This window comes from Streptomyces sp. NPDC101219 (assembly GCF_044767675.1).
Taxonomy (GTDB): domain Bacteria; phylum Actinomycetota; class Actinomycetes; order Streptomycetales; family Streptomycetaceae; genus Streptomyces.
In genome coordinates, this window is sequence record NZ_JBIWOK010000005.1 from 345,034 (window position 1) to 460,376 (window position 115,343).

The window sequence follows — 115,343 nt, forward strand, 5'->3', positions numbered from 1 at the left end:
CGGGACTGTCCACGGGCGCCACCCGGCTGTTCGTGTACGGCGAGTTCGACAAGCCGGTGACGGACGGCGGGGCCGAGGGCGTCAAGGGCCACCTGCGGTTCGACGCGGGCAAGGACCGCACCGTCACCCTGCGCCTGGCCACCTCGCTGATCGGCGTCGACCAGGCGAAGGACAACCTGCGCCAGGAGATCCCCGCGAACCGCTCCTTCGACGCCGTCAGGAAGAGCGCGCAGCGCCAGTGGGACCGTCTCCTCGGCAAGGTCGAGGTCGAGGGCGCCACCCCGGACCAGCTGACCACGCTCTACTCCAACCTGTACCGCCTGTACCTGTACCCGAACTCCGGCTTCGAGAAGGTCGACGGGACGTTCAAGTACGCCTCCCCGTTCTCGAGGATGCCGCAGCCGGACACCCCGACGCACACCGGCGCGAAGATCGTGGACGGCAAGGTGTACGTCAACAACGGCTTCTGGGACACCTACCGCACCACCTGGCCCGCGTACTCCTTCCTGACCCCGTCGAAGGCGGGCGAGCTGGTCGACGGGTTCGTGCAGCACTACAAGGACGGCGGCTGGACCTCGCGCTGGTCCTCCCCCGGCTACGCCGACCTGATGACCGGCACCTCCTCCGACGTCGCGTTCGCGGACGCCTACGTCAAGGGCGTCGGCTTCGACGCGGAGGCGGCGTACGACGCAGCCGTGAAGAACGCCACCGTGGTGCCCCCGTCGTCCGGCGTGGGCCGCAAGGGCATGGCCACCTCGCCGTTCCTCGGCTACACCAGCACCGAGACCCACGAGGGCCTGTCGTGGGCGCTGGAGGGCTACCTCAACGACTACGGCATCGCGAAGATGGGCGAGGCGCTGTACAAGAAGACGGGCGAGAAGCGCTACAAAGAGGAGTCCGCCTACTTCCTGAACCGCGCCCGCGACTACGTCAACCTCTTCGACTCCGAGGCCGGCTTCTTCCAGGGCCGCAACCTCAAGGGCGACTGGCGCGTCGAGTCATCCACGTACGACCCACGCGTGTGGGGCCACGACTACACCGAGACCAACGGCTGGGGCTACGCCTTCACCGCCCCGCAGGACAGCCGCGGCCTGGCCAACCTCTACGGCGGCCGCAAGGGCCTCGCCAAGAAGCTGGACACGTACCTGTCCACCCCGGAGACGGCCTCCCCCGAGTTCGTCGGCTCCTACGGCGGCGTCATCCACGAGATGACCGAGGCCAGGGACGTCCGGATGGGCATGTACGGGCACTCCAACCAGGTCGCCCACCACGCGCTGTACATGTACGACGCGGCCGGGCAGCCCTGGAAGACGCAGAAGAACGTGCGCGAGGTGCTCTCCCGCCTCTACACCGGCAGCGAGATCGGGCAGGGCTACCACGGCGACGAGGACAACGGCGAGCAGTCGGCCTGGTACCTCTTCTCCTCGCTCGGCTTCTACCCGCTCGTCATGGGCAGCGGCGAGTACGCCATCGGCTCCCCGCTGTTCACGAAGGCGACCGTGCACCTGGAGAACGGGCGCACACTCGTCGTCAAGGCCCCGAAGAACAGCGCGAGGAACGTCTACGTGCAGGGGCTGAAGGTCAACGGCAAGAAGTGGAACTCCACCTCCCTGCCGCACTCGGTCGTCGCCCGGGGCGGAGTGCTGGAGTTCGACATGGGCCCGCGGCCCTCGACGTGGGGCACCGGCAAGGACGCGGCTCCGGTGTCCATCACCCAGGACGACAAGGTGCCCTCGCCGCGCAAGGACGTCCTCGACGGCGACGGTGCCCTCGTCGACGACACCTCGGCGACCGGCGCCACGGTCTCCGCGGTCGACCTGCCGGTCACCGGGAAGACCCGGGCGGTGCAGTACACGCTGACCTCGGGCGACCACACGAAGGCGCCCGCCGGCTGGGTGCTCCAGGGGTCGAAGGACGGCACCGAGTGGGTTGACCTGGACCGGCGTTCGGGCGAGTCGTTCCGCTGGGACCGGCAGACGCGCGCCTTCACGGTGGCGAAGCCCGCGGCGTACGACCGCTACCGGCTGGTCCTCACGGGTGAGGCGGCGCTGACGGAGGTGGAACTGCTGGGCTGATCCGCCGGACGCGTGGGCGTCGGGCGCGGCGAGGGCGGGGGCGGGTCCGGGCGATGCCTGGGCCCGCCTTTCGTGTGGTCGGAGGTGCTTCTCGGGAGACGCGAGCCGGGCCGAGGGCCGGCAAGCGGGAGCGCTCCGGCGGCGGGTTCCGGTCCGCCGGCCGCGGCGCTGCGAGACACCACGGCTTGGGAGCGCTCCCACACCCCGTGAAGGGACGGTAGCGCTGGGCGCGGCCCTTGTAAACGGCTCCGACGGATGTCGCCGGGCGGGAGGGCCGGGGGGCGGGGAGAATGGCGTCACGGGGGATGGGCGCGGCGCCGGGAAGGTGCAGCGCGAGATTTCAGGGCAGGCCGTCGATCAGACGCTCGAACTCGGCGGCCGTCTCGGCCCCCTCGAACGCCTCGGCCACGCCGGCCAGTTCGCGCAGTCCGTCCGGGGCGGTGGCCGCCGCCCGCAGGAGGGTCACGACGTCCTCGCGCAGCCGAACGCCCCGCAGGTCGATCCGGCGGCCCAGCTGATGCTCCAGGACGGCGGCGAAGTGCGCCCGCCCCGGCGCGTCCTGCAGGCCGGGCCAGGTGCCCAGCGCGTCGGCGAGGGGGGCCAGCCGGTCGAGCGGCACGGCGGGAGCCGGCACGCGGGCCCCGGCGGGGCGCGGCGGGGCCGCGGGGGAGGCAGCCGGTCTCGTCCGGGCGCCTGCCGGGGAGCCGGCCGATTCCAGCAGGCGGCGCAGGGCGTCGGCCGCCGAACGGCCCTCGAACAGCTCGACCGCTGCCAGCAGGTGGGGCAGCCCCTGGCCGTCCTCCGCCAGCGCGGCCCGCCCGATCACGAGCACGTCCTCGCGCAGCCGGACGCCCCGCACGTCCACCCCGCGGCCCAGTTGCTCCGCGAGCACCGTGGCGAACCGGGCCCGCCCGGGAGGGTCCTGGAGGCTGTCCAGGCCGCTCAGTGTCTCGGTGACCGCCACGAGTCGTGCGAGGCCGTTCACGGGCCCTTCTCCGGCCCGCGGGACGGCAGCACGGCGGGACGGCCCCGGCGCGGGGAGCCCGCGGGCGGGGGGCTCCGGGGCCGGGGGCTCCGGGGCCGGGGGCTCCGAGGCCGGGGGCTCCGAGGCCGGGGGCTCCGAGGCCGGGGGCTCCGAGGCCGGGGGCTCCGAGGCCGGGGACTGCGGGGCCGGGGGCTCCGAGGCCGGGGGCTCCGAGGCCGGGGACTGCGGGGCCGGGGGCTCCGAGGCCGGGGGCTCCGAGGCCGGGGACTGCGGCGCGGCGGGCCGCTCGTGGCGCGGGTCGGGCGGGAGCACGGCTTCGGGCGAGAGTACGGGCTCGGGCGAGAGCACGGGCACGGGCTCGGGCTCGGGCGAGACGGGCTCGGGCGTCCGCTGCCGCTGCCGCTGCCGTTGCTGCTGCTGCGGCCGGACGGACCGGGCCACGACCACCTGCCGTTCGACCTCCAGCCACATCTGCGGACGTTGGGCGACACCGGCGGCCCGCAGTTCCTCGTAGACGTGGTCGTAGAGGTCGTGGACGCCGATCAGGCCGTCCTCGTCGCGGTCCGCCTCGCCGGTGCGCAGGCCCTCGACGACCGCGCCGGTGAACCGGGAGTGCTCCGGCCGCTGCGCGGTGACGTGGCGCCCCTCCCAGGCGTATTCGGTGCGGCTGGTGGCGGTGATCACCGCCCGGCCGTGACCGGCTAGTTCGTCCCGGACGTGCACGGTGGTGTCGCTCTTGGCGCCGGGCAGGAAGGCCCCGCTGTAGCAGCAGTCGAGGAGCAGGACGATGGAGCGGGCCCGGCAGCGGCTCATCTGCGTGTGCAGGAACGCGGCCGGCACGGACGTGGAGGCGAGCAGGCGGGGGTCGGTGTCGGCGGTGGCGAAGTGCAGCTCGCCACTGTCGTTCTTGACGCCGTGGCAGGACAGGTGCAGCAGGAGCAGGTCGTCCCGGCGGCGGTCGCGGAAGAAGACCTCGATGGCCCGGGCGACCTCGTCGTGGCGCGCGTCGACGACCGTGCCGACCTCGAAGTCGCCGATGAGCGGGTCCTCCAGGACCGCTGCCAGCCCTTCGGCGTCCCGGGTGGGCGACCGCAGGAGGCGCAGGTCGGGGTGGTCGTAGTGGCCTGTCGCGACGAGCAGGGCGTAACGGTCGGCGGCCACGGTCGCGGTGTCCTCAGTCTCCCTGCCCGGCCGCGGAGCCCGGCTCGGGGGTGCGGGAGTCCGGCTCGGGGGCGTGGGCGTGAGCGTGGGCGGCCAGGAAGGCGTCGATGAGGCGCTGCTGGTCGCCGGTGGTGACGGCCTCCAGCTCCAGGGTGTCCTCGCCGAGGGTGATGCTGACGGTGCGCACCGGGCGGTTCTCGATCCAGGTCCGCACGAGGTCGAGCGCCGCGCGCAGCGCGAACGGGAGCGCGGTCACGGCCAGCGCGCCGACGGCGACGGCGTCCACCGGCTTGGCCCCGTCGGGGACGATGCCCGATCGGTCCAACGCCACGTCGTCGACGTCCAGTTCGAGCAGTCGCTCGCGCAACTGGAGGGTCAGCCGGTCGAGTTCCTCCTGGTCGCTGTCCCGGCTGCCCGTCAGGACTAGACGCATGCGCTCCGTGCGGTCCACCGCCACCCCCGTCGTCCGGTGAGGTGCCAGCGTACAACGGGCACGACGGGCACGATGGCGAGGGCCGCATCCCCGCTGCCGGGGATGCGGCCCTCAACGTGCCCTCAACTGCTGTGCCGTACCGGGCCCGTGGCCCGGTGTGCGGCCTACTTGCGGATCAGGCCGCGCAGCACGTACTGCAGGATGCCGCCGTTGCGGTAGTAGTCGGCCTCACCCGGGGTGTCGATGCGGACGACCGCGTCGAACTCGACACCGGTGTCGGTGGTGACCTTCACCGTGCTGGGGGTGGTGCCGTCGTTCAGCTCGGTCACGCCGGTCACGGAGAAGGTCTCCTCGCCGGTCAGGCCGAGGGAGTCGGCGGTGTGGCCCTCCGGGAACTGCAGCGGCAGGACGCCCATGCCGATGAGGTTGGAGCGGTGGATGCGCTCGTAGGACTCGGCGATGACGGCCTTGACGCCGAGCAGCGCGGTGCCCTTGGCCGCCCAGTCGCGGGACGAGCCGGAACCGTACTCCTTGCCCGCCAGGACGACCAGCGGGATGCCGGCGGCCTGGTAGTTCTGCGAGGCGTCGTAGATGAAGGAGACCGGGCCGCCGTCCTGCGTGAAGTCGCGGGTGTAGCCGCCCTCGGTGCCCGGCGCGATCTGGTTGCGCAGGCGGATGTTGGCGAACGTGCCGCGGATCATGACCTCGTGGTTGCCGCGGCGCGAGCCGTAGCTGTTGAAGTCGCGGCGCTCGATGCCGTGCTCCGTGAGGTACTTGCCGGCGGGGGTGTCGGCCTTGATGGCACCGGCCGGGGAGATGTGGTCGGTGGTGACCGAGTCGCCCAGCTTGGCCAGCACGCGGGCCCCGGAGATGTCCTCGACCGGGGTCGGCTCCATCTGCATGCCCTCGAAGTACGGGGGCTTGCGGACGTAGGTGGACTCGGCGTCCCACTCGAAGGTGTCGCCGGTCGGGATGGGCAGCGCCTGCCACTGGGCGTCGCCGGCGAAGACGTCGGAGTAGGACTTGGAGAACATGTCCTCGCCGATGGCGTTCGCCACGACGTCGTTCACCTCGGCCTCGGAGGGCCAGATGTCCTTCAGGAAGACCGGGTTGTTGTCCTGGTCGTAGCCGAGGGCCTCGCGGGTGATGTCCACCTTCATGGAACCGGCGATCGCGTAGGCGACGACCAGCGGCGGGGACGCCAGGTAGTTCATCTTGACGTCGGGGTTGATCCGGCCCTCGAAGTTGCGGTTGCCGGAGAGCACCGAGGTGACCGCCAGGTCGTGCTCGTTGACCGCCTGGGAGACCTCCTCCGGCAGCGGGCCGGAGTTGCCGATGCAGGTGGTGCAGCCGTAACCGACCAGGTTGAAGCCGACCTTGTCGAGGTAGGGGGTCAGGCCCGCCTTCTCGAAGTAGTCGGTGACGACCTTGGAGCCCGGGGCGAGCGTGGTCTTGACCCACGGCTTGCGGGTCAGGCCCTTCTCCACCGCCTTCTTGGCCACCAGGGCGGCGGCGACCATGACGTACGGGTTGGAGGTGTTGGTGCAGGAGGTGATCGCGGCGACGGTGACGTGGCCGTGGTCGAGTTCGTACTCGGTGCCGTCGGCGGCGGTGACCTTCACCTTGTGGGACGGGGCGCCGTTGGAGATGGCCGGGGCGTCGGAGGCCGGGAAGGACTCCTTGCTGGCCTCGTCGACGTCACCGCCGTCCTTGACGTAGTTGCGCACGTCCTGGCCGAACTGCTGCTTGGCCTCGGCGAGGACGATGCGGTCCTGCGGACGCTTCGGGCCGGCGATGGACGGGACGACCGTGGAGAGGTCCAGCTCCAGCTTCTCGGAGAAGTCCGGCTCGGCCTTCGGGTCCAGCCAGAGGCCCTGCTCCTTGGCATACGCCTCGACCAGCGCGACCTGCTCGGCGGAACGGCCGGTCAGACGCATGTAGTTGAGCGTCTCGCCGTCGATCGGGAAGATCGCGGCGGTGGAGCCGAACTCCGGCGACATGTTGCCGATGGTGGCGCGGTTGGCGAGGCTCGTGGCGGCGACGCCCTCACCGTAGAACTCGACGAACTTGCCGACGACGCCGTGCTTGCGCAGCATCTCGGTGATGGTGAGCACCAGGTCGGTGGCGGTGGTGCCGGGGTTCAGCTCGCCGGTCAGCTTGAAGCCGACCACGCGCGGGATCAGCATGGAGACCGGCTGGCCGAGCATGGCGGCCTCGGCCTCGATGCCGCCGACGCCCCAGCCGAGGACGCCGAGGCCGTTGACCATGGTGGTGTGCGAGTCGGTGCCGACCAGGGTGTCGGGGTAGGCCTTGCCGTCACGGGTCATGACGACGCGGGCCAGGTGCTCGATGTTCACCTGGTGGACGATGCCGGTGCCCGGGGGGACGACCTTGAACTCGTCGAAGGCGGTCTGGCCCCAGCGCAGGAACTGGTAGCGCTCGCGGTTGCGGCCGTACTCCAGGTCGACGTTCTGCTTGAAGGCGTCGGCGGTGCCGAACTTGTCGGCGATCACGGAGTGGTCGATGACCAGCTCGGCCGGGGCCAGCGGGTTGATCTTCGCCGGGTCGCCGCCCAGCTCCTTGACGGCCTCACGCATGGTGGCGAGGTCGACCACACAGGGCACGCCGGTGAAGTCCTGCATGATCACGCGGGCCGGCGTGAACTGGATCTCCTGCGACGGCTGCGCCTGGGAGTCCCAGGAGCCGAGCGCGCGGATGTGGTCGGCGGTGATGTTGGCGCCGTCCTCGGTGCGGAGCAGGTTCTCCAGCAGGACCTTGAGGCTGTAGGGAAGGCGGGCGGAGCCCTCGACCTTGTCCAGCCGGAAGATCTCGTACGACTCGTCGCCCACCTGCAGCGTGCTGCGGGCGTCGAAGCTGTTCGCCGACACGACAGTCTCCTTCATTGATGTGCGCGTACCACCACACCGCGACCCCGCGCGGCTGCGCCGCGTGGCGCCGCCACGACGTCTCGACCGATCCGCTAAGGTGAGGCTAAGTTAGGTAATCCTTACCGCCGCGGCGGGTGCAGTGCTCCTCGGTAGATATCTCGATGTCGAGATAACTCTAGTACACCGAGGCCGAATGGTCATGCGCGGGCCCCGGTGCGCCCGTGTGTTGCGTCACGCTCCGAGTGCCCCCGACGGGGGCACCCACGACCGCGCGGGGCCGCGGATGTGCGCGGGGCGCCCTCCGGGCGGTGCCGTGCCGGCGGCCGGTGGGGGGCGGGAGCCCCAAGGACCGAGGGGACTGGGGCATGTGGGGCGCCCGCCCTCGGAACGGCTCCCGCCCGCCCGTACTCGTGTGGCGTCTACCGCGCCCCGGCGGAACGGGTCAGCTCCGTGTACGCCTTGGACAGCATCGCGGTGACGTCGCCGACCTCGACGGCGTGTCCGTCCACGGCACGCACCGGCTGCACCTCGTAGGCCGTGCCGGTGAGGAAGACCTCGTCGGCGTCGCGCAGCTCCCCGGGCCGGATGTGCCGTTCGTGGACGGTGATCCCCAGGTCCCGGGCGAGCGCCAGGACCGTCTGCCGGGTGATGCCGTCGAGGAAGGTGTCCGCGATCGGCGTGTGCAGGGACCCGCCGGTCACCAGGAACAGATTGGCTCCGGTCGCCTCCGCCAGGTGGCCCCGGTGGTCCAGGAGCAGGGCGTCGTCGCAGCCGGCCGCCTCCGCCTCGTCGCGGGCCAGGGTGCCGATGGCGTACAGTGACGCCGCCTTGGCCCGGACCGGGGCGGTGTCGGGGGACGGGCGGCGCCACCGGGACGTGTGCAGCGTGATGCCGCGGCTGTGCGCGTCGCCGGAGAACACGTGCGGCCACTCCCAGGCGGCGATCGCGACGTGCACGGACGTCCCCGCCCCGGACACCGCGATCTGCTCGCTGCCCCGCCAGGCCACGGGTCTGACATAGCCGTCGACGATGCCCTGCCGCCGGACCGTCTCCTCCAGGGCGGCGTCCAGGTCCGGGACGCTGTGGGGGATGGTGAAGTTCAGTTCCCGTGCCGAGGCGTGGAACCGCCGGAAGTGCTCGGCGGACTTGAACGGCCGGCCGTCGTACACGCGGATGCCCTCGAAGACCCCGCCGCCATAGTGCAGGCCGTGGGAGAGGACGTGCAGGCGGGCGTCGCGCCACGGCACGAACGCCCCGTCCAGCCAGATCACCCCGTCGCGGTCGTCGAACGGAACGGAGGTCACTGCGGCTCCCCGTGGTCGGTGCCGTCGGTTCTGCCGGTGCTCCGGGTGGCGTCGGTGCCATCGGTCCTGCCGGTCGTATCGGTCCTGTCGGTCGTGTCGGTCCTGTCGGTCCTGTCGGAGCCCTGGTTGTCATCCGTCTCGTCGGCGGTGAACTCGATGCGGATGGACCGTTCCAGGAACCGGTGGAACTCCTCGGCCCCGGCGATGTCGGCGTGCCGGGACAGCACGAACGCCGGATAGCCGGTGAAGTCCGGGTAGGGGCGCACGACGTCGCCGGGGAACAGCATCTGCACGACGTGGTCGACCCGGGGGTCGTCGCGCAACTCGGCCAGGCCGTGGATCGCGCTGATCCGGCCGGAACCGCCGCACGGGACGATGTAGTTGGCCGCGGCCCCCACGGGCTCCGGCGGCGGGCCGGAGGCCAGGGGCTCGGTGGCGGTCCCGGCGGCGATGCGCAGCGCCTGGGCCGCGAAGTCGATGCCGGTCACCCCGGAGGCGATGTACTGGGACACCCCGGAGCCCCCGATCCGCGCGCCCATCTCCAGCAGATACGGCGTCACACCGCCCCGGAGCCGCAGCTCCGTGTGGGTGGGCCCGTCCGTGATGCCGAGGGCCCGGTGCGCGGCCGTCACCTCGCGGCGGATGTCCTCCTCGACGTCGGCGGGCAGGGATGCCGGCGCGCGGTAGACGCCCTCCTCGAAGTGCGGGCCCTGGGGGTCGCCCTTGTAGCCGATGGTCAGGATCCGCACGTCACCGCCGTGGGCGAGGGACTCCACGGCGAACTCGGGGCCGTCCAGGTACTCCTCGACGACCAGGCCGTCGACCCGGCCCAGCTTGGCGGCGCAGGTCCGCCACACCTCGTCGACCACGTCCTTCAGGTCCCCCGGGGACTGCGCCTTGGTCACGCCGAGGCTGGAGAAGCCGTGGGCCGGCTTCACCACGACGGGGAAGGCCAGGCGCGCCGCCTTCTCCCAGTCGTCCGGGTGGTCCAGCCGGACGAATCCCGGCACGTTGAGGCCCGCCGCGGCCAGCCGCTCCCGCATGACGCGTTTGTCCTGCGCGCCGAGCGCCACGTCACGGCCGATACCGGGCAGCCCGAGCAGTTCGGCGGCCTCGGCGACGAACGGCACGGCGGGGTCGTAGAGCGTGACGATGCCCTGGAAGGGGCGCTCCTCGTACCGCCGCCGCAGGGCGTCCAGCGCCCCGGCCGGGTCGGCCTCCACGTCCAGCCGCAGGACGTCCACCACGGCGGGCGGCAACCCGTCCCGGGGCACCGCCTCGTCGGGCCTGGGCACGAGCACGAGGTCGATCCCGGCCCGCTCCGCGCTCTCGAAGACCCAGGGCAGCGAGGTGCGCTGGTGGACCAGGACGAGGGTGGGCCGGGTGGGCCGCGTGCGTCCGGGGTGGTGCGTCGTCATCACGAGGTCCTTTGCGGTCACGATGTTCCTTGCCGGGTGTGCGCCTCGGCTCCCTGCGGGAGGCCGGTTTCGGGTCCCTGCGGGAGGCGGGGGCCGGTTCCGTGCGGGAGGCGGGGCTCGGTTCCCTGCGCCGGGTGGGTGTCGCCGTCCGCGGCTGCCGCTGACGCCGTGGCCGCCTCGGCTGCCGTGGCCGCCGTGGCTTCCTCAGCTGTCGTGGCTTCCTCGGCTGTCGTGGCTTCCTCGGCTGTCGTGGCTTCCTCGGCGCTTGGAGCGGGGCGGGCGCCGCCGATGGTGAGCCACACGCCGCCCGCGCACAGCAGCAGCATCAGCAGTACGAGGGGTCCGGGCGCGGGCTCGCGGCCCAGGGCCCACTCCCCCAGGCGCACCAGGAACGGCACGGCCAGCGCGATGGCCGAGGTGAACAACGGCCCCTTGCGCAGGATGAGTTCGTGGGAGATGAGGAAGACCGGAGCAGTGAGGACCGCCCCCAGGGCGGCGATGCCGCCCCAGTCCGCCGCGGAGACGCCTCCGAGCGGGACGAACAGCACGACCGTCAGCCCCAGCATGACCGTGCCCGCCCCGGTGATGGCGGGCAGGGCCGCGACGGGCGTCAGGTCCGCCATGCGCCGCCGGTAGACGTAGCCGTACACCGCGTAGGTGAAGGTGCCTCCGAGGGCCAGCAGCCCGCCGCCCACCAGCACGCCCCCGTCGGCCCCGGAGCCCGCGCCGTCCCCGGTGGGGGCGTCGGCCAGGGCGTATCCGCAGGCCGCGAGCACCGCCAGCACCGTGCCCAGGACCTTGCGACGCGTGGAGGGCTCACGAAAGGCGACGATCCCGATCACGAAGGTGATGCAGGGCAGCAGGGAGACGATCAGGCCGACCCGGGAGGCGCCGATGACGCCGGTTCCGAGCAGCGTTCCGGAGTAGTACGCGAAGAAGCCGAGGAAGGCCAGCAGCACCACGCCGCCGCCGCGGGCGGTCGCGGCCCGCACCTGGGGCCGCGACCGCGGGTACAGCAGAGCGATGACGGTGATGACCACGAAACTGGCCGCGGTCCGGCCGGCCGCCACCAGCAACGGCGGTGCGCCGTCGACCAGATGCCCCGCGAGCACCCAGCCGGCCGCGAGCAGGGCGACCATCAGCACCGACAGGGCGGGCACCACAAGGCGCCCTGCGAAGTCTCCCCCGGGGCGTCCTGCGAGGTTTCCCCCGAGGCGTTCTCCGGGGCGGACTCCCCGGCCGACGGGTGGCCGGGGAGCGGCCCTCACCATTCCGCCCGCTCGAACTCCAGCGCGGGCATCCGGTCCAGCCCCTGCTTGGCGCGCAGCAGGACCCGCTGGTCCTCGGTGAACGTGTAACGCCGACGGGGGGTGCAGGCGGAGGTGACCGGGCCGGCCTTGACGGGTTCGGGGGCGGGCAGGTACCGGCGGACCAGTTCCCTGGCCGCCGCGCGGTACTCGTCGTCGGTGGTGACTTCCGCCTCCAGCGCCTCGACGGTGGCGACGAACGCGCGCAGTGCGTCGATCGCCTTGGCCCGGTCGAAGCGCAGCAGGCCGCCGTCGGCCGGGGACCCGGCCAGCGCACCGTGCTCGCGCAGCCAGGAGTACAGGAGGACCCCGGTGCCCGAGTCGAAGTTGCGGGTGGCGTCGTCGGCCTGCGGGTAGCGGAACACCCGCTCCAGCAAAATCATGTCGATCTGCTCGGCGGCGAACGGGACGACACCGCTGTCGGCACAGGCCAGTACGGTCTTGGCGTCGACCTTGATCTCCTCCAGCAGGCCGACGAACCAGTTCATCTTCAGCGAGATGTGCTGGTCGAACGGCCACAGCCCCTGATAGTGCATCGAATCGTGCAGATAGCCCCAGATGGCGCGGGCCTCGAAGCACACGTCGGGGTCCAGGCCCGTGGACGCGCGCGGAAGCGACTCCGGAGTCAGGACGACCGCCGCACCGGGCAGCGCGTACGTCTCGTGGATCTTCCGCATCTTGTTGTAGAAGAACATGGCATACGGCTGCTCGCTGATCTTGTCGTGAGCGGCCACGTTCTCCGGGAAGAAGACCAGGCAGTTGCCCTGCCGGAAGCCCGCGCTGCCGGTGATCAGGACCAGCGACTGGCAGTTGTTCCGGGGATGCGGATACGCCTCGGCCAGCTCCGGCAGCGCGGCGGGCTCCTTGCGCAGAGCGAAGAAGCAGTCCAGCCGCTTGCCCACGGGCGGCGCGCTGTTGGTGCTCTGCAGCGGTGCGAGGAAGAAGACGGCGGAGCCGTCCTCGGGCACGGGCAGGGCGTCCCGCGAGCGGGCGAAGTGCGGCCGGGTCCCGAGGCCGGCCGCGAGCCAGTCGTCGACGTCGGCCGCCAGGGCGGTGGCCTGCCCGTCCCGTCCGTGCCGCGTGTACCAGGCGCACGCCTCGTCGCGGATCCGGCCGAGCAGGGCGTCGTCCTCCGCGGTCGCTCCCGGCACGGTGCCGTCGCCCGCCTGCCGCCGCCGGAATCGGTCGACGTCCGGTATGAGGACCCTCATGAGTTCGTCGGCGTCGGCCAGCAGCCCCGCGGGAACCGGAGCGGCGGCAGTCGCAGTGGTACCGACCGTGGTGGTGGCAGCGGCGGCGGCCGTGGTGTCGGTCACAGGGCCGCCCCCGCCGGGAGCAGCCGCTCGTCGTCGTCGCCGACGCCGACCGCCAGAACCTGGTGCACGGTGAACACCATCGGGACGGCGCCGAAGTCCCGCACCACGCGCAGTCCGTGGTTCCGGGCCGCGACGATGGTGGTGATGCAGCCTTCGACGCGGCCTTCGGCGCACTCGATGGCCGCCCGGGAGTTGCTCAGGACCTCCCGGATCTCCGTACCGGCGGGCACGAGGCCCGTGGGCGCCGGGTGCGAGGCGACCGTGGCGGGCACGTCGGCCCCGCGGGTGGCGAGCACCATGTTGTGCGTCGGCATGATGAAGCTGTCGACCATGTGCAGACGGTGCAGGTTCCCGAACACCAGGGTGTGTAACGCCGGATAGACGGCGCAGGCGACCAGCGCGTGCTCCCCGTCGTCGGGAACGGCGTCCAGCGCGGTCTCGATGGAGGAGTGCAGCTCCACCGTCCCCCGGACTCCGCGCCGTCGCAGCCATTCGTGGGACGCCGCTTCCAGATTCGTGCCGCGCGGGCCGAGTGTGTGCAGGTGCCGGACATGGTCCGCCCCGCTCTTCGCAAGCCTCATGAGCTCCCCCGTGAGTATCGGTGTCGGACACGCACGACCGCATCAGGTGCCTGCCGTGCCTAGGTCTCGAACAGAAGAACATGCTCCAAAGGAGTGATCAAGCCATTACGGACAGGCCCCTCGTGTCGCATGCCCCCTGTCTCGCCTGCGCGGCCCGACGGGGCACGGGGCGCCGTACGGTGACCGGCCGTGCGGGGGCCCGGAAGCCGGCCGGAAGCCATCAGCCGGAATTCGGCCGAAAGCCATCAGTGGGCCTCCTCGGGGTATCCGAGCCGGGGACGGAGTCAACTCCCCCGACTTGAACGGAGGCAGCCATGCCGCTTACCTTTCGCAAGAGCTTTCGGATCCTTCCGGGAGTGCGGCTGAACATCAACAAGCGGTCCTGGTCCATCACCACCGGCAGCTCGAAGGGCCCCCGGTACACCCGGAGCAGTACGGGACGTCGCACGACATCGGTGGATTTGCCCGGACCCTTCGGATGGCGTCGCACCCGCCGGACCAGGTGACACTGACGTCACGTCACCCGAATGGACCCCCCAAGAGGTGCCATCTCATATCTGAGATAGCCTCGGCCCCATGGCAGACGACTACCTCGTACGCATCGGCAAGCTCATCCGCGACGCCCGGCAGCACCGGGGCTGGACGCAGGCACAGCTGGCCGAGGCGCTCGGTACCAGCCAGAGCGCCGTCAACCGCATCGAGCGCGGCAACCAGAACATCAGCCTTGAGATGATCGCCCGGATCGGCGAGGCCCTCGACAGCGAAATCGTCTCCCTGGGCTACGCCGGTCCGATGCACCTGCGCGTGGTGGGCGGCCGGCGCCTGTCCGGTGCCATCGACGTGAAGACGAGCAAGAACGCGTGCGTGGCCCTGCTGTGCGCCTCGCTCCTCAACCGGGGCCGCACCGTGCTGCGCCGCGTCGCCCGCATCGAGGAGGTCTACCGCCTCCTTGAGGTCCTGAACTCCATCGGCGTGCGCACCCGTTGGGTCAACGACGGCGTCGACCTGGAGATCGTGCCGCCCGCCGAGCTGGACCTGGACGCCATCGACGCGGACGCCGCCCGCCGCACCCGCTCCATCATCATGTTCCTCGGCCCGCTGCTGCACCGCATGGACCGCTTCAAGCTGCCCTACGCGGGCGGCTGCGACCTCGGTACGCGCACCATCGAGCCGCACATGATCGCACTGCGCCGCTTCGGCCTGGACATCGCCGCGACCGAGGGCCAGTACCACGCGATGGTGGACCGCTCCGTCAGCCCCGCCCGCCCGATCGTGCTGACCGAGCGCGGGGACACGGTCACCGAGAATGCGCTCCTCGCCGCCGCCCGGCACGACGGCGTCACCGTCATCCGCAACGCCTCCTCCAACTACATGGTCCAGGACCTGTGCTTCTTCCTGGAGGCGCTGGGCGTCAAGGTCGACGGCATCGGCACCACCACCCTCACCGTGCACGGCGTGCCCACCATCGACGCCGACGTGGACTACTCCCCCTCCGAGGACCCGGTCGAGGCGATGAGCCTGGTGGCCGCCGCCGTCGTCACCGAGTCGGAACTCACCGTCCGCCGCGTCCCCATCGAGTTCCTGGAGATCGAGCTCGCGGTCCTGGAGGAGATGGGCCTCGACCACGACCGCACCCCGGAGTACTTCGCCGACAACGGCCGTACCCGCCTGGTGGACCTGACCGTGCGCCCCTCCAAGCTGGAGGCGCCGATCGACAAGATCCACCCGATGCCGTTCCCCGGCCTCAACATCGACAACGTCCCGTTCTTCGCAGCCATCGCGGCCTCCGCCCAGGGCCAGACCCTCATCCACGACTGGGTCTACGACAACCGCGCCATCTACCTGACCGACCTCAACCGCCTCGGCGGCCGCCTCCAGTTGCTCGACCCGCACCGCGTCCTGGTCGAGGGCCCCACCCGCTGGCGCGCCGCCGAGATGATGTGCCCGCCGGCCCTCCGCCCGGCCGTGGTCGTCCTGCTGGCGATGATGGCGGCGGACGGCACATCGGTCCTGCGCAACGTGTACGTCATCAACCGCGGTTACGAGGACCTGGCGGAACGGCTGAACTCGATCGGGGCGCAGATCGAGATCTTCCGGGACATCTGAAAGCTCTAAGAAAAGGTAAGGCGAAACCCCTCCTGACCTGCACGTATGTGAGTCAGGAGGGGATTCGGCTTCGTCTGTGGGACTTCTCAGGGACTTTTGGGCCGGATCGGGAGGTTGTCGGTCTCCGCGGCTGAGGGACTGATTGCCCGGCCCTACACACGTGATGGGTCACGGGCAGGGCGTCGGCCTGAACCACTCATGGACGAGGACATGTGGGGCCGGGTGGTCGACTCACTGCCTTACGGTCACACTCACACACCCCCCACCAGCCCGTTCTGCTCACTGCGGAAGCAAGCTCGCGCATCATGTCCCTTGCCGCTGCCCTGCGGTCACAATGGAGGCATGTCCTCCAGCCCGCAGCACTCCGCATCCGCTCCAAGCCCCTCTCGGATGCGGTCGCCTCGGATCTCGCTTTGTACCGGGAGAAGTTCCGACGGCGTCTGCCGGAGTCGCTGGACGAGTTGCACGACCCGACCCAAGGGGTCGTGGAGCTACCGCTGCACGTGGCCTAGTCAGGGATGACGTCGTACACCTTGGCAAGCCGCGCCAGCGCATGGCCTGTACCGCACCGGTCCTGCACGACGGCCTGCCCCCTACCTCAACCGGGATCTGCCCCCTGACCTGCCGGTGCTGCGCACACTGATCGCCCTCGGCTCTCTTGTCTCCTGGTCCTTACCGGTGGATATGCCGTGCGGGCGCACCGCCTCGTGGACCGCCCCAGCCAGGACCTCGCAAAACGCCCGGAGACCGCTACTGAAGAGCGCCGCGGTCGGAGATCAGCGCCACGAACTGGGCGAGCGCCGCTGCCGCGGTCTCAGGCTCGCGCACCACGGCGGCACGACCGGGTGACGTGGCGTCGAACCCGGCGAGCGTCTCGACGGTGGTCAGCGGGCGCGCTGGGTGTCCGTCTTCAGCAGGGCGTGGGTGAGCGGGGTGGGCGAGCAGCGCTGGCCGAGCTCCCGCTGGTTGGTGGCATCGCAGCCGACAGTAGCGCGGGCGATCGCGTGCAGGCCGGCCTCGTGGCGGGACGGGTCGGGTAGTGCCGCCAGATCGTCCGGCGCCGGCAGGGACAGGGTCAGGTCGAGCGAGGCGAGGAAGTCCTCCAGCGGCTGCCGCTCCTCGCCGATGACCGCGTCGTCCGGGAACCGCACCCCGAACACCTGCGAGGTCACGTCCAGCATGGCCCGCGGTCCGCCCGGTCCGTCTTCGGGGCCGTCCACTCCCGCGCCTCGGTTCCGCCGCCGGATTCCGGAGTGGCGGAGGTCGCCACCGGGCAGATCGAGCCGAGCGGCCGTCCCTCGGACCTGGGCGCTGTCGTAGGTATGGAACTCGTCGAGTACGGGGCTCCGGGGTGCTGGTACGCGCAGTGAGAGGAGTGCGTTTCCCTCCCCATGCTCAAGTGTCCAGATGGTCCACGAAGATGCCGATGAGGATGCGATCGCCGAGGCGAGGTTCGGGAAGGCTGAAGTGGACGCGGTTGCGGTGCCGTTCCTTCTTGCCGTGCCACTCACAACGGTAGGTCTCGCCCTCGTGGTCGACGTCGCGCTGTTTCATGATTCCCGGCTTGGAACGGGTGTTGGGGCTCTCGGGCGACAGGTCCAGGCCGAACCGTCCCAGCTCGGCCTGCACCTGGTGCGGCTGCCCCGAGTGCAGGGCCAGGGCCTCGGCGAAGTGGTCGTGCACCACACCCAGGAGCCGCACGACCCACTCACGCATCTCCGCGTAGGAGCCGTCGAACTTGCGGAAGGAGAGGGAGTCGGCGAAGACCAGTTCCGGGAAGCTCTGGCGGGCACGGTCGAAGAAGTCCTGCTCCGCTATGTCCTCCCGCTCGAAGAGGGAACGCCAGAACTCGGACAGCGCGGGCGCCTCGACGAGGTGGAAGACCTCCTCGGCCACCGGCTCGTCCGTCCTCCCGTCGCTCGCGGAAACCGGGAGCCAGCCGCGGCGGTCACGGACGGGGAAGACCAGGCAGGCAACGTGGTGCCTCCGCTGCGTCCACCACCAGGCGTAGCAGAGGGACCAGGCGAGGTCGTGGGCGGCGCCCGCCACTTCGACCCGGTCGGGCAGACCGGGGAGATCCGTGTCCCAGGTGGGGCAACGGTCCATGAGACGGACCATTCTCAGTCGCGCGTCACGTCCGGCGCGCGGTGTCTCCCCCTCATACAGGACGTCGTAGAGCTTCCGGTCGTCCGCGCACTCCGCCTCCACCCACCACAGCGAGACGGCGACCGGATGCTGTTCGGATAACTCCTCCAGGGTGTCGCTGAAGTCGTCCAGCAGGTCCGTCAACCGATCCTCCGTCAACCCCCTGAAGTCGAAGGACGACTCGTCCACGACGATCCGGTAGGGCTCACCGTCCCCTGCGCCTGGCACGTGCCAGCCTCCCCAAGTCCTGCTCGATCTGATCGAAGAAGCCTCGCGGCCACTCGGTCAGTTCGCCCCTCGCGGTGAACTCGATGGGCGCGGAACCAGCTTCCTCCTCGCCGAAGTAGTGCACGATCGCGTCCTCGGGCCGCAGGATCCGTTCCTCCGCCACGGCCAGTCGCGCCCCGTGGAGGACGTGGTCGCTGTGCGTCTCCACGATCACCTGGGCGCCGGCCCCGGCGACCCTGCCCAGGAAGCGGCCCAGCTTGGACTGGCCGCCGGGGTGGAGGTGTGCCTCCGGGTTCTCGACGATCAGCAGGTCCCCCGGACCGGTGAGAAGGCCGGCAACGATCACGGGCAGGGCGTAGGAGAATCCGAAGCCCATATTGGCCGGGCGGATCGGCTCGCTCAGCAGGCCCGGTTCCTGGAAGCGGATGGTGCTCGCCGTGATGCCAGGCGGCCACTGTGCGGTGATCTTGATGGGGCGGATGATGTCGGAGGCCCAGGTCTCCACCTGTGTGCGCAGGGTGGTGACGTTGTGGGTGCTCCGGGTCGTCGGGTGGAGCAGGGGCTCGTCCACCACCCGGGTCTCGTGCAGGGCGAGTACCTGTGCGGTGTACTCCCCCTGCACGCCGACCCCAAGGAGGTCGGGATGCTCCGCGGAGACGCCCAGCTGGTCGCGGGGGCCGAGGCGCTCGGCGCACAGGTAGGTGAACGCGCTTCCCGTGCCGCACAGTTCCGCGGGCGGGGGCCCACTGTCCTCGGTCACCCTCAAGTAGAGAGCCTGCTCGTCGGGGACTGTGAAGCGGTGCATGCTGGGTGCCTCGGCGCAGTCGCCCGCGATCTCGATCTCGATCGTGGAGTCGGGGGCGTCCGGGTGCAGCACCTCGTGTGCTTCGCCCAGGGCCAGTCCGTAGGGGCCATTGAGCTGGACCACTCGACCGGCCGACACGTCCGCAAGCTGGCGGGCCAGCAGCAGGCTCTGGACGGTGGTGCTCTTCCCCGTTCCGTTGAGTCCGGTGAGCACGGTGAGGGGGCGGAGGGCAAAGGACGCGTCGGCGAAGCGTTTGAAGTACCGGACGCGCAGGGAGGTGATCACTTACCGGCCTCCGCGACCTGGGCGGTGACGTCGAACCGGAGCATCACCCGGCGGACGTCACCCGTGGAGGAGGTGATGGCCTCTAGGTACTGGTAGTCCTTCGTCATCAGGAAGCGTGCGGCGTCCACGATCGCTTCGCGACGCTGTTCGAGGTCCGCAGCCTCGTACCTGGCCAGGGTGATCGACCATGCTTCGAAGAGTGCCCGGTTGATCGGGTTCCGACCGGACGAATGGAGCGGCCACTTGCGGAATGCCTGGTCACCGAAGACCAGACGGGCGTTCAGCATGGCCTTGCGAAAGGCCTCCACGAGGTTCCCGACATCGGTATCGGACACCTCCTTCGCAGTGTCCAGCATGGCGGTGGTGCGCTGGAGGAAGGGATCCATCGCGGCGTACTTCGCGTAACCCTCCGTACCCATCAGCCAGAAAGCGGCGAAACGCAGCGCCATTTCCCGGTCGTTCATCCTGATGTGGCCGCCCATGTCGTTGGTTGCCGCGTTGAACTCCACCGTGGAGGTCATCTCCCGCAGGACGGTCCGACTGCGTTCCTTGCTCATGCAGTGTCGAATCTCCTGCGCGTTCAGGGGCGTGCCGCCCGTGTTGATGCGCTTGAAGATGTCGTACATGACGTCCGGCGGAGTCGTCGGGTCGATGACGTTGGTGACGATCTGGGTGTTGTAGATGCGCCGCTTCCACGGAGCGGGGAGGTCCTCGAAACGCTTTCCCTCCACCGCGCTCTGCAGATACTCAAGTCCCTTGAGCGGGAACCCTCGTTCCTCTCCCCCGCGCACGAAGTCGTGGATGGTCGACAGACGCTGGAGGCCGTCGACCACGCGCATGAGCCCGTCGGTGTCCTCGGCGAAGTAGAAGGCGGGAAGCGGAATCTGCAGGAGCACGGACTCGATGAGCCGGGACTTCTGCCTGGGTTTCCACACTCGGCCGCGCTGGAAGTCCGGGGCCAGCTCCAGCGATCCGTCCTCGATCATGTCTAGGGCGTTGCGCAACGAGAACTGCTTGGTGTTGACCCGGATCTGCTCCGGGTTCCACGGCCTGTCGATCTCCGGTGGCGCGTCCTCGGCCTCGGTCTCCGCCTCGACTCCGGTACCCGTGTCGAGGAAGTGCTCCTCCGTGATCTTCGGCGGCTGGGGGGTGTCCGAGGTCGTCATGAGGCGATCGTATCCGGGCGACCGGCAGCCGAGGGCCTCCCTTGTTTGGGCCGGACCGGGGGTCCGTCCGGCCTGCCTTGCTCCCTCACTCGCCACCCACCACCGTGTCCCCTTCGAACCGCAGCGACGTGATCCGCGACTCGCCGGCCCACTCCCGGAGGGTGTCCAGTGCGGCGGGGTCGACTTTCGTGGTGAAGAGGATGGCCAGGTGCTCTCTGGCTCGTGAGCATGCCACGTAGAAGAGGTTGCGTGCTCTGATGAACGCCTGCAGTTCCTTGTCCACCAGTTCGTCACGCCGGGAGAAGTTGGCCAGCATCTCGGGGATCTGGAAAAGGTTGTGGCCCTTGCTGACCACGGCGAGGACCCGGGTGAATTCCAAGCCCTTGACTCCATGCTGCGTGGCGAAGGGTGTACCGCCGCCGAGGTGCTCGTTCAACGCCAGCAACTCCGCGTACGGCACCTTGCGCAGTTGCTGGTACTCCTTCGAGGGGGCCGCCGCTCGGGCCTTGGCCTTGTCGTCACTCATAGCCTGTAAGTCTGCGTCGGACGGTGACACGGCCTTTCGATGACGCTCGCGTACCTTCCCCAGGCCGTCGAAGAGCCGCTGCTCAAGACAGAGGTCGAGGACGTCGCCGACCGTGCCCGTCTCGCGGGCCTCCCCCAGCTTCGCCAGGAACGCCACCCATTCCTGCTTGTCGGCCGGCGAGTTGATGGGGGGATGGCCACGTGGGTCGAGTGCGTCGAACATCGCACCGTAGCGCTTGTTCCGGTGGTGGAGCAGGGCCGGTTCCAGCGTGTCCATGAAGAAGGCCATGGCGTGGTCCTCCTTCTTCACGTAGGAATCGTTGCGCCGAAACGCTCTGTGAAGCTTCTGATAGCCCAGCTCGCCGGCGATCGTCTCGTGCGTGAGCATGAGGATCTTCGTGCTGGGCTCCTCCGCCCGCGCCCGGTCATCGTGCCCGGCTGCTCCGGTACTCCAGAACCGTACGCGGACGTCGTCCAGTACCCACCTCCGGGCCGCGTGGGCCGCGTCCCAGCCGAGTTGGCCTTTTCGGTGGTGGGTAAGCCTCGTCCCGGCCCATTCGTTGGTGTGATAGACGGCGACGGTTCCCTCGCCCGCTCCTGACGCCGTGGTCTGTGTCAGTTCGGGACGCATCGTGTTCAGGAGGTTCACGACGGCGCGCTGCGAACGGCGGTTGCGCCGTCTGAAGACCGGCACCGGGCGTGCGTCCTTGAGTGCCCCGCACGCGTTCTCGTAGATCTGTTGCCAGTGGTCCCCGAAGAAGCCGCAGAGGGGGCCGTACGAGGTGGCCTCATCGCCCGGAGCTCCCAGCATGGCCTCCGCCAGGCCGGCGGGGGTGTCCTGGTACTCGTCCACGAAGACGATCGGGAACCGGTCAGCGGTCAGGGCCCGGAACTTGGGAAGGGCGAAGAACTCCCTCGCGAGGAGGGGCAGGTCGTTGTGCCCCAGCCGCACATGACGGGTGTCGTGGTTCACTTTCTGGAAGCCGGTGCTGTACTCGACGGTGTAGCCGTCCAGCGAGGTGCGGCCTTCCATTTTCGACGGCATGAGGTCCAGCTCGACGATGTGGCGCAGCAGGTGCTTACGGAAAGGGGAGAGCAGCTGCCACAGGAAGCCGTGGATGGTCTCGGCGAACACGTAAGGGCTGCGGTCGGTACGGGTGATGATCTCGTCGCGGGCCACGTTGGTGTAGGTGACGCAGGCAACGCGTTGGTGGGGCCGCGGGAGGTAGCGGACGCGGTCGGCCAGGATGCTCCGGAGCGCCTCGATCAGTGAGCTGGTCTTGCCCGCGCCGGCGCCGGCCTCCACCTTGAAGTGACGGCCTTCCCGGAGGGCCGTCAGGATCGTGCGCGTGACGTCTTCTGCCTCGGTCGTCACTCGTCGTCCGCCTTCGTCGCCGTCCCGTCCTGTGCCATGAGCCATTCGAGGCCGCGCCTGATGTACTTCGGGACCTCCCAGTCGTGGTCTCCGAGGACGTGGTCGAGGGCGAAGTCGACCTTGCTGCGCCTGCCCTCCACACTGCTACGGGCTTGTTCCTCCAGATCCCCGGCGGGAGCGTCACCTACGGAGATTCCGAACAGGGCCCGGTTGGCCAGCGCGAAGGCGTCCTCGAAGGTACGGCCGCACGGACCACCGGGCTCCTCCGGCACCTGGTAGGCGAGGCACATGCTGCCCCCGGCGATCGGCGGGTCCGTCTCGGCCAGCTGCAGCAGCTCGGCCACCGTGATGTCCTCTGTCTCCGGGAACCACGCCTTGATGGACGGGTTATGAGGATGTCCGGCCTCGGACACCAGACACTTGCCTCTCCTGGGCCCGCTCTTGTCGACGGGATCGAGGTCCGTGATGATCAGGGCCGGGATCCCGAGGACCTTCAGCAGCGGATAGAACCGGTGGGCATGCGCCCCGCCGACTTCCATCAGGGTCACGTACTGGTGCTGGGGCGTCTCTCCGGGCCTCCTCGCCGCCAGCTTCTCCTCCGCTGCCGGGACGAAGACACGCTCGCTGGCGCCCTCGACGAGGATGGCCTTGTCCGCGAAGTAGAGGTCGGCCCGGGTGAGAGTTAGGTACCTGCGGAGAAATCTCTCGTCGTCGGTCACCTGGGACAGGTCCTTGATGACGGTGCGGGCCGGCCCCGGCTCGCTTCCGCTCTCCACGGCGTCCTCCTCCTTCCGGAAGTACCGGATGTCGGAGAACTGCCCCCGGTTGGCCACGTGTGCCGAGTGGGTGGTCACCACGAACTGAGCGTTCCACCGGGGGCCGCTGTCGCCTGCGGTACCGCTCTCCTCGACCGCTCCCGCCTGCCCGGGCATGCTCGCCCTCATCTGCGCGTCGATCCGGGGGAACAGGCTGACGGAGTACGTGAGTCGCTGGATGAACGCCTCCTGCATCTGCGGATGCAGATGGGCCTCCGGTTCCTCCAGGAAGACGAGATGGATCCCCGACTCCGGAGACGTCGCCGTGTGGTCGCGGTAGCAGGTGAAGAGCCTGAGCAGGATCATCACCAGGTTCCGCGTACCGAGGCCGTTGTACGACTCCGGAAGCCGCACGCCGGCCACTCCCGGGTAGTGAATGCGCGCGAAGTTCCTGAGCAGCCTTTTGGAGTCCAGCCGGGCGGCCGTGACGAACTCCTGATTTCCCAGGCCCGGATAGCCGAAGGCCTTCAACGTCGGCGCCACCCGTTCGCGGACCTTCTGGAGGCTGCTGTCGAGACTGTCGGAGGTGTCCACGAGCGTCGTGTCGATGCTCGCGGCGAGCTCCTCCAGCCACGTCGCGTTCCGGCTCTTCTCCGCCGCGGTCAGCAGTTGCTCGAAGACCGTTCCGATCGGCGCGGCATGGCCCTCGCCCTCGTCATCCAGTCCTCGCTGCGCCTCGACGAAGTCCACCCTCACCAGGGTGCGCACGTCGGCGAGGCCTACCGGTCGGACGTTCGCCTCATCGGTCGGGTCGACCGCTGTCACCGACATCTCGAAGTGCTTCGGGATGCCTCTGCCCAGCCGCTCAAGCGTGGCGGTGGCATCCGCCCCCACCGGCACGCCGCCGAAGAACTCCTTCAGGGCACCGTCCCCCAACGCGTAGGCGAACCTGATCACTACCTCGGAGCAGTCGGGGTCGAGGTCCACCACGAAGGGGGCCAGGGGGCCGTACTGGCCGCAGTCCTTGTCGTAGGAGATGTGGAGGGTGAGGGTGACTGCCGGAACCGTGTCGCGCGCCTGCTCCGTCTCGCCCGAGGTGTAGAGGCGATGGGCGGCGAGGAACTCCTCGTAGCAGTCGGCGGAGAAGTCCTCGATGTGCAGCGCGGTCCTCTTCCTCGCCACGAAGAATTCGAACAACTTCGCCAGCGAGGTCTTTCCCGTGTTGTTGCGGCCGACGCACAGTGTCACCTCTTCGGTGAAGGAGAGCTCGGTCCTGCGGAGCAGCCGGAAGTTGCGGATGACCGCTTTGGTGAGCCGGGGCGGCACCAGTGCCACAGGGCCACACGGTTCGACGAATCCGTCTCGCGGGCCTGGGATAACAGGCGGTGCAGTGGTCTGGGTCATCGTGGCTCCTTGCTGCGCTCGTACACACCCTGGACGTCTTGAGGGGACGCGCAGCAAAGGGAGCCTCAAACCCCCATGAGATGCCATTGACCCCTCAGGATCCGGGGCCGCATCTTGTCACCATAAGCCTCTAAATGCACAACGGTCGCATTCCAATCAAAATTGGATCATCTATCGATCTGAATTCACTCCCGGATGTTCGGTATGCAGCACTTATACGGCCACCACCTCACAGGCCGACGGACCGGATGAGGGGTGTCGCGTACGAGGCGCACAGCACGACCGGCGCTCAACGGAGGCGTTGCGCCAGGAGCGACGAGGGGCTCCGCGTCAGGCCCGATGTCGGCCCACGTCCCGTCCCGTCAAGTCCTTGAGGACCCGATTCAGCGCTTCGACCTCTCCGACGTCGTCGAAGAGGCTGCGGGGAAGGTGGCCCTGCGCGAGGGGCCGACGCCGTACAGGACATCGCCGTACGCCGACGCCTACCAGCAGGTCCGTCGCCTCGTCGAGGGTCACGTGCTCCGCCGGCCACTGGTACCCGCTCCGGCTCACCTGGAACACCGGGAACAGCCACTGCACGTCTCGGTCGGGCTCGATGAACCTGGTCGCTCTCCCGCCCAGGAAATTGACGCCGTAGTGCGAGAGCGAGCAGGCGTCCCTCTCCCGTAGGTCAAGCAGGCGGGAAGCACACATGAGGGACATGGCATGCGTCCGCACGGACAGGTGCATGGGGGTCGTGGCGGCTTCCCGCAGTCTGACCGTGCGAGGCTTCCGCACGGTCAGACGGACACCAGTCTGCCGCTCGGGCCGCTGACTATGATGGTCGGCCCGAACGCAATGGGAGTCCCCTGGGACTTTCCTGGGACTTCCGGCTGCATCAACAGGTACGAGCGTGAAACAACCGAAAGCCCATTCGCACAGGTCAGCGCCCCGCGACCGGCCATCGCCGCGAGTCATGGCGCTGACTGGTCTCTTCCGGTACGTCTGAGAGGCCGTCGGGATCAGTCGATGTCTGGTCAAACCTCCCTGAGCTGCAGCCACGTACACTTCCGGGAGGTGCGACCAGGCTTCGTGGGACTCCACACCCGAGTCGGAGCCCCACATGCCCCGCAGACATTCGAACCGGCGCTGCGCCGGCCCAGCGGCGAGATCGCGGACCGGGCCGGCAAGGCCGCTATCGAACTGGGCGGCAGAGGCGTCCGCTACTCGAGTCCTCCGAGACGGCGAGCATCTTTGATCTCGTGGAGCCTGGCAAGCGTCATCGGGGTCCATTCCCTCCTCTGTCCAGCGGCATGGAGGGCTTCTCCAACCTCGATGAGCTTGGCGGAGGACAACACGCCCGCCCGCTCGATCAGGTCGTCCCGGGACACGGTGGTCAGCCATGTGCAAGGAGTGAAGCCTGGACGCGGGAACGCGAACCGCAGCACGCCTTCGAAGGGCAGTCCTTCCGGGGCGCCTATCGCCACTTCAACGCCCAGGCCGCTGATGTCGACGCCCGCTGGTGCAACGACCTGCATGGCCTGGAGCCCGGATGACTCGTCGACCGACAGCAGCACGACCGGACGTCGCTCGTCGAAGTCGACCCACCAGACTTCGCCGCGTTGCATGTGTCCTCCTGGCACGAGTCGGCGGGCGGACGCTGCGTGCCCGAGCGGGATACGGGATGCGGCCTCGTCTTCACACGTCGTGACCGCGGGGGCCGTGAAGACGGGTGCGGCCACCGGTGGTCCGCGGTATGTGAAGACTGAAGATCATGCGATGGCCGCGGGACACAGCGTAGACCCCGTCCGCCGGCAGGAGGCGTTCGAGGTTTTGACGGGCCGGATAGCGGGCCGGTTCGCGCGGGTCGAACCCCGGAGCCGCGTAAAGGACTTGGTACTGAGGCTGCTGTCGGACCTGCCGCGCAAGAACTGCTGGAGCATCGCCGAGTGGGCCGGGGAGGCCAGTCCGGAGCCTGCCCCCGGAGGAGCGTTTTGCTTGTTGCGGCGTACTGGCAGACCAACTTGACGCTGCGCCAGCTCGCTCAGCAGTTCGGAATCTCGAAGTCCGCAGCCGGTCGCATCCTTCACCGTCTCGGGCAGGACTTCGACGCGGTCAGGTAGGTGCTCGCATTGAGCCACAACTGAGCGCACGGACAGCCTGCAGAACGCCTGCATTGGGAGGATCCGGCACCGAGGTGTCATCCGGCGCCGATCAACCTGGGACAGTGCAGCCTCGCACGCGGTCGGTGGCGGATCGACGCGCACGCGGTTTCAGGCATCCTCCGCCGGCCGCGGCTCCGGCCCGGCCAGTCCGTGCAGGAGCAGATCCGTGCAGGTGTCGATGACGTGCTGCTCGTCCTCGCCGTCGGCGGGCGGGAGCAAGGCGTAGTTGAGGGTGACGATCATCGCGCCCATTGCCGCCGCGACGAGTTCGGGGTCACCGGGCAGCTTGTGGCCGCGCTCGGCCAGGTACTCCAGATGCATCCGGATCGTGCCGGTCTGCTCGCGCAGATCGCGCCAGGCCCTGCCCGTGCCGGGGTCGTCGGCCACCATCGCCTGGAAGAGCGCGAGCGTGACCGGACGGGACTGCCGCATCACCGACCACGCGGCGCCGAGGTGCTCGCGCAACTGGTCGCGGTCGGTCAGGTCGTGGTCGCGGGGATGCTCCAGCCCGGCCATGCGGTCGTCGATCGCGTCTTCCCTCTCGGCGAGGAGCGCCTGGAGCAGCTCGTCCTTGCCGGCGAAGTGCTCGTAGAACGAGCCGGTCGAGCGTCCGGCCGCCGCGGTGATGTCGGTGATCTTCGTCTTGAGGTAACCGCGCTCGCTGAACAGCTCCCGTGCCGCGTCCAGCAGCGCGGCGCGCGTCTGGGCCGCCCGGACCTTTCGACTGGCGGCGCCCGCCTGCGGCATGTCGTCCTCCATGGGCTGTTGACAGACGCCAGCGTATCGGAACAGACTTTCACTGAATCTGATTTCAGTGAATTGTCATTCAGGGAGGCACCGTGCGAACGATCGTGATCGGTGGCGGGATAGCTGGTCCTGCCATCGCCCTCGCCCTGCGGCACATCGGTCACGACGTGACCGTCTACGAGGCGTACGACGTACCGCCCCAGGAAGTGGGCGCCCACTTCAGCCTGGCGGTCAACGGCCTCCGCGCACTGGAGAAGCTGGGCTGCCTGCGCGACGTACAGGAGGCCGGGCACCCCATCGAGCGGATGCGTTTCTACTCCGAGGGCGGCCGTCTCCTGGGCGACGTGGCACGCCTCCGGCGTGAAGCCGACCCGATGCGCAGCATCACGCTCCAGCGCGGACGGCTCGTGTCGATCCTGCGGGACGCCGCACTGGCCGCCGGCGCACAGATCGTCACGGGCGAACGCCTGGTCGGCGGCACGGAGTCGGCGGACGGCGTGGTGGCAGAGTTCGCCTCCGGCCGGTGCGAGACCGCGGAGCTGCTCGTGGGCGCCGACGGCGTCTGGTCCACCGTGCGCGGACTGATCGACGCGTCCGCGCCGCGCGCCGAGTACGCCGGGCTTTACGGGGTCGCCGGGATCTCCCATGCGCAAGGGATCGAGCCCGGTGTCTGGAACCTCGCGTACACGAGCGCCGGTGCCTTCGTCTTCACCGGCATCGACGAAGGAACCCAGTGGTGGACGGCTCAGATCGGAGATCCGGTCAAGCCCGACCTGCGCGGCATCGACGACGCGCGGTGGCTGCGGCGCGTGAACGAGCTGTTCACCGAGGCGATGCCGCAGGCGGTCATCGGCGCCGCGACATCGACCGTCGCGTCCGGTCACCTGACCGTCTGCGACACCGTCCGGACGTGGCACAGTGATCGCATGGTGCTGGTCGGCGACGCCGCCCACCCCGTCGGCGTCGGACACGGAGCCTCGATGTGCGTCGAGGACGCACTGGAGCTCGCGGTGGCGCTGAGCGGCGCCCCGACCGTCGCGGCGGGGCTGAAGTCCTACGACGCGACCCGCCGCCCGCGCATCGACAGGCTGCTCAAGCACGGGCACAACGCCCGTGAGAGCAAGCGGCCCAGCACCGTGAAGCGGCAGATCAACTCGGCGAGGATGCGCGTCCTCCTCCCGTTCTTCGAACGGGCGCAGGGATACCTGTACGACTACGAGCCGCCTTCGCTGCCCGCCAGGGGTGGATCACAGACCACCACGAGTTAGGCCGCCCGCGGCCTGTCCCCGCAGGGGGGGAGGCGCGGCGGCGCCTCAGTACGATCACCGTCCATGGACTGGCTCGAGCGTGTCGCGAAGCTCCGGCAGTGGAGCAGGAGCGGGGCGCGTGCCCCGCACAAGCCGCTGCTGCTCCTGTACGCCCTCGGGCGGTTCCAGCAGGACGCCGAGGGCGAGTTGCGGTACAGCGCCGTGGAGCATGAACTGCAGCAGTTGTTGACCGAGTACGGTCCGCCCCATCGGACGACGCCTTCCTACCCGTTCCATCACCTCATCAGCGACGGCGTGTGGGAAGTGCGCACCGACCGTGGGCCCGGCAGCCCGGGGAGCGGGGTGCGTGACCTGCGGGTGTCGGGTGCCACCGGCCGGCTGGTGCCCGGACTGCGCGGTGCGCTGAGCGACGACCCGGCCCTGCTGGCACGCATGGCACGGTTGTTGCTCGACCTGCACTTCCCGCCCTCGCTGCACGGCGAACTCTGCGAAGCGGTCGGCCTGGACCTGGAGCACGCGGAGACCGGGCTGCCGTCGGCGACGCGGCGGCAACGGCACCGGCGCATGCGTGAACTGGTGTTGACCGCGTACGAGTACCGGTGCGCCTTCTGCGGATACGACGGCCGGATCGGTGCCGTCCCGGTCGGGCTGGAGGCCGCGCATGTGCGCTGGTGGGCCTTCGAGGGTCCGGACGATCTCGACAACGGGCTCTGCCTCTGCTCCTTGCACCACAAGCTCTTCGACAAGGGCGTCCTGGGGATCGGCGACGGCCACCGGATACTGGTCTCCCAGCGCTTCGTGGGGCACAGCCCCGCAGCCCGGGAGCAGGTGCTGGCGCTCGCCGGACGTCAGCTGATCGGCCCTCAGCCGGGAACGGTCCCCGTCGCAGCCGGCCACCGCGCCTGGCACACGGAGCAGGTCTTCCAGGGCGCGCCACGTCCCGCCGCGGCGGTCTGACGGCGGCCTTTGGCTCCTAACGGGGCCTGGACGGCGGCGCGATGGCCCCGCCCGCCGGCCCCAGCCCCCGCTCGCCGATCGACGACCAATGACCGACGGCCGACGGCCGACGGCCGACGACCGACGACCGACGGGCATCGTGATCCTTCACCATCGCGCGGGCGGCCGTTCGTCGCTACGGCAGCCGGTCGCGTGGTGCCCGCTCACTGTCCGCGCCGCTGCTGATTGGGCGGCGGAACAAGTCTGCGGCCGGAGGGCCCGGAGGCGTGCGGGTGTCTGGTTGACTCCGCGGTCACCCCCCACACCCGTCCCCGCGCCCCTCAGGCGGTGCGGGTCCAGCGTGAGTGGAGCCGCTCGCATGTCCTTCGGACCGCAGCCCCGGTACGGGCCGCCGCCGTACCCCGACAAGCCCGCTGTCGACGCGCACCCTGCCAGGGGGCCGGAACTCCCCGGCGCCGGGGATACGGCGCGCCTGGCCGCCGGGTTGCGGCTGGGTGTCCGGACCGCCGTCGTCTGGTTCGTCTTCGTGCTGGTGGCCGCTCTCCTGCCGTCCTGGTACGGCACCCCCGTGGCCGGGCCGGTGAGCCTGGGCGCGGTGCTGGCCGTGGTGCCGCTGGCCGTGGGGGTGCACGCGCTCGTGGCCCACGGGCGGCAGGCCGACGGGATCGGGCAGCGGCCGGACGAGCGGAGGTGGTCGTCGTGACCTCGCTCCTCGATCCCTCCTCCCGGTCCCTGGTGTTCGCCGTCGTCTCCGTGTTCGTCGTGGTCTGCCTGATGCTGTGCGTGATCACCGGCGCCGACGAGGACGACCGGGCCCTCGTGCGGTCCGACAGCCGCCGGCTGCGTTCCTGGCAGCAGGGCATCGCCATGGGCGGCGACACCACCACGGTCGCGACCGTCACCGTGCTGGTGGGCATGGTCGCCGTGTCCGGGTTCGACGGGCTCGGCGTCATGCTGGGCAGCCTGCTCGGGGTGGTGCTCTTCCTGGTGCTGCTGGTGGAACCGCTGCGCCGGCACGCCTCGCTGACGGCCGCGGACCTGCTGGACGCGCGGGGCAGCGGCGGCCGCGCCGTGCGCCTGTCGTGGGGGGCGGTGACCCTGCTCGTCTGCTTCCCGCTGCTCGTCGTGCAGTTGGTGGTGGTCGGCAACGTCGCCGCGGCGCTGATCGGGCAGCCCGGCCTGCGCACCGGCTGCATCGTGCTGATCGGCTGTGTGATGACGGCGCTCGCCGTCATCGGCGGGATCCGCGGCACGGGCGTCGTGATGATCGCCAAGTCGGTGATCACCCTGCCGGTGCTGGTGGTCACGGCGGTCCTCGTGCTGCACCGTTTCGGCGGGGACCCCGGGCGGCTGCTCGACGCCGCGGCCCATGGATCCCACCTGGGCGAGGCGTATCTGCGTCCCGGCGGCTACACCGGCGACGGATGGGTGGGGGCCGTCAACCGGATCGGCCAGATGTTCGGCATGTCGCTGGCGACGCTGGCGATGCCCGCCGTGCTGATGCGGGCGATCTCGACGAAGAGTCCGCGCGGCGCCCGCATCGCCGGCCGGTGGATGCTGGGCGAACTCGTCCTGTTGTACGGTGCGTTGGCCGTCGTCGGCGTGGGCGCGGCGGCCCTCGTCGGTGAGGTGCTGCGGGAGAGCGGTCCGGCGGCGCAGGTGTTCACGCCGCTGGTGCTCGGACGGGCACTCGACCACGGGGGCGTCCTGGTCGCGGCCCTGGCCTGCGTCCTCTTCCTCACCGCGCTGGCCGCCGTGGTGGACGTGACCCTGGCGGCGGGCATGGCGCTGGGCCGCGACGTGCTGGGGACGTCGGGCACGCCCGCCGGCCGCCGTCCGTCGGGCCGGGCGGACGGCGCCACGTCACGGTGGTCGGCGGCGGCGACGGGCGTGGTCGCCTCGGTCGTCGCGGTCGTCGCCGCCGACTGGAACCTCGTGGTCCTCTCCACGCTCTGGCTCGCCATCTGCGGCGCCGCCCTGGCCCCCGTCCTGCTGTACGCCGTGTACTGGCCGGGGTTCACCGCCCGCGGCGCGCTGTGGTGCCTGTGGGGGGCCGCGGCGCTGAGCATCGCGGCCCTCGTGCTGTCGCCGTACACCTCCGGTACGCCCGGGTCACTGTTCCCGGGGCACGACTTCAAGGTCTGGGACGTGACGATCCCTGGCCTGGTGACGGCACCGGCCGGATTCCTGCTGGGCTGGCTCGGCAGCGTGACGGACCGGCGGCGGTCGTCGAACGGCCGCCGGGCGCAGGGTACTTCGGAGAGGGCGGGAGACAGGGAGAGGGAGCTGGGTAGCGTCTGAGGCATCCGTGTGTGCCGTGGGCGCGGGTGCGGCCACCCGCCCCCACCGCTCAGCCCAGCAGCCGCAGCCCCAGCCGTTCCTCCAGTTCCCCCCGCGTCGTGCCGAAGAGGTCGCGGACGCGGACTCCGTCGGGGGCGAGGTCGAAGATGCCGTGGTCGGTGTAGATGCGGGAGACGCAGGCGAGGCCGGTGAGGGGGTAGGTGCACTCCTCGACCAGCTTGGGAGTGCCGTCCTTGGCGAAGAGGTCCATCATCACGAAGGTCCGGCGGGCGCCGACCGCGAGGTCCATGGCGCCGCCGACGGCCGAGATGGAACCCGGGGCGCCGGTCGACCAGTTGGCGAGGTCGCCGCGGACGGAGACCTGGTAGGCGCCGAGGACGCAGTAGTCGAGGTGGCCGCCGCGCATCATGGCGAAGCTGTCGGCGTGGTGGAAGTAGGCGGCGCCGGGGAGTTCGGTGACGGGCTGCTTGCCGGCGTTGATGAGGTCGGGGTCGACCTCGTCGTCGGCGGCGAGCGGGCCCATGCCGAGCATGCCGTTCTCGGTGTGGAGCGTGACGTGCTGTTCGGGGCGCAGGTGGTTGGAGATGAGGGTGGGCGCGCCGATGCCGAGGTTGACGAACGAACCGGCCGGGATGTCGGCCGCGATGAGGGCGGCGAGTTCGTCGCGGTCGCGCCGGGTCGTGGTGCTGCTCATGCCGGGCCTCCGGTCGTGACGACGTGGTCGGTGTGGATGCCGGGGGTCACGACGTGTTCGGGGTCGATGGCGCCGGTCTCGACGACGCGGCGGACCTGGACGACGGTGGTGGCCGCCGCGGTGGCCATGACGGGGCCGAAGTTGCGGGCGGTCTTGCGGTAGACGAGGTTGCCGGCGCGGTCGGCGGTGTCGGCCTTGATGAGGGCGACGTCGGCGGTGAGCGGCTGTTCGAGGACGTACCCCTGTCCGTCGATGACGCGGGTCTCCTTGCCCTCGGCGAGCACGGTGCCGTAGCCGGTGCGGGTGAAGAAGCCGCCGATGCCGGCGCCGCCGGCGCGGATGCGTTCGGCGAGGGTGCCCTGCGGGACCAGTTCGAGTGCGATGGTGCCGGCCCGGTAGGCGGCGTCGAAGTGCCAGGAGTCGTGCTGCCGGGGGAAGGAGCAGATCACCTTGCGCACCCTGCCCTTGGCGATCAGCGCGGCCAGGCCGATGTCGCCGTTGCCGGCGTTGTTGTTGACGATGGTCAGGTCGCCGACGCCGGAGGCGATGAGCGCGTCGATGAGTTCGACGGGCTGACCGGCGGCGCCGAACCCGCCGACCATGACGACGGCGCCGTCGCGGACGCAGCGGACGGCCTCGGCCGGGTCGGTGTGGAAGGTCGGCATCACGCGTCGGCCCTTTCGAACACGGCGGCCAGGCCCTGGCCGCCTCCGATGCACATCGTCTCCAGCGCGTAGCGTCCGCCGCTGCGGCGCAGTTGGTGCGCGAGGGTGGCCAGGATGCGGGCTCCGGTGGCGCCGACGGGGTGGCCGAGGGAGATGCCGGAGCCGTTGGGGTTGAGCCGTTCGTCCGTCGCCGGGATGTCCCACTCGCGCAGGCAGGCCAGCACCTGGGCGGCGAACGCCTCGTTCAGTTCGATGAGGTCCAGGTCGTCCAGGGTGAGCCCGGCGCGGCCGAGGGCGGCGGCGGTGGCGGGGACCGGGCCGATGCCCATCCGTTCGGGGCCGACACCGGCGACCGCCCAGGCGCGCAGGGCGAGCAGGGGCTCCCAGCCGCGGCGTTCCGCCTCGGCGCGGGTGGTGACCAGGCACATCGCGGCGCCGTCGTTCTGACCGCTGGAGTTGCCCGCGGTCACGGTGGCTTCGGGGTCCAGCCCGGCCCGTACGGGGCGCAGTGCGGCGAGGTCGTCGGCGGTGGTGCCGGGGCGCGGGTGCTCGTCGGTGTCGACGATCCGTTCCGGTGTGCGGCGGGTGGCGGGCACGGTGACCGGCACGATCTCGTCGGTAAACCGGCCCTCGGCCTGTGCGCGGGCGACGCGGGTCTGGGAGGCGAGGGCGAGGGCGTCCTGTTCCTCGCGGGTGAGGGCGTACTCGCGGCGCAGGTTCTCCGCGGTCTCGATCATCCCGCCGGGGACCGGGTGGTCGCGTCCGCCCGCGGTCTGGCGGGCCCGGTCGAGGCGGTCCCACAGTTCGAGGCTGCCGGACCGGACGCCCTGGCGGACGCCGAGCGCGTAGTGCTCGACCTGGCTCATCGACTCCACGCCGCCGGCGACGACGGTGGTGGCGGCGCCCGTGGCGACGGTCCCGGCCGCGTAGAGGACGGCCTGGAGGCCGGAGCCGCAGCGGCGGTCGAGCTGGAGTCCGGTGACCGCGGTGCCGAGTCCGGCGTCCAGGGCGGCGATCCGGCCGATGGCGGGGTTCTCGCCGCTCGGGTAGCAGTTGCCGAGCACGGCGTCGTCGACGTCGCCCTCGCCGAGCCCTGCGCGGTCGGCGAGCGCGCGGAGCAGCCGGCGGGCCAGTTCCGTCGCCGGGAGTCCGGCGAACACGCCGCCGAAGCGGCCGACCGGTGTGCGCAGCGGGTGGCAGACGACCACGTCGGAATCAGACTTCATACCAGGGACCGTAGTCAGCGGGTATCGGTAGGGGAAATATCAAAATCCCGCTGATTGATATCCTGTCGCATATGACTGATGAGCTGCGCCGGATGCGTTACTTCGTGACGGTCGCGGAGGAGCTCCACTTCGGGCGGGCCGCTGAGCGGCTGCACATGGCGCAGCCGCCGCTCAGCCAGGCGGTGCGCGGGCTGGAGGAGTCGGTGGGGGCCCGGCTGCTGGAGCGGACCACGCGCCGGGTGGCGCTGACCGCCGCCGGTGAGGCGTATCTGCGGCACGCGCGGGACGTGCTGGCGCGCGTGGAGCGGGCCAAGCAGGACGCGCGCCGGATCGAGGCGGGCCTGGAGGGGCGTCTCGTGGTCGGCTGCGTCGGCTCGGCCACGTACTCGCTGCTGCCGCGCTTCGCGCGCGCCCTGCGGGCCGAGCTGACGTCGGTGGATCTGGCGGTGCGGGGGGAGATGCTGACCGCGGACCAGGTCGCGGCGTTGCGGGACGGCACCATCGACCTGGGGCTGATGCGGCCCCCCGCCGACCGGTCGGGCGTCGTCGTCACCCGGCTGCGGTCCGACCGGCTCGTGCTGGCGGTGCCGGACGAGCATCCGCTGGCGCGGCGGCGCCGGGCCTTCGTCCGGGACCTGGCGGGCGCGACCCTGCTCACGCATCCGGGCGGCGGCCGGTCCGCCATGTTCGACGTGGCCGCGCGGGCCCTGTCCGAGGCGCGGGTCGCGCCGGGGGCCGTGCAGGAGGTCGCCGAGACGTCGACGCTGGTGACGTTCGTGGCGGCCGGTCTCGGGCTGGCGGTGCTGCCGGAGCCGGCCCGGGCGCTCGCGCTCGAAGGGGTGGTGTGGCTGCCGCTGCACGGGGTGCCGCCGGTCGAACTCGTGGCGGTCCGGCGGGACCGCGTCGAACCGCATGTGGCCCGCGCGGTGCAGTCCCTCGCGTCGGCCGCCGCGGCCGGGACCTGAGCGGCGGGGCCGGGGGCGGCGCCGGCGGCCCGGTCCGGGGCAGGCGCGGGATCCGGGGGCGGGGCCGCGTCCGGCCTCTCGTTTGGATCAGGACGGGCTCGCGGGCCCCGGCACCGCCCCTCGCCGCGTTGTCGTCGGTTGTCAGGGCTCCGCCCTGCCGCCCTCCTCCGCCTTGCGACGCTCCCCCACTGCCCGAACGGCGTGGGAGGTACCCCCATCACCGGACCCCGCTCCCTCATCCGTCCTGATCCAAACGAAAGACCCCAGGGGCGTGCCCCACGCCCGAGGCCACCACACCGGCAAGGGTCCCTCCTCCAGGCCCGCCCCCGCCGGACCGGCACGGCCCTCCCCCACGCCCCGGCCCCCGCCGGACCGGCACGGTCCTCCGCCCCGCCCTCGCCCCCTCACCGCGATGCGGTCGCAGCACGACGCTGTCGCCCGGAAAGAGTACCGTTGACACATTCGTGAGCATTGCGAAGGGCTTTCTTCGGTTCGGTGCAGGTCAGGGACGCTCGGGAGGAGGGACATGGGGCAGTGAGCGGGTACTCCCGGCGCCCTCCGGTTCTGTCGCCCCGTCTCTTCGGCGGCCGGAGGGAGCAGACGGCGGAACCCGGTCGGCGGCGGGGCCGGACCGGGGAACGGGGGCGGGGCGGTGACCGCTCCGGCCCGCAGGGACCACCCACGGGCAGGCTCCGGTCGCTGTTCCGGGTGCGCAGCGTGGCCGGCCAGGTGTTCCTGCTCCAGGTGCTCGTCGTGACCCTGGTCATCGCCGCCGCGCTGGCCGCGCTGCTGCTCCAGGCGCGCCGGGACAGCACCCAGGACGCCCGGCTGCGGTCGATGGACATCGCCAAGACGCTCGCCTACTCCCCGGCCACGGCGGAGGCCCTCACCGGGCCGGACCCGACGGCGGAGCTCCAGCCCCTCACCGAGCGGATCCGCAAGGAGAGCGGGGTCGACCTGATCGTGGTGCTCTCGCCGACCGGGGTCCGCTACACGCATCCCGACCCCGCGGAGATCGGCGAGTTCGATCCGAACGCGCTCAACCTGCCGAGCGACCCGCGGACGGAGAGCTTCCACACCACCCGGGGCGACGCCGTGGCCTCCTACGTCCCCGTCACCGAGCCGGACGGCACGGTCGTCGGCACGGTCGCGGTCTCGATCACCGTGAAGCAGGTGGCGAGCATGGCGGCAACGCAGCTCCCGGTGCTGGTGGGGGCGGCGGTCGGGGCGCTGGCCCTGAGCGCGGCCGGCACGGCGCTGGTCAGCCGGCGGCTGCTGCGCCAGACGCACGGGCTGGGGCCGGTGGAGATGACCCAGATGTACGACCACCACGACGCGGTGCTGCACGCGGTGCGGGAGGGCGTGCTGATCACGGACGACGACGGGTCGCTGGTGCTGGCCAACGACGAGGCGCGGCGGCTGCTGGACCTGCCGCCGGACGCCGAGCAGCACGACGTGGACGGTCTGGGCCTGGACCCGGAGCTGGTGGACGTGCTGACCTCGGACGAGACGCTGACCGACGAGGTGCACCAGGCGGGCGGCCGGCTGCTGGCCGTCAACAAGCGCCGTACGGCCCCCTCCCCCCACACCGGGCGGCCGGGGAGCGTGGTGACGCTCCGGGACACGACGGAGCTGCGGACCCTGTCGGGCCGGGCGGAGGTGGCCCGGGAGCGGCTGACCCTGCTCTACGACGCGGGCGCCCGGATCGGTTCCACCCTGGACGTGCAGAAGACCGCCCAGGAGCTGGCGGACGTGGCGGTGCCGCGGTTCGCGTTCGTCGTCACCGTCGAGCTGGCCGAGGAGGTGCTGCGCGGGGAGGAGCCGCCCCGGGTGGCCTCCGTCATGCGCCGGGCCGCCGTGAGCGGCATCGAGGCCGACCGGCCGCTGGTGGCGCCGGGCGGGCAGGTCCGCTTCCGTCCCGGCACTCCGCAGGCGCGCTGCGTGGAGACCGGCCGGGCGGTGCTGGAGGCGGACCTGGCCACGGCCGAGGAGTGGCAGGCGAGGGACCCGGAGGAGGCCGCGAACGTCCTGGCGCACGGCGCCGGATCGCTGATCACGGTGCCGCTGCGGGCCCGCGGCACCCTGCTGGGCGTGGTGGACTTCTGGCGGTCGCAGTGGGAGAAGCCGTTCGACGAGAACGACATGGCGTTCGCGGAGGAGCTGGCCGCGTGGGCCGCGGTGGCGCTGGACAACGCCCGCCGGTACACGCGGGAGCACGCGATGGCGGTGACGCTCCAGGAGAGCCTGCTGCCGCGGGACCTGCCGGAGCTGAGCGCGCTCGATGTGGCGCACCGCTATCTGCCGGCCCAGGCGGGGGTGGGCGGCGACTGGTTCGACGTGATCGAGCTGTCGGGTGCCCGGGTGGCCCTGGTGGTCGGTGACGTGGTGGGGCACGGGCTGCACGCGGCGGCCACCATGGGCCGGCTGCGCACAGCGGTGCACAACTTCGCCACGCTCGACCTGGCGCCGGACGAACTGCTGGCCCGGCTGGACGACCTGGTGGCCCGGCTCGACCGGGAGCAGTCGGGCCATGACGAGGACGAGACCCTCATCGGGGCGACCTGTCTGTACGTGGTCTACGACCCGGCGTCCGGTTCCTGCATGATGGCGCGGGCCGGGCATCCGCCGCCCGCGCTGGTCCACCCGGACGGCACCGCCGTCTTCCTGGACCTGCCCGCCGGTCCCCCGCTGGGCCTGGGCGGGCTGCCCTTCGAGGCCGCCGAGGTGCAGGTGCCCGAGGCCAGTCAGCTGGTGCTCTACACGGACGGGCTGGTGGAGAAGCGCGGCCGGGACATCGACGTCGGGCTGGCGATCCTGCAGGGTGCGCTGGCCGCCCAGCCCGGCCGGGCGCCCGAGGAGACCTGCCGGGCCGTCCTGGAGGCCCTGCCGCCGGACCGGGCCACCGACGACGTGGCGCTGCTGGTGGCCCGTACGCGGGTGCTGAACGCCGACCAGGTGGCCGACTGGGACGTGCCGCAGGAGCCGGCCGCGGTGTCGCGGGTCCGGTCGGAGGTCGCCCGGCAGCTGGACGCGTGGGACCTGACGGAGGCGGGCTTCGCCACCGAACTCATCCTCAGCGAACTGGTCACCAACGCCATCCGCTACGGCACGTCGCCCATCCATGTCCGTCTGCTCCGGGACCGCCACCTGATCTGCGAGGTATCCGACGGCAGCAGCACCTCGCCGCATCTGCGGTACGCGTCGACCACGGACGAGGGCGGGCGCGGGCTGTTCCTGGTCGCCCGGTACGCGGAGCGCTGGGGCACGCGGTACACGCCGGCCGGCAAGGTCATCTGGACCGAGCAGCTGCTGGACGGCGGCAGCGGCGAGCCGGCCGGGCCGGCGGACGACGACGACCTGCTCGCGCAGTGGGCCGACGTCACGCTGTGAGGGCGGCGGCGGAGCCCGTGGGGCCGCGGTACCGGGGCCCGTGGTGAAGGGGAGCGGCAGCACGCCTAGGGGGCGGTGAGGGCCCCTCCGACGGCCGTCCTGGCGGGGGCGGTCACGGTGTCCCAGTGCACGGTGCGGTCGCACCAGCGGTCGAGGAGGACGTGGTCGTGGCCCACGGCGAGCAGGGCCGCGCCGGTGGCCGCGCGGTAGTCCTCGACGACGGCGACCAGGGCCGCCGTGGTGGAGGCGTCGAGCATGGCGGTCATCTCGTCGCAGATGAGCATGCGCGGCCGGAGGATCAACGCGCGGGCGAGGCAGGCGCGTTGGAGCTGGCCGTCGCTGACCTCGTGGGGGCGGCGGGTGAGCAGGTCGGGAGTGAGTCCGACGGTGTCGGCGAGTTCGGGGACCCGGGCGGGGACCTCGTCGCGGCGCCCGGTGGCGCGCAGGGGTTCCGCGATCAGGTCGCTCAGGCGCAGCTGGGGGTCGGCGGAGAGCCGGGGCTGCTGGAAGACCACGCCGAAGGCGGTGCGGGCGGCGCGCGGGGCCCGGTGGCGCCAGTGGCGGACGGGGGTGCCGTCGAGGAGGACGGTCCCGGCGTCGGGGCGGTGCAGGAGGGCGGCGACCCGGGCGAGGGTGGACTTGCCGCAGCCGCTGGGGCCGAGCAGGCCGACGGCCTCGCCCGGGGTGACGGTGAGGGAGGCGCCCCGGACGGCGGGGGCGCGGCGGTCGTATCCGGCGGTGACGGTGCGCAGTTCAAGCACGGGCGTCCTCCGGGGTGCGGGCCGGGACCGGGTGGTGGCAGGCGACCGACGCGGCCAGGGCCGGGACGGTGGCGCAGGCGTCGGTGGCGCGGTCGCAGCGGGGGGCGAAGGCGCAGCCGTCGGGCAGGCTGCCGAGTTCGGGGGGCAGTCCCGGGATGGGGGTGAAGGCGCGGTCGGGGAGGGCGTCCAGCAGGCCGCGGCTGTAGGGGTGGCGGGGGCCGGGGGTGCCGAAGAAGGTGTCGGCGGGGGTGAGTTCGACGATGCGGCCGGCGTACATGACGGCGACCCGGTCGGCGACGCGGGCGGCGGCGGCCAGGTCGTGGGTGATGATCAGCAGGGCGCGGCCCTGCCCGGCGTCGACGTGGCGGCGCAGTTCGTCGACGGTGCGGTCCACCAGGTCGCGGTCGAGGCCGGTAGTGGGTTCGTCGGCGAGGAGCAGGGGCGCGTCGCCGATCAGGGCGAGGGCGGTGGCGGCGCGCTGGGCGAGGCCGCCGGAGAGTTCGTGCGGGTAGCGGTCGAGGTGGTCGGCGGGGAAGGCGGCGCGGGCGGCGGCCTGTTCGGCGGCCTTGCGCAGGGCCGCGCGGCCCCGGACGCCGGTGAGTTCGGCGACGGCCTCCTCGGTCTGCGCGCGGATGGTGCGTACGGGGGTGAGGTGCGCGGCGGGGCTCTGCGGGACGAGGCCGATGCGGCGGCCCCGGACGGTGCGGGCCAGGGTGCGTTCGTCGGCGGTGATCAGGTCGAGGTCGCCGAGGTGGGCGTAGCCGGTGGTGCGGGCGTTGGCGGGGAGCAGGCCGAGGAGGGCGGAGGCCAGGACGGACTTGCCGCAGCCGCTCTCGCCGACCAGGGCGAGGCATTCGCCGGGGGCGACGTCGAAGTGGGCGTCGGTGACGGCGGGGACCTGATGCCCGCCGGGCATCAGGAAGCGCACGGACAGGCCGCGGACGGACAGCACGGGGGGTGACGCGGTCACAGCGTGAGCTCCGATCGGCGGCGGGGGTTGATCCGTTCCCGCCAGACTCCGGCGAGCCCGGCGATGGCGAGGGTGGGGATGATCAGGAAGAGGCCGGGGAACAGGGTGGGCCACCACTGTCCGGCGAGCAGCGAGCCGCGGGCGCCCTGGATGAGGGTGCCGAGGCTGGCGGTGTGCGGGGGCAGGCCGAGGCCGAGGAAGGACAGGGCGCTCTCGTGCCACATGGCGTGCGGGACCATCAGCACGGCGGCGAGTCCGGCCTGCGGCAGGACGCCGGGCAGGAGGTGGCGCAGCGCGACCCGCCACCGGGAGGCGCCGCCGGAGACGGCCGCGTCGATGTAGGGGCGGGAGCGCAGGGACAGCACCTCGGCGCGCACGATGCGGGCCGTGGACAGCCAGTGGGTGAGGGCGACGGAGACCACCACGGGCCAGACACCGGGCCGGAACATGGCGACGATGAAGATGCCGAGCAGCAGGTGCGGGACCGACGCGACGGCGTCGACGACGCGCATGACGATGCGGTCGGCCCAGCCGCCGAGGGCTCCGGCGGTGGCGCCGACGGCGGTGCCGATGACGGTGGCGGTGAGCGCGGCGACCAGGCCGACGAGCAGGGAGACCCGCAGGCCGTAGACGCAGCGCAGCAGCAGGTCGCGGCCGACGTCGTCGGTGCCGAAGGGGTGCGCCCAGCCGGGCGGCAGGAGTTTGGCGCCGAGGTCGACGCTCTGCTGGTCGAGCTGGACCAGGGGCGGGACCAGCAGCACCGCGAGCACGGTCAGGGCGACCAGGGTCGCGGAGACCCGCAGCCGGAGGGTGTGGGTGGAGCGGCGGGCGGCGCCGCGCGGGCGCCGGACGCGTCCGGCCGGCGGCGTCTTCTCCAGGGTGGTGTCAGCCATGGGGATCACATCTCATCCAGCTTCACCCTCGGGTCGGTCAGTCCGTACAGCAGGTCGGCGAGCAGGTTCCCGGCGAGGACGGCGGCGGTGGCGAGGGTGGTGAGCGCGGCCAGCAGGGGGAAGTCGACGGCGGTGGCGGCCTCGACGGTGGCCGCCGCGATGCCCGGCCAGCTGAAGACGGTCTCCACCAGCAGGGCGCCGGTGATGAGTTCGGGGACGCGGGAGCCGATCAGGGTGAGCACGGGCAGCAGTCCGGAGCGCAGGGCGTGGCCGAGGAGCACGGTGCGTTCGGCGAGGCCGCGGGCGCGGGCGCCGCGCACCGGGTCCTCGGCGAGGGCGTCGCCGACGCCCTGGCGGACGTAGAGCGTGAACCAGGGAAGCTGGGACACGGCGAGGACGCCGGCGGGCAGCACGAGGTGGCTCGCGAGCTGTCCGGCGGTGACGTGGTCGCTGCCGGTGTCGGTGAGGCCGCCGGCCGGCAGGACGTCCAGTTTCAGGGCGAACAGCCAGATGGCGAGCAGGGCGATCCAGAAGACCGGGGCGGCTTCCAGGGAGTAGGCGACGGAGGTGACCGCGCGGTCGAGGACGGAGCCGGGGCGGCGGGCGGCCAGCACGCCGAGCAGGGTGCCGAGCAGGACGGCGACGGCGAAGGCGACGGTGCACAGCAGCGTCGACCACACCAGCCGTTCGCCGATGACCTCGGCGACGGGCTGGCGCATCACGGTGGACTGGCCGAGGTCGCCGGTGACCGCGGAGGTCAGCCATTCCCACCAGCGGGCGGTCAGCGGCCGGTCCACGCCCAGGTTGTCCCGCAGCCGGTCCAGGGTCTCCTGGTCGGCGCCGAGCGCGGCGGTGCCCGCGTACGCCTTGACCGGGTCGAAGGGGGAGGCGGCGGCGATCGCGAACACGCCGAAGGTGACGACGAGGAGCACGGGCACGGCGAACAGGGCCCGCCGTGCCGTGAGGCGTCCCATCGCCGCCCAGGGCAGCCTGCTCACTTCTTCGGCGTCCAGTCCTCGACGTTCCACCAGGGGCCGCTGGCGAAGCCGTGCTCGTGGGGCTCGGTCTGGGTGGTGAGGCCGTCCCAGCGGTCGGCGAGGACGTAGAGGTGGTCGATGTGGGTGAGGAAGGTGTAGCCGGGGTTCTTCACGAGGGCGCGCTGGAGGTCGTCGTAGGCGGCCTTGCGGTCGGCCTGGACGCGGGTGCGGCGGCCGGTGTCGAGGGCCTTGTCCACGGCCGGGTCGTCGTAGCGGGCCATGTTGTTGAAGCCGTCGCCGGCGAGGGAGGAGTGCAGCAGGGTGTAGAGGCCGAAGTCGGGGTCGCCGGTGCTGCCGAAGCCCGCGAGGACGGCGTCCTGCTTCATCCTGGGCTCGATGACCTCCCAGGTGCCGCTCTCGACCTTGACGTCGATGCCGGCCTGCTTGGCGTCGGAGGCGTAGGCGAGCGCGTGGTCCTGGCGGACCTTGTCGCCGGAGGGGTAGTAGAGGGTGAAGGCGGCACGGCGGCCGTCCTTGGTGCGGATGCCGTCCTGGCCGGGCTTCCAGCCGGCGTCGTCGAGGAGCTTCTTGGCTCCGGCGAGGTCGCGCGGCCGCTGGATGTCCTCGGCGAACCAGGAGTCGTCGACGGGGAGCGGGCCGTAGGCGGGGCGGCCGGCGCCGTCGAGGATCTTGTCGACCATGGCCTTGCGGTCGACGGAGAGGTCGAGGGCGCGGCGGATCGCGGTGTCGCGGGTGACGGGGTTCTCGGTGGGGAGGGTGACCGCGCGGAAATCGTAGGAGGTGGCCCGGTACGTCGTGCGGTCGTCGTCGTTCTTGAAGGTGGCGGCGAGGTTGGGCGGCAGTGTCGCGCCGTCGAGATCACCGGAGCGCAGCCGGGTGGCGCGGACGTCGTCGTCGGCGATGACCGCCATGGTGAGCTTCTTCACCTTCGGGGCGCCGCCCCAATAGTCCGGGTTGGCCTTGAAGGTGAGCTTTTCTCCCTTGCGCCAGTCGGCGAGGACGTAGGGTCCGGTGCCGACCGGCCGGGTGTTGAAGGAGCCGGTGTTCGGGTCCTGCTTCCCGGCCACGTGCTCGGGGACGATGGGCAGCACGGTGCGGGCGGCGAAGGCGGCGTAGGGGTAGTCGAGGGTGAAGACGACCTTGTGCTCGCCGTCGGCCCGGACCTCCTTGATCGCGTCCAGCTCGCTCTTGGCGGTGCTGTTGGTCTTGCCGTCGAGCACCGTGCGGTAGGTGTAGACGACGTCCTCGCTGGTCAGCGGCTCACCGTCGGTGAACTTGACGTCGTCGCGCAGGGTGAAGGTGTAGGTGCGGCCGTCCTCACTGATCTCGGGGAGGGCCTTGGCCAGCGCGGGCTTCAGGTTCATCTCCGCGTCGCGGGCCAGCAGCCCGTCGAAGATCTTCGAGTTGCCGTCCTTGCCGTAGCCGAGCAGCGGGTTCAGGGTGTCGGGTTCGGTGGAGACCCCGATCACCACGGCGTCGGCGGACCCGCCACCGTCGGCACCGCCGCTTCCGGGGGCCGAGCAGGCGGCGAGCGCGCAGGCCGTCACTGCGGCGACGGCGGCGCTCCGTGCGCGTCGGGTCGTCATCGAACCTCACATCCCAGTTGACCGATCATCGTTGTTGCATATTAGTTGCAGGAAGAACCTGCCCGGTACCGGCTCCCCCCAGTCGCCCGCACGCTCCCCCGCTCCGGGGCGCGTGCCGCAGGGAGGGCGGGCGCCGTGCGTGCGCCCCCGTGACCGCTTGTCACCGGCCGGGCACGGGGACTACTGTCACCACGCCTTGGTGACGGGAAATCCGGTGCGACACCGGTGCGGCCCTCGCCACTGTGATCGGGAAGTCCTGCTCCTGCCCCCACGGGCAGCCACTGGGTCCTCGGACCCGGGAAGGCGGAGCACGGGCGGTGGTACCCGTCAGCCAGGAGACCGGCCAAGGCGCGTCAACCATCCACGAGGTGCTGGAGAGGGTCTGCTGAGCCATGCACATAGCCGAGGGTTTCCTTCCTCCGGCGCACGCGGTCGCCTGGGGTGCCGTGTCGGCGCCGTTCGTCGTCCACGGAGCCCGGTCGCTCGTCCGTGAAGTCCGGAGCCATCCCGAGAGCACGCTGCTGCTCGGCGCGTCGGGAGCGTTCACCTTCGTCCTGTCCGCGCTGAAACTGCCGTCGGTCACCGGCAGTTGCTCCCATCCCACCGGTACGGGGCTGGGCGCGATCCTGTTCCGGCCGCCGGTCATGGCGGTCCTGGGCACCATCACCCTGCTGTTCCAGGCGCTGCTGCTGGCCCACGGCGGGCTGACCACGCTCGGCGCGAACGTCTTCTCCATGGCGGTCGTCGGACCGTGGGCCGGGTACGGCGTCTACCGGCTGCTGCGCCGCGCGGACGTGCCCCTGATGGGCGCGGTGTTCGCCGCCGCGTTCGTCGCCGACCTGTCGACGTACTGCGTGACCAGCGTGCAACTGGCGCTCGCCTTCCCCGACCCGGGCAGCGGAGTCCTGGGCGCGCTCGGCACGTTCGGCTCCGTCTTCGCCGTCACGCAGATCCCGCTGGCAGTGAGCGAGGGGCTGCTGACCGTGCTGGTGATGCGGCTGCTGGTGCAGTCCAGCAGGGGCGAACTGACCCGGCTCGGCGTGCTGGTGACGCGGGCCGGACGCACGACGTCCGACGCGGCCTCCGAGGCGGTGGCCCGGTGAACCGGAACACGCGGATCAACGCGCTGCTGCTGCTGGTGGTCGCCGCGCTCGCGGTGCTGCCGCTGGCGCTCGGGCTCGGGGACCACAAGGAGGAGCCTTTCGCGGGTGCGGACGCCGAAGCCGAGACGGCGATCACCGAGATCGACCCGGACTACGAGCCGTGGTTCTCGCCGCTGTACGAACCGCCGTCCGGAGAGGTCGAGTCGGCGCTGTTCGCCCTCCAGGCGGCGATCGGCGCGGGCGTCCTCGCGTACTACTTCGGGCTGCGGCGGGGCCGGCGGCAGGGCGAGGAGCGGGCGTCGGCGACCCCGGAGGCGGACACCGGCGCCCCGGCCGGCGCGCCGGCCGGTTCCCGGGGCGCCGACGGCGAGCGGCCGGTCTGATCCCGGATGCTGCCGATCGACGCGGCGGCGCACAGCAGCCGCTGGCGCCGCCGCCATCCCGTGGACAAGGCCGTGCTCGGCCTCGGGCTCACCGTGCTGGCCGTCTCGCTGCCGCCCTGGCCGGGCGCGGCCCTCGTGCTGGTCACCGCGCTCGCGGTGCTGCTGGGACCGGCCCGGGTGCCCGGCCGGCGGCTGTGGCGCGCCTACCGGGTACCGCTGGCGTTCTGCGTCACCGGTGCACTCCCGCTGCTCGTGCAGGTGGGCGGGCCCGGCGGCTTCGTCTCGGCGGCGCCCCACGGGCCGCAGCGGGCTGCGGAGTTGCTGCTGCGGACCTCCGCGGCCTCGCTGGGCGTGCTGCTGTTCGCCTTCACCACTCCGTTGTCCGACCTGCTGCCCCGGCTGGTGCGGGCCGGGGTCCCGGCCCCGCTCGTCGACGTGGCGCTGGTGACGTACCGCATGAGTTTCCTGCTGCTCGACTCCGTGCGCCGGGTCCGCGAGGCGCAGGCCGCCCGGCTCGGGCACACCACCCGGGCGGCGACCTGGCGTTCGCTGGGCGGGCTGGGCGCCACCGCGTTCGTCCGGTCCTTCGACCGGGCGGCGCGGCTGCAGGCCGGGCTGGCCGGACGCGGCTACGACGGCACCCTGCGCGTGCTGGTGCCCGAGGCGCGGATCTCGGTGCGCTTCACCGCCGCGAGCCTGGCCCTGCTGGCGGCGCTGGCCGCCCTGACCCTCGTCCTGGAGAGGCCGCTGTCTTGAGCGAGTCCGCGCTGGTCGCCCTGCGGGGCGTCTCCTTCGCCTACGAGGACGGCCCGCCCGTGCTCAGCGGCCTCGACTTCGACGTCCGCGGCGGGCGCGCGCTGGCCCTGCTGGGCCGCAACGGCAGCGGCAAGACCACCCTGATGCGGCTGCTCAGCGGCGGACTGCGCCCGCACACCGGGGAGTTGATCCTGGCCGGTGAGCCGGTGCGGTACGACCGGGCCGGGCTGACCCGGCTGCGGACGGCCGTGCAGCTGGTGGTGCAGGACCCGGACGACCAGCTGTTCGCCGCGTCCGTCGGCCAGGACGTGTCGTTCGGGCCGCTGAACCTCGGGCTGTCCGACGCCGAGGTGCGCGGCCGGGTCGCGGAGGCGCTGGCCGCGCTGGACATCACCGGCCTCGCCGACCGGCCCACCCATCTGCTGTCCTACGGGCAGCGCAAGCGGGCGGCGATCGCGGGGGCGGTGGCGATGCGGCCCCGGGTGCTGATCCTGGACGAGCCGACCGCGGGCCTCGACCCCGACGGCCAGGAGCGGCTGCTGGCCACCCTCGACGGGCTGCGCGGGGCGGGCACCACGGTGGTGATGGCCACCCATGACGTGGACCTCGCCCTGCGCTGGGCCGACGACGCGGCCGTGCTCACCCCGTCGGGGGTGAGCACCGGGCCGGTCGCCGGCCTGCTGTCCCGCACGGACCTGCTGCGGGCGGCCGGTCTGCGGCTGCCGTGGGGCGTGGCGGCCGGTCACCTCCTGCGGACGCGCGGCCTGCTGGCCGACGCGTCCGCAGGTCCGCGCACCCCGGAGGAGCTGGCCGCCCTGGCCGACGGGACCGGCCCGGGCGGCCGGGCGGCGTCGCGCGGGACGGCCTCCTAGAGGGCGGAGCGGAATGCGGGCAGGTAGCCGCTGGACTGGCCCACGGCCTTGGGGTGGTAGGAGTTGGTGATCGGGATGGTCACACTGTGCAGCCAGGCGTCGCCGGAGCACAGTTCGTGCCCGGTGAACTCGTCGACCACGCTGGAGTAGGTGAACCCGGCGTTGGCCGCGCGCTTGGCGAGCACGCCGTTCAGGACGTCGGAGGCGTTGTTGATGGCGCCGCGCTCGGTCTCGGTCAGGCCCGCGATGCAGCTGCCGGACAGCTTGTAGAAGCGGGGGTATCCGAGGACCACGACGTGCGCCTGCGGGGAGCGGGCGCGGATGCCGCTGTACAGCGAATCCAGCTTGCCGGGCAGGGAGTTCTGCATCTGGGAGACGGCGGTGTCGACGCGGCTGACGCAGGTGGCCTCGCTCTGCAGCACGCAGGCCTGCATGACGTCCGCGAAGCCGATGTCGTTGCCGCCCGCCGAGACGCTGACGAGCGTGGTGGAAGCGGTCAGGGCCCCCAGCTGGCCGCTGGAGACGCCGGCCGTGGTGGCGCCGGAGCAGGCGACGAAGCGGAAGGAGGACGGGGAGTTGGCGTTGGCCCACAACTGCGGGTACGCCTTGGTGCTCCGCTTGCAGGCACCGCTTTCGGAGGTGTAGCTGCCCGCGCCGACGCCGGACGAGTAGGAGTCGCCGAGGGCGACGTAGTGGTGTCCGGCCGCCGAGGCGGGTTGCGCCAGGCCGAGGACGGTGGCGGCGCCCAGCAGGAGGGTCGCCAGAGAAGCCGCGAGGGAACGCACTGACACGTGTATCCACCCTTCACGCGCGTAACTTGCACCGGTAGTTGAGGGAGCAAGCACGGTTGTAGCAGGCGGGGATACCGCTCGGTAACCGTCGCGCGGGAAGTCATCCGTATTGCCCGAATACTGAGGTGCACATTTCAACTACGCGCGTGGATAAACCTCTGACGTGCGGTCTTGTCGTGCAGATTTGGCCGGAGTTGACGGGGCGCGAGCGACCGTCCGCCGCGCGACGAACCCCCGCCGCGCGGCCGCCCCGGCTCGACGGTGCCCGCGCCCCCGGGAGGGGTCCCCGGGCGCGCGGGCGGGGTTCAGCCCCTCTCCTCCCGCCCGGCCGGCGGGGGCGCCGGCGGGCCGGCCAGGAGGCGGCGCGGGTCCGCCGCGCGGGTGATGGCGGACTCCACCGCCGCGATCCGCTCCCCCAGCACCGCCAGCGCGGCGATCGCGCGCGTGAGCGCGTCGTCGTCCGGCCCGCCCAGAATGCCGGTCCGGACGTGGGCGGCCTTCACCTCGGCCCAGCGGGCCGCCTGCGCCGGGGTGAGCGTGCCGCGCAGTTCGGCCAGCTTCAGCAGGTTCGCCTCCGCGCCCGTGGTGAGGGTCTGCGCCTCGGCCGTGTAGTGGTCGTCGACGACGGCGGCGAGTTCGGCCTCGTTCATGACCGGCTGGATCCGCTGGGCGATCTTGTTCATGTTGCGGTACGAGCCCTGGAGCTGGAACGGCGGTTCGGTGCGGGCCTCGTCGGCCTGTGCGGCGGAGGCGATGTAGGCGGCGTTGACGGCCAGCACCGTGCGGCGGGCGGTGAGCAGGTGGCGCAGCACGGCCAGGACGCGGTCGAGTTCGGTGGGCGCGTAGGCGTGGGAGAGCCGGTCGGCGCGGGCGGTGGGGTCGCCCCCGGCCAGCCGCAGCAGCAGGCCGAGGTCGGCGCGGTCACGGCCGGCGAGCGGGGCGAGGACCGGGTTGGCGGTGAGCGCGTTCTCCACGAAGCTCAGGCCGAACACCTCCTCCTTGCCGGTGAGGACGTCGCCCAGGTTCCACACGTCGGCGCGGTTGGCGAGCATGTCCGGCACCCGGAACGCCTCACCCGACTCGGTGTAGGGGTTGCCGGCCATGCACACCGCGAACCGCTTGCCGCGCAGGTCGTAGGTGCGCGGCTCGCCCTGCCAGACGCCCTCCACGCGGCGCGTGGAGTCGCACAACGGGATGAACTTCTGGAGCAGTTCGGGCGAGCAGTGCTGGATGTCGTCGAGGTGCAGGAGCGTGTTGCTGCCCGCGGCCAGCGCGAAGTTGATCTTCTCGATCTCCTGGCGCGCGGTGGCGTTGGGGGCCTCCGCCGGGTCAAGGGAGGTGACCGCGTGGCCCAGCGCCGGGCCGCTCACCTTGACCAGCACCAGGCCGAGCCGGTGGGCGACGTACTCCATGAGCGTGGTCTTGCCGTAGCCGGGCGGGGACAGGAGCAGCAGCAGGCCCCCGGTGCCGGTGCGGCCGTCCTGGCCGGTGGTGCCGAGCTGCTTGGCGAGGCTGTCGCCGACGAGCGGCAGGTACACCTCGTCGACCAGGCGGTTGCGCACGAACGACGCCATCACGCGCGGCCGGTGGTCGTCCAGCCGCAGCCGGGCGCGCTCGGCGGCGACCAGTTCGGTCCGGCGGCGCTGGAAGGCGCGGAACGCGGGCAGGTCGCGCTCCCGGAAGTCCTGGGTGCGGGCGAGGAACTCGTCGAGGCGGAGCGTGAGCCGGCGGTCGGTGATCCGCGGGTGGGTGCCGAGCAGCCCCTCCACCGTGGTGGTCAGGGGCGCGTCGGACACGTGGCGCGGCAGGTCCGGGCACAGTTCGGCGGCCACGGCCTCCGCGAGGTCGCCGGGGGTGACGTCGGCGCCGGTGGACGCGGTGTAGGCGGACAGCCAGGCCTCGACGAGCCGGCGGCGCGCGGTCAGGTCGTCGAGCGCGGGCAGGTCCTCCTCGTAGGCGTCGGCCGGGACCGAGCGGCGGAAGGCGTCGAGCAGGCTGCGGACCCGGGCGGAGAGCACGAAGCCCTCGGGGCCGGTGGTCAGTTCCTCCAGCAGGTAGGCGGCGCACGCCCCGGCGGGCACGGTGTCGTCGTCGTGCCACCCCGCAATGGCGTGCTCGGTCTCCGACCGGAGGTGGTCGAGCGCGGGGGTGGGACCGAAGGCGTCCCGGGCGCGCGCCAGGGAGCGGGCGCGGCGGGTGAGGACGGCCCGCTGCTCCGGGGTGGTGCCGTGGGCCCAGTACAGCAGGGCGGCGGCGCGGGCGGCGGGCTCGTGGCGCAGGGCGCCCGCGGTGGCGTGCAGGCGCAGGGCGGCGGTGAGGATCGCGGTGGCGTCGTGGTCGTGGACCCCGCGCTCGTAGCCCTCGTCGTAGGCCTCCTCGGCGGCGCCGCGCACCAGGGCGGCGAGGTCGTCGGTGCCGCTCAGCGCGTCGGGTCCGTGCGTGTGGAGCAGGCGCGCGGCGAGGTGTTCGGCACGATAGACCTCGGGCGACTCGGACGGCAGGCGCCGGTTCCAGTAGGGCCGGGCGGCGGTCAGGGCGGGGTCGGTGACGGGGGCCCGGTAGTCGGTGCCGGTGAGAGCGAAGGCGAGGCCGTCACCCTGGGGGACGAGGGTGAGGTCGGGCGTCTGGGTGGTGGCGGTGAAGCGGTGGCCGCCGAGCCGGACGGCGCGCCCGCCGTCCGCGTAGAGGTCGGTGCGGTCGCGCAGGGCGCGGTCGGCCTCCTGGCGGGCGGTGCGGATGCGGCCGTCGAGTTCCTCCGCCCGTCCCGGGTCGCCGAGTGCGCGCAGGTCGTCGGCGGTGCGGCGGACCTTGACGATCAGCGGGTCGGACGCGAAGTAGGTGCTGACGGCGTCCGCGTCGGGCAGGGCGGCACAGCGCCGGGCGATCGCCTCCAGGGCGCGCTCCGCTGCGGCGGCGAGCTGCTCGGCGCGGTGCGCGCGGGCGTCGGTGAGGCTCTGCCGGCGGGCGGTGAACGCGTCGTGGATCTCGGTGCGCTGCTCCATCAGCTCGCCGAGGACGTCGTCGGACTCCGCGAAGCGGGACTCCAGGACCTCCAGCTGAGCGAGGGCGCGGGCCAGTTGGTCGTCGCACGCCTCGGGGGTGTCGGCCGCCGCCAGCGCGCCGGTGACGGTCCGGCCGAGCAGGGCGAGTTCGGCGGCGAAGCCGGCGCGGGTCTCCTTCTCCAGCAGGGCGCGGCGGCGGGTGTCGAGGGTGGCGCGGGCCCGGTTGACGCCGCCGAGGGCCTCGGCGACGCGCTCCAGGACGGCGGTGCGGACGGTGGTGTCGGCGATGTCGAGGGAGGCGACCACCTCGGTGACCGTCCGCAGGCCGTCGGCGAGTTCCTCCAGGCGGCCTGCGACCGGGACGGCCTCGGCGGCGGTGGTGATCGCCTCCGCGTCGGCGACGAGGCGTTCGACGTCGGCGTGGTGCCCCTCGAAGGCGTCCTCGCGGGCGAGGAAGGCGACGGCGCGCCGGCCGAACGAGGCGAGGTCGGCCTCGGCGCCGGCGGCCAGTTCGTCGATGCGGGCGCGGTCCGCGTACCGCATGTCCTTCAGGGTCAGCAGGTGTCCCTGGGCCTGGCGGAGTTCGGTGAGTCCGGTGACCCAGGCGGACGCCTCGCGGGGCTGCTCGCCGCGCAGCCGGCGCACCACGGCGGCGACCCGGCCGGCCGCCTCGTCGAGGGCGTCGGCGGCGCGGCGGGTGAGGGCGCGGACGGTCTCGAACTCGGCCAGCACCTGCCCGGCGGTGGTGCGCATCCGCTCCAGCGGGGAGCGCAGGTCGCCCAGTTCGCCGTCGCCGAGCCAGTGGTGGGCGTCGAGTGTGCGCAGGCAGGCGGTGACCAGGGCCTCGTAGACCTCGGTGGTGGGGGTGGTCTCGGCGACGGAGCGGGCGAGGGACAGGCAGTCGGAGATGCCGCGCACCAGGTCGGCGTTGCCGAGCCGGGCCAGCGGGCCGTCGCCGGGCGGCTGGGCGGCCGCGTGGGTGTCGGAGACGTAGGGGGTGTGCCACACCTGGACCGGGTGGACGCGGGCGGGCTCGTCGCCGTCGGGACGCAGCAGGGTGAGCTGCCCGTCGTCGGACAGCGCCCAGCCGTGGCCGGTCAGGGGGGTGGCGACCTCCTCGCGGATCACGTTGTACGACAGCAGCAGGCCGCGGCCGCGCGCGGGGGCGTGGAAGGCGTACAGCACGTCCTCGCCGTTGGGCGAGCGCACCTCGCGCTCGAACTCCATGCCGCCTGTGTCGAGGTCGTACGTCTTGTGGGCGCCGGCCGCCAGGCAGTAGCCGCCGGGGAACACGATGCCCTGGTCGGCGGGCAGGCGGCGGCAGCCCTGGCCGATGCCGTCGAGGCGGACGACGGTCCGGGTGAGGGTGTTGAAGACGAGGTGGCGGTGCGCGGTCTCCTTGTAGGGCAGGACACGCAGCAGGATGAGGGCGCCGACCCGGGCGTGGGAGATCTCGGCGTCGGCGAGGGACTGCAGCGGCTCGTCGACGGGCTCGCTGTGGATGCCGTCGGGGCTCTCGGTGTCGTTGCCGGTCTTGACGGTGAGGGTGCCGCCGAGGGTGTCGACGAACAGCTCGCCGAGGACGGAGACGTGCGGGTGGCGGCCGAGGACGTGGTCCTCGCGGGTGGTGCGGGTCCACTCGATGTCCGGGGCCGGGGTGCGGGCGTGGTCGCGGTCGCCGCGCGCGTCGAGGAAGGCGACCCGGCCGTCGGCGGTGACCGACCAGCGCAGGACGCGGATGTCCTCGGCCTTCTCACCGGTCTGGAAGACGGCGAGGAGCTTGCCGTCGACGCGGCGCAGCCGCAGCAGGCGTGCCTCGCGGTAGTAGCGGTGCAGGGCGGCGAACTCCCGCACGAACGCGGGGTCGTCGAGCAGCCCGGGCACGGCGTCCTCGGGCAGCCGGTTCAGGTCGCGGTCGTGCAGGGCGAGGACGTCGCCGACGGCGGTGCCGTCCTCCGGGCGGGGCCGGGCACGGTAGCCGAAGAGGAGGGCGTCGCCCACGGCGACGAGGTCGGCGGGCACGCTCGTGCGCTCGGTGCGCAGCCGCTCGGTGCCGGCCAGGCGCAGCCCGGCGGAGCCGAACTCCTCGATCCGGCGCCGGTTCAACGTCTCGGCGCGGCGGGCGAGTTCGGCGGCCTCGGCGTTGAGGCGGTCGCGCAGCACCTGGTAAGCGCCGCCGTCGGCCTTGTCGTTGCCGCCCGTGCGGGGGGTGCCGGCGGGCGTGGCCGGGGCGTTGTCGCCGTCGTGGCGGGTGGCGGTGCCCGTGGGCTCGTGGGTGTGCGGGTCCGCCGTGCCGGGAGCGGTGGCCGTCTCGTGGGTGCCGGTGGTCATGGCTGCCTCTCGGGTGGGACGACCGGGAGCCGCCGTCCCCTGTGCGGCGGCTCCCGATCGGTGGTGGTCAGGCCCGGGCGTGGCCGTTCAGGGCGGCCAGCGGAGTGTCTGCGAGTCCCAACTCACCAGCCTTGGCGATCAGTTCCTCGAACCGACCGGTGTTCTCGCCGCCGGCCTGCATCAGCTTCATCAGCAGGGCGGAGACGGTGAGGTGCTGTACGTCGGCCGTCGACACGGAGGAGAGGATGCGGGTCAGGTCGTCGGTGAAGCCGGCCGTGCCGTCCAGCCACGGCCCGGCGAGGGCCTGGGCCGTCTCGGAGTTCTTGACGAACCCGTCGACGCCCTTGCCGAGCGCGATGGAGGACACCAGACGGTCGAGGAAGACGGACTCCCCGCCGACGATGTTGATGTCGGCGTTCTCCAGCCCGGTCGCCAGGACGGTGGCCTGTGCCTCGGCGACCTGCCGCTGCACTTCCAGGCCGGCCAGCCGGACGTCCTTCTCGGCCTCCAGGCGCAGCCGGTACTCCTCGTGTCCGCGGGACGCCTCGTCCAGGGCGGCCATCGCCGCGGCCTTCTCGGTGAGGCCGGCGGCCTCCGCGCGGAGCTTCTCGCCGACGGCCTCCGCCTCGGCGAGGGCCTTGGCGCGCGCGCCCTCGGCCTCGGCGCGCATCCGGGCCTGGGTGGCCTCGGCCTCGGCGCGGCCCGCCTTCTCGATGACCTCGGCCTCCTTGTCGCGGACCTGGACGGCGGCCAGACCCTCGGCCGCGGCCTCCGCCTGGATGCCCTCGGCCGCCCGCAGCTTGGCCCGCGCGTCCAGGTCGGCGGTCTTCAACCGGGCCTCTGCCAGGGTCAGTTCCTCGGCGGCACGGTGGGTGGCGGACTGCTCGGCGGCCTCGGCGGCCTTGATGTCCTTGACCAGCTTCTCCTGCGCCTCGGCCTCGGCGGCGATGATCACGGCCTGGCGCTCGCGCTCCGCCTCCTCGACGGCCCGCAGCCGCTTGATGGACTCCTCCTGCTCGGCGACGGTGCGGTCCACCGCGACCCGCTCCCGGATGACCTCGGCGATCTCCCGCTTCTCCGCCTCGACCTCCTTCTCGGCGGCGATCCTGGTCAGTTCGGTCTCCCGCTCGCGGGCGATGACCTCCAGCTGGCGGTCCTTCTCGATGCGCTCGCTCTCCACGGCGATGACCCGCTCGCGGTTCTTGGCGGCCACGGCGACCTCGCGGGCCTGGTTCTCGCGCTGCACGCCGAGCGTCTCCTCGGTCTGCAGGAAGGCGCTCTGCGCACGCAGCCGCTCCTCCTCCACCACCCGGGCGGTCTCGGCCTCCTCACGGGCCCGTACGGTCTCGATCTCGCGGCGCTGCTTGATCTCGGCGTCGGTCTGCCGGCGCTCCAGCTCCAGGATCGCCTCGCGCGCGTCGACGTTCTGCCGGGTGATCTCCTTCTCCTCGCCGCGCTGGGCCTCGTTGGTGCGGATGTGCTCCACGGCGGTCAGCTCGGTGATCTTGCGGATGCCCTGGGCGTCGAGCACGTTTCCCGGGTCGAGCTGGTTCAGCGGCGTCTGCTCCAGGTAGTCGATCGCGGCGTCCTCGAGGTGGTAGCCGTTCAGGTCGACGCCGATGACCTCGATGATCCGGTACCGCAGTTCCTCGCGCTTGGTGTAGAGGTCGGTGAAGTCCATCTGCTTGCCGACGGTCTTCAGCGCCTCGGAGAACTTCGCGTGGAACAGCTCCTGGAGGGTGTCACGGTCGCTGGCGCGGGCGGTGCCCACCGCCTGGGCGACCCGGATGACGTCCTCCACGGTCTTGCTGACCTTGACGAAGAACGTGATGCGGATGTCCGCGCGGATGTTGTCCTTGCAGATCAGTCCTTCCTTGCCGGCCCGGGTGATCTCGATGGTCTTCACCGAGATGTCCATGACCTCGGCCTTGTGCAGCACCGGCAGGACGACCTGGCCGGTGAAGGTGACGTCGACCTTGCGGATCTTGGAGACGATGAGGGCCTTGCCCTGTTCCACCTTGCGGAACAGCTTCGAGACGACGAGCAGGGCGACGAGTACGAACAGCAGGCAGACGCCGGTGACTACGGCGATGCCCACGGTGGCTGCATCCATGGGACACGTCCTTGGGAGCTGGGGTGGGAACGAATGCGGTGGTGGAGCGGTGTCGGGGCCCGTACGGGCGTGGCGGGACGCGGGCAGGGCCCGGCGCCGCCCGCGGGGGCGGGAAGCGGTTCGGTGGTGCGGCCGGAGTGCGGCTCAGGCGGCGCGGTCGTGCGGCACGCGGGTCACGGGAGCGTCGGCCCCGTCACGCGGCGCGTGCGGCAGGCCGCCCCGGTCCCCGTCGAGCGCTCGGACGGACCGGGACGGCCCGGGTTCGTCGGGGCAGGGCCGGTGCAGCGGCCGGACGAAGAAGCGGGTGAGCCGCCAGGCGGCGAACAGCGCACCGGCGGCAACCGGCAGGCGCAGCAGTCCGGTTGCGGAGCCCGCCGGGCCGAACGCGGCGAGCAGGACGGCGGCGCCCATGGCGAGCAGCCAGGCGATCAGGGTCAGCAGGGAGAGCACGACCGCGACCGGGGCCCCGCCCATCCCCCAGGCCCGCACGTCCGCGTCCGCGTCGAAGGCGCGGGCGGTGGTGAGTCCGAGGGCGACCAGGAGCCAGAAGCAGCCGGCGACGACCAGGGCGGCGGTGAACAGCAGGACCGGCAGGCCGGTGGCGGTCTCCATCAGTACGCGCATTCCCGGCCCCCCTCCGTCCCGCTCGTCGTCCCGCTCCGTCTTCGCGCTCGCCGCGCGCGTCCGCGGTGCACCTCTCGGCCGGCACCGCCCGGCGGCACCGGGCGATTCCGGTTCCGGTACCCGCACCTGCCGGTGCCCGGCACCGGAACCGTCCGCGGTGCTCCCCGCGGTCCATGATGCCCGACGCTGATCCACTGGCGCATTGCCGGATCCCGGCAATGTTCACTAGTGTCTGCATGCCGGGGACGCGCCAACACCGCGTCAGGAACGCGTCAGAGGCGCGTCAAGATCGAGGGGGCACAGTGGCGGATCGCGAGATTCCGGAGGACTATCTCGAAGGTTATGCCCAGATCCTGACCGAGGTCGCGGCCACGGGCCGCCGCCTCACCCGGGACGAGATCGCCTCCCGGCGAACCCTGGGGGAACGGGCCGCCGAGGCCGGCTTCGGACTGCGCCGCCTGGTCAGCGCCCATCTGTCGGCCGCGCGGGATGCCTGGCCGCACAGCTCCGACTCGCCCGCCGCGGCGCTGGCCGCCGTCCAGCAGGTGGTGGACGCCTTCGCCGAGGGCTACGAGCGGGCCCAGCGCATGGCGGTCCGTCAGGAGGAGGCGGCCCGGCGGGAGTTCATCGACGACCTGCTGCACGGCCGCAGCGACCTGGGCCGGCTCGCCGAACGCGCCGAACGCTTCGGCCTGCGGCTGGGCCACGCCCACGCGGTCGCCGTGGCCCAGGGTCCCGTCGCCTACGACGAGGGCGACCCGGTGGCCCGCCGGGTGGAACTCGCCCTGATCTCACGGTTCGACGACCGGAACATCCTGCTCACCACCAAGGACGGGCGGCTGCTCTGCATCGCGCCCGGACACCACGAGGAGATCCTCAACCACTTCGCCAAGCAGGCGCACGCCGCCACCGACGGCGGCCAGGTCGCCATCGGGCGCGCGCGGACGGGCCCGGGCGGGGTCGTCCAGTCGTACGAGGAGGCGCTCAGCACGCTGGAGATCGCCGAACGGCTGGGGCTGGACGATCCGGTGCTGCGCGCCGGGGACCTGCTCGTCTACCCGGTGCTGTCCCGCGACCGCCAGGCCATGGCCGACCTGGTGCACAACACGCTGGGCCCGCTGACCACGGCCCGCGGCGGCCCGCTGCCGCTGCTGCACACGCTCACCGCGTACTTCGACTCCGGGTGCGTCGCCGCGGAGGCGGCCCGCCGGCTGTCCCTGAGCGTGCGCGCGCTGACCTACCGCCTGGAACGCATCCGCTCCCTGACCGGCGCCAACCCGGCGGACCCGGCGCACCGTTACATGCTGCAGACGGCGGTCATCGGCGCCCGGCTGCTGGACTGGCCGGCCACGGAGCTGTGAGCGAGACGGGGGCGAGCAGCACCGTGTGGTGGAGAGTGACCATGGCACCAGGGTGACGGTGTGCGTCCCGGCCGGTCCAGGCCGGTGGTCGGCAGGACCGTGGGCGGGCAGCCTGCCCGCGACCGGCAGGCGGCCGCCGGTTCAGCCGTCGACGAGGGTGATGTCCTGGCGCTGGACCGCGTGGAACGCGGGCAGGGGCAGGCCGCCCACGGGCCGCAGTTCCATCAGGGTGGCCTCGACGTCGGCGGCGCCGGCCGTGAAGGTGTCGGCGGGCACGGTGCCGGTGTTCTCCCAGCGGTGCAGCAGGCCGTCGCACACCGCATGGGTGCCGCCGATGCCGTAGCGGACGGTGGACGGGCTCTGGTGCAGCGAGGAGCTGACGAAGACCGGCCCGGTGGCCGCGAGGCAGCGGTAGGTGCCGGTGAGCGTCACGGTGCCGTCGGCGGCGACGCGGCCCACGGAGTCGACGGTGACGACCTCGTACGGGGCGGTGGACGCCGTGGCCGCGGGGGCCGCGGCGGCGGAGCCGAGCAGGAGCAGCGCGGCACCGGCGGCGGCGCCGAGCGCGGTGCGGAGGGACGAGGAGCGCAGCGACACGGGGAGAACCTCCCGGTATGGGGTGGATTGTGGCTTCCACCTGTACCGGCCGGGAGGGCCGCGGGGCGTGACCCTCACCCCTTCGGTGGCGAGTCCGCCCCGTGCGTCGGGGAACCGTCCCGGGAATGTCCGGGTGCTGTCACGCTTGGCGCCCGGCCGTTCCGCGACGGGCCGGACGGGCGCATGGTCGAGGGGTACGGCCCGTTCGGAACGACCCCGATGTGGAGGTGCGCCATGTGTGCCCACCAGCCGTCCTGCGCCCGGACCGACTCCCCCGCCCCGCACGTGGCGGCCGCCCACCCCGAGCAGGGCTGGAGCCTGCTGTGCGACGGTGCGATCGTCTTCGACGACACCGGTGAACTGCTGCCCGACGGCCGGGTGGTCGCACCGCACCGCGCCCCCGTCGGCCCTCTCGTGGTGGCCGCCTGACCCTCTGGCGGGGGCACGGGGGCGCGGACGCGTCGCGCGCGGGTGGCGCGACCGGTCAGGGCAGGACGGCGAAGCCGTCGAGTTCCACCAGCGCCCGTTCGTCCCAGAGGCGGACCACCTCGACGACGGCCATCGCCGGGTAGTCGCGGCCCGCCGCCTCCCGCCAGATGCGGCCGATCTCCCGGGCCTGCACCCGGTACCCGGCGATGTCGGTGGCGTAGACGGTGACGCGGGCCAGGTCGGCCGGCGCGCCACCGGACGCGCGCAGCGCGGCGAGGAGGTTGTCCAGGGCCCGGGTGAACTGCTCGGGCAGGGTGTCGCCGACGATCTTGCCGTCGCCGTCGAGTGCGGTCTGGCCGGCCAGGAACACCACCCGGGAGCCGGTCGTGACGACCGCGTGGGAGAAGCCGGCCGGCGGGGAGAGATCGGGCGGGTTGATGCGCTCGGCGGTCAACGGTCCTCCAGAGACTTGTACAACTCCTTGGCGATGATGCTGCGTTGCACCTCGCTGGCGCCCTCGTAGATGCGGGGGGCGCGGACCTCGCGGTAGAGGTGTTCGAGCAGGTGGCCGCGGCGCAGGGCGCGGGCCCCGTGCAGTTGCACCGCGCGGTCCACGACGTACTGCGCGGTCTCGGTGGCCAGCAGCTTGGCCATGGCCGCGCGCCGGGGGACGTCCGGATCGCCCGCGTCGTGGGCCGCGGCCGCCGCGTAGACCATCAGCCGGGCCGCCTCGGTGCGCACGGCCATCTCGGCGACCTGGTGGGAGACGGCCTGGAGGTCGCCGAGCCGGCCGCCGAACGCCTCCCGGCCGGCGGTGTGCACGAGGGCCGCGTCGAGCGCCGCCTGGGCCATGCCGACGGCGAAGGCGCCGACGCTGGACCGGAACAGGTTGAGGGTGTCCATCGCGACCCGGAAGCCCCGGCCGGGCTCGCCGAGCAGGTCGTCGGCGGTGACCTCGACGGCGTCGAAGCACAGCGAGCCGATGGGGTGCGGGGAGAGCATGTCGAGGGGCTCCCCGGTCAGTCCGGGGCGGTCGGCGGGGACCAGGAAGGCCGACACCCCGCGGGCCCCGGCGCCGGGCCCGGTGCGGGCGAAGACGGTGTAGAAGTCGGCTTCGGGCGCGTTGGAGATCCAGCACTTCTCGCCGGTGAGGCGCCAGCGGTCCGCGCCGTCCGGGCGGGCCGCGAGCGCCAGCGCGGCCGCGTCGGACCCGGCGCCGGGCTCGCTGAGCGCGAAGGCGGCGACCGCGCTGCCGTCGCTCACCCGGGGCAGCCAGCGGGCGCGCTGGGCCTCGGTGCCGTGGGCGTGCACGGGGTGGGCGCCGAGCCCCTGCAGGGCGAGGGCGGTCTCGGCCTCGGTGCAGGCGCGGGCGAGGGACTCCCGCATCAGGCACAGGTCGAGGGCGCCGGAGGTGAACAGGCGGGACAGCAGGCCGAGGCCGCCGAGTTCCGCGACCAGGGCGCGGTTGACGTGCCCGGGTTCGCCCTTGCCGGCGAGCGGGCGCAGGCGGTCGGCGGCCAGGTCCCGGAGCTCGGCGCACCAGGCGGCTTGTGCCGGTTCGAGCGAGAATGCGGTCATCGCCGGTCCCTTCTCTCCCCGCCGGGCCGCCCTCTCGGGTTCCGCCCCGGATGACCGTCCGAGGCTATCGCGAACCGTTGACTGTCGTCACCAACACGATACGCTCCTTCTGCGAGCCCACCACGCCGAGGGGGCGAACCGTCATGAATCCACGGGCCACCGCGCACGTCGACACCTTCGCCCGCGACCACCTCCCGCCACCCGGTCAGTGGCCGGAACTCCGCTTCGACCTGCCGGAGCTGGCGTATCCCGAGCGGCTGAACTGCGCCGCCGAGCTCCTCCAGGGGCCGCCCGACGACCGGCCGGCGTTCCGCACCCCCGACGGGGACCCGTGGACCTACGGCAGGCTGCGGGCCCGCGTCGACCGGCTCGCGCACGTCCTCACGGGCGACCTCGGGGTGGTGCCGGGCAACCGGGTGCTGCTGCGCGGACCCACCACCCCCTGGCTCGCGGCCTGCTGGCTGGCGGTGCTGAAGGCGGGCGCGGTCGCCGTCACCGTGCTGGCCCAGCAGCGTCCGCACGAGCTGAGCACCATCTGCGAGATCGCCGGCGTCCGGCACGCCCTGTGCGACGTCCGGTCGGTCGACGACCTCGCCAAGGCCGGGATCCCGGGGCTGCGGATCACCACGTACGGCGGTGACACCCCGGACGACCTGCTGCGCCGCCCGGCACCCGGCACCCCGTACGAGGCGGTGCCCACCGCCGCCGCCGACGTGGCGCTGATCGCCTTCACCTCGGGCACCACCGGGCGCCCCAAAGGCTGCATGCACTTCCACCGGGACGTGCTGGCGATCGCGGACACCTTCTCCCGACACGTCCTGCGGCCCCGGGCCGACGACGTGTTCGCGGGCAGTCCCCCGCTCGGCTTCACCTTCGGGCTCGGCGGGCTGGTGGTGTTCCCGCTGCGGGCGGGGGCGAGCGCGCTGCTGCTCGAACAGGCCCACCCGGACCAGCTGCTGCCCGCGATCGCCGCGCACCGGGTGTCGGTGCTGTTCACCGCGCCCACCGCCTACCGGGCGATGCTCGACGGGCTCGACTCCCACGACCTCTCCTCGCTGCGCCGCTGCGTCTCGGCGGGCGAGAACCTGCCGGCCGCGACCTGGCGAGCCTGGCAGCAACGCACCGGCGTGCGCATCATCAACGGCATCGGCGCCACCGAGCTGCTGCACATCTTCATCTCCGCCGCCGACGAGCGGATCCGCCCCGGCACCACGGGCCTCCCGGTCCCCGGCTGGCAGGCGCGCGTGCAGGACGCCGACGGCGCGCCGCTGCCGGACGGCGAACCGGGACTGCTGGCGGTGCGCGGACCGGTCGGCTGCCGCTACCTCGCCGACCCGCGCCAGCGCGACTACGTGCGCGACGGGTGGAACATCACCGGCGACACCTACGTCCGCGAACCCGACGGCTACTTCCGGTACGTCGCCCGCGCCGACGACATGATCATCTCGGCCGGGTACAACATCGCCGGCCCCGAGGTCGAGGACGCCCTGCTGCGGCACCCCGACGTCGTCGAGGCGGCCGTCGTGGGACGGCCCGACGAGGCGCGCGGCCAAGTGGTCGTGGCGTACGCGGTACTCAAGGACGGCGCCGCACGGGACGGGGAGGCCCTGCGCACCTTCGTGAAGGCGGAACTCGCGCCGTTCAAGTGCCCCCGCGAGATCGTGTTCCTGGACGCCCTGCCGCGCACCGCGACCGGCAAGCTCCAGCGCTTCCGGCTGCGGTCGGCCCCGGCCGCCGGAGCCGACCGGGCATGACGCGGTGGGACGGGCACCGCCCGCACGACCTGGGGTCTTTCGTTCGGATCAGGCCGGATCAGGGAGCGGGGTCCGCGGTGCCGGGGCCCGCGAGCCCGGCATGATCCAGACGAGAGGCCCTAAGATGATCAACGTGTCCGACCAGCCTGCTCCACGGTCTCTCATCGTCACGCTCTACGGCGCGTACGGCCGCTTCGTGCCGGGCCCGGTGCCCGTCGCGGAGCTGATCCGGCTCCTGGCGGCGGTGGGCGTGGACGCCCCCTCCGTCCGCTCCTCGGTGTCCCGGCTCAAACGGCGCGGACTGCTCGTCCCGGCCCGCACCGCCCAGGGCGCTGCCGGGTACGAACTGTCCGCCGACGCCCGCCAGTTGCTGGAGGACGGCGACCGCCGCATCTACGCCACCGCCCCGCCGGAGGACGAGGGCTGGGTGCTCGCGGTGTTCTCGGTGCCGGAGTCGGAGCGGCAGAAGCGGCACGTGCTGCGCTCCCGCCTGTCCGGCCTCGGCTTCGGCACGGCCGCGCCCGGGGTGTGGATCGCCCCCGCCCGGCTGTACGAGGAGACGCGGCACACCCTGGAGCGGCTCGGCCTGGACGAGTACGTCGACTTCTTCCGCGGCGCCCACCTCGGCTTCGCCGCCACCGCCGACGCGGTCGCCCGCTGGTGGGACCTGGCCCGGATCGCCAAGGAGCACGAGACGTTCCTGGCCCGCCACGAGGAGGTGCTGCGCACCTGGGAGGGGCGCGCGGACACCCCGCCCGAGGAGGCGTACCGCGACTACCTCCTGGCCCTCGACTCCTGGCGCCACCTGCCCTACACCGACCCCGGCCTGCCCGCGGCCCTGCTGCCCGGCGACTGGCCCGGGGCGCGGTCGGCGGCCGTCTTCCAGGGCCTGCACGCCCGCCTGCGGGACGCGGGCGCCGCCTTCGTCGGGCTCTGACCCGGGGACGGTCCCGGCGTGACGGCCCGGGTCGGTCGGGTGCCGCCGGGCCCCGGCCCGCTGGTCAGCCCCGCGCCGACCGCCGCGGTGCCGGCCGGGCGCCCGCCGTGTCCTTGCGCCCGGTCTGCGGGGGCCGGCTGCCCGCCCGGTACGGCGCGGGCCACACGACGCCCGGCCCGTCGTAGCCCTGTTCGGCCGCCGCGTGCAGCGTCCAGTGCGGGTCGTACAGGTGCGGGCGGGCCAGTGCGCACAAGTCGGTACGGCCCGCCAGGATCAGCGAGTTGACGTCGTCCCAGGAGGAGATCGCGCCGACCGCGATGACCGGGACGCCCACCTCGTGCCGGATGCGGTCGGCGAACGGCGTCTGGTAGGACCGCCCGAACTCCGGCCGCTCGTCGGCCACCACCTGCCCGGTCGACACGTCGACGGCGTCGGCGCCGTGCTCGGCGAAGGCCCGGGCCAGCACGACGGCGTCGTCGCCGGTGGTGCCGCCCTCGGCCCAGTCGGTGGCCGAGATGCGCACGGTCGCCGGGCGGTCCTCCGGCCACACGGCACGGACCGCGTCGAACACCTCCAGCGGGAAGCGGAGCCGGTTCTCCGGGGTCCCCCCGTAGGCGTCGGTGCGGCGGTTGGTCAGCGGGGAGAGGAAGCCGGAGAGCAGATAGCCGTGTGCGCAGTGCAGTTCCAGCAGGTCGAACCCGGCGCGCGCGGCCCGCCGGGCGGCTGCCACGAATTGCTCGCGGATGTCGGTGAGCTGGGCCCGGCTCAGCTCGCGCGGGGTCTGGCTGCCGGGCCGGTAGGGCAGCGGGGAGGCGGCGACCAGGGGCCAGTTGCCGTCCTCCAGGGGCTCGTCCATGCCCTCCCACATCAGCTTGGTCGAACCCTTGCGGCCGCTGTGGCCGAGCTGGACACCGATCGCCGTGCCGGGGGCGCTGCGGTGCACGAAGTCGGTGATCCGCCGCCACGCGTCGGCCTGACGGCCGGTCCAGAGTCCGGCGCAGCCGGGGGTGATGCGTCCCTCGGCGCTGACGCACACCATCTCGGTCATCACCAGCCCCGCCCCGCCCAGCGCCCGCGCGCCGAGGTGGACGAGGTGGAAGTCGCCGGGGACGCCGTCCGTGGCGGAGTACATGTCCATCGGCGAGACGACGACCCGGTTGCGCAGGGTCAGCCCGCGCAACCGGAACGGGGTGAACATCGGCGGAGTGCCCGGCGGGCAGCCGAACTCCTCCTCGACGGCCTCGGTGAACCGGGCGTCGCGCAGCCGCAGGTTGTCGTGGGTGACGCGGCGGCTGCGGGTCAGCAGGTTGAAGGCGAACTGGCGGGGCGGCTGCCCGAGGTAGCGGGCCAGGTTCTCGAACCACTCCAGGCTGGCCCGGGCGGCGCGCTGGGTGGAGGCGACCAGCGGCCGCCGTTCCGCCTCGTAGGCGGCGAGGGCGCGGTCGAGCGAGGGCTCCGAGCCGACGTGGCCGGCCAGGGCGAGGGCGTCCTCGACGGCCAGCTTGGTGCCGGAGCCGATGGAGAAGTGGGCGGTGTGCGCGGCGTCGCCGAGGAGCACGAGGTTGCCGTGCGACCAGCGCTCGTTGACGACCGTGCGGAAGGTGGTCCAGGCCGACGTGTTGGAGCGCAGGGGGCGTCCGCCGAGCGCGTCCGCGAACAGCTTGGCGCAGCGTTCCACCGACTCGTCCTCGGACAACCCGTCGAATCCGGCGGCCCGCCAGACCTCCTCGCGCATCTCGACGATCACGGTGGAGGCGTCGGCGGCGAAGGGGTAGCCGTGCAGCTGCATCACGCCGTGCTCGGTCTCGGCGATCTCGAAGCGGAAGGCGTCGAAGGCGAAGTCGGCGGCCAGCCAGATGTAGCGGCAGCGGTGTGCGGTGACGCTCGGCCGGAAGACGTCGGCGAAGGCGGCGCGCGTGCCGCTGTGCACCCCGTCGGCGGCCACCACCAGGTCGTGGCTGCGGGCCAGTCGGGCCGGTTCCGGCGCCTCGGTCCCGAAGCGCAGGTCGACGCCGAGGGCACGGCAGCGCGTGTGCAGGATCTCCAGCAGCCGGTGCCGGCCGAGGGCGGCGAAGCCGTGGCCGCCCGAGGTGTGGCGGGTGCCGCGGTGCACGATGTCGATGTCGTCCCAGCGCACGAAGTCCCGGCGCAGCGCCGCGTAGACGTCCGGGTCGGCGTGCTCGATACCGCCGAGGGTCTCGTCGGAGAGGACGACGCCGAACCCGAAGGTGTCGTCGGGGGCGTTGCGCTCGAAGACGGTGATCTCGCGGGCGGGATCCTGCCGTTTGAGCAGGGCCGCCGCGTACAGTCCGCCGGGTCCGCCGCCGACGACCGCGACCCGCACGGCTACCGCCCCCGCCACTTCGGCGGGCGCTTGCCGGTGAAGGCCGCGTGGAACTCGGCGTAGTCCTCGCCGTGCATGAGCAGGGCCTGGGTGGCCGCGTCCAGCTCCACGGAGGCGGCCAGCGGCATGTCGAGTTCGGCGGTGAGCAGGGCCTTGGTCTGGGCGTACGCCAGGGCGGGGCCGTCGGCCAGGCGGCGCGCGAGGGCGAGGGCGGCGGCGTCGGCTCCGGCCTCGTCGGTGAGTTCGCTGATCAGGCCGATCCGCTCGGCCTCGGGGGCCCGCACCGGTTCGCCGAGCATGAGCAGGCGGGTGGCGTGGCCGAGGCCGACGACCCGGGGCAGCAGGTAGGCGGCGCCCATGTCGCCGCCGGACAGTCCGACCCGGGTGAAGAGGAAGGCGAACCGGGCGGTGGGGTCGGCGACCCGGAAGTCGGCGGCCAGGGCGAGGACCGCGCCGGCGCCCGCGGCCACCCCGTGCACCGCGGCGATCACCGGGAACGGGCACTCCCGTACCGCCCGCACGACCTGACCGGTCATGCGGTTGAAGTCGAGCAGCTGGGCGGTGTCCATGGCGAGGGTGGCGCCGATGATCTCGTCGACGTCGCCGCCGGAGCAGAAGCCGCGCCCCTCGCCGGCCAGCACCAGCGACCGCACGGAGCGCTCCCGGGACAGTTCGGCGAGCAGGTCGCGCAGGTCGGCGTAGGCGCCGAAGGTGAGCGCGTTGAGCTTCTCGGGGCGGGCCAGGGTGACGGTGGCGACGCCGTCGGCCCGCTCGACCCGCAGGTGTTCCCAGCGGGCGGTGCGGGCGGCGGAGCCGGTGAAGGGACTCATGAGGGCGGCCTCCTCGGGCGGGCACTGCGCGGCTCAGTGAGTGCTGCCCCACGAAACTATCACTCATCCGTGACTGTCGTCACGAGTTCGCGATACAGCCGACGGCGACACCGGGACGCGCCCCGTACCGTCACGTCCCGTTCCCCGTCGGCGCACGGTCACGTCCGTCACGGCTCGTCGACGACCCGGTAACGGCGCGCCCGGCCGCGGGAGGGGGAGGGTTCTGCCGGGTACGCCCAGCGGTGCCGGGGTCGGACACCCCGGCACGGCGCCCGGCACTCGCCGGCGGGGCCCCTCCCCGGGGGCCCGCCGGAGGAGCCGTACCATTGAGTAATTGAAAGCAGGACAGCCTGCTGATGAACGGACCTGCCTTGTACGAACGCTCCCCCGTCCCCGCCTCCTGGCGCGTGGCGCTGCCGCACACGACCGCGGCGGTGCCCGTCGCGCGTGCCCTGGTCCGGACGGCGCTGGCCGAGGTGGAGCACTCCGCGGACAGCGACACGGCGGAGCTGCTGACGGCGGAACTGGTGGCCAACGCGGTGGAGCACACCGCGGGCGGCAGCCCGATAGAGCTGGTGGTGGAGCTGCTGCCGACCGGCTGCCGGGTGGAGGTGCACGACCGGGATCCCGTGCCGCCCCGCCGGCTCACCCGGCCCGAGCCGGGCGAACCGGATCCCTGGCAGGAGCACGGCCGGGGCCTGCTGCTGATCCGCACGCTCAGTTCGTCCTGCGGCCACCGGCCCACGCCGACCGGCAAGGCGGTGTGGTTCCGCCTGCCCACGGTGCCGCCCCAGCGACGCCGCGCCTGACCGGACCGCCCAGGGCCCGTGGGCCGTGTGCCGTGGGCCGTGTGCCGTGTGCCGTGTGCCGTGTGCCGTGTGCCGTCAGGCCAGGGTCGCGACCAGCACCGCCTTGATCGTGTGCATGCGGTTCTCGGCCTCGTCGAAGACGACCGAGTGGGCCGACTCGAAGACCTCGTCGGTGACCTCCAGCGACGTGAGTCCGTGCGTCTCGTACACCTCGCGGGCCACCTGCGTGCCGAGGTCGTGGAAGGCGGGCAGGCAGTGCAGGAACTTGACGTCCGGGTTGCCCGTGGCGCGCAGCACGTCCATGGTCACGGCGTACGGGGCGAGGGCGCTGATCCGCTCGTCCCAGACCTCCTTGGGCTCCCCCATCGACACCCACACGTCGGTGCCGACGAAGTCGGCGCCCGCCACGCCCTCGGCGATGTCCTCGGTGAGCGTGATGCGGGCACCGCCCGCCCCGGCGAGCGCGCGGGCCCGGTCCACGACCTCCTGCGCGGGCCAGTAGGTCTTCGGCGCGACGATGCGGATGTCCATGCCCAGCAGCGCGGCGGTGACGAGGTAGGAGTTGCCCATGTTGAAGCGGGCGTCCCCGAGGTAGGCGAAGGAGATCTCCTTCAGCGGCTTGGCGCTGTGCTCGGTCATGGTGAGCACGTCGGCCAGCATCTGGGTGGGGTGCCACTCGTCGGTGAGACCGTTGTAGACCGGCACCCCGGCGTACTCGGCGAGGGTCTCCACGGTGGCCTGCGCGTCGCCCCGGAACTCGATCGCGTCGAACATCCGGCCGAGCACCCGGGCGGTGTCCTTCGCCGACTCCTTGGTGCCGATGTGGGAGCCGCTCGGGTCGATGTAGGTCGTCGCGGCGCCCTGGTCGGCGGCGGCGACCTCGAAGGCGCACCGGGTCCGGGTGGACGGCTTCTCGAAGATGAGCGCGATGTTCCTGCCCCCGAGGTACCGGGTCTCGGTCCCGGCCTTCTTGGCGGCCTTCAGCTCCGCGGCCAGGTCGAGCAGGCCGAGGAACTCCTGCTCGGTGAAGTCCGCCTCCTTGAGGAAGTGGCGGCCGGCGAGGGCGGTCGGGACTGTCGCCATGGGGCGCTCCAGGGATGCGGGGACGGGGTCGCTGGAATTCTATACGAGCCTTAGAATTTCTATGCGGCCGGGTGGGCGGAGCGGCCCGGCGGGCGGAGCGGCCCGGCAGGCCGAGCGGCCCGGCGGGCGGCCCCGGGTCACGTCACCGCGTCCCGTTCCACCGGGCAGCTCATGCAGCGCGGGCCGCCCCGGCCCCGGCCCAGTTCGCTGCCGGGGATCTCTATCACCTCGATGCCCTGCTTGCGCAGGTGCGTGTTGGTGGTGGCGTTGCGCTCGTAGGCGATCACCACGCCGGGCTCGACGGCCAGCACGTTGCAGCCGTCGTCCCACTGCTCCCGCTCCGCGGCGTGCACGTCCTGGGTGGCGGTCAGCACCCTGATCTCGCTGAGCCCCAGGGCGGCGGCGATCGCCCGGTGCATGTGCTCCGGCGGATGGTCGGTGACCTTCAGCTCCCGGTCCCCCGCGCCCGGCTCGATGGTGTACGACCGCAGCATGCCGAGGCCCGCGTACTGGGTGAAGGTGTCTCCGTCGACCATGGTCATCACCGTGTCGAGGTGCATCACGGCGCGTCTCTTGGGCATGTCCAGGGCCACGATGGTCTCGGCGGAACCGGCGGCGAACAGCTTGTGCGCGAGCATCTCCACGGCCTGCGGGGTGGTCCGCTCGCTCATCCCGATGAGCACCGCCCCGTTGCCGATGACCAGCACGTCCCCGCCCTCGATGGTGGACGGGTAGTCGGCCTGCCCCTCGGACCAGACCCGGAACGTCTCGTCCCGGAACAGCGGGTGGTGCCGGTAGATCGCCTCGAAGTGCACGGTCTCGCGCTGCCGGGCCGGCCACCGCATCGCGTTGATGGCGACGCCGTCGTAGATCCACGCGGAGGTGTCGCGGGTGAAGAGGTGGTTGGGCAGCGGGCCCAGCAGGAAGTCGTCCAGCTCCATGGCGTGGAAGCGCACCGAGACCGGCTCCGGGTGGGTGTCGAGGAACTCCCGCTTGGTCATGCCGCCGACCAGGGCCTCCGCCAGGTCCCGCGAGGGGAGCGTCTCGAACGCGGCCCGCAGGTGGTCGGTGGCCAGCGGCCCGTACTCCTTCTCGTCGAAGACGCGGTCCAGGACGAGGGTGCGGGCCTCGGGGATGTCCAGGGTCCGGGTGAGCAGGTCACCGAAGAGGTGGACGGCGACCCCGCGGTCGCGCAGCACGTCGGCGAACCCGTCGTGCTCGGCGCGCGCCCGGCGCACCCACAGCACGTCGTCGAACAGCAGCTCGTCCTTGTTGCTGGGGGTGAGCCTCTTGAGCTCGAGATCGGGCCGGTGCAGGATCACCCGGCGCAGCCGTCCGGTCTCCGAGGCGACATGGTAGGTCATGCCTCCATCCTGACCACCCGAGCGCCTGTTCACCCCTCTGCGGCGGGGACGTAAATCTGCCCGGCGCGCGGGTGCGGCAGCAGCTCGGGCCGGGCCAGCATCCGGCGGGCGGCCCGGCCGCCGGTCAGGGCGGCCCGGGCGACGATCCATCCGGCCAGCAGCCCCGGACCGCCGGGCTCCCGGTCCAGTGCGGCCGTGTAGCCGTCGAACGCGGCGGCCGGATCGCCCGCGGCCAGGTGCTCGTCGGGGGTACGGGGAGACGCCGGGCGGGTGGCGAAGGCGTGGGTGCGCACGTCGGACCAGGCCGTCCGGTCGGCGCGGAACCGGAGCGGTCCGGCGGCCACGGATGCCGGCGCACCGGTGGGCGGGGCGACGTTGCGCAGCCGCCACTCGGTGCGGTGCAGGACGGCGGCGGTGCGGGCGCGGGCCCGGGCGGCGGCGTCCACCGGCTCGCGCAGCCAGCCGTCCAGGGTGCGGGCCAGCCCGGACACCAGCCCGTGACCGGCGTCGGTGAGCCGCCCGCTGGTCAGGAGGGTGCGGACCACCAGCCGGGTCTGCGTGCGGCGCAGGGCGAAGTGGTAGGCGGCGGCCGGACCGTGGTCGGGGTGCGCGAGCCGGTCCCGCCAGAATCCGGCCACGCCCGTGAAGGCGTACGCGCCGTGCAGCAGGCCGGTGAGGTGGCGGGGGTCGGGGCGCCAGGGGGCGTAGTAGCGCTCGGTGCGGTCGTCGTCGGCGAGCGGGAAGAGGTGGATCAGGGCGGCCAGCTTGCTGTGCTGGAACTCGTGGACCAGCGTCTCGGCGAGCGCGAGCGCCCCGGCGGGACGGGCGACGACCATGGCCCCGTAGGCGTCGCCGCTCGACGCGGAGACCCGCACGTCGGTCGGGGGCGGCGGCTGGGCGGCGGTCCTCCCCCACGGCACCAGCGCCTTGATGCGGGCGGGGTCGAGCCGGCCGGGCAGCCGGGTGCGCGGGGTGCGCGGTCCGGCGTCGCCCGCCGTCCCGGCGCCGTCCGCCGCGGGGCCGGGCCGCGGGTCGGCCAGGAGCGCCGTGGCCCCGTCGAACAGCCGCTGCCAGGCCAGGGCCTCGTCGGGGTCCAGCCGGGCGGGCGGTACGGGGTTGTCGAGGTCGCGGTAGGGGTCCAGGTCCTCGAGCGGGATCGGCACCGGCCCGGCGGCGGACGCACAGGTCAGGGTGCGCAGCGGTGACCAGTGCGGGGTCTCGGCGCTCACGGCGGCACCGACCGGCTCCGGGGCGGGGCGGCAGACCAGGGTGGCCCGGCGGCCCGCCCGGTCGGGCCCGGTGAGGGTGAGTTCCCCCGCCCGGGTGCCGGCCCGCCCCGTCGCCGGACCGTCGGCCCCGTCCGGCAGCCGTGCCGTGCCGAGTCCGGGCAGCGGGAGCGCGCCGTCGGTGAGCGGGACCCGCAGCACCGTCTCCGTGCCCGCCCGCAGCGAGGCGACGACGGCGAGGGCGTTCAGCCGGCCCGCCTCCGCCCACAGCGGGGGGCCGCTCGCGGTGCCGTGCACCCTGCGCAGCATGTGGGCGATCCACGTCCCGGTGGTCGGCGCCAGCAGCAGCGCCTCGACCGGCTCCGGGGCGCGCCGGGCGGCCTCCTTCAGCACCCGCCACGCCTCGGCGGCCGGGGTCAGGGGGGTGGGCAGGGCGACGAGATGGTCCAGCAGGGTGCGCAGGAGCAGCAGGCGACGGGCGCGTTCGCCCTGTTCGAGGAAGGCCACGGCCTCCGCGGAGCCCCCGCCGGCGGCCAGTTCCGCGAAGAGCCGTTCGGGCATGCGGAAGGGGGCGGTGCGCTGCTCGGTCATTCCCGTGGACCTCCGGTCGGTGGGCGGGCATGCGGAAGCCCGGCGGTGCGCACCTCCTCACGGGGTGCGGCGCCGGGTCTGCGGGGCCGGGCTATTCGGCCCTGGCGCCCTGACCGCCACCGGACTCGCCGCCGCCCCTGATGCCCCCGCGCGAGCGCAGGACCTCGGAGAGCAGGCGGGTACCGGGGCGAAGGGGGGCCAGGCCGTCCACGGCGGTCAAGGGCCAAGCCGCGAGATCCACCAGGTCCGACTCCCGCACGGGAACTCCCCCCGCGAGGGCCGGCTCCCGGACGGCTGCTTCGGCGTTGCGCTGAGCGGGCGGCTGTTGCAAGGTGCGTCCCCCTTCTCGCACGGTGGCACGCGATGCCCCGTGTCTCAATCCATCATGGCCATTCTGTCCCCCATCGAAAACCGTACGATCACGCCAACTGATCATCGATTGCCGGGGAAATGGCGCCCGACCGCCCCGAACTCCGATGGAGCGCGCCGGTGTTCGCGCCCGCGTCCGCCGGGTGCGCCGTCGGCCGGAAGGCGCCCGGCGGCGCCGGCCGCGCCCCGCGGCGGTGGCGTGCGGGGCGGGTGGGAGAGCCGACGGCGGCCGCGTCCGGCCGGGTGCGACGCGACGGGTCCGAGGTGCGGCGGAGGGCGGAAACGCCTCGCGGCGCGGCCCTCGCTCCGCACCCGCCAACTGCGGGTTCACCGGCGGGGCGGACCGGGTCCGGCCACGCGGTCCCCCGGCGGGCCGGGCCCGCGGACGACGCGATCTCCGCGCCCCCGGCCGGACACCGGTGCCCGGCAGGGGGCAGGAGAGGACGGCACTCTCCCGTGTGGGAGGCGGGGCGCTCCCGTACGGCCGGAAACCGTCCCTCCGGATCGCCGGCCGGCCGTGCGCGGGCGCCGCGCTCGCCCCGGACCGGCGCACGACCCGCGTGCGGGCGCACGGGAGGCGCACGGCGGCACCGACGGCGGCCGGACGCGGCACGGGAGGGCGCCCCGCCCGGCCGGTGCCCCGGCTCCCGCCCCCGGACCGGGCACCCGTGTCGCCGGATGCGCCGCCCATCCGGGTGCACCGAAGCCCGATGTGTCGTCAAACTGCCTATATTCTGCGCTAGTTGGCCTCAAACACGCATACGAGGCAGCCGTGCCGGCGGCCGGTCGGCCGTGCGGACCGTCGGACCACAGGGGGATGCATGCGTGCCGACGCGCTGATCGCGCACTTCGTGGGGGCCTCGGCCCTCGTCCTGGTGGCCGCGCACGCGGCGGGCTGGGCCGCCCGGCGGCTCGGCCAGCCGTACATCGTCGGCCAGTTGGCGGCGGGCATCGCGCTCGGGCCGTCCCTCCTCGGCCAGGCGGCCCCCGGCACCTACCGGGCGCTGTTCCCCGAGGGGATCACCACCGCGCTCACCGGGTTCGCCCAGTTCGCTCTGGTGGTCTTCCTGTTCGCGGTGGGCTACGAACTGGACGTGCGTGTGCTCGGCGGCCGGGCCCGGGTCACCGTCGCGGTCGCGCTGGCCTCGTTCATGGTGCCGATGGCCGTGGGCTGCGGCGCGGCCCTGCTGTTCCGGGACCGGCTGCACGCGCTCGGCATGCCGCGCGACCTCTCCCCGGCCATGGTGCTGTTCGCCGGGATCGCCCTGTCGATAACGGCCGTTCCGGTGCTGACCGCCGTCGTGCGGGAGAACGGACTGGCCGGCACGGTGCCCGGCGTGGTGGCCGTCTCGGCGGCCGGCCTGCTCGACGTGGTCTGCTGGACGGTGCTGGCCGGCACCATGATGGACGACGACGGTCACGCGCTCGGCCTGCCCTGGCGGGCCGCGCCGGCGTTCGCCTTCGTCGCCGTGATGACCCTCGCGGCCCGGCCGGTGCTGCGCCGGCTGCTGTGGCGCACCGGCGTGGACCCCTCGCTGCGTCTCGCGCTGCTCATCGGCTTCGCCCTCGGGTCCGCCTGGGTGACGCACTCCCTGGGACTGCACGTCATCTTCGGCGCGCTGCTCGCGGGTGTGGTGACGCCCCGGGAACCGGGCGGCACCCTCGACCCCGGCCTGGTGCGGCCCCTGCACGAGGTGGGTTCGCTGCTGCTGCCGTTCTTCTTCGTCGTCTCGGGCCGCTCCGTCACCCTGGACGGCATGGACGCCGCCGGCTGGGCCGCCGTGCTGGTGGTGACGGTCCTCGCGATGGTCACCAAGGTCGGCAGCGGCACGCTCACCGCCCGGCTCGGCGGTCTCGGCCGCGACGACGCCCGTACCGTCGGCGTGCTGCTGAGCGCCCGGGGGCTGACCGAGCTGATCGCGCTGGATGCGGGGCTGCGGGCGGGCCTGCTGAGCGGACCGCTGTACAGCGTGCTGGTGTTCATGGCCCTGATCACCACGCTGCTGACCCAGCCGCTCCTCGGCCTGGTCCGGCGTCCGGCCGGGCCGGCCGTCGACACCCCGGCCGCCCCCGGGAAGCGGAAGGGGACCCCGGCCCGCACGGCGGACCCGGGCTGACGGGTCGCGGGTGCGGGGCGTGCCCGGCGGGTGGCACACGGTGCCAGGCACGCCCCCGCCCCGAGGGATCCTGCGTCCTACAGCGGCATCGGGGCCAGGTCGCACTCGATGCGGCGCTTGATCTGCGCGGCGGTCAGCCAGGGGTGGTCGGCCCGCACCACCCGGTTGAAGCCCTCGACCGCCTTGCGCTGCGCCTCGTCCGCCTCCGCGCCCCGGCCCAGTCCCCGCAGGTCCAGGGAGAGGTTGGCCAGGCAGGACAGGGTCAGCGGGTGGTCCTCGCCGGCGACCTCCGCGAGCAGCGGCAGGTTGGCCTCGTCGATGGCGTGCGCGCGCTCGAAGTCGAGTTGCGCGTACGCCGTGTTGGCCTGCCCGATGGCCGCGGTCCGGGTGATCACGTGCAGATCGCCCAGGGTCGCGGACAGCCGGTGGACGGTGTCCTCCTCCACCTCGTGCGCGGCGTCCAGCCGGGGGATCGCCCGCAGGGTGGCGGCCAGGTTGACCCGCGTCAGCAAGGTGTAGGCGTGGTTCTCGCCGAGCAGCGCCGCGTACCGGCCGGCGGTGTCCTCGCCCAGCGCGCGGGACTGCTCGTGGTCGCCGCCCAGCCGCAGGTCGACGGAGAGGTTGATGGCCGTCGCGAGCGAGTCGGCGTGCCCCGCCCCGTACCGGGCCACGAAGCGCCGCAGGGTCTCCTCGGAGAGCTTGGCCGCCTCGTCGAGCGCCCCGTCCCGGCGGCGGCAGACACCCAGGTTGCGGGCCACGCGCAGGGTGAGCGGGTGCTCCTCGCCCATCGCGGCACGGGACCGCCGGTAGACGTCCTCCAGGAACTCGCGGGCGCCCGGGTAGTCGCCGCTCTCCCGCATGTCGATGGCGAGGCCGTTGAGGCTGTTGAGGGTGAAGAAGCTGGTCGGCCCGAACATCATCTCGCGCTGGCGGGCGTTCTCCTCGTCCAGGGGCAGGGCCTCCCGGAACTGTCCGCACAGGCGCAGGTCGACGCCCCAGCTGTGGGTGGCCCGCAGGGCGACCGGGTCCTCCGGCCCGAACAGCGACCGGGCCTGCTCGGTCGCCTCCTGCCCGAGGTCCCGGGCCTCCTCGAACCGTCCCTGGTAGCGGCGGGCGTCGGCCATCTCGCACAGGGAGTCGATGAGTTCCTCCGACCCGAACTGCACCCGCCGCGAGACCTCCAGGGCCTTCTCGGTGAGCGGGATGGACTCCTCGATCTGGCCGATCTGGCGGAGCGTGAAGGCGAAGCTCTTCGCCATGCGGATGACGTGGGTGTCCTCCTCCCCCGAGGTCGCCAGCCACGCCTCCCACGCCTGCCGGCCGAGCCGGGCCGCGCCCTCGTGGTCGCCCCAGTAGTAGAGGAACAGCACGGTGTCGTAGACCAGCGTGCGGACATAGGTGTCGGTGCTGGTCACCGCCTCGGAGGAGAGGATGTGCGGCAGCAGCGCCTGGTAGGCGCGCCATTCGGTGGCCGATCCGTAAGGGCCCGGCTTGGCCGCCGACAGCAGCTGGTGGGCCGCGTCCCGCATGCGCTCGCGTTCCTCCTCGGACAGCTTGGCGAGGAGCACGGTCTGGAGCAGGCGGTGCATCTGCAGGGTGTCGGTCCGCGGGTCCACCTTCACCAGCGAGAACTGGCTGAGGTCCCGCACCGCCCGGTTGAGTTTGATCGACTCCCGCAGCAGGGGGTCGATCTCCGGGGTGATGTTGATGCCCCGGCTGCCGCGCAGCATGGACCGCGGGATGGGCTCCGGGGCCATGCTGGCGCAGATGTCGAGGAGCTGGCGGGCACCGATGTTGTTCTCCCGGATCCGTTCCAGGGAGATGTCCCAGGCGGCGGCGACGGAGACCGGGTAGTCGGGGGCCGGGTCCAGGTCAAGGACGTCCGGGCTGCGCTGGGCCAGCAGGTCGAGGTAGTCGTCGACGAGCATGCCGGTGACCGCGCGCCAGGCGCCCGCCTGCTCCACGGCGAGCGGCAGGTCGCCGAGCGCCTCGGCCAGCCGGTCGGCGTCCTCCACCGACAGGTCGGGCGAGCGCCGCTGGAGCAGTTCGACGGACTCCTCGCGCTGGAACACGTTGACCGGCAGGGGGGTCGCCACCCGCTCCCAGGCCCGGTTCCGGGAGGTGACGATGACCTTGCCGGGGCCGTTGGTCGGGAAGAACTTGCGTACCGCGTCGACGTCCTCGGCGTTGTCGAAGACGAGCAGCCAGTTGTCGTACGGGCGGCCGACGCGCAGCGCCTCCAGCACGGCGGGGACGGCGGTGTTGGCGGTGGAGGCGCCCGGGCTGTCCTGGCCCGCGGTGACGCCCAGCCGGGCCGCCAGCGAGGACAGCGCGGCCAGGATGAGGCTCTCGCGCTCCGCCGGGATCCAGCAGATCACCCGGTAGTCGTACTGGTGGGTGTAGATGTACTCCAACGCCAGCTGGGACTTGCCGACGCCGCCGAGGCCGTGCAGGGCGTGCGGCAGCACCGCCGCGGTGTCCTGGGCGCCGAGCTGGTCCTCCACGGCCCTCAGCAGCGCCTGGCGGCCGACGAACGAGGTGTTCCTGAGCGGAACGTTCACCATGAGGGCCGGCGTTGCGGTCGTGGTGCTCTGCATGAGCGGCTCAGCCTCCGGGGCTTCGTGTTGGGTCTCGGTCACCGGGCTCGGCACGGGCCCTCCGGGGCGGTCCGGGGGGTCCGACGCTGGAGTCGTCCCGTCCTGATCGTCGCGGAAGACGTCCCCGTCCGGGTGGTCCACCTCACCGGGGGAGGCTCCGGACACGCCGGGGTCCACCCGTTCGGGTGCATCCGGCAGGAGCCGGGAGGGGTCCGGTTCGATGCGGCGGGCCCGTTCGGAGTAGGGGCCCGACAGGGCGCGCATCACGGCGAGTTCGCTGCGCATCCAGCCGCGCTCGGCCGGGTCGGGCAGCACGGCGCCGGCCGGGTCGCGCAGGGCGGCGCGCAGCGCCACTCCCCTTGCGCCGGCCGCCGGGAGGTCCCCCACCAGGGCGACGGTGCGGGCGAGTTGGGAGCGGGTGGTGGCGGCCAGCAGGGCCTCCCGGACGCCGTCGGCGAACTCGGGGCGGCCCTCGCCGCCGCCGTCCCAGTCGATCAGCCCGCCCATGAGGATCTCGGCGAGGTGGTCCGGCCCGGTCTCCGGCATGACCCGGCGCCGCAGCTGCTCCACGAGGTCGAACTCGAAGGGGATGGCCGCGAGTTGAGTGGCGAGGCGGCGGGCCGCGGGGGTGGCGAGGGTGAAGAAGCGGCGTACGGCGGCGGCCGCGGCGCGCGGGAAGCGGGGGGCGCGCAGACCGGGAGCCGGGGCGCCCTTGGTGAGCGTGCCGGCGAGGACCACGGGCAGGGAGCGGCGCACGCCGCGCTCGCCGGTGACGAGGTCGGCCCAGGTGGCGACGGAGCCGGGTTTGAGGGAGAGCACCGGCACCGGCAGGGAGTCGTCCCCGGCCTCGGGCAGGGGCCGCATGGGGTCGGGGCCGCCGGGCGGCGCCCAGTGGCCGAGGGCGTCGTTGGACGCGCCGAAGCCGCCGGCCTCCAGGACCGCCGGGTGCGGGTAGAGGGAGGTGCGGTGCCGCAGGTGGGGCGGCAGGAGGTGGACCAGCGCCGTGGGCCCGGAGCGGCCGAGCCGGCCGAGGAGGGAGTCGGCGGCGGTGGCGGCCCAGCCGTGGGCGAGGCCGTCGGTGACGACGAGGAAGACCCGGCCGCCGCGTCCGTCGAGGAGTTCGGCCGGGTCGGCCGGGCCGCCGCCGGTCCCGCGCAGTACGGCGGTGCCGGTGCGCGGGAGGGCGACGCGGAGGGTGCGGACGTTGCGGAAGGCCCCGCTGTGTTCGGCGGCCCGGGAGAGCCGGGTGACCGTCTCCTCCCAGATCCGCATGGTGGGCGCGTCGTCGGCGAGCAGCACCAGGTCGAAGGCGGCGGTGCGGGCGGGCCGCAGGAACGGCAGCCACATCCCGTCGGCGAGGCCCTGTTCGGCGGTGGTCTCCTCGTCGAGTTCGTGGGTGTCGCGGGAGGGCACGTGGCGGGCGAGCTGGTGCAGGGCGCGGGCGAGCAGGGCGGTGCGGCGGCCGGGGCCGTGCTGCGGGAGGTTGGCGTCGGACAGCAGCGGGGCGCCGACGTGGAGCGTGGTGGTGCCCTCAGGGTGGGGTAACAAGCCGCCCTCGGCGGGCAGCGGGGCGGTCCCGGCGGCGCGGCCGGCCGGCGGCGGGCGGCGCGGGGTGCCGGGACTGTCGAAGGGCATCCCGCCGGTGAGGACGGCGGGGTCCGGCAGCACGGTCCGGGGCCGGAAATCGGCTGGATCCGCACCCTGCGGGGACTGTGCGGGGCCCGGGTCGGGCTGTGCCGGGCCGGTGCGGGCGGTGGCCGTCGCGGGGCCGGCGGCCGGTACGGCGACGGGGGCGCGCCCGGTGCCCGGTCCGCCGTGGTGGTGCCAGTACGCGGCGAGCCACACCGCGTCCGCGACCTCCTGCCAGTGCGGCGCCTCGACCGCTCCGTCGGCCCCGTCACGGCCGGCAACGGATGCCGGTGGGGCCGGGGAGAGGGATGCGCCGTCCTCGGGCTGCTCCTCGCCGTCCTCGGGGAACGCCGAACCGGGCCACGGCCTCGGCACAGGCCCGCCGTCGCCGGATCCGGATGCGCGCTCCCTGGGAAAGCCGTGGTCCATTCAGCGGCCCTTCGCGAGGTCGCGGAGGAGCATTTCGACGAGCTTACGCCCGCTGCCGTCGACCTGGAAACCACCCGTGGTGGTGATCTGGACAGCGTTGAGCAACTGGTCCAGGGAGTGCGTGCCGCCGGCCTCCACCCGCTGGAGGAACAGGTCCACCAGGTCCTCGGCACCGGCCGGACGTTCCCCCAGGTGCCGCCTGACCATGGCGAGCAGCTGCTCCCGGGTGGGGGTGCGCAGCTCCAGCGGCAGGCAGCGCCTGCGGAACGCGGCGGGGAACTCGCGTTCCCCGTTGCTGGTGATCACCACGACGGGGAACTCCCGGCACTCGACCCGCCCTCGCCGCACCACGGCGCGGACGCCGGGGTCACTGGTGTGGACCCGCGCGGTCTCGGCGGCGTCGCGGACCAGCTCCGGGACGTCATAGCTTCCGTTCTCCAGGACGTGCAACAGGTCGTTCGGCAGGTCGATGTCGCTCTTGTCGAGTTCGTCGACGAGCAGCACCCGGGGTCGATCGTAGGGCAGCAGAGCCGTCCCCAGGGGCCCAAGCGTGACGAAATCACCGAGCAGCGGCGCGAGTTGACGGCCGTTCGAGTCCTCGCCGGGCTCCGCTGCCGCCGGGTCCGCGGCCGGCGCGGGGTCCGGTGCGTCGCGCAGGCCCGCCTGCCAGGCGGCGATGGCCTGGGCCCGCCCCATGGCGTCGTGGTGATAGAGCCCGTCCTTGAGGGAGGTGCGGCTGACGATGTTCCACTCCAGCACCCGCCCCAGCCCCAGTTCCCGGGCGATCAGGTACGCGAGCGTCGACTTGCCGATACCGGGCGGGCCGGTGATCAGCAGCGGACGGCGCAGCACCAGCGCGGCGTTCACGGTGTCGATCTCGTCGGGGCCGAGCTGGGGGGTCGGCTCCCCCGGGCCGAGGCGGCGCAGGGCGGCCTGCGGGTCGTCCCGCGCCTCGGGCTGGGCCGGTTCACCGCCGAACCGGCGCCAGGGCGGCGCCTCGGGCAGCCCGGGCGCGACGTCGGGGGCGCGGCCGGTGGCGTGGAAGACCCGCCAGTCGCCGGCGGCCCGGTCCGTGCCGTCCGGCGCCGTGCCGTCCGGACGGCCGGTCCCCTCCTCGGCCGGCTGTGGGCGCGTCCGCTCCGCGGGCGCCTGCTCGTCCTGCGCGGTCATGCCGGTGCCTCCTCGTTGGCCAGGTCGCCGTCGTCGGTGTGGATGTCGACCAACCGCGTAGGATCGTCCCAGAAAAAGGCGATATGGCGCCCCAGGAGATCAGGACTCTGCGCGGGGTCCACGGCCTTCCTGCGCAGCCGGTGGATCGCCATGGGGATCTGGGCCGCGACCGGCACCGAGGCGAAGACGGCGGTGACGACCTCCCGCCGCTCCTCCACGAACACCCCCCGGCGGTCCCATATGGCCAGCGCGATGCCCTCGGCGATGGCTGCCTTGAGCGCCTCCAGTGCGGGCGTGTCGGCGGGGGCGTCGAGGACCACGGCGGTGCGCGCCGACTCCCCCGCGAGGGTGGTCTGCCAGGCGTCGAGCCGCTGGGCGTCGTCGCCGGTCCAGCCGTGCACCGTGACGCCCTGCTGCCGCAGCACGCGCCAGCGCTCCTGCCACTGCCGGCGGACCAGCCGGTCGTCGGTGCGCATCCGTTCCAGACTGCGCAGGTGCACGGCGTACCGCAGGCCCAACGGCAGGGGGCGGCCGTGGCCGAGGGTGAACCTCAGCCCGGCCACGTCGTGGTTGAGCAGGTCGTAGGGGAGGACGAACTCGATGTAGGTGGGCGGCTGTTCATGGCCGCCGGAGCCCGGTCCGGGCGGGACGGGCCAGAGCCGGGCCCCCTGCCGCAGGGCCTGTTCGACGGCCTCGCCGAGACGGTCCAGGGAGGTGGTGGCGGGCTCGCCGGGCTGCGGGTCCCAGTGGCCCGGCACGCTGTTGAGCCAGGGGCGGACGGCGATGTCGCCGGAGCCGTCGCGGGCGGGCTCCACGGCGACGATGAGACAGCAGGGGATGTCGGGGTCGGGGGCCGCCCGGGCGCGGGCGGTGCGGCGCCGGGTCACCGCCCCGGTGAGGGCGGCGCGCTGCGCCCAGCCGTCGACCCACTTGGTGAGGGCGCCGCGGTGCCCCGGCAGGGCGGCGAGCGAGGCCGCCGCGTCGACCAGGAGCACCGCGGGGGGTAAGCCGTCCGGCTGCGCGTTCCACTCCAGGACGTGGCCGAAGAGCTGCTCCGGGGTGAGGCCCGGCGGCAGGTAGAGGCCGTTGAGCTCGTCGGCGAGCAGGTCCCGCAGCCGGCCCGGGGACACCTCGCCCTCGGCGTCGGCCAGCAGGCCGCGCGCGGTGCCGGTGTCGTGGCCGGAGAGCGGGCCGGGCAGGCTCTCGGGAGCCGGGGACGGGGGTGCGGCGGGCGCGAGCAGCGCGCGCATCTCCTCGGCGGGCGCGCTTCCCTCGAAGAGCTCGACCACGCGCACCAGTACGTGTTCGCCGCCGCCCACGTTCAGCGCGGTGCGCACCACGGTGATGACGTCCTCGCGGAGCCGGATCCCGCGGACGTCGACGGTGCGGCCGAGGTGTTCGCCGAGCACCGTCGCGAACTGGGCGCGGCCCTGGGCGTCCTCCATGCAGCTCAGCTCGCACAGCACAGCGGTGAGTCGGAACATCAGTTCCAGACTGGTGGCGCGCTGCCCGTCCGCACCGGCGGCCTCGCCGGAACCCACTCCGTTCTCCACCGACTGTCCCCCATGAGTCGGTACGCCTGCCTGACCGGCCTGCGAAGTTAGCACGGCAACTGACGGTTCACCAGGGACGCGTGGGGTGCCCGGCCGGGGGATCCGGCCGCGTGTCGCCCATACGGGCCCACTCGGCCGGATTCCCCACACGAGGCCGGTGCGGCCTGTGCTAGGGCCTCTCGTTTGGATCATGCCGGGCTCGCGGGCCCCGGCACCGCGCCGCGCCGCGTTGCCGTCGGTTGTCAGGGCTCCGCCCTGCCGCCCTCCTCCGCCTTGCGAGCCGCCCCCACTGCCTGAACGGCGTGGGAGGTACCCCCATCACCGGACCCCGCTCCCTGATCCGGCCTGATCCGAACGAAAGACCCTAAAGCCGCGGGTCCACCGGCTCGGACTCCAGGGCGAGCACCCCGAAAACCGCCTCGTGCACCCGCCACAGCGGCTCGCCCTCGGCGAGCCGGTCCAGGGCCTCCAGGCCGAGCGCGTACTCCCGGACCGCGAGGGACCGCTTGTGGTTGAGGAACCGGCCGCGCAGGCGTGCCAGGTTCTCCGGCCGGGTGTACTCGGGGCCGTAGATGATGCGCAGGTACTCGCGGCCCCGGCACTTGATGCCGGGATGCACCAGCCGGCCCTCGGGTCCGCGGACCAGGGCGCCGACCGGCTTGACGACCATGCCCTCGCCGCCGCGTCCGGTCATCTCCAGCCACCAGTCGACGCCCGCCCGCACCGACTCCGGGTCGCCGGTGTCGACGTACAGCCGCCGGGTGGTGTGCAGCAGACCGGTGGCGTCGTGCTCCACCAGCAGGTCGATCAGGGCGAGCTGCTCGTCGTGGGGCAGCGCGGCGAGACTGCGGCCCTGCACGGCCAGCAGCTGGAACGGCGCGAGGCGCACCCCGTCGAGGCCGTCGGTGGTCCAGCAGTAGCGCCGGTAGGCGCGGGTGAACGCGTCGGCGGCCTCGGCCCGTTCGCGCTGGCGGCCCAGCAGGTCCGTCACGTCGACCCCGCGGGCCGCGGCGCCCTCCAGCGCCGTCAGGGCGCCGGGGAACACCGCGCCGGAGGCCGCGCCGACCGCCGCGTACTGGGACCGCAGCAGCCCGGACGCCTTCAGCGACCAGGGCATCAGCTCGGCGTCCAGCAGCAGCCAGTCCGTCTCCAGCCGCTCCCACAGCCCGGCCCCGGTGACCGCGGCGCGCAGCCGGCCGAGGATCTCCTCGGTGACGGCGGCGTCGTCGAAGAACGGCCGTCCGGTGCGGGTGTACAGGGAGCCGGTGGGGCCGTCGGCGCCGAACCGGGCGCGGGCGGTGTCCGCGTCCCGGCACACCAGGGCGACGGCGCGCGAGCCCATGTGCTTCTCCTCGCACACCACCCGGGCGACGCCGTCCTGGTGGTACTGGGCGAACGCCTCCTCGGGGTGCTCCAGGTAGCCCTCCAGCCGCGAGGTGGCCGTGGGGGCCATGGTGGGCGGCAGGTAGGGCAGCAGGCGCGGGTCGATCGCGAACCGGCTCATGACCTCCAGGGCCGCCGCCGCGTTCTCCTCGCGCACCGACACCCGGCCGGCGTGCCGGGTCTCGACGACGCGCCGGCCGTGCACGTCGGCGAGGTCCAGCGGGCGGCCGTCCTGGCCGCCGGGGGCTTCCGTGCGCAGCGGGCGGGCCGGCTCGTACCAGACCCGCTCGGCCGGTACGTCGACCAGTTCCCGCTCCGGCCAGCGCAGCGCGGTCAGCTTGCCGCCGAACACGGCGCCGGTGTCCAGGCAGATCGTGTTGTTGAGCCAGGTGGCCTCCGGGACGGGCGTGTGGCCGTAGACGACGGCGGCCCGGCCGCGGTAGTCCTCGGCCCACGGGTAGCGCACGGGCAGGCCGAACTCGTCGGTCTCGCCGGTGGTGTCGCCGTACAGGGCGTGGCTGCGGACCCGGCCGGAGGTGCGGCCGTGGTACTTCTCGGGCAGGCCGGCGTGGCAGACCACCAGCCGGCCGCCGTCGAGGACGTAGTGGCTGACGAGCCCGTCGATGAACTCCCGCACCTCGGCGCGGAACTCCTCGCTCTCGCCGTCCATCTGCTCGATGGTCTCGGCGAGTCCGTGGGTGTGCTGCACCTTGCGGCCCTTGAGGTACCGGCCGAACTTGTTCTCGTGGTTGCCGGGCACGCACAGCGCGTCGCCCGACCGGACCATGGCCATCACCCGCCGCAGCACGCCGGGGCTGTCCGGGCCGCGGTCGACGAGGTCGCCGACGAACACGGCGGTGCGGCCCTCGGGGTGCACGCCGTCGGTGTAGCCCAGCTTGCCGAGCAGGGCGTCCAGTTCGGCGGAGCAGCCGTGGATGTCGCCGATGACGTCGAAGGGGCCGGTGAGGTGGGTCAGGTCGTTGAACCGCTTCTCGGTGACGACGGTGGCCTGCTCCACCTCCTCCACGCCGCGCAGCACGTGCACCTTGCGGAAGCCCTCGCGCTCCAGGTGGCGCAGCGACCGGCGCAGTTCGCGGGTGTGCCGGCGGATGACCCGGCGGGGCATGTCGGCGCGGTCGGTGCGGGCCGCGTTGCGCTCGGCGCACACCTCCTCGGGTACGTCGAGCACGATGGCTATGGGCAGTACGTCGTGCCGCTTGGCCAGCTCGATGAGCTGCTTGCGGGACTCCTGCTGGACGCTGGTGGCGTCGACGACGGTGCGGCGGCCGGCGGCCAGCCGCTTGCCGGCGATGTAGTGCAGCACGTCGAAGGCGTCGCGGCTGGCGCTCTGGTCGTTCTCGTCGTCGGCGACGAGCCCGCGGCAGAAGTCGGAGGAGAGGATCTCGGTCGGCCTGAAGTGGCGCCGGGCGAAGGTGGACTTGCCGGAGCCGGAGGCGCCGACGAGCACCACCAGGGAGAGGTCGGTGACGGGCAGGACGCGGCCGTCGGCACGCGCGGCGGTGGTCCCGGGTGTCGCGGTGGTCATGCGGCTTTCGCCTCCTTCTCGGTGCCGGTGGTGAACACGGCCATCTGGGTGGGTGGTCCGACCTCGGGGTCGTCGGGGCCTACGGGCACGAACTCCACGTCGTAGCCGTGCCGTCCGGCCACCTCGGCGGCCCAGGCGCGGAACTCCGCGCGGGTCCACTCGAAGCGGTGGTCGCCGTGCCGGACGTGGCCGGCCGGCAGGGTCTCCCAGCGCACGTTGTACTCGACGTTCGGCGTCGTGACGAGGACGGTGCGGGGGCGGGCCGCACCGAACACGGCGTACTCCAGGGCGGACAGCCGGGGCAGGTCGACGTGCTCGATCACCTCACTCAGCACGGCCGCGTCGTACCCCTTGAGCCGGCGGTCGGTGTAGGCGAGCGAGCCCTGCAGGAGCTTCACCCGGGCCGCCTGCCGCTCCCCCATGCGGTCCAGTTTCAGCCGCCGGGACGCGATGGTCAGGGCGCGCATCGACACGTCGACGCCGACGATCTCGGTGTACGCCGGGTCGCGGAGCAGTTCCTGCACCAACTGGCCCTGGCCGCAGCCGAGGTCGAGCACCCGGGCGGCTCCGGCGGCGCGCAGCGCGGTGAGGATCGCCTCCCGGCGCCGCACGGCGAGCGGAGTCGGCTTCTCCTCGGTCGCGCTCTCGTCGGCGACCGCGTTGTCGATGTCCTGGACGTCGCTGTCGTCGGCCTCCGCGAGCCGCACCAGTTCCAGGCGTTCGAGCGCCTGCCGGGTCAGCGACCAGCGGCGGGTGAGGTAGCGGCTGGTGATCAGGCGCTGCTCCGGGTGGCGGGGCAGCCAGCCCTCGCCGACGCGCAGCAGCTTGTCCACCTCGTCGGGGGCGACCCAGTAGTGCTTGGCGTCGTCGAGGACCGGCAGCAGCACGTAGAGGTGGCGCAGGGCCTCGGCGAGGGTGAGCGTCTCCGACTCCAGGACGAGCCGCACGTACCGGGAATCGCCCCACTCGGGGAACTCCGTGTCCAGCGCGACCGGGTCGGCCGTGACCGTCCAGCCGAGCGGCTCGAAGAGCCGGTGGACGAGCGCGGGGCCACCGCGGGCGGGCAGGGCCGGCACCTCGACGCGCAGCGGACGCGGCAGGCCGGGCTGTTCGGGGCGGGCGTTGCACACCCCGCGCAGGGCGCTGGAGAAGACGTTGCCCAGGGCCACCGCGAGCAGCGAGGAGGCCGCGTAGGGGCGGTCGTTGACGTACTGGGCGAGGGCGGCGTCGGGTGCGCCGCCGCGGCCCTTGCCCTTGCCCCGGCGGACCAGGGCCACCGTGTCCACCTCGAGCAGCAGCGCCACCGTGCAGCGTTCCTCGTCGGCCTCGGGGTAGAAGACGTGCGCCCGCCCGCAGGAGGTGGAGAACGACTGCGCCTTGTCGGGATGCTTGTGCAGCAGGAAACCGAGGTCGGTCGCGGGGCGCTCGGGAACGCCGGTGGTGCTGATCGTCAGGAACACGGTGGGTACCCCTCGGACACCTTCTGAAGTGCGGGAACGCGCGGTGATCCGGCGCGTCGTGCCAAGGTACCGGGATCCGTGGGGAATGCCTCCGGAATTTCCGGGCGGGGTACGCGGAACGGGACCGCCCGGCGCGCGGGCGGTCCCGTTCGAGGGGTGCCGGGGCCCTCGTTCACGGGACGGGGCCGGCGGGCCTACGACAGCTGCGACTGGACCTGGGCGGAGATCAGCTCCAGGTGGTCGAGGTCGTGCAGGTCCAGCACCTGGAGGTAGATGCGCCGGGAGCCGGTCTCGGCGTACCGCCCGATCTTGTCGACGACCTCGGCCGGGGAGCCCGCCAGACCGTTGGCCTTGAGCTCGTCGACCTCCCGGCCGATGGCGGCCGCCCGGCGGGCGACCTCCTCGTCGTCCTTGCCGACGCAGACGACCAGGGCGTTGGAGAAGACGATGCCCTCCGGGTCACGGCCCGCCTCCTTCGCGGCGGCGCGGACCCGGCCGAACTGCCGCTCGCTGTCCTCGACGGACGCGAAGGGCATGTTGAACTCGTCGGCGTACCGGGCGGCCAGCCGGGGGGTGCGGACGGCGCCGTGGCCGCCGATGAGCACCGGGATCCTGGACTGGACCGGCTTGGGCAGGGCGGGCGAGCCGGTGAGGTCGTAGAAGGTGCCGTGGAAGTCGAAGGTCTTGCCGGGGCCGGTGGCCCACAGTCCCGTGACGATCTCCAGCTGCTCCTCCAGGCGGCCGAACTTCTCCTTCGGGAAGGGGATGCCGTACGCCTTGTGCTCCTCCTCGAACCAGCCCGCGCCCAGCCCGAGTTCGACGCGTCCGCCGGACATCTGGTCGACCTGGGCGACCTGGATGGCGAGGACGCCGGGGAGGCGGAAGGTGGCCGCGGTCATCAAGGTGCCGAGCCGGATGCGGCTGGTCTCGCGGGCAAGGCCGGCCAGGGTGATCCACGCGTCGGTGGGGCCGGGCAGGCCGTCGACTGAGCCCATCTTGAGGTAGTGGTCGGACCGGAAGAAGGCGTCGAACCCGAGGTCCTCGGTGGCCTTGGCGACGGTGAGCAAGGTGTCGTAGGTGGCCCCCTGCTGGGGCTCGGTGAAGATACGCAGATCCATGCCTCCATCCTGCACGGTCCGGGCCCGGGCACCCTGCCCCGGCTCGGCGGGCCGCGCGCCCCGCTCCACCGTCGGGTGAAGGCCCCGCTCCACGGTCGGGTGAAATCGGGGCCGGTCCGGCGACCCCGGTATGACCGGGCCGGTGCCCCGTCCCGATGTGCGGGGCCTGGTGGTCGGGGGGCGGGGACGGCGGGAGTGCGGGTCAGCGCGGCTCCCGCTCGGGTAACGCCGCCTCGCGGTCGGCCAGTTTGCGGAGCATGTCCAGGACACGGTCGCGGGACTCGTCCGCGGCGTCGATGGCTTCCATGCACTGCCAGTACGTGGCCTCGTCCCGCGCGGCGCAGGCGAGGCCGACCAGGGCGATGCCGACGTCGCCGAGGAGGCCGCCGAGGTGCAGCAGGGACGGGCGGGCCTCGCCCAGCTCGGTGAGCCGGGCGGCGCGCAGTTCGCCCGGCTTCAGGTCCGGGGTGTCGAGCACGCCGCAGCCGCGGCCCGCCAGCTCCGTCAACCCCAGTGCCTCGCCCCGCAGTTCGGGCGGTCCGGAGACCGCGAGACGGCTGCCGATCGCCTGGGCGAGTGCCTGCGCCTGCCACACCTCGGTCAGCAGTCCCGGCAGGTCGGTGCTCGCGGCCAGGGCGCTTCTGCTCGTCATGATGAGACGCACAGCGTCCATGCGCTGCCCCCGTCCGATCCGAACGCGCTGCCCACGCGTCCACCTGAACTCCCTTGTCCATTACCCAGAGTGAGAGAGCTCGATACAGAAAGCCAGAGGAAGGCCGAAATCGGGGGATACGAACGTTCCACTGCCGGGGTGATCGCATGCGGAGAGTGAAAGCGGAGCGCTTGCCTCCCGGTGAGGGCTCAGGCCGGGAAGCGGTGCTCGTTGCGGTCGATCTTGGCGCTGAGCGCGGCCAGCGGATCCACGCCCAGGACCTCGCAGAACTGGAGGAGGTAGGCCAGCACGTCGGCGACCTCGTCGGTGACGCGGTGCGCGGTGTCCGGGTCGTCCATCACCCGGGCCGATTCCTCCGGCGTCAGCCACTGGAAGATCTCGACCAGTTCGGACGCCTCGACGCTGAGTGCGGCGACGAGGTTCTTCGGCGTGTGGTACGGCTGCCAGTGGCGCGCCGCCGCGAACTCGGCGAGGCGGCGCTGCAGTCCCGGTAGGTCGAGGGGCGGCGCGGGCGGGCCGTCGTCGTGTGGATCAGTCACGGTCCAGGTGTACCACCGTCACTCCGTCCACCCCCACGGCCCAGGACGGGTCGCTCACCGTCCCCGCCAGCCGGATGTGCCCGCGCTCGCACATCCGCGCCGCCAGTCGCAGCAGTTCGGCGCGCTGGCCGGGGTCGAGCCCCCGGTCGAGGCCGTCGGCGAGCACGGTGAGGGTCTGCAGGGCCGCGGGGACCTCCCCGGGCGCGTCCACCTCCAGCACGCCGGGCCCGGTGAGCAGGACCAGGGCGAGCGCCACGTACCGCAGTTCGCCGTCGCCCAGCCGCCCGAGCTCGGTGCGCACCCCGGTGCCGCGGTCGAGCAGGGCGCGGATCCGCCCGCCGGGAGACGGTTCGGCGAGCAGGTCGGTGACCGGTCCGGCGCAGCCCGCGCGGAGGGCGGCGACGAGCAGGGCGTGGCGCCGCCCGCATTCCGCGCGGGTGCGGGAGAGCACGTCGGCGAGGTTGTCGCAGCCGCGCCGGAGCCGCCCGTCGCCGGCCGGGGCGGGGGCCCGCATGCGGCCGGGCCGGGGGTCGCAGGGGAAGACGGAGCGCAGGGCGACGACCATCTGCTCGGCGGCGGCGAGCACCCGGCGCTGCCCGGGCGTCCGGCCCGCGACGCGCAGCGGCAGCAGCGCGGTGCCGAGGTGGTCGTCGGGGAGCGGGCCGCGGGTGACCGGGGTCGCCCCGGCCGTGTGCCAGGCGGCCTGCACCACGCGGCGCCCGGGGTCGCGCAGCGCGGTCTCCAGCAGGACCCGGCCGCCGGCCGTGAGCCGCTCCCCCACGATGCGCAGGCAGGGTTCGGCCTGGACGGCGACCTCCAGGCGGACCGGCCCCTCGTGTCCGTCGGCGGTGCATCCGATGCGGAAGCCACGGCGGTGCTGGGCGTCGGCCCGGGACCGTTCCGGGACGCAGGCGCCGGGTGCGGGGAACGCGTCGTCGAGCCGTGCCCCGCCACCGAGCCGGGCGAGCGCCTCGTAGGCCCGCAGGGCGGTGCTCTTGCCGCTGCCGCTGGGGCCGGCGAGGAGGGTGAGCGGCCCGAGCGGCAGGGTGACGCCCCGGTGGCCGGCGAACGCCGACAGCAGCAGCTCGGTCACGCGCGGCCGGTCGGGGCGGGGGTCTGCTGGGACGGCACCGGGCGCGGGGAGGTCCGGGAGCGGCCGGAGACGGCCGACGGTGGGGGAAGTCGGGGTCATGGGCGGGACGTTAGGGCCCCGCTCCCGGGGCGAACCGTTCCGCTCGTGCGGGCTTCCCACGAACGGCGAGGCGGCCCCCGGCGCCGCGCACGCCCTCCCGCACCCCGGCACGCCCGCGCGCGGCCGGCCGGGGCCGCGCGGCGCGGGCGGGGCGGGCGTTCACGCTCCCGGGACCCCGACCCCCTCCATCAGGCCGGTCACCTCCATGCCGGCCGGGGTGAGCAGGAACACGTTCCGGTCGACCCGGTGCATGCCGCTGGCCAGGCCGAAGACGACCCCGGTGCTGAAGTCCAGGACGCGTTTGGCGACGTCCGTCTCCGCGCCGGTGAGGTCGAGCAGGACGGGTATGCCCGACATGAGGGTCTCGGCGACGTCGCGCGCGTCCGCGAAGACGTTCACGCGCAGGACGACGAAGCGGCGGCGGGCCTGTGTCTCGGCCTCGGGCAGGGACCGGTGGTCCACCTCGGACGGCCAGGCGTCGCGGCCCCGCAGCGGCACGACCTGGGCCAGGCCCGCCCACTGTTCGTCGGTGACGTCGTGGCTGCTCACCGGCATGCTCCGTCCTGGGTCGCGCTCGCTGTCTGCATCGGGCAATTCTTACGCATGGTCACCCGTTCGGCCCAACAACGACACGCTCCGCCATCGCCCGGGGCACCCACTCCGCGGGCCGTGTCCGGATATCGTCCGCATCCGGCGCGATGGTGCGGCAAGGAGGGGAACTTCTCCGCCGGACCGCTAGTTTCTACAGTGCTGTAGACATATGGGGGCCGGGTTCGCCGTCGAGGCGGACCGGGCGCTCCGGTGCACGGGGACACCCGGGCGCCGAGCAGACCGAGCAGACCGAGAAACATGGAGTGGGCATGGCCCTGTGGGACCGTCTCAAGGATTCCGCGTCGCAGATGCAGAACCAGTTGGTGGCGAAGAAGAACGACCTCAAGAGCGGCGCTTTCCGGGACGCGAGCATGGCCATGTGCGCCCTGGTCGCCGCGGCCGACGGCACCGTCGACCCGTCCGAGCGGCAGCGCGTCGCCCAGCTCATCGGGACCAACGACGTACTGCAGAACTTCCCCGCCGACGACCTGCGCCGGCGTTTCGAGGAGAACCTGAACAAGCTGACCGCCGACTTCGCCTTCGGCAAGGTCAGCGTGCTCCAGGAGGTCGCCAAGGCCAAGAAGAAGCCGGCCGAGGCGCGCGCCGTGATCCAGATCGGCATCGTCATCGGCGGCGCCGACGGCGACTTCGACAAGGACGAGCAGGCCGTCGTGCGCGAGGCGTGCTACGCGCTCGACCTGCCGCCGCACGAGTTCGACCTCTGATCCGGGCCGTACCGCCGCGCCACACCGCACGGCCTCCGGGCCGGGCCGGTGCCTCCTGGCACCGGCCCGGTCTGCCCGGGAACACAGGCCCGGTCATAATCGTTGCCACCGAGACCGACCTGTAGGAGGAGTGCGCACGTGTCCGCCAGATCGACGGACCCCCCGGGACCCAGTCCCCGACCATCCCGTCACCACTCGAGTGACCGCGGCACGCGACGGGATGGTGTTCGATGAGTGCCGCCGAAGCGTTGCTGGGCGTCCTCGCCGTGTTCGTGCTCACCGCCGGCACCGGCTACTTCGTCGCCCAGGAATTCGCCTACGTCTCCGCCGACCGGCTCGCCCTCGCCCGTGAGGCCGAGGCCGGGAACCGGCAGGCCGCCCGCGCCCTGAAGGTACTGGAGCGGCTGTCCTTCATGCTGTCGGGCGCGCAGCTCGGCATCACCGTCACCGGCCTGGTCGTCGGCTTCATCGCCGAGCCGTCGGTGTCCGCCCTCCTGCGGCCCGTCCTGTCCGGCGTGGGACTGCCGGACTCGGCCGTCAGCGGCATCTCCGTGGTGCTCGCCTTCGTGCTGGCCACGATCGTGCAGATGGTGCTGGGCGAGCTGGCCCCGAAGAACCTGGCGATCGCCGTGCCGGAGCGGCTGGCCAAGGCGCTGGCCGGTTCCACCCTGGCGTATCTGAAGGTCGTCGGCCCGCTGGTGCGGGTCTTCGACGGAGCGGCCGACCGGCTGCTGCGCCGGATCGGCATCGAACCGGTCGAGGAACTGCACCACGGCGCCACCCTGGAGGAGCTGGGCCACCTGATCGGCGAGTCCCACGAGAACGGCGCCCTGCCCCGGGACACCGCCACCCTGCTCGACCACGCGCTGGAGTTCTCCGAGCGCACCCTGCACGAGGTGATGGTGCCGCGCCGGGACGCCGTGTTCGTGCGCGGGGACGCCGGCGCCGAGGAGGCGGTCCGGCTGATCGCCGCCCACGGCCACTCCAACTACCCGGTGCTGGGCGACCACCCGGACGACGTCACCGGCGTGGTCGGCGTCCGGGAGCTGATGGCGCTGCCCGCCGCCGAGCTGGCCGGTGCCACCGCGGCCGGGGTGGCACGCAGCCCCCTGCTGCTGCCGGACACCCTGGAACTGCCGGACGCGGTCGCGCGGATGCGCGAGCAGGACGACGAGTTCGCCGTCGTCCTGGACGAGCACGGCGGCGTCGCGGGCATCGTCACCTACGAGGACATCGCCGAGGAGCTCGTCGGGGACATCGCCGACGAGAGCGACACGGTCGCGCAGCTCGCGGTGGCCGACGGCGACGGCTGGCTGGTGGACGCCGGCCGCCGGCTGGACGAAGTGGCCGAGGCGACCGGCATCCGGCTGCCCGAGGAGGACGACTACGAGACGGTGGCCGGTCTGATCGTGGACCGGCTGGGCCGCTTCCCCACGGTCGGCGACCGGGTGACCGTCGAACTGCCCGACGGCGGCCACGCGGTGCTGGACGTGCGCACGCTCGACCGGCACGTGGCCGAACGCGTACGGATCACGTCGCTCACCGGTGAACTCCACCCGGCCGAGGAGGGCTCATGAGTTTCCCGACGGCGCTCTTCGTGACCGTGCTGCTGCTGATCGGCAGCGGGTTCTTCGTGGCCGCCGAGTTCGCCCTGGTGGCCGCGAAACGGCACCGCATGGAGAAGGCGGCGGCCGACGGGCGGCGCGGTGCCGGTGCCGCGCTGGCCGGGATGCGCGAGCTGTCGCTGATGCTCGCCGGCGCCCAGTTGGGCATCACCGTGTGCACCCTGGGCCTGGGCTCGGTGTCCAAGCCGGCCATCTCGCACGAACTGGACCCGCTGCTGCACCGGCTGGGCCTGCCCAGCGCGCTCAGCTACGGGGTGGCGTTCGCCGTGGCGATGATCGTCGTGGTGTTCCTGCACATGGTGGTCGGCGAGATGGCGCCCAAGTCGTGGGCGATCGCCCACCCCGAGCGGTCCGCGATGCTGCTCGCGCCCCCGTTCCGGGCCCTGGTGAAGGCCGTACGGCCGCTGATCCGGGTGCTGAACGCGGTGAGCAACGCCCTGGTGCGGCTGTGCCGGGTGACCCCGCGCGACGAGCTGGCCCCGGTCCACGACCGGGAGCAGCTCACCCACCTGGTCGCGGAGTCGGAACGGCTCGGCCTGATCAGCGCGACGGACTCGCAGCTGCTGACCCGGTCGCTGACCGAGCCGGAGACACCGGTCGGCGGGCTGGCCGTGCCGGCCGCGGACATCGTCTCGGTCGACGGCGGCGCCGGGGTGGACGAGCTGCTGCGGGTGGCGGCGGACCACGACCGGACCCGTCTGCTGGTCCGCGAGGGCGCGGCCGTGCTCGGCTCGGTGCACGCCCGGGACGCCCTGGTCGCCCGGGCCCGCGGACGGGTCACGAGCGCCCGGGAGCTGGCCCGGCCGGTGCCCGAGGTGACGTCCGGCACGACCGTCGCCGACGCGATCGACGTGCTGCGCCGCCGCAGGTCCACCCTGGCGGTGGTCCGCGACGGCTCCGGCGGTCTGGTCGGCATGGTGACCCTGGACGACCTGCTGGCCCGGCTGATGCAGCCGGCGGCATGACGCGCGACGGCCGCCCGGTACACGGATGATCCGTGTACCGGGCGGCCGTGCGCCGTGCCGGGGCCGGTGCGGGTCAGCCCGCCACGACCGCCTCCGCGGCGGCCACCCCGCAGACGCGGGCCGCGCCGTGGGTGGCGATGTGCAGGGCGCCGCGCGGGGCGGACTGCGGGACGCCCATCTCGATGACAACGGTGTCCGGACCGGCGTCGAGCAGGGCGTCCAGGGCGGTGCCCATCCAGGCGTGCCGGTGCTCGTCGCGGACCACCGCGACGATCCGCCTCCCGCCCGCGGCCTTCAGCGCCTGTGCGCCGGCGTCGGGGCCGCTGAACGTGCCCGTGGCGGTGCCCGGCAGCCGCCGCTCCAGCTCCGCGCCGACCCCCCAGGGCGTCTCGTCGCCCACGGCGATGTTGGGCGCCGGGTTGAAGGTGGCCACGAACACCGGTCCGGTGACCGGCGCGGCGGACCCGGTGCGGGTGACCGTGACCGCGCGGCGGGCGGCCCACAGGCCGATCTCCGGTTCCTCCCCGCCCGCGGTGTCCTGCGCGTCTCGGACGCTCGTGGTCCACGCGGCCAGGCCGCGGACCCGTGCGGCGGCGTCGGCCAGCCGCTCCTCGGCGAGTTCGCCGGTCCGGACGGCGGTGACGAGCGCGTCCTGCAGGCGCTGCACCGTGTCCTCGTCGCACAGCCCACCGCCCACGCAGATCGCGTCGGCCCCGGCGGCGAGGGCGAGGACGACCCCGTGTTCCAGCCCGTAGGTGCCGGAGATCGCCTGCATCTCCATGCCGTCGGTGACGATGAGGCCCTGGTAGCCGAGTTCCTCGCGGAGCAGTCCGGTGAGGATGCGGCGGGACAGGGTGGCGGGACGGTCCGGGTCGAGCACGGGCACCCGGATGTGGGCGCTCATGACGGCCCGGGTGCCGGCCGCGATCGCCGCCCGGAACGGCTCCAGTTCCCGCTCGTGCAGGGTGGTGGCGTCGAGGTCGATGTGCGGCAGGGCGTGGTGCGAGTCGACGTTGGTGTCGCCGTGCCCGGGGAAGTGCTTGGCGCAGGCGGCCACGCCGGTGGACTGCAGGCCCTCGACGTAGGCGGCGGTGTGCCGGGAGACCAGGCCGGTGTCCGCGCCGAAGGAGCGCACCCCGATCACCGGGTTGGCGGGGTTGGCGTTGACGTCGGCGGACGGCGCCCAGTTGAAGTTCACGCCGCAGGCGGCGAGCCGGCGGCCCAGTTCGCGGGCGACGTCGCGGGTGAGCCCGGTGTCGTCGACGGCGCCGAGGGCGTGGGCGCCGGGGAAGGAGGAGCCGGTGCGGACCTCCAGGCGGGTGACGTCGCCGCTCTCCTCGTCGATGGCGACCAGGAGGTCGTCCCGCTCGGCCCGCAGCTGGGCGGTGAGCGCGGCGACCTGTTCGGCGCCGGCGACGTTGCGGCCGAACAGGGCGACGGAGGCGAGGCCCTCACCGAGGCGGCGGCGCACCCAGTCGGGCGCGGTGGTGCCGGCGAAACCCGGTTGCAGGACGGCGAGCGCGTCCCGGGTGAGGGTGTCGGTGCCGGTGGTGAATGTCGTCATGAGGTGGCGGTCATCCCTTCACGGCGCCGGCGGTGAGGCCGCTGACGGCCTTGCGCTGCAGATAGACGAAGAGGATCAGGATCGGGATGGCGAACAGCGACGAGGCGGCCATGGTCGCGCCCCAGTCGTTGCCGAACTGGCTCTGGAAGCTGGACAGCCACAGCGGCAGGGTCTGCGCCTCGGGGTCCTTGTTGAGCACCAGGACGAGCGCGAACTCGTTCCAGGCCGTGATGAATCCGAACAGCGAGGTGGCCATCAGGCCCGGCGCGAGCAGCGGCAGGATGATCCGGCGGAACGCCTGGGCCCGGGTGCAGCCGTCGACCATCGCGGACTCCTCCAGTTCCTTGGGCACGGAGGCGACGAAGCCGCGCAGCGTCAGGATGGTGAGGGGCAGGATCATCATCATGTAGAAGAGCGTCAGCGGCACGAGGCTGTTCAGCATGGACGCGTCCCGCACGATCATGTACATCGCGATGATCATGACTTCCCAGGGCGCCATCTGGGCCAGCATGAACCCGATGATGAAGCCGCGCCGCCCCTTGAAGCGCATCCGCGCGAGGGCGAAGGAACCGGCCAGCGCGATCACCAGGGAGAAGACCACGGCCAGGACGGTGACGGTCAGCGAGTTGGCGACGTAGGTCCAGAAGTGGTCGACGTTGATCGCGGTACTGAAGTGGTCGAAGGTGAGGTCGGCCGGGAACCAGACCGGGTCCTCCGAGAGGATGTCCCCGGTCGGCTTGAGGGCCGTGTTGAACATCCAGTACACGGGGAAGACGAAGCCGATGAACAGGACGGCGGCCGTGATGTTGGGCCACAGGCGGCCGAAGAGCGAGCGCTTCACAGCTCGTCCTCCTCTTGCTTGAGCACGATCCGGAGGTAGTAGGCGGTCAGGGCGAGCAGGATCACGATGGTCAGGACGGCGATCGCCGCACCCATGCCGTAGTGCTGGTTGCCGACACCCTCGACGAAGGCGTAGACGGGCAGGATCTCGGTGAGCCGGTCGGGACCGCCCTTGTTGATGAGGTAGACCTGCACGAACGCCTTGAAGACCCAGATGACCTCCAGGAACGTGGTCGCGTAGAGGAACGGCCGCAGGAACGGCATGGTGACCGTGGTGAAGCTCCGCCAGGCGCCGGCGCCGTCGAGGGACGCGGCCTCGTAGAGCTCCTTGGGGATGGTGGTGGTCGCCGCGTAGAGGTTGATCGCCACGAACGGGATGGACATCCACACGATCAGCAGGGTGATGACGAAGAACGTCGACATCTGGCTGCTGGTCCAGTTGTAGTCGGCCATGGAGTGCCAGCCGAGCTTGTCCAGGACCCAGTTGACGACGCCGAAGCGCTGCGCGAACAGCCACTGGTAGACGGTGGTGGCGGCCACGATCGGCATGGCCCAGGCAAGGACCAGGCCCAGCAGCAGGGTGAACCGCATCCACTTGCCGAGGCGGGCGAGCAGCAGCCCGACCAGGGCGCCCAGCACCATGATCAGGGCGACGTTGACCGCCGTGAAGAGGATCGAGCGAAGGGTGACCCGCCAGAAGTCCTCACTGGTGAGGGCCGCCCGGTAGTTGTCGACTCCGTTCCATTCGGTGACGCGCTGGATCAGCTGCGTCATGTTGAGGTTCTGGAACGACAGCAGCACGTCCTTGAGCAGCGGCCAGCCGAGCAGCAGCACGGAGGCCACACAGGCGGGCAGCAGCAACAGGTACGGGGCGAGCGCGCCGACGCGCGACGCCGCTCTCGGTGTCGGCCTGCCGGGCCGCCCGTCGTCCGCCTTGCGGACGTCCGCCGGGCCGGAGGGCGGCCGTTCGGTCTGCACGGTCATGCTCGCGATCTCTCTTCTCGACATACTCGACGCCGGGCGGGGGCCGGCGAGTGGCCGGCCCCCGCCCGTTCCGTGCGCTCGCGGTGCGACTACTGCTGCTGCGCCAGGCGCTTGTTGAACTCGCCCTCGACCTGCTTCGCGGCCTCGGCCGGGGACTTGCCGTTCAGGACGGCGGTCAGGTACGTCTTGATCGGGTTCGGGTCGTTCTCCACGGCCGCCCACTGCGGGATCAGCGGCGTGGTGCCGCCGACGGCGGCGGCCGGCGCGGCGGCCTCGGCGGGCGCGTTGCCCTCCAGGTTGCTCTGCAGCGACTCCTTGTTGGGGATGACGCCGTTGAGCTTGGCCAGCTGGCCCTCGAACTTGTCGGAGAGCGCGATCTTCAGGAACTCCTTGGCGAGCTCCTGCTTCTTGCTGCCCGCGGCGACGGCGAGATTGGAGCCGCCGAGGAAGACACCCTCGGGCTTGTCGGCCGTGGGACCGGGGATGGTGAAGTAGCCGATGTCCTTCTCGATCTTCGGGTTGGCCTCGGTCGCGATGCCCGCTTCCCAGCCCATGCCGATGAACGCGCCGACCTTGCCGTCGGCGAAGACCTCACCCTGCTGCGGGGTGGCCTCGTCCTTGTCCTTGGGCGCCTTGGACAGCGCCTGGAACTTCTTGTAGGTCTCCGCGGCGGCGGCGACCTTCGGGTCGTCGAGGTTGGAGACGTACGTGTCGCCGTCCTTCTTGACCAGTTCGCCGCCCTCGCCGATCACCAGACCGACGAAGTGGTACCAGTTCTGGCCCGGCAGGTAGATCGGCTCGGCGTCGGTCTTCTCACCGATCGTCTTGAGCGCGTCGTAGAACTCGTCGCGGGTCTTGGGGGTGTCCTTGAGACCGGCGTCCGCCCAGACCTTCTTGTTGTAGAGGACGACGCGGTTGGCGAAGTACCAGGGCGCCGCGTACTGCTTGCCCTCGTAGACGGACGACTCGTTGAGCGACTCGGTCCACTCGCCGCCGATCTCGGCCTTGAGGTCACCGAGGTCGGCGAGGCCGCCGGTCTTGGCGTAGGCCGGGGTCTGGGTGTTGCCGATCTCGAAGACGTCCGGCGGGTTCTCCTCGGACAGCGAGGTGGTCAGCTTCTGCTGGATGCCGTTCCACTGCTGGATCTCGAACTTGACCTTCGCCTTGGTCTTCTTCTCGAACTCGGCGGTGAGGTCCTTCTGCCACTGGTCCGGCGACGAGCCGTCCATCACCCAGACCGTGAGCGTCTGGCCGGCGTAGCCGTCCGCGCCGGCCTTCTTGTCACCGTCACCGTCGTTCCCGCCGCACGCCGCCACGGAGAACAGCATGCCCGCGACTCCGATCGCGGCTATCAGCTTGCGCTTCACGCGCCACCCCTCCTCAGGAATGCCTTGCACACCCACGCCCTCGGCGGTGACCCCCACTACGGCGCAACAGCTCGGTGGGCTGGGACCCGGCTTCCTCTAAATGGTTTAGACCAGCAAGGGGAGCTTGGCCTAGACCTATGGCCCTGTCAAGGGTCGTACCCGCGCCAGTCGATAACGGCACGGCAACGCCAATTGGGGCGCCGGATTCCGCCCAAACTCGGACGGGTCGAGGGTTGGACTAGACCAACCGGCCGGGGGCGGTTATAACGGGACCGCCGAGCGTGCGGCGCCGACACCGGCCGTCCGCCGACGTGCACCGCGGCCGGCACCTGCCGTCCGCGCGCCGGACACCAGGCGGAAGGCAGGTCATGAGCACGGACGTCAGCAGCGCCCCGGCCGACCCGGGGGCAACGCCCGGCCGCCCCGGCCGTGTCGGCCGCGTCCCGAAGTACTACCGCATCAAGCAGCGGTTGCTGCGGATGACCGAGGAGCGCAGCCCCGGTGCCCCCATGCCCGCCGAACGTCTGCTCGCGGTCGAGTTCCGCACCTCCCGCACCACCGTCCGCAAGGCCCTGCAGGAACTCGTGAGCGAGGGGCGCCTGGACCGCATCCAGGGCAAGGGCACCTTCGTCGCCCGTCCCAAGGTGTACCGGACCCTCCAGCTCACCTCGTACACCGAGGACATGCGCGCGCAGGGACTCCGTCCCGCCTCCGAGCTCCTGGACCTGGGATACGTCCCGGCCGACGAGGACCTCGCCGCCCTGCTGGAGGTGGACCGGGGCGACCGGGTGCTGCGCATCGAACGGCTGCGGCTGGCGGGCGGCGAGCCGATGGCCATCGAGGCCACCCACCTGTCGGCGCGGCGCTTCCCGCGCCTGCGCCGCCACCTGTCCCGCAGCGCCTCCCTGTACTCGACCCTGTCCGAGGTCTACGGCGTGCGCCTCGCGGAGGCCGACGAGACCATCGAGACCTCCCCCGCCACCCCGCGGGAGGCCGGGCTGCTGGGCACCGACGTGGGACTGCCGATGCTGCTGCTGTCCCGTCACTCGCGGGACGAGGACGGCACCCCGGTGGAGTGGGTCCGCTCGGTGTACCGGGGCTCGCGCTACAAGTTCACGGCGACCCTGACACCACCGGAGCGGCGGGGCAGGCGTTGAGGAGCGCGGCGGGAGCCGGGCAGACGTCGGGGGCGCGGCGGCGGCGACCGGGCAGGCGCGGGACGGCCGGGACGGCAGCGGGGCAGGCGTCGATAACCCGGACGGCAGCCAGGCAGGCGTTACGGCGCTGCGGCAGCGGGGTGACCGCGTCGCCGGGTGAGGGGGCGGGGTCCGGGGGGCTTCTACGGGCTCCGGCCCCTCCCCGACTCCGGCGGGCTTCGGCCGACTCCGGCGGACCCCGGCGGGCCTTCGGCGGACGCCGGCCGACCCCGGCCGGGCACGCCGACTCCGCCGGATGAGGCTCGCCGGTCAACGGCGCGCCCGCCGGGGTGACCGCGACAGCCGCCGCCCGAGGGGACGCGGACACGCGAAAGGGCGGCGCGGGCCCACGCTCACCGTGGATCCACGCCGCCCTCCGCAGCCGTGGAGGCCGCCGGGACGGAGCCGCGACGCCCCGAGGACGCCCGGTCCGTCGGCCGGCGGACCACCGGCCGGGCGTCAGCCGCTCGGCGGCACAGCCGCTCAGCCGCTCAACCGGCCGGGCCGCACCAGCCGCCCCATCGGTCGGCCCGTCGACCCGGCAGCGACCCTCAGCCCGGCAGCCCCTCGACGAATCGGCGGGTCAGCGCGGTCGGTGCCGTGATGGCCGTGCCGACGACCACGCTCAGCGCGCCCGCCGCCAGCGCGTCGGCGGCCTGCTCCGGGGTGGCGATCCGGCCCTCGGCGATCACCGGGGCGCCCGCGCCGACCGCCAGGTCGGCCACGAGCCGCAGGTCGGGGCCGTCCTGCTGCGGGGTGCCCGGCACGTACCCGGACAGCGTGGAGGCGACGAAGTCGGCGCCCTCCTCGGCCGCCCGGCGTCCCTCCTCGTAGGTCGAGACGTCGGCCATCACCAGGGCACCCGCCGCGTGCACGGCCTCCACCAGGGCGGCGAAGGAACTGCCGTCCGGGCGCGGGCGGTCGGTGGCGTCGGCGGCGACGACCGCGGCGCCCGCGTCCACCAGGGCGAGGGCGTGCCGCACCGTCGGGGTGATGAAGACGCCGCTGTCGCCGTCCTTCCACAGCCCGATCACCGGCAGGTCGACGGCCGCGACGGTGGCCGCGACGACCTCCGGGTCGTTGACGCGGACGGCGGCGGCACCGCCGGCCCGGGCCGCGAGGGCCATCCGGACCAGGGTGTCGGTGTGCCGCATCGGGTCGCCGGGCGGGGCCTGGCAGGAGACGATCAGGCGGCCCCGGAGGGTGTCGGCCAGGGTCGGGGTCATCGTGGTGCTCCGATGGTGCGGGGGTGGTGGAGGGGCAGGGTGCGGGTGAGCGCGGCGGCGCCGAGCACCGCCGCGTCGGGTCCGCCGCGGGGCGGCACCGGACGCAGGTGCCGCAGGGGGCGCATGAGTTCGGCGGTGAACGCCTCGTTCAGGGCGTCGAGGTAGAGGGCGCCGATCCGGGGCACTCCCCCGCCGACGACGACCCGGTCGGCGCCGAGGGCGTTGGTGAGGCCGCCCAGCGCCCGGCCGACGGCCCGCGCGCCGAGCGCGATGGCCGCGGTGGCGTGCGGGTCGCCGTCGGCCGCACGGGCGGCCACCCGCTCCAGGCGCTCGGCGGACAGGCCGCTGGTCCTGGTGTACTGGGCGGTGATGGCGGGCCCGGATCCGATCGCCTCCAGGTGGCCGGTGGCGCCGCAGGTGCAGGGCAGTCCGTCGGCCTCGGGGCTCGGCAGGTGGCCGAGGTGCCCGGCGACGCCCGCCGCACCGCTCAGCATGCGACCGTCGACGGCGACGGCGCCGCCCACGCCGGTGCCGACGGCCGCGTAGATCATCGTGGGTCCCGGCCGGTCGCCGTCCGGGTGCCCGCCGGGGAGCGGGGCGAGTTCGGTCGCGGCCGTCGCGCGGACGTCGTTGTCGCAGGCCACCGGGAGCCCGGTGCGGGCGGCGAGGCCGTCCGCCAGGGCGGTGCCGGCCCAGCCCCGGATGGTGTCGGTGGCGCTGGTGACGGTGCCGGTGACGGGGTCGACGACGCCCGCGGCGGCGACGCCGATCGCGGTGGCCCCCGGGGCCCACACCGCGCGGACCTCCTGGGCGAGCGCGTCGAGCACCGCTTCGGCGCCGGCCGTCGCCGGGGTCGGCAGGGAGTGCCGGGCCAGGATCGTGCCGTCGTCCGCGACGAGGGCGGCGGCGATCTTCGTGCCGCCCAGGTCGAGGCCGATGACCGAGGGTGCGCCGTGCCGCACGGTCATCGGACGGGGAGCAGGCCGGCGTCGCGCAGACGCTCCTCGACGAGGGCGACCGACGCCTCGCCCAGCTGGACCTGGGGGGCGGCGGTGGTGCCCTCGGCGAACACGCCGAGCAGGCGCAGGGCGTGCTTGAAGGCGCCGATGGCGGAGGAGTTGCGGCCCATCTCGCTCTCCGGCCCCGCGTCGACCATGCCGAACAGCTCCACGAGCCGCTCCTGCTCCTCGACGGCGCTGCCGAGGTCCCCGGCGCGCACGGCGTCGTAGAGGCGCACGTATCCGGCGGGGTCGACGTTGCCGAGGCCCGGGACGACGCCGTCGGCGCCCGCCAGCAGGGCGGCGTCGACGGTGAGTTCGGAGCCGGTGAGGATGCTGAAGCCCGGCGCGGGGCCGGTGGCGCGGCCGTGCCGCCCGCCGAGGGCGACGATCAGGCGGCGCAGTCCGCCCTCGTCGCCGCTGCTGTCCTTCAGGCCGGCCAGCGTGCCGTCCTCGGCGAGTTCGCGGACCAGGCCGGCGGAGAGCTTGCTGTGCACGGAGACCGGGAGGTCGTAGGCGTACAGGGGCAGGTCGACGGCCTCGCGCAGGGTGCGGAAGTGGCGGGCGATCTCGACGGGGTGGGTGCGGGCGTAGAAGGGCGCGGTCGCGACGAGCGCGTCCGCCCCGGCCGCGCGGGCGGCCTCCGCATGGGCCAGCACGCGGGGCGTGGTCATGTCGATGACCCCGGCGAGGACGGGGACGCGGCCGGCGACGGTCTCCACGACGGTCCGCAGGGTCACGTCGCGCTGCCGGTCGGTGAGGAAGGCGACCTCGCTGCTGGACCCCAGGGCGAACAGCCCGTGCACCCCACCGCCCACGAGGTGCTCGACGTGCCGGGTGAGCGAGACGGTGTCGACCTCGCCCGACGCGTCCAGGGGGGTGCAGACGGGAGGGACGACGCCGCGCAGCGGCTGGGACGGGGACATGGGAGTTCTCCTGGGCTTGCGAGTGGTGGATCGGGGGAACGGGCCGCCGCGCGCCGGCCGGACCGGCGCGCGGCGGCCCGTCGGGACTACGGCGCGGTGACGGTGAACGTCGTGTCGCCGAAGGAGTGCTGGCGGCCGCGGACCGTGTACTGGGCCGTCGCCTTCACACTGCCCGCCGTCGCGCCCGCGGGCACGGTGACGGGGATCTTCATGTTGGCGCCCTGGCCCGGGTTGAGGGCGGGCACGTCGACCTCGGGGGCGCTCCAGCCGGACGGCAGGGTCAGCGAGACCTTTCCGCCGGGGAGGGTGACGTCGTTCTGGCTGACGACGCGCACGGTGACCGTGGTGGTCCGCCCGGCCGGCAGGGAGGCGGGCGGGGTGACGGTGACCGGCGCGCAGACCCCGCCGAGCCACTGGAGGTCGAAGGACGAGTAGGTGATGTGCCGGTAGTTGGCGCGCTCCCAGAGCAGGCCCACCCGGTCGTTGCCCGCGGTGCCGCTGCCGAGCGGGGTCAGCGTGGAGTACGCGGCCGAGCCGGCCTCGACGGTCTTGCGCACCGGCCAGGTCTGGCCGTCGTCGCAGGAGAGGCGGACGGTGAGGTTGCTGCGGCTGTTGGTGGTCGCCGTGTTGCTGAACATCAGCCACTTCGCGCGCGGGTGGGAGGCGGCCACGTCCGGTGCGAAGCGCATGATGGAGCCGTTGTTGGCGGGGTCGGGCAGTTCGGTGTCCTGCTGGAAGGGCGTGTAGGTGACGCCGCCGTCGCTGGAGTAGGCCACCTTGCGGTAGGGCGCCGCACGGCTGTTGAGCATGACGCGGCCGTCGGACAGTTCGACGGTCTTGTTCTCGTCGGCGCCGGGGCCGACGAGCTCGCCCGCCTGCCAGGTGGCGCCGTGGTCGTCGCTGTAGACGCTCAGGGCGTAGTTGCCGCCGTTGTACCGGACCGCGAACTGCTGGATGAGGCGGCCCGCGTACCGGCCGTGGCGCAGCTGGATGCCCTCGCCGGAGGCCGCGAACATGCCGCCCCAGGCCGGGTCCTTGACGTCGGCGGTGATCCGCTCGTGCTTCCAGGTCAGGCCGTCGTCGTCGGAGTAGCTGTAGTCGACCTGCTGGACGTCGGGGTCGTTCTCGTCGTTGCCGGTCGCCGAGCCGAAGTAGCCCTGGTTCACGGTCGAGGAGTAGAAGGCGAAGATCCGCCCGGTCTGGCGGTCGACGAGGAGGCTGGGGTCGCCGTTGCCCTTGGGGGCGGCCTCCTGGCGCACGACCTGCTGGGTCTGCCAGGTGGTGCCGCCGTCGGTGCTGCGCCGGATCACCACGCCGATGTTGCTGGGCAGGTCGGCGAGGGTGGGGCGGGCGTCGTAGGCGGCGATCAGGGTGCCCTTGGTGGTCCGGGTCAGGGCGGGGATGCGGTAGTGGGGGGAGCCGGTGCCGGCGGTGGCGATGTCCTGCGAGGTGAGGGTGCCGGGGGCGGGGGCGGCGGCGTGGGCGGGGGTGCCGGCGGCCAGGAGGGCCAGTGTCGCGCCCGCGGTGACGGCGGCCAGGGTGACTCTGCGCTGCATGATCGGGCCTCTTCTCAGGTGGGGATCAGGCGAACTGCGGGTCGTGCAGGGGGGAGGGACCGGGGTCGGCCTCCGGCTGAGGGGCGGCGAACAGCTCCTTGAGCCAGGTGAGCTGTTCGCGCTTGTGGTGGCCGCCGCCGCCCTCGTGGCCGTTGAACTCGTAGACGCGCAGGTCCTTGGCGCCGCCGTAGCGGTGGTAGGCGGCGAAGCACGTGGAGGGCGGGCAGACGGCGTCCATCATGGCGATGGAGAACAGCGACGGTGCCGTGGCGCGGGAGGCCAGCACGGCGGCGTCGACGTAGGACAGGGTGGTGAAGACGGTCTCGGCACGGTCGCGGTACAGGCTCAGGTACTCCGCGATCTCGGTGTAGGGCGGTGCGCCGGCGATCAGGGCGCCGCGGCGGATGTCGCACAGGAACGGGGTGTCGGTCATGACACCCGCCAGCCCCGGCACGAGGCCGGCGACCGCGAGCGAGATGCCGCCGCCCTGGCTGTGCCCGGTGACGACGACCCGGCCGGGGTCGACCGCCGGGTGGGCGAGGGCGGCCTCCACGAAGCGGACGGCGTCGGTGTGGACGCGCCGGTAGTAGTGGTCGTCGGGGCTGTTGACGCCCCGGGTGAGGAAGCCGGGCACGTCGCCGTTGAGGGTGACGGTGTCGGGGGTCTCGCCGCCGGCGGTGGACCAGCCCTGGCCCCGGGTGTCCATGATGAAGTGCGCGTAGCCGGCGGTGGCCCAGAGCACCTGCTCGTGCGGCAGGCCGCGGCCCCGCCCGTAGCCGAGGAACTCCACGACGCAGCCGAGCGGTCCCTGGGCGCCGGCGGGCAGGTGCAGCCAGCCGCGGACGGGTTCGCCCGCGAAGCCGGGCACCGTCACGTCGTAGGTGGTCACCTGGGTGAGACCGGTGTCCACGGGCGTGTAGCGGGGGGTCCCGCCCGCCGCGCGGGCCGCGTCGAGGGTCCGCTGCCAGAACGCGTCGAGGTCGGCGGGTTCGGCGAGGTCGGGCCGGAGTGCCAGGCACTCGGCGAGGGTGAGGTCCGTCAGTGGCATGGAGAGGGCCCCGGTGGGTGAGGCGTGCGCGCGGCGCAGCGCGAGGGAGGGTGACGACAGGCGGGGACGTGAGGGGTCGGGACGAGGGGATCGTGGGGGACGCCGCCCGCCGTTGACAGCAGACGTCTGATGTCTGGTGTCCTGGGGACATTAAAGATCCCGAGGACGGCCGTCAAGTGCCCCGGCCCTCCTCCGCCCGCGAAGCGTCCGGGCGTCCGGGTCCGGACCGGCACGGACCCGGACGCCCGCGGCGAACCGGACGCACAACGGCGGAGGCGGCCCGCGTGCGGGGCCGCCTCCGCCGTGGTACGCGCAGGTCAGCGGCGGGCGCGGGCCTCCGCGATGCGCTTGCGGACCGGTGCGTAGTGCTCGGTCAGGGCCGCCGCGAACTCCACGGGGTCGCGGTCCCGCACGGCGTTCACGATGCGCTGGTGGTTCGCGATGGTGGCGGTCTCGTGCTCCGGCGTGAACACGTCGAGGTGGGGGGCGACGATCACGTACACGTCCCAGAACGCCGCGGAGAGCTGGCCGATCAGGTCGTTGCCGAGGGGGGCCACGAGCAGCGTGTGGAAGGCGCGGTCGGCCTCCACGAAGCCGTGCCCCTCACCCGCCCCCGCCTTGCGCATCTCGTCGACGAGCACCTCCAGCCGGTCGATCTGCTCGCCGCTGAGGGACCGCACGAGCCGCTCGGCCATGCCGCGCTCGAACAGCTCGCGGACCTCGATGAGGTCGCCCAGCACCTGGAAGTCGTCGTCCGGGCTGAGCAGGCCGCGGAAGGTCAGGCTCTCGACCAGGGCGGACAGGCTGAGCCGGCCCACGTACGTGCCGTGGCCGTGCCGCACCTCGACGATGTCGAGCGCGGTGAGGATCCTGATCGCCTCCCGCACGCTGGAGCGGCTGGCACCGAGCGCCTCGCACAGGGCGGGCTCCGTCGGCAACGGGTCCCCCGGACGCAGTTCATTGCGCAGAATGTACGACTTGATACCGTCCACGACCTCCTGTCGCAGAGGTTGTCGTACCGCTCTCGACTCCGACAGGGCACCTCGAATCGCCCTTTGTCCCACCGCCACCTCTTGACCCCTCTCCCGTTGCCCGGCTACGTTCCCACGCTATCAAGCATCAGACATCAGACGTCTGATGCGTGGAGACGGGATACGTTTCACGCCACCCCGTCTTGCAGAATCAGCCATTCCGCTCCCTCGCCCGTCTTGACTCCCCGCCAGGAGGATTCCTTGTCCCCGCGCAGCGCAGCCGGCGTCGACCGCCGCACCTTCATGAGATACACCGGCGCCATCGGTGTGGCGACCGCGATCACCGCGAGCCTGTCCGCCTGCGGCGGCCCGGGCAGCACCGGGGACGACTCGGGCGGCTCCGGCAGCAGCACCGACACCATCGAGGCCGGCCTCTCCTACCCCCTGTCCACCGGCTTCGACCCCATGATCACCTCGGGGGCGACGCCGTTCGCCGCCAACATGCACATCTTCGAGGGCCTGGTCGACCTCGACCCGGCGACGCTCGTCGCCCGGCCGACGCTGGCCACCGCGATGCCCCAGAAGATCAACGCGACCACCTACCGGGCCACCCTCCGCAAGGGTGCCACGTTCCACGACGGCTCGCCGGTCACCTCCGAGGACGTGGTCTTCAGCTTCGAGCGGGTCCTCGACCCGAAGAACGCGTCGCTGATGGCGCAGTTCGTGCCCTTCATCGACAGCGTGAAGGCCGTCGACGAGCAGACGGTCGAGTTCAAGCTCAAGCACCCCTTCGCCCTCTTCCCCTCGCGCATCGCCGTGGTGCGGATCGTCCCGAAGAAGATCGCCGGCGCCGACGCCAAGGCGTTCGACGCCAAGCCGGTCGGCTCGGGACCGTACCGCTTCGTGTCGGCGGTCCGCGAGGACAAGATCGTCATGGAGAAGTACGACAAGTACAACGGGCCGCATCCGGCCAAGGCCAAGAAGATGGTCTGGTACCTGATGTCCGACCCCTCGGCCCGGGTCAGCGCCCTGAAGTCCGGCCGTGTGCAGGCCATCGAGGACGTGCCCTACATCGACATCAAGGGCTTCACCGGCAAGGACAAGGTCGAGTCCGTCCAGTCCTTCGGCCTGCTGTTCCTGATGTTCAACACCAAGGACAAGCGCTTCGCCGACAAGCGGGTGCGCCAGGCCCTGCACTACGCCCTGGACACCGAGAAGATCATCTCCACCGCGCTGCTGGGCAACGCCGAGCCCGCCACCGGGTACGTGCCGGCCACCCACCCCGACTACCACAAGGCCGCCACCGTCTACGGCCACGACCCCGCCAAGGCCAAGGAGCTGCTGAAGGAGGCGGGCGTCGGCAAGCTCTCCTTCACCCTGCTCCTCACCGACACCGGCTGGGTCCAGGACATCGCTCCCCTGATCAAGGAGAGCTGGGCCGCCGTCGGCATCGACGCCAAGCTGGACATCGCCCAGTCCCCCGCCCAGTACGCCAAGATCGACAAGGGTGACTTCGAGGCGCTGGCCGCGCCCGGCGACCCGTCCGTCTTCGGCAACGACGCCGACCTGCTGCTGCGCTGGTTCTACTACGGCTTCTGGCCGGAGAACCGCTACGGCTGGAAGGGCGACCCCGCCTACAAGAAGGTCAGGACGCTGCTGGACAAGGCCGCCTCCGAGCCCGAGGAGGCCCGGCGCAAGGAGCTGTGGGCCGAGGTCACCGACCTGGTCGCCGAGGAGGCCGCCCTCTACCCGGTGCTGCACCGCAAGCTGCCCACCGCGTGGAAGGACGGGACCCTGCCGGGCTTCAAGCCGCTGCCCACGACCGGTCTGTCCTTCGTCGACGTCGGCCGCGCCTGAGCCCCACCCGCGCACTGCCGCCGGGCCGCCGCCCCCACCGGGACGGCGGCGGCCCGGCCCCCCAACCCCTAGGAACCTCACGATGGTTGCATTCCTCCGGCTCGCGCTGCGCCGCGTCGCGATGATGCCGGTGATGGTGCTCGGCATCGCGCTGCTGGTCTTCGTGGTGCTGCAGTTCTCACCGGTCGACCCCGCGTACAACGCGCTCGGGGACAGCGCGAGCCCCGAGGCTCGTGCCGCGTTCGCCGAGGAGCAGGGTCTGAACGACCCGCTGCCGGTCCGCTACTTCGCCTTCCTCACCGATCTGGTGCAGGGCGACCTGGGGGTCACCGTGCCCCCCAGCCAGCCCGTCGCCGACCGGATCGCCACCGCCTTCCCGCTCACCCTCCAGCTGACGCTGCTGGGCCTGTCGCTGGCCGTCGTGCTGGCCCTGGTCTTCGGCGTCCTCAGCGCCATGTACCGGGACCGCTGGCCCGACCAGGTCTTCCGCGTGCTGTCCATGGCCGGCATCGCCCTGCCCTCGTTCTGGCTCGGCGTGCTGCTGATCCAGCAGTTCGCGCTCACCGTGCCGCTCTTCCCGACGGGCGGCTACGTCAATCCCGCCGACTCCTTCGGCGGCTGGCTGCACAGCATGACCCTGCCCGCGGTGGCCCTGGCCCTGCCGGTCGCCTCCTCGCTGGCCCGGCTGATCCGCACCGCCATGGTCACCGAACTCGACCGCGACTACGTGCGCACCGCGCGGGGCAGCGGCCTGCCCCCGTTCCTGATCATCCGGTCGGTGCTGCGCAACGCCCTGGTCACCCCGCTGACCGTGCTCGGCGTCAAGGTGGGCTACATGCTCAGCGGCGCCGTCGTCATCGAGGCGATCTTCGACCTGCCCGGCATGGGGAAGCTGATCCTCGAGGGAGTCACCGGCGGTGACGTCGGGCTGGTGCAGGGCACCGTGCTCACCATCGCCGTGGCCTTCCTGGTGGTCAACGTCGTCGTCGATCTGCTCTACCTGCTCGTCAACCCGCGCATCAGGACGGTGTGATGTTCGCCCCACGCTCCCTCGCCGAGCGGCTCAGGCCCGGCACCCGCCTGCGCCGACTGCCCGTCCCCTCCCGCATCGCCCTCGGGGTCCTCCTCGTCGTGGTGCTGGCCGCGGTGTTCGCGCCGCTGCTCACCCAGGACCCGCTCGCCACCGGAATGCCCGCCCAGGCACCGGACGGCGACCACTGGTTCGGCACCGACCGGGCCGGCCGCGACGTGTTCGCCCGGGTGGTGCACGGTGCGCGCTACTCCCTCGTCATCGGCCTCGGCGCGACGCTCCTCGCGCTGGTCATCGGCTCGGTGCTGGGCTCCCTGGCCGCCACCTCCCGCAAGTGGGCCGACGAGTCGGTGATGCGCACGCTCGACGTCGTCATGTCGTTCCCGCCCATCGCCCTGGCCGCCGTGCTGGTCGCGGTGTTCGGGCCGAGCGTGCCGGTGATCATCTTCACCATCGCGTTCGTCTACTCGCCCTCCCTGGCCCGGGTCGTCCGGGCCAACGTGCTGGAGCAGTACGGCGAGGACTACGTCGCCGCGGAACAGGTCATCGGGGCCCGCCGCCACTTCATCGTGGCCCGGCACGTCGCCATCAACTGCGCCGCCCCGGTGCTGGTGTTCGCCACCGTCATGGTCGCCGACTCGATCATCTTCGAGGCGAGCCTGTCCTTCATCGGCGCCGGTGTGCAGGACCCGGACCCCAGCTGGGGCAGCGTGCTCGCCTACGGCCGGCAGATCCTGCTGTCCGGCGGCTGGTGGGCGACCCTGTTCCCGGGCCTGTGCCTGCTGATCACGGTGCTGGCGCTCAACGTCCTCTCGGAGGGCATGACGGACGCCGCGGCCTCCCCGGACAAGGCCCGCGCCGACGGCGGCGACACCGCCGAGCAGGCCGCCGCCGAGGCCGCCCCGGCCGCCGAGCGCGCCGACGTGGACGCCGCCCTGGACCGTCTCGCCACCCGCCTGGAGGCCACGGAGCCCGCGGTGCCCCCGCTGGCCGAGGACGCCGCCGACCTGCTCGTGGTGCGCGGCCTGACGATCCGCTTCCCCGACCGCTACGGCGACACCCGCGTTGTCGACGGCATCTCCTTCACCGTGCGCGAGGGCGAGACCCTCGGCCTGGTGGGCGAGTCCGGCTGCGGCAAGTCCATCACCAGCCTCGCCGTCATGGGCCTGCTGGCCCGCAACGCCGAGGCGGAGGGCGAGATCCTCTACCGGGGACGGGACCTGCTGAAGCTGTCGCCGAGGGAACGCCGGGCGCTCATGGGCCCGGAGATCGCGATGGTCTACCAGGACGCCATGTCCTCGCTGAACCCGTCGGTGCTCATCGGCACCCAGCTCAAGCGGCTCACCTCGCGCGGCGGCACCCGCACCCCCTCCGAGCTGCTGGAACTGGTCGGCCTGTCGCCCGAGCGCACCCTGCGCAGCTACCCGCACGAGCTGTCCGGCGGCCAGCGGCAGCGCGTGCTCATCGCCATGGCGCTCTCCCGCAGCCCGCGGCTGCTCATCGCCGACGAGCCGACGACGGCGCTCGACGTGACGGTGCAGGCCCAGGTCGTGGAGCTGCTGGTGAAGCTGCGCGACGAACTCGGCTTCGCCATGGTGCTGGTCTCCCACGACCTGGCCCTGGTCGGCGACCTCGCCCACCGGGTGGCCGTGATGTACGCCGGCCAGGTCGCCGAGGCGGGTCACACCCGCGCCCTGCTCACCGACCCGGCGCACCACTACAGCCGGGGGCTGCTCGGCTCCGTCGTCTCCCTGGAGGCGGGCGCTCAGCGGCTGCACCAGATCCGCGGTGTCGTACCGGCGCCCAGGGCGTTCGGCGTCGGCTGCCGGTTCGCCTCCCGCTGCCCGGCCGCCACCGAGCTGTGCGCCACCACCCCGCCGCCGGCCACCGACCGGGACGGCACGACCGACCACCTGTTCGCGTGTCACCACCCGGCGCCGGTGCGCCCGTCGGCCAAGTCGCTGGAAGGTGCCCGATGACCGTCACCGAGGACATCCCGATGAACCCGCCGGAGACCACGACCGACCCGATCGTCCGGCTGGACGGCATCCACGTCCGGCACAAGGCCCGCAGCGGCGGCATCCTGCGCCGGGACGCCGTGCACGCCCTGACCGACGCCTCTCTGGAGGTGCGGCGCGGCGAGATCCTCGGGCTGGTCGGCGAGTCGGGCTGCGGCAAGTCCACGCTGGCCCGGGTCGTCACCGGGCTGCAGAAGCCCACCGAGGGCCGGGTGTACTTCAAGGGCCAGGACCTGTGGCGGATGCCGGCCGCGGAACGCCGCGACCGGTTCGGTTCCAGCGTGGGCGTGGTCTTCCAGGACCCGTCCACCGCGCTCAACCCGCGCCTGCCGGTGCGGCGGATCCTGCGCGACCCGCTGGACGTGCACCGGCGCGGGACGCGGGCCGAGCGCGAGCAGCGGGTCCTGGAACTGCTCGACCTGGTCGGTCTGCCCGGGCACACCCTGGAGGCGCTGCCCGGACAGCTCTCCGGCGGACAGCGCCAGCGGGTGGCCATCGCCCGCGCGCTGGCCCTGGAGCCGGAGCTGATCGTCGCGGACGAGCCGACCAGCGCACTGGACGTGTCGGTGCGCGCCCAGATCCTCAACCTGCTGGTGGACCTGCGCTCCCGGCTCGGTCTCGCCATGGTGTTCATCTCGCACGACGTGCAGACGGTGCGCTACCTGGCCGACCGCATCGCCGTGCTCTATCTCGGGCGCGTGGTGGAGGAGGGCCGGTCCGCCGAGGTCTCGGGCGCCTCGCGTCACCCGTACACCGAGGCCCTGCTGTCGGCGACCCCGAGTCTGCTGGACCGGCCCGACCGCATCGTCCTGCACGGCCCGGTTCCGTCGGCCACCAACCCGCCGTCGGGCTGCCCGTTCCGCACGCGGTGCTGGAAGGCGGACGACGCCTGCGCGGGGTCGTTCCCGGCCGCGACGGAGGGCCCGGACGGGCACCGCTGGCACTGCGTCCACCCGCAGGACGGCGACGGGCCGGCCCGCGTACCGACGGACACTGCGGCGACGGGCGCCTGACGGCCCGCCGGACGGCGGCCCGCCCGCCCGCCGTCCGGCGGCCACTGGGCCGTGTCGTTCGGATCGGCCCGACTCGGATCGACGGCGCCTTGACCGTGCCGGTGAGCGGGGCCCGGTGCGTGCAGCTGCACGGCGGAGGAGGGCGTCGATGCGGAGCATCGGCAACCGACGACAACGCGGCTGGGGTGCCCCCTCCGGGGGAGTGCGTGCCGAGCCCCGCGGCCCCGGGGTGATCCGGAAGACACGGCCTGGGGCAGAGGGGGGTGGGTGCGGTCACCGGGCCCCGGCCGTGCGGGCTCAGCCGGTGACCGTGCGCAGGTATGCCGCGAACTTCTCCAGGCCGTCGATGTTCCGGGGCCCGCTGATGCCCTCGTTGTAGTCGAGGACGAAGAAGTTGTTCTTCCGGACGGCGGGCAGGTCCCGGGTGTGGGGGGACCTGCGAAGGAAGTCGATCTTCTTCTGGGCGGGCTGGTCGCCGTAGTCGAGGATCACGACGATCTCCGGTTCGGAACGCGCGACGGCCTCCCAGGTGACCTGGGTCCAGCGCTGGTCGAGGCCGTCGAAGACGTTGCGGGCTCCGGCGATGCGGATGATGTCGTTCGGCGGCACCTGGTTGCCCGCGGTGAAGGGCTGGTCGGTGCCGGAGTCGTAGAGGAAGACGGGCAGCGGCCGGCCGTCCGTGGGCGCCCGGCCGGCGACGGCGTCGACGCGCTGCTTCAGGCCGGCCACCACGCGCCGGGCCCGGTCCTCGACCCGGAAGATCCTGCCGAGCCGTTCGAGGTCGGTGTAGAGCGCTTCGAAGGGGGTCGCCCGCTCGGGGTGTCCGGGGTAGTTGAAGCAGCTCTCGGTGTGCATGAAGCTCTGGATGCCGAGGCCGTCCAGGATCTCGGGGGTGATGCCCCGCTCGTCCTTGAAACCGGAGTTCCAGCCGGCGACGACGAGGTCGGCGCGGGCCTCGACGACGACCTCCTTGTTGAGCAGGTCGTCGCTGAGCATCTTCACCTCGGCGTACTCCGACGCCCACGGCGACTCGCTCACCGGCGGATTGGCGGGCGGCATGACGTAGCCGTGCACATGGTCGGTCAGGCCGAGGGCGAACAGCTTGTCGGCGCTGCCGCCCTCGTAGGCCACGGCCCGGCGCGGGACCGTGTACGCGACCGGTTCGCCGCAGCGCTGCACGGTGACCGTGCCGGACGGCCCCGCGGCGCCGGGTGCGACGTCGGCACCGCAGGCGTTGAGCAGCAGGACGGCCGCGACGGCGGAGCCGACGGCCGCCCGGCGCCGGGCCGGGCGGGGGGTGCGGGAGGTGCGCATGGGTGGGGTGCCTTTCCGATGGAGGGGGTGGGCGAATCAGACGGAGGGGGTGGGCGAAGGGGACGGGCCGAGCGCGTACAGCAGCTGCGGGTGGCCGGTGAGGGGATGCGGGACGACGTCGGCGCGGACCCCGAAGACGTCGTGGACCAGCTCGGGGGTCAGGACGTCGGCGGGGGTTCCGGCCGCGACCAGGTGCCCGGCGCGGAGCATGCCGATCCGGTCGCAGGCCGCCGCCGCGAGGTTGAGGTCGTGGAGCACGACGAGGACGGTGAGCCCCCAGCCGCGCAGCAGGGAGAGCATCTCCAGCTGGTGGCGCAGGTCGAGGTGGTTGGTGGGCTCGTCCAGGACGAGGACCTCGGGTTCCTGGACGAGGGCGCGGGCCAGCAGCACGCGCTGGCGTTCGCCGCCCGAGAGGGTGAGGATGCCGCGCCGGGCGAGGCGGCGGATGTCGAGCCGGTCCATGACCTGTTCGCACAGCCGGCGTTCGCGGGCGCCGAGGGCCTGGTGGGCGCGCAGGTGGGGGGCGCGGCCCAGGGCGACGACCTCCTCGACCGTGAAGTCCAGGTCGACGGCGCCGTCCTGGGTCATGGCGGCGATGGTCCGGGCGCTGCGGCGCATCGGCAGCCGGGCGAGGTCGTCGCCGCCGAGCCGGACGGTGCCGGTGGTGGGGCGCAGGGCGCGGTAGACGCACCGCAGGGCGGTGGACTTGCCGCTGCCGTTCGGACCGACCAGGCCCACGACCCGGCCGTCGGGCACGTCGAGGGTCAGGTCCCGCACCAGGCTGGTGCCGTCGGTCACCACCGACAGCGCGTCGAGTCGCAGGTCCATGTCAGCGGCCTCCGAACAGGTAGCTCCTGCGGCGCATCAGGGTGACGAAGACGGGCACGCCGATCAGCGCGGTGATCACGCCGAGCGGCAGCTCCCTGGGCGCGACGAGCGTCCGGGAGACCAGGTCGGCCCACACCATGAACACCGCCCCGGCGAGCGGCGCGAGGGTGAGCACCCGGGTGTGCCCGGCCCCGGCGACCATGCGCACGACGTGCGGCAGCACCAGTCCGACGAAGGCGATGGCGCCGCTGACGGCGACCATCACGCCGGTCACCAGCGAGAGCAGGACGAGGAGGCCCTTGCGGTGCCGGTCGGGGTCGATGCCGAGGCTCGCCGCCGTCTCGTCGCCGAGCGCCAGCACGTCCAGCGTCCGGCCCCGCCGGCGCAGCACCGCGAGGGCGGGCAGGACGACGAGGGTCACGACGGGCAGGGCGCCCCAGTTCGCGGCGCCGAAGCTGCCCATCGTCCAGTACAGGACCATGCCGGTCGCCTCGCTGTCGGGCGCGGAGTAGACGATCAGGCTCATGAGGGCCTGGAAGCCGAGGGACAGGGCCACTCCGGTGAGCACCAGCCGCAGCGGGGACAGCGTGCCGCGGTGCGAGGCGGCCGCGTACACCAGCAGGGACGCGGTCAGGGCGCCGAGGAACGCGCCGGCCGAGACGGCGTGGATGCCCAGCGCCGCCAGTCCGCCGCTGACGGTGACGGCGACGGCGCCGACGGACGCCCCCGAGGAGACGCCGAGGACGAACGGGTCGGCGAGCGCGTTGCGCACCAGGGCCTGGGCGGCGACCCCGACCGCGCTCAGTCCGGCCCCGACGAGGGCGGCCAGCAGTACCCGCGGGGCGCGGATCTGCCAGATGATCTGGTGGGTGGTCACCTCGTCCGCGGTGATGGTGCCGCCGCTGACGGCCGCCCACAGGTGGCGGGCGGTCTCGGCGGGGCCGATGACGGCGGGGCCCATGCCCACGGCCACGACGACGGACACGAGCAGCGCAGTGACCAGGACGGCGACGGCCGTGAGGAGCCCGCCCCGGGTGGCGAGTCGTTCCCTCATGGTGTGCGCTCCCGGTGCGGGGCGTGCTGCGGCTCCCGCGCGGGGGTGCGGGGCACGAGGAGGGCGGCGCCGAGGGCGGCGACGACGAGGGTGCCGAACACGGCCGCGATGCCGGGGTTCCCGGCCAGTCCGAGGCCCGCGCCGCCCAGGGCCGCGCCCGCGAAGACGCCGAGGCTCTGGCCGGCGGCGTTCAGGGACAGCGCGGTGCCGCGCCGGGCCCCGCACCGGCGCACCAGCAGGCTCACGGCGCACGCGGCGACGACCGCGTGGCTCGCCGCGTGCAGCGCCGTCACGGCGAGGGCGAGCGGCAGCCGGTCGGTGAAGTAGAAGCCGACCACGGACACCAGGGCGGCGAACAGGCCGAGGATCAGCAGCCGTTCGGTGCCGACGCGGGGTGCGGCGGAGTTGGTGATCCGCCCGGTGAGCAGGTTGCTGACGAAGTACGCGGCGCCGCTGAGCGTCCAGACGAGAGCGAAGTGCGCGGGGTCGAGCCGGAACCGTTCGTCGTAGTACGCCGCCAGGTAGGCGAGGTAGCCCATGAACACGGCCGTGCGGAGCAGCGAGACGAGCAGCAGCGGCACCGCGCCGGGGACGGCCGCGAGCGACCGGAACGAGGCGAGGTAGCCCGGCTGCCGTCCCGGCGCGCCGCCCGCCGGGTGCCCGGCGGCCTCGCGGCGGCCCCGGGCCGACAGGACGACGGCGAGCAGGAGGCAGGCCGCGGTCACGGCGAGGAGGTCGCCCTGCCAGCCCCACAGGAGGGCGGGCAGCGCCACGGCCGGTGCGGCGAGCATCGCGGTCATCGACTGGGTGGCGGTGACCAGGGTGGCCGCCCGCCCGGCCGCCCGGCCGTCGCCGAACCGGTCGGCGGCCGCGGCGGTGAGGGCCGGGTTCAGTACGGCGGTGCTCGCCCCGACGAGCAGGCAGAAGGCCGCCAGCAGGACGAGGTCCCCGCCCGCGCCCAGCGCCGACGCGAGGCCCAGCGCGACGAGCGCGCCGGCCGCCGCCCGGTCCCGGCGCACCCGGTCGAGAAGGGGGGCGAGCGCGGTGCCGGCCAGCAGGGCGGCCAGGCCGCCGAGTCCGCGCAGTCCGCCGACGGCGGCGACACCGCTCCCGGCGCGGTCGGCGATCGGTACGAGGTAGGTGCTGAAGACGGTGAACGGCAGCAGG

Annotated in this window: 88 protein-coding genes, 2 pseudogenes and 1 riboswitch (2 of these 91 only partly in view); of the genes and pseudogenes, 29 read left to right on the top strand and 61 right to left on the bottom strand. The window is 72.9% G+C overall.

Annotation, left to right across the window (positions count from 1 at the left end; translation table 11 throughout):
* Positions 1 to 2,075 carry the 3' portion of a GH92 family glycosyl hydrolase gene (locus ACIRPP_RS12395; RefSeq protein ID WP_403640809.1) on the top strand. The gene continues 1,729 nt to the left of window position 1, outside the view, so only the last 2,075 of its 3,804 coding nucleotides appear in the window; the start codon falls outside the window, past its left edge; it ends in the stop codon at positions 2,073 to 2,075.
* A 340-nt stretch (positions 2,076 to 2,415) separates the two neighbouring features.
* Here ACIRPP_RS12395 and ACIRPP_RS12400 read toward each other — a convergent pair whose 3' ends face one another.
* The 8 genes from ACIRPP_RS12400 to ACIRPP_RS12435 form a co-directional block, all read right to left on the bottom strand.
* Positions 2,416 to 4,221: a caspase family protein gene (locus ACIRPP_RS12400; protein WP_403640812.1), complete on the bottom strand. Its 1,806-nt coding sequence runs from the start codon at positions 4,219 to 4,221 to the stop codon at positions 2,416 to 2,418.
* 13 nt (positions 4,222 to 4,234) lie between these two features.
* Entirely contained in the window at positions 4,235 to 4,654 is a 420-nt protein-coding gene (locus tag ACIRPP_RS12405; protein ID WP_403640815.1) for a hypothetical protein, read from the bottom strand.
* A 164-nt stretch (positions 4,655 to 4,818) separates the two neighbouring features.
* Positions 4,819 to 7,542 (bottom strand): aconitate hydratase AcnA, encoded by a 2,724-nt coding sequence (gene acnA, locus ACIRPP_RS12410; protein WP_403640817.1) that lies wholly within the window; start codon positions 7,540 to 7,542, stop codon positions 4,819 to 4,821.
* A 419-nt stretch (positions 7,543 to 7,961) separates the two neighbouring features.
* Positions 7,962 to 8,846 carry a branched-chain amino acid aminotransferase gene (locus tag ACIRPP_RS12415; protein WP_403640820.1) on the bottom strand — a complete coding sequence of 295 codons (885 nt, stop codon included), beginning with the start codon at positions 8,844 to 8,846 and terminating at the stop codon, positions 7,962 to 7,964.
* Entirely contained in the window at positions 8,843 to 10,285 is a 1,443-nt protein-coding gene (locus ACIRPP_RS12420) for an ATP-grasp domain-containing protein (protein ID WP_403640823.1), read from the bottom strand. The genes ACIRPP_RS12415 and ACIRPP_RS12420 overlap by 4 nt, the downstream gene beginning before the upstream one ends.
* On the bottom strand, positions 10,282 to 11,424 hold the full coding sequence (locus tag ACIRPP_RS12425; protein WP_403640826.1) for a DMT family transporter: 1,143 nt from the start codon (positions 11,422 to 11,424) through the stop codon (positions 10,282 to 10,284). Before ACIRPP_RS12425 ends, ACIRPP_RS12420 begins: the two co-directional genes overlap by 4 nt.
* A gap of 104 nt (positions 11,425 to 11,528) precedes the next feature.
* Entirely contained in the window at positions 11,529 to 12,887 is a 1,359-nt protein-coding gene (locus tag ACIRPP_RS12430) for a DUF6421 family protein (RefSeq protein WP_403640828.1), read from the bottom strand.
* Entirely contained in the window at positions 12,884 to 13,468 is a 585-nt protein-coding gene (locus tag ACIRPP_RS12435) for a bacilysin biosynthesis protein BacA (RefSeq protein WP_403640831.1), read from the bottom strand. Before ACIRPP_RS12435 ends, ACIRPP_RS12430 begins: the two co-directional genes overlap by 4 nt.
* Positions 13,469 to 13,782: 314 nt before the next feature.
* Here ACIRPP_RS12435 and ACIRPP_RS12440 point away from each other — a divergent pair, with 314 nt between their 5' ends.
* Together ACIRPP_RS12440 and ACIRPP_RS12445 are read left to right on the top strand one after the other, a co-directional pair.
* Complete coding sequence (locus tag ACIRPP_RS12440; RefSeq protein ID WP_403640834.1) at positions 13,783 to 13,974, top strand: DUF4236 domain-containing protein; 192 nt, start codon at positions 13,783 to 13,785, stop codon at positions 13,972 to 13,974.
* A gap of 70 nt (positions 13,975 to 14,044) precedes the next feature.
* Complete coding sequence (locus tag ACIRPP_RS12445) at positions 14,045 to 15,574, top strand: helix-turn-helix domain-containing protein (RefSeq protein ID WP_403640836.1); 1,530 nt, start codon at positions 14,045 to 14,047, stop codon at positions 15,572 to 15,574.
* An 884-nt stretch (positions 15,575 to 16,458) separates the two neighbouring features.
* On the opposite strand, the gene ACIRPP_RS12450 is transcribed toward ACIRPP_RS12445, so the two are convergent.
* The 8 genes from ACIRPP_RS12450 to ACIRPP_RS12485 all read right to left on the bottom strand — a co-directional run bounded on the left by ACIRPP_RS12450 (position 16,459) and on the right by ACIRPP_RS12485 (position 25,869).
* On the bottom strand, positions 16,459 to 16,755 hold the full coding sequence (locus ACIRPP_RS12450; protein ID WP_403640839.1) for a hypothetical protein: 297 nt from the start codon (positions 16,753 to 16,755) through the stop codon (positions 16,459 to 16,461).
* Between the two features lie 214 nt (positions 16,756 to 16,969).
* A complete protein-coding gene (locus ACIRPP_RS12455; RefSeq protein WP_403640841.1) occupies positions 16,970 to 17,947 on the bottom strand; it encodes a hypothetical protein in 978 nt (325 codons plus the stop codon).
* Complete coding sequence (locus ACIRPP_RS12460) at positions 17,925 to 19,037, bottom strand: DUF3696 domain-containing protein (RefSeq protein ID WP_403640844.1); 1,113 nt, start codon at positions 19,035 to 19,037, stop codon at positions 17,925 to 17,927. Before ACIRPP_RS12460 ends, ACIRPP_RS12455 begins: the two co-directional genes overlap by 23 nt.
* Complete coding sequence (locus ACIRPP_RS12465) at positions 19,034 to 20,203, bottom strand: DUF262 domain-containing protein (protein WP_403640846.1); 1,170 nt, start codon at positions 20,201 to 20,203, stop codon at positions 19,034 to 19,036. The genes ACIRPP_RS12460 and ACIRPP_RS12465 overlap by 4 nt, the downstream gene beginning before the upstream one ends.
* A gap of 85 nt (positions 20,204 to 20,288) precedes the next feature.
* On the bottom strand, positions 20,289 to 22,103 hold the full coding sequence (locus tag ACIRPP_RS12470) for a UvrD-helicase domain-containing protein (protein WP_403640849.1): 1,815 nt from the start codon (positions 22,101 to 22,103) through the stop codon (positions 20,289 to 20,291).
* Positions 22,100 to 24,193: an AAA family ATPase gene (locus ACIRPP_RS12475; RefSeq protein WP_403640852.1), complete on the bottom strand. Its 2,094-nt coding sequence runs from the start codon at positions 24,191 to 24,193 to the stop codon at positions 22,100 to 22,102. Before ACIRPP_RS12475 ends, ACIRPP_RS12470 begins: the two co-directional genes overlap by 4 nt.
* A 399-nt stretch (positions 24,194 to 24,592) precedes the next feature.
* Entirely contained in the window at positions 24,593 to 24,955 is a 363-nt protein-coding gene (locus tag ACIRPP_RS12480) for a hypothetical protein (RefSeq protein WP_403640854.1), read from the bottom strand.
* A 509-nt stretch (positions 24,956 to 25,464) separates the two neighbouring features.
* Positions 25,465 to 25,869 (bottom strand): type II toxin-antitoxin system PemK/MazF family toxin, encoded by a 405-nt coding sequence (locus ACIRPP_RS12485; protein WP_403640857.1) that lies wholly within the window; start codon positions 25,867 to 25,869, stop codon positions 25,465 to 25,467.
* A 151-nt stretch (positions 25,870 to 26,020) separates the two neighbouring features.
* Between ACIRPP_RS12485 and ACIRPP_RS12490 the strand changes: the two are divergent.
* Together ACIRPP_RS12490 and ACIRPP_RS12495 are read left to right on the top strand one after the other, a co-directional pair.
* Positions 26,021 to 26,215, top strand: a pseudogene (locus ACIRPP_RS12490) (IS701 family transposase); the annotation flags it as partial.
* Positions 26,169 to 26,340: pseudogene (locus tag ACIRPP_RS12495) on the top strand (transposase family protein); the annotation flags it as partial. The pseudogenes ACIRPP_RS12490 and ACIRPP_RS12495, both read left to right, overlap by 47 nt.
* Positions 26,341 to 26,514: 174 nt before the next feature.
* Here ACIRPP_RS12495 and ACIRPP_RS12500 read toward each other — a convergent pair.
* On the bottom strand, positions 26,515 to 27,165 hold the full coding sequence (locus ACIRPP_RS12500) for a TetR/AcrR family transcriptional regulator (RefSeq protein WP_403640860.1): 651 nt from the start codon (positions 27,163 to 27,165) through the stop codon (positions 26,515 to 26,517).
* Positions 27,166 to 27,245: 80 nt separating this feature from the next.
* Between ACIRPP_RS12500 and ACIRPP_RS12505 the strand changes: the two genes are divergently transcribed.
* From ACIRPP_RS12505 to ACIRPP_RS12520, 4 genes are all read left to right on the top strand, one after another.
* Positions 27,246 to 28,421, top strand: a complete 1,176-nt coding sequence (locus ACIRPP_RS12505; RefSeq protein WP_403640863.1) for an FAD-dependent oxidoreductase — start codon at positions 27,246 to 27,248, stop codon at positions 28,419 to 28,421.
* A 63-nt stretch (positions 28,422 to 28,484) separates the two neighbouring features.
* A complete protein-coding gene (locus tag ACIRPP_RS12510) occupies positions 28,485 to 29,378 on the top strand; it encodes a phosphorothioated DNA-binding restriction endonuclease (protein WP_403640866.1) in 894 nt (297 codons plus the stop codon).
* Between the two features lie 358 nt (positions 29,379 to 29,736).
* Positions 29,737 to 30,081 carry a hypothetical protein gene (locus tag ACIRPP_RS12515; protein WP_403640869.1) on the top strand — a complete coding sequence of 115 codons (345 nt, stop codon included), beginning with the start codon at positions 29,737 to 29,739 and terminating at the stop codon, positions 30,079 to 30,081.
* Positions 30,078 to 31,679 (top strand): transporter, encoded by a 1,602-nt coding sequence (locus ACIRPP_RS12520; RefSeq protein ID WP_403640872.1) that lies wholly within the window; start codon positions 30,078 to 30,080, stop codon positions 31,677 to 31,679. Before ACIRPP_RS12515 ends, ACIRPP_RS12520 begins: the two co-directional genes overlap by 4 nt.
* A gap of 49 nt (positions 31,680 to 31,728) precedes the next feature.
* Here the strand turns inward: ACIRPP_RS12520 and ACIRPP_RS12525 are convergent, their stop codons facing one another.
* The 3 genes from ACIRPP_RS12525 to ACIRPP_RS12535 are packed head-to-tail and all read right to left on the bottom strand — an operon-like array spanning position 31,729 to position 34,264.
* Positions 31,729 to 32,373, bottom strand: a complete 645-nt coding sequence (locus ACIRPP_RS12525; RefSeq protein WP_403640876.1) for a 3-oxoacid CoA-transferase subunit B — start codon at positions 32,371 to 32,373, stop codon at positions 31,729 to 31,731.
* Positions 32,370 to 33,038: a 3-oxoacid CoA-transferase subunit A gene (locus tag ACIRPP_RS12530; RefSeq protein ID WP_164342969.1), complete on the bottom strand. Its 669-nt coding sequence runs from the start codon at positions 33,036 to 33,038 to the stop codon at positions 32,370 to 32,372. Before ACIRPP_RS12530 ends, ACIRPP_RS12525 begins: the two co-directional genes overlap by 4 nt.
* The gene (locus ACIRPP_RS12535; protein ID WP_403640879.1) at positions 33,038 to 34,264 is read right to left on the bottom strand and encodes an acetyl-CoA C-acetyltransferase; all 1,227 of its coding nucleotides are present in this window, start codon (positions 34,262 to 34,264) and stop codon (positions 33,038 to 33,040) included. Before ACIRPP_RS12535 ends, ACIRPP_RS12530 begins: the two co-directional genes overlap by 1 nt.
* Positions 34,265 to 34,335: 71 nt before the next feature.
* On the opposite strand from ACIRPP_RS12535, the gene ACIRPP_RS12540 reads away from it, so the two are divergent.
* Both ACIRPP_RS12540 and ACIRPP_RS12545 read left to right on the top strand, forming a co-directional pair.
* Positions 34,336 to 35,229, top strand: a complete 894-nt coding sequence (locus ACIRPP_RS12540) for a LysR substrate-binding domain-containing protein (protein ID WP_403640882.1) — start codon at positions 34,336 to 34,338, stop codon at positions 35,227 to 35,229.
* A 717-nt stretch (positions 35,230 to 35,946) separates the two neighbouring features.
* Positions 35,947 to 38,619, top strand: a complete 2,673-nt coding sequence (locus ACIRPP_RS12545; RefSeq protein WP_403640885.1) for a SpoIIE family protein phosphatase — start codon at positions 35,947 to 35,949, stop codon at positions 38,617 to 38,619.
* Positions 38,620 to 38,684: 65 nt separating this feature from the next.
* Here ACIRPP_RS12545 and ACIRPP_RS12550 read toward each other — a convergent pair whose 3' ends face one another.
* From ACIRPP_RS12550 to ACIRPP_RS12570, 5 genes are read right to left on the bottom strand one after another with little or no spacing between them, the layout of a single operon-like run.
* The gene (locus ACIRPP_RS12550; protein ID WP_403640888.1) at positions 38,685 to 39,380 is read right to left on the bottom strand and encodes an ABC transporter ATP-binding protein; all 696 of its coding nucleotides are present in this window, start codon (positions 39,378 to 39,380) and stop codon (positions 38,685 to 38,687) included.
* The gene (locus ACIRPP_RS12555) at positions 39,373 to 40,350 is read right to left on the bottom strand and encodes an ABC transporter ATP-binding protein (RefSeq protein WP_403640891.1); all 978 of its coding nucleotides are present in this window, start codon (positions 40,348 to 40,350) and stop codon (positions 39,373 to 39,375) included. Before ACIRPP_RS12555 ends, ACIRPP_RS12550 begins: the two co-directional genes overlap by 8 nt.
* Complete coding sequence (locus ACIRPP_RS12560) at positions 40,347 to 41,243, bottom strand: ABC transporter permease (protein ID WP_403640894.1); 897 nt, start codon at positions 41,241 to 41,243, stop codon at positions 40,347 to 40,349. The genes ACIRPP_RS12555 and ACIRPP_RS12560 overlap by 4 nt, the downstream gene beginning before the upstream one ends.
* Positions 41,244 to 41,248: 5 nt before the next feature.
* On the bottom strand, positions 41,249 to 42,217 hold the full coding sequence (locus ACIRPP_RS12565) for an ABC transporter permease (RefSeq protein ID WP_403641211.1): 969 nt from the start codon (positions 42,215 to 42,217) through the stop codon (positions 41,249 to 41,251).
* A gap of 20 nt (positions 42,218 to 42,237) precedes the next feature.
* Entirely contained in the window at positions 42,238 to 43,827 is a 1,590-nt protein-coding gene (locus ACIRPP_RS12570) for an ABC transporter substrate-binding protein (protein ID WP_403640897.1), read from the bottom strand.
* A 180-nt stretch (positions 43,828 to 44,007) separates the two neighbouring features.
* A riboswitch (cobalamin riboswitch) is annotated at positions 44,008 to 44,190 on the top strand.
* A gap of 29 nt (positions 44,191 to 44,219) precedes the next feature.
* Here ACIRPP_RS12570 and ACIRPP_RS12575 point away from each other — a divergent pair.
* The 4 genes from ACIRPP_RS12575 to ACIRPP_RS12590 are packed head-to-tail and all read left to right on the top strand — an operon-like array spanning position 44,220 to position 46,941.
* On the top strand, positions 44,220 to 44,930 hold the full coding sequence (locus ACIRPP_RS12575) for an energy-coupling factor ABC transporter permease (protein ID WP_403640900.1): 711 nt from the start codon (positions 44,220 to 44,222) through the stop codon (positions 44,928 to 44,930).
* Complete coding sequence (locus ACIRPP_RS12580) at positions 44,927 to 45,313, top strand: energy-coupling factor ABC transporter substrate-binding protein (protein WP_403640903.1); 387 nt, start codon at positions 44,927 to 44,929, stop codon at positions 45,311 to 45,313. The genes ACIRPP_RS12575 and ACIRPP_RS12580 overlap by 4 nt, the downstream gene beginning before the upstream one ends.
* A gap of 6 nt (positions 45,314 to 45,319) precedes the next feature.
* Positions 45,320 to 46,069 carry a cobalt ECF transporter T component CbiQ gene (gene cbiQ / locus ACIRPP_RS12585; RefSeq protein ID WP_403640906.1) on the top strand — a complete coding sequence of 250 codons (750 nt, stop codon included), beginning with the start codon at positions 45,320 to 45,322 and terminating at the stop codon, positions 46,067 to 46,069.
* Complete coding sequence (locus tag ACIRPP_RS12590) at positions 46,066 to 46,941, top strand: energy-coupling factor ABC transporter ATP-binding protein (protein ID WP_403640908.1); 876 nt, start codon at positions 46,066 to 46,068, stop codon at positions 46,939 to 46,941. The genes cbiQ and ACIRPP_RS12590 overlap by 4 nt, the downstream gene beginning before the upstream one ends.
* Here the strand turns inward: ACIRPP_RS12590 and ACIRPP_RS12595 are convergent.
* The 4 genes from ACIRPP_RS12595 to ACIRPP_RS12610 form a co-directional block, all read right to left on the bottom strand.
* Positions 46,938 to 47,732 carry an SGNH/GDSL hydrolase family protein gene (locus ACIRPP_RS12595; protein WP_403640911.1) on the bottom strand — a complete coding sequence of 265 codons (795 nt, stop codon included), beginning with the start codon at positions 47,730 to 47,732 and terminating at the stop codon, positions 46,938 to 46,940. The genes ACIRPP_RS12590 and ACIRPP_RS12595 overlap by 4 nt on opposite strands.
* Positions 47,733 to 48,037: 305 nt before the next feature.
* On the bottom strand, positions 48,038 to 53,065 hold the full coding sequence (locus ACIRPP_RS12600) for a DNA repair ATPase (RefSeq protein ID WP_403640913.1): 5,028 nt from the start codon (positions 53,063 to 53,065) through the stop codon (positions 48,038 to 48,040).
* 67 nt (positions 53,066 to 53,132) lie between these two features.
* A complete protein-coding gene (locus ACIRPP_RS12605; protein ID WP_403640916.1) occupies positions 53,133 to 55,178 on the bottom strand; it encodes an SPFH domain-containing protein in 2,046 nt (681 codons plus the stop codon).
* 144 nt (positions 55,179 to 55,322) lie between these two features.
* On the bottom strand, positions 55,323 to 55,802 hold the full coding sequence (locus ACIRPP_RS12610; RefSeq protein ID WP_403640919.1) for a hypothetical protein: 480 nt from the start codon (positions 55,800 to 55,802) through the stop codon (positions 55,323 to 55,325).
* A 302-nt stretch (positions 55,803 to 56,104) separates the two neighbouring features.
* On the opposite strand from ACIRPP_RS12610, the gene ACIRPP_RS12615 reads away from it, so the two are divergent.
* Entirely contained in the window at positions 56,105 to 57,163 is a 1,059-nt protein-coding gene (locus ACIRPP_RS12615) for a PucR family transcriptional regulator (protein ID WP_403640920.1), read from the top strand.
* Between the two features lie 141 nt (positions 57,164 to 57,304).
* On the opposite strand, the gene ACIRPP_RS12620 is transcribed toward ACIRPP_RS12615, so the two are convergent.
* The gene (locus tag ACIRPP_RS12620) at positions 57,305 to 57,760 is read right to left on the bottom strand and encodes a DUF6299 family protein (protein ID WP_403640923.1); all 456 of its coding nucleotides are present in this window, start codon (positions 57,758 to 57,760) and stop codon (positions 57,305 to 57,307) included.
* Positions 57,761 to 57,994: 234 nt separating this feature from the next.
* On the opposite strand from ACIRPP_RS12620, the gene ACIRPP_RS12625 reads away from it, so the two are divergent.
* Complete coding sequence (locus ACIRPP_RS12625) at positions 57,995 to 58,189, top strand: DUF5999 family protein (protein WP_164349479.1); 195 nt, start codon at positions 57,995 to 57,997, stop codon at positions 58,187 to 58,189.
* A 55-nt stretch (positions 58,190 to 58,244) separates the two neighbouring features.
* Here ACIRPP_RS12625 and ACIRPP_RS12630 read toward each other — a convergent pair whose 3' ends face one another.
* Together ACIRPP_RS12630 and ACIRPP_RS12635 are read right to left on the bottom strand one after the other, a co-directional pair.
* Entirely contained in the window at positions 58,245 to 58,643 is a 399-nt protein-coding gene (locus tag ACIRPP_RS12630) for a RidA family protein (protein ID WP_403640926.1), read from the bottom strand.
* Entirely contained in the window at positions 58,640 to 59,767 is a 1,128-nt protein-coding gene (locus ACIRPP_RS12635) for an acyl-CoA dehydrogenase family protein (RefSeq protein ID WP_403640929.1), read from the bottom strand. The genes ACIRPP_RS12630 and ACIRPP_RS12635 overlap by 4 nt, the downstream gene beginning before the upstream one ends.
* 143 nt (positions 59,768 to 59,910) lie before the next feature.
* Between ACIRPP_RS12635 and ACIRPP_RS12640 the strand changes: the two genes are divergently transcribed.
* Both ACIRPP_RS12640 and ACIRPP_RS12645 read left to right on the top strand, forming a co-directional pair.
* The gene (locus ACIRPP_RS12640; protein ID WP_403640932.1) at positions 59,911 to 61,521 is read left to right on the top strand and encodes an AMP-binding protein; all 1,611 of its coding nucleotides are present in this window, start codon (positions 59,911 to 59,913) and stop codon (positions 61,519 to 61,521) included.
* A 124-nt stretch (positions 61,522 to 61,645) separates the two neighbouring features.
* Positions 61,646 to 62,458: a PaaX family transcriptional regulator C-terminal domain-containing protein gene (locus ACIRPP_RS12645; protein WP_403640935.1), complete on the top strand. Its 813-nt coding sequence runs from the start codon at positions 61,646 to 61,648 to the stop codon at positions 62,456 to 62,458.
* 64 nt (positions 62,459 to 62,522) lie between these two features.
* Here the strand turns inward: ACIRPP_RS12645 and ACIRPP_RS12650 are convergent, their stop codons facing one another.
* Together ACIRPP_RS12650 and ACIRPP_RS12655 are read right to left on the bottom strand one after the other, a co-directional pair.
* A complete protein-coding gene (locus ACIRPP_RS12650; RefSeq protein WP_403640938.1) occupies positions 62,523 to 64,820 on the bottom strand; it encodes a bifunctional salicylyl-CoA 5-hydroxylase/oxidoreductase in 2,298 nt (765 codons plus the stop codon).
* Positions 64,805 to 65,632 carry an enoyl-CoA hydratase family protein gene (locus tag ACIRPP_RS12655; protein WP_403640940.1) on the bottom strand — a complete coding sequence of 276 codons (828 nt, stop codon included), beginning with the start codon at positions 65,630 to 65,632 and terminating at the stop codon, positions 64,805 to 64,807. Before ACIRPP_RS12655 ends, ACIRPP_RS12650 begins: the two co-directional genes overlap by 16 nt.
* A 356-nt stretch (positions 65,633 to 65,988) precedes the next feature.
* On the opposite strand from ACIRPP_RS12655, the gene ACIRPP_RS12660 reads away from it, so the two are divergent.
* Positions 65,989 to 66,441 carry an ATP-binding protein gene (locus ACIRPP_RS12660; RefSeq protein WP_403640943.1) on the top strand — a complete coding sequence of 151 codons (453 nt, stop codon included), beginning with the start codon at positions 65,989 to 65,991 and terminating at the stop codon, positions 66,439 to 66,441.
* A gap of 75 nt (positions 66,442 to 66,516) precedes the next feature.
* Here the strand turns inward: ACIRPP_RS12660 and argF are convergent, their stop codons facing one another.
* From argF to ACIRPP_RS12675, 3 genes are all read right to left on the bottom strand, one after another.
* Complete coding sequence (gene argF / locus ACIRPP_RS12665) at positions 66,517 to 67,524, bottom strand: ornithine carbamoyltransferase (protein WP_403640945.1); 1,008 nt, start codon at positions 67,522 to 67,524, stop codon at positions 66,517 to 66,519.
* A gap of 137 nt (positions 67,525 to 67,661) precedes the next feature.
* Positions 67,662 to 68,888, bottom strand: a complete 1,227-nt coding sequence (locus ACIRPP_RS12670; protein ID WP_403640947.1) for an arginine deiminase — start codon at positions 68,886 to 68,888, stop codon at positions 67,662 to 67,664.
* Positions 68,889 to 68,917: 29 nt separating this feature from the next.
* The gene (locus ACIRPP_RS12675; protein ID WP_403640949.1) at positions 68,918 to 70,705 is read right to left on the bottom strand and encodes an HEXXH motif domain-containing protein; all 1,788 of its coding nucleotides are present in this window, start codon (positions 70,703 to 70,705) and stop codon (positions 68,918 to 68,920) included.
* Between the two features lie 1,190 nt (positions 70,706 to 71,895).
* On the opposite strand from ACIRPP_RS12675, the gene ACIRPP_RS12680 reads away from it, so the two are divergent.
* Complete coding sequence (locus tag ACIRPP_RS12680; protein ID WP_403640951.1) at positions 71,896 to 73,191, top strand: cation:proton antiporter; 1,296 nt, start codon at positions 71,896 to 71,898, stop codon at positions 73,189 to 73,191.
* A gap of 77 nt (positions 73,192 to 73,268) precedes the next feature.
* On the opposite strand, the gene fxsT is transcribed toward ACIRPP_RS12680, so the two are convergent.
* The 10 genes from fxsT to ACIRPP_RS12730 form a co-directional block, all read right to left on the bottom strand.
* On the bottom strand, positions 73,269 to 77,846 hold the full coding sequence (gene fxsT, locus ACIRPP_RS12685; protein WP_403640953.1) for an FxSxx-COOH system tetratricopeptide repeat protein: 4,578 nt from the start codon (positions 77,844 to 77,846) through the stop codon (positions 73,269 to 73,271).
* Positions 77,847 to 79,016, bottom strand: coding sequence for an AAA family ATPase (locus tag ACIRPP_RS12690; protein WP_403640956.1), 1,170 nt, complete (start codon positions 79,014 to 79,016; stop codon positions 77,847 to 77,849).
* Positions 79,013 to 80,569, bottom strand: a complete 1,557-nt coding sequence (locus ACIRPP_RS12695; protein ID WP_403640959.1) for a hypothetical protein — start codon at positions 80,567 to 80,569, stop codon at positions 79,013 to 79,015. The genes ACIRPP_RS12690 and ACIRPP_RS12695 overlap by 4 nt, the downstream gene beginning before the upstream one ends.
* Positions 80,570 to 80,933: 364 nt before the next feature.
* Positions 80,934 to 83,498: a polynucleotide kinase-phosphatase gene (locus ACIRPP_RS12700; RefSeq protein WP_403640962.1), complete on the bottom strand. Its 2,565-nt coding sequence runs from the start codon at positions 83,496 to 83,498 to the stop codon at positions 80,934 to 80,936.
* Positions 83,495 to 84,958, bottom strand: coding sequence for a 3' terminal RNA ribose 2'-O-methyltransferase Hen1 (locus tag ACIRPP_RS12705; protein WP_403640965.1), 1,464 nt, complete (start codon positions 84,956 to 84,958; stop codon positions 83,495 to 83,497). The genes ACIRPP_RS12700 and ACIRPP_RS12705 overlap by 4 nt, the downstream gene beginning before the upstream one ends.
* Positions 84,959 to 85,152: 194 nt before the next feature.
* Positions 85,153 to 86,076 (bottom strand): LLM class F420-dependent oxidoreductase, encoded by a 924-nt coding sequence (locus tag ACIRPP_RS12710; protein WP_403640968.1) that lies wholly within the window; start codon positions 86,074 to 86,076, stop codon positions 85,153 to 85,155.
* 202 nt (positions 86,077 to 86,278) lie between these two features.
* Complete coding sequence (locus ACIRPP_RS12715; RefSeq protein WP_403640970.1) at positions 86,279 to 86,749, bottom strand: DUF6099 family protein; 471 nt, start codon at positions 86,747 to 86,749, stop codon at positions 86,279 to 86,281.
* A 188-nt stretch (positions 86,750 to 86,937) separates the two neighbouring features.
* Positions 86,938 to 87,288 carry a nucleotide pyrophosphohydrolase gene (locus ACIRPP_RS12720; RefSeq protein ID WP_403640973.1) on the bottom strand — a complete coding sequence of 117 codons (351 nt, stop codon included), beginning with the start codon at positions 87,286 to 87,288 and terminating at the stop codon, positions 86,938 to 86,940.
* The gene (locus ACIRPP_RS12725) at positions 87,281 to 88,480 is read right to left on the bottom strand and encodes an ATP-binding protein (protein ID WP_403640976.1); all 1,200 of its coding nucleotides are present in this window, start codon (positions 88,478 to 88,480) and stop codon (positions 87,281 to 87,283) included. Before ACIRPP_RS12725 ends, ACIRPP_RS12720 begins: the two co-directional genes overlap by 8 nt.
* Before the next feature lie 159 nt (positions 88,481 to 88,639).
* The gene (locus ACIRPP_RS12730) at positions 88,640 to 89,035 is read right to left on the bottom strand and encodes a cell division protein SepF (RefSeq protein WP_403640979.1); all 396 of its coding nucleotides are present in this window, start codon (positions 89,033 to 89,035) and stop codon (positions 88,640 to 88,642) included.
* A gap of 305 nt (positions 89,036 to 89,340) precedes the next feature.
* Between ACIRPP_RS12730 and ACIRPP_RS12735 the strand changes: the two genes are divergently transcribed.
* The 3 genes from ACIRPP_RS12735 (at position 89,341) to ACIRPP_RS12745 (ending at position 92,386) form a co-directional block, all read left to right on the top strand.
* Complete coding sequence (locus ACIRPP_RS12735) at positions 89,341 to 89,796, top strand: tellurite resistance TerB family protein (RefSeq protein WP_403640982.1); 456 nt, start codon at positions 89,341 to 89,343, stop codon at positions 89,794 to 89,796.
* Between the two features lie 230 nt (positions 89,797 to 90,026).
* On the top strand, positions 90,027 to 91,373 hold the full coding sequence (locus ACIRPP_RS12740; RefSeq protein WP_403640984.1) for a hemolysin family protein: 1,347 nt from the start codon (positions 90,027 to 90,029) through the stop codon (positions 91,371 to 91,373).
* Positions 91,370 to 92,386 (top strand): hemolysin family protein, encoded by a 1,017-nt coding sequence (locus ACIRPP_RS12745; RefSeq protein ID WP_403640987.1) that lies wholly within the window; start codon positions 91,370 to 91,372, stop codon positions 92,384 to 92,386. Before ACIRPP_RS12740 ends, ACIRPP_RS12745 begins: the two co-directional genes overlap by 4 nt.
* Positions 92,387 to 92,459: 73 nt before the next feature.
* On the opposite strand, the gene ACIRPP_RS12750 is transcribed toward ACIRPP_RS12745, so the two are convergent.
* From ACIRPP_RS12750 to ACIRPP_RS12765, 4 genes are all read right to left on the bottom strand, one after another.
* Positions 92,460 to 93,950, bottom strand: coding sequence for a glycoside hydrolase family 3 protein (locus tag ACIRPP_RS12750; protein WP_403640989.1), 1,491 nt, complete (start codon positions 93,948 to 93,950; stop codon positions 92,460 to 92,462).
* Between the two features lie 10 nt (positions 93,951 to 93,960).
* Complete coding sequence (locus ACIRPP_RS12755) at positions 93,961 to 94,791, bottom strand: carbohydrate ABC transporter permease (RefSeq protein ID WP_403640992.1); 831 nt, start codon at positions 94,789 to 94,791, stop codon at positions 93,961 to 93,963.
* Positions 94,788 to 95,774, bottom strand: coding sequence for a sugar ABC transporter permease (locus tag ACIRPP_RS12760; protein WP_362097226.1), 987 nt, complete (start codon positions 95,772 to 95,774; stop codon positions 94,788 to 94,790). Before ACIRPP_RS12760 ends, ACIRPP_RS12755 begins: the two co-directional genes overlap by 4 nt.
* Positions 95,775 to 95,863: 89 nt before the next feature.
* Positions 95,864 to 97,141, bottom strand: a complete 1,278-nt coding sequence (locus ACIRPP_RS12765; protein WP_403640995.1) for an extracellular solute-binding protein — start codon at positions 97,139 to 97,141, stop codon at positions 95,864 to 95,866.
* A gap of 368 nt (positions 97,142 to 97,509) precedes the next feature.
* Between ACIRPP_RS12765 and ACIRPP_RS12770 the strand changes: the two genes are divergently transcribed.
* On the top strand, positions 97,510 to 98,298 hold the full coding sequence (locus ACIRPP_RS12770) for a GntR family transcriptional regulator (protein WP_403640998.1): 789 nt from the start codon (positions 97,510 to 97,512) through the stop codon (positions 98,296 to 98,298).
* Positions 98,299 to 98,888: 590 nt separating this feature from the next.
* Here the strand turns inward: ACIRPP_RS12770 and ACIRPP_RS12775 are convergent.
* The 6 genes from ACIRPP_RS12775 to ACIRPP_RS12800 form a co-directional block, all read right to left on the bottom strand.
* On the bottom strand, positions 98,889 to 99,563 hold the full coding sequence (locus ACIRPP_RS12775) for an N-acetylmannosamine-6-phosphate 2-epimerase (protein WP_403641001.1): 675 nt from the start codon (positions 99,561 to 99,563) through the stop codon (positions 98,889 to 98,891).
* Positions 99,560 to 100,531, bottom strand: a complete 972-nt coding sequence (locus ACIRPP_RS12780; RefSeq protein ID WP_403641004.1) for an ROK family protein — start codon at positions 100,529 to 100,531, stop codon at positions 99,560 to 99,562. The genes ACIRPP_RS12775 and ACIRPP_RS12780 overlap by 4 nt, the downstream gene beginning before the upstream one ends.
* Positions 100,528 to 101,487 carry a dihydrodipicolinate synthase family protein gene (locus ACIRPP_RS12785; RefSeq protein WP_362097659.1) on the bottom strand — a complete coding sequence of 320 codons (960 nt, stop codon included), beginning with the start codon at positions 101,485 to 101,487 and terminating at the stop codon, positions 100,528 to 100,530. Before ACIRPP_RS12785 ends, ACIRPP_RS12780 begins: the two co-directional genes overlap by 4 nt.
* A gap of 86 nt (positions 101,488 to 101,573) precedes the next feature.
* Positions 101,574 to 103,043 (bottom strand): exo-alpha-sialidase, encoded by a 1,470-nt coding sequence (locus tag ACIRPP_RS12790; RefSeq protein ID WP_362096627.1) that lies wholly within the window; start codon positions 103,041 to 103,043, stop codon positions 101,574 to 101,576.
* 25 nt (positions 103,044 to 103,068) lie between these two features.
* A complete protein-coding gene (locus ACIRPP_RS12795; RefSeq protein WP_362096624.1) occupies positions 103,069 to 104,091 on the bottom strand; it encodes an alpha/beta fold hydrolase in 1,023 nt (340 codons plus the stop codon).
* Positions 104,092 to 104,408: 317 nt separating this feature from the next.
* Positions 104,409 to 105,161, bottom strand: a complete 753-nt coding sequence (locus ACIRPP_RS12800) for a FadR/GntR family transcriptional regulator (RefSeq protein ID WP_403641008.1) — start codon at positions 105,159 to 105,161, stop codon at positions 104,409 to 104,411.
* Between the two features lie 204 nt (positions 105,162 to 105,365).
* Between ACIRPP_RS12800 and ACIRPP_RS12805 the strand changes: the two genes are divergently transcribed.
* The 4 genes from ACIRPP_RS12805 to ACIRPP_RS12820 all read left to right on the top strand — a co-directional run bounded on the left by ACIRPP_RS12805 (position 105,366) and on the right by ACIRPP_RS12820 (position 110,980).
* Positions 105,366 to 106,919, top strand: a complete 1,554-nt coding sequence (locus ACIRPP_RS12805) for an ABC transporter substrate-binding protein (RefSeq protein ID WP_403641214.1) — start codon at positions 105,366 to 105,368, stop codon at positions 106,917 to 106,919.
* 82 nt (positions 106,920 to 107,001) lie between these two features.
* Positions 107,002 to 107,952 (top strand): ABC transporter permease, encoded by a 951-nt coding sequence (locus ACIRPP_RS12810; RefSeq protein ID WP_403641011.1) that lies wholly within the window; start codon positions 107,002 to 107,004, stop codon positions 107,950 to 107,952.
* Positions 107,952 to 109,928 (top strand): dipeptide/oligopeptide/nickel ABC transporter permease/ATP-binding protein, encoded by a 1,977-nt coding sequence (locus ACIRPP_RS12815; RefSeq protein ID WP_403641013.1) that lies wholly within the window; start codon positions 107,952 to 107,954, stop codon positions 109,926 to 109,928. The genes ACIRPP_RS12810 and ACIRPP_RS12815 overlap by 1 nt, the downstream gene beginning before the upstream one ends.
* Positions 109,929 to 109,978: 50 nt before the next feature.
* Positions 109,979 to 110,980 (top strand): oligopeptide/dipeptide ABC transporter ATP-binding protein, encoded by a 1,002-nt coding sequence (locus tag ACIRPP_RS12820; protein ID WP_403641217.1) that lies wholly within the window; start codon positions 109,979 to 109,981, stop codon positions 110,978 to 110,980.
* Between the two features lie 297 nt (positions 110,981 to 111,277).
* Here the strand turns inward: ACIRPP_RS12820 and ACIRPP_RS12825 are convergent, their stop codons facing one another.
* The 4 genes in view from ACIRPP_RS12825 to ACIRPP_RS12840 are tightly spaced (at most 36 nt apart) and all read right to left on the bottom strand, a layout consistent with a single transcriptional unit that may run on beyond the window.
* Positions 111,278 to 112,294: an ABC transporter substrate-binding protein gene (locus ACIRPP_RS12825; protein WP_403641016.1), complete on the bottom strand. Its 1,017-nt coding sequence runs from the start codon at positions 112,292 to 112,294 to the stop codon at positions 111,278 to 111,280.
* Positions 112,295 to 112,330: 36 nt separating this feature from the next.
* Positions 112,331 to 113,122 (bottom strand): ABC transporter ATP-binding protein, encoded by a 792-nt coding sequence (locus ACIRPP_RS12830; protein ID WP_403641019.1) that lies wholly within the window; start codon positions 113,120 to 113,122, stop codon positions 112,331 to 112,333.
* Position 113,123: 1 nt separating this feature from the next.
* On the bottom strand, positions 113,124 to 114,176 hold the full coding sequence (locus tag ACIRPP_RS12835) for a FecCD family ABC transporter permease (RefSeq protein ID WP_403641021.1): 1,053 nt from the start codon (positions 114,174 to 114,176) through the stop codon (positions 113,124 to 113,126).
* A protein-coding gene (locus ACIRPP_RS12840; protein ID WP_403641024.1) for an MFS transporter crosses the window boundary here: on the bottom strand, positions 114,173 to 115,343 show its 3' portion. 128 nt of this gene lie beyond the right edge of the window; only the last 1,171 of its 1,299 coding nucleotides appear in the window; its start codon lies beyond the right edge, outside the window; its stop codon occupies positions 114,173 to 114,175. The genes ACIRPP_RS12835 and ACIRPP_RS12840 overlap by 4 nt, the downstream gene beginning before the upstream one ends.

Coding starts and splice junctions, on each gene's coding strand:
- ACIRPP_RS12405 (WP_403640815.1), bottom strand. CDS start 4,654: ATGCGTCTAGTCCTGACGGGCAGCCGGGACAGCGACCAGGAGGAACTC.
- ACIRPP_RS12435 (WP_403640831.1), bottom strand. CDS start 13,468: ATGAGGCTTGCGAAGAGCGGGGCGGACCATGTCCGGCACCTGCACACA.
- ACIRPP_RS12440 (WP_403640834.1), top strand. CDS start 13,783: ATGCCGCTTACCTTTCGCAAGAGCTTTCGGATCCTTCCGGGAGTGCGG.
- ACIRPP_RS12445 (WP_403640836.1), top strand. CDS start 14,045: ATGGCAGACGACTACCTCGTACGCATCGGCAAGCTCATCCGCGACGCC.
- ACIRPP_RS12450 (WP_403640839.1), bottom strand. CDS start 16,755: ATGCTGGACGTGACCTCGCAGGTGTTCGGGGTGCGGTTCCCGGACGAC.
- ACIRPP_RS12465 (WP_403640846.1), bottom strand. CDS start 20,203: ATGACGACCTCGGACACCCCCCAGCCGCCGAAGATCACGGAGGAGCAC.
- ACIRPP_RS12480 (WP_403640854.1), bottom strand. CDS start 24,955: ATGTGTGCTTCCCGCCTGCTTGACCTACGGGAGAGGGACGCCTGCTCG.
- ACIRPP_RS12485 (WP_403640857.1), bottom strand. CDS start 25,869: ATGCAACGCGGCGAAGTCTGGTGGGTCGACTTCGACGAGCGACGTCCG.
- ACIRPP_RS12500 (WP_403640860.1), bottom strand. CDS start 27,165: ATGGAGGACGACATGCCGCAGGCGGGCGCCGCCAGTCGAAAGGTCCGG.
- ACIRPP_RS12510 (WP_403640866.1), top strand. CDS start 28,485: ATGGACTGGCTCGAGCGTGTCGCGAAGCTCCGGCAGTGGAGCAGGAGC.
- ACIRPP_RS12515 (WP_403640869.1), top strand. CDS start 29,737: ATGTCCTTCGGACCGCAGCCCCGGTACGGGCCGCCGCCGTACCCCGAC.
- ACIRPP_RS12525 (WP_403640876.1), bottom strand. CDS start 32,373: ATGAGCAGCACCACGACCCGGCGCGACCGCGACGAACTCGCCGCCCTC.
- ACIRPP_RS12530 (WP_164342969.1), bottom strand. CDS start 33,038: ATGCCGACCTTCCACACCGACCCGGCCGAGGCCGTCCGCTGCGTCCGC.
- ACIRPP_RS12535 (WP_403640879.1), bottom strand. CDS start 34,264: ATGAAGTCTGATTCCGACGTGGTCGTCTGCCACCCGCTGCGCACACCG.
- ACIRPP_RS12540 (WP_403640882.1), top strand. CDS start 34,336: ATGACTGATGAGCTGCGCCGGATGCGTTACTTCGTGACGGTCGCGGAG.
- ACIRPP_RS12560 (WP_403640894.1), bottom strand. CDS start 41,243: ATGGCTGACACCACCCTGGAGAAGACGCCGCCGGCCGGACGCGTCCGG.
- ACIRPP_RS12565 (WP_403641211.1), bottom strand. CDS start 42,217: ATGGGACGCCTCACGGCACGGCGGGCCCTGTTCGCCGTGCCCGTGCTC.
- ACIRPP_RS12570 (WP_403640897.1), bottom strand. CDS start 43,827: ATGACGACCCGACGCGCACGGAGCGCCGCCGTCGCCGCAGTGACGGCC.
- ACIRPP_RS12575 (WP_403640900.1), top strand. CDS start 44,220: ATGCACATAGCCGAGGGTTTCCTTCCTCCGGCGCACGCGGTCGCCTGG.
- cbiQ (WP_403640906.1), top strand. CDS start 45,320: ATGCTGCCGATCGACGCGGCGGCGCACAGCAGCCGCTGGCGCCGCCGC.
- ACIRPP_RS12600 (WP_403640913.1), bottom strand. CDS start 53,065: ATGACCACCGGCACCCACGAGACGGCCACCGCTCCCGGCACGGCGGAC.
- ACIRPP_RS12605 (WP_403640916.1), bottom strand. CDS start 55,178: ATGGATGCAGCCACCGTGGGCATCGCCGTAGTCACCGGCGTCTGCCTG.
- ACIRPP_RS12610 (WP_403640919.1), bottom strand. CDS start 55,802: ATGCGCGTACTGATGGAGACCGCCACCGGCCTGCCGGTCCTGCTGTTC.
- ACIRPP_RS12625 (WP_164349479.1), top strand. CDS start 57,995: ATGTGTGCCCACCAGCCGTCCTGCGCCCGGACCGACTCCCCCGCCCCG.
- ACIRPP_RS12635 (WP_403640929.1), bottom strand. CDS start 59,767: ATGACCGCATTCTCGCTCGAACCGGCACAAGCCGCCTGGTGCGCCGAG.
- ACIRPP_RS12640 (WP_403640932.1), top strand. CDS start 59,911: ATGAATCCACGGGCCACCGCGCACGTCGACACCTTCGCCCGCGACCAC.
- ACIRPP_RS12645 (WP_403640935.1), top strand. CDS start 61,646: ATGATCAACGTGTCCGACCAGCCTGCTCCACGGTCTCTCATCGTCACG.
- ACIRPP_RS12655 (WP_403640940.1), bottom strand. CDS start 65,632: ATGAGTCCCTTCACCGGCTCCGCCGCCCGCACCGCCCGCTGGGAACAC.
- ACIRPP_RS12660 (WP_403640943.1), top strand. CDS start 65,989: ATGAACGGACCTGCCTTGTACGAACGCTCCCCCGTCCCCGCCTCCTGG.
- argF (WP_403640945.1), bottom strand. CDS start 67,524: ATGGCGACAGTCCCGACCGCCCTCGCCGGCCGCCACTTCCTCAAGGAG.
- ACIRPP_RS12670 (WP_403640947.1), bottom strand. CDS start 68,888: ATGACCTACCATGTCGCCTCGGAGACCGGACGGCTGCGCCGGGTGATC.
- ACIRPP_RS12675 (WP_403640949.1), bottom strand. CDS start 70,705: ATGACCGAGCAGCGCACCGCCCCCTTCCGCATGCCCGAACGGCTCTTC.
- ACIRPP_RS12680 (WP_403640951.1), top strand. CDS start 71,896: ATGCGTGCCGACGCGCTGATCGCGCACTTCGTGGGGGCCTCGGCCCTC.
- fxsT (WP_403640953.1), bottom strand. CDS start 77,846: ATGGACCACGGCTTTCCCAGGGAGCGCGCATCCGGATCCGGCGACGGC.
- ACIRPP_RS12690 (WP_403640956.1), bottom strand. CDS start 79,016: ATGACCGCGCAGGACGAGCAGGCGCCCGCGGAGCGGACGCGCCCACAG.
- ACIRPP_RS12700 (WP_403640962.1), bottom strand. CDS start 83,498: ATGACCACCGCGACACCCGGGACCACCGCCGCGCGTGCCGACGGCCGC.
- ACIRPP_RS12710 (WP_403640968.1), bottom strand. CDS start 86,076: ATGGATCTGCGTATCTTCACCGAGCCCCAGCAGGGGGCCACCTACGAC.
- ACIRPP_RS12715 (WP_403640970.1), bottom strand. CDS start 86,749: ATGGACGCTGTGCGTCTCATCATGACGAGCAGAAGCGCCCTGGCCGCG.
- ACIRPP_RS12725 (WP_403640976.1), bottom strand. CDS start 88,480: ATGACCCCGACTTCCCCCACCGTCGGCCGTCTCCGGCCGCTCCCGGAC.
- ACIRPP_RS12730 (WP_403640979.1), bottom strand. CDS start 89,035: ATGCCGGTGAGCAGCCACGACGTCACCGACGAACAGTGGGCGGGCCTG.
- ACIRPP_RS12735 (WP_403640982.1), top strand. CDS start 89,341: ATGGCCCTGTGGGACCGTCTCAAGGATTCCGCGTCGCAGATGCAGAAC.
- ACIRPP_RS12740 (WP_403640984.1), top strand. CDS start 90,027: ATGAGTGCCGCCGAAGCGTTGCTGGGCGTCCTCGCCGTGTTCGTGCTC.
- ACIRPP_RS12745 (WP_403640987.1), top strand. CDS start 91,370: ATGAGTTTCCCGACGGCGCTCTTCGTGACCGTGCTGCTGCTGATCGGC.
- ACIRPP_RS12750 (WP_403640989.1), bottom strand. CDS start 93,950: ATGACGACATTCACCACCGGCACCGACACCCTCACCCGGGACGCGCTC.
- ACIRPP_RS12760 (WP_362097226.1), bottom strand. CDS start 95,774: ATGACCGTGCAGACCGAACGGCCGCCCTCCGGCCCGGCGGACGTCCGC.
- ACIRPP_RS12770 (WP_403640998.1), top strand. CDS start 97,510: ATGAGCACGGACGTCAGCAGCGCCCCGGCCGACCCGGGGGCAACGCCC.
- ACIRPP_RS12775 (WP_403641001.1), bottom strand. CDS start 99,563: ATGACCCCGACCCTGGCCGACACCCTCCGGGGCCGCCTGATCGTCTCC.
- ACIRPP_RS12780 (WP_403641004.1), bottom strand. CDS start 100,531: ATGACCGTGCGGCACGGCGCACCCTCGGTCATCGGCCTCGACCTGGGC.
- ACIRPP_RS12785 (WP_362097659.1), bottom strand. CDS start 101,487: ATGTCCCCGTCCCAGCCGCTGCGCGGCGTCGTCCCTCCCGTCTGCACC.
- ACIRPP_RS12790 (WP_362096627.1), bottom strand. CDS start 103,043: ATGCAGCGCAGAGTCACCCTGGCCGCCGTCACCGCGGGCGCGACACTG.
- ACIRPP_RS12795 (WP_362096624.1), bottom strand. CDS start 104,091: ATGCCACTGACGGACCTCACCCTCGCCGAGTGCCTGGCACTCCGGCCC.
- ACIRPP_RS12805 (WP_403641214.1), top strand. CDS start 105,366: ATGAGATACACCGGCGCCATCGGTGTGGCGACCGCGATCACCGCGAGC.
- ACIRPP_RS12810 (WP_403641011.1), top strand. CDS start 107,002: ATGGTTGCATTCCTCCGGCTCGCGCTGCGCCGCGTCGCGATGATGCCG.
- ACIRPP_RS12815 (WP_403641013.1), top strand. CDS start 107,952: ATGTTCGCCCCACGCTCCCTCGCCGAGCGGCTCAGGCCCGGCACCCGC.
- ACIRPP_RS12825 (WP_403641016.1), bottom strand. CDS start 112,294: ATGCGCACCTCCCGCACCCCCCGCCCGGCCCGGCGCCGGGCGGCCGTC.
- ACIRPP_RS12830 (WP_403641019.1), bottom strand. CDS start 113,122: ATGGACCTGCGACTCGACGCGCTGTCGGTGGTGACCGACGGCACCAGC.
- ACIRPP_RS12835 (WP_403641021.1), bottom strand. CDS start 114,176: ATGAGGGAACGACTCGCCACCCGGGGCGGGCTCCTCACGGCCGTCGCC.